The organism is Providencia sp. PROV197 (assembly GCF_028479625.1).
In the GTDB taxonomy this organism is placed as follows: domain Bacteria; phylum Pseudomonadota; class Gammaproteobacteria; order Enterobacterales; family Enterobacteriaceae; genus Providencia; species Providencia vermicola.
Genome location: NZ_JAMPNZ010000020.1, coordinates 1 through 115,343, shown reverse-complemented (window position 1 = coordinate 115,343; position 115,343 = coordinate 1). Strand labels below are relative to the sequence as shown.

The following is a 115,343-nucleotide window of genomic DNA, read 5'->3' as shown; positions in this document are numbered from 1 at the left end:
AACGTCGAAAGGGCGTTATTGGGGTCAGTGACTTTGATGTCTAAGTCGGCGATCCACTCTTGCACAATTTCTTGGCACTGTTTTTCATCGATTAAATGCAGTGGGGTTTTAAGGCGATCCAGAATCGAAATCACCATATTGTCCGCGATGGATTGCTGCAAAATCGCACCTAATGTCAGGCGGTCTTCAGAGACATAACCAATGCCGTGTTTAATCGCATCGGTATTGTTTTTTAACTTAACTGGCTTGCCTTCAATTTTCATTTCACCGCTATCGGGATGGGTGATCCCAAACAGCGATAAGGCGAGCTCAGTACGGCCAGAACCTAACAAACCACACAAACCCAGTACTTCACCGCGTTTTAAGTTCAGTGAAACATCGCTATATTGCCCCGCACGGCTTAAGTTTTTCAGCTCTAACACGGAACGGCGGTCTTCGGCATTATTTGGTGGCTTACGCTCATGGACGATGTCTAAGCCCGTCATGAGTTCAGTGATTTTACGGGTAGTGAGGCCTTCTGCTGGCCATGTGCCAATTTTTTGCCCATCACGGATAACCGTAATGCGGTCTGAAATTTCTTTCACTTCTTCCAAACGGTGGCTAACAAATACGACCGTAATACCTTTATTTTTTAAATAGTTAACTGTAGATAAAAGCTGGTTTACTTCGGTACGGGTTAAGGAAGCTGTTGGCTCATCCATAATCACCAGACGTGCGTCTGCGACTAATGCACGGCAAATTGCGACTTGCTGGCGCTGGGCGATGGGTAAAAACTGCACGGGCGTGTCTGGATTAATGGTAAAAGCGAGTTCGTTTAAGATCTCTAATGCTTTTTCGCGCAGTTGTTTTTGACGAAACCAACCAAAATAGCCTTTGAGATTCAGTTCAAATGCAATATTTTCCGCAACGGTTAAGTTCGGAAATAACGATAAATCTTGGTAGATAACTTGCACGCCCAATTCACGGGCTTTGTCTGGGGTAAGACGGTTGTAGCTTTTGCCGTCTATCTCAATTTTGCTACCGTCATCAGGGGCATAGACACCACTAATGGTTTTGATCAGTGTGCTCTTCCCACACCCATTCGTGCCCGCTAAGCAGTGCACTTCACCTTTGTTGAGCGTCAAATCGATATTGCGTAGCGCGCGGTGGCCGCCAAAGCTTTTTGAAAGGTCGCGCAAGGTAATGAGTGGATCGGATTTGTCAGCTTTTGAGGTGGTTGTCATAAGTACAATTCCTACTGCAAATAAATTGGTGTTGGCTTGTTCTTCATCATTCAAGCTGCCACGCTATTGGTGGCAACTCGAACGATTTGAAAACAGAAAATTTAAAATCTGGGTAAATCTTATTTTTTTGTTTTATATGACATTTTATAGAGGGTAATTACAGGCCGACTTCAACCAGTTTTTTGGTATTCTCAATATTCAGGTTAACTGGGTTATCGCTTAAAATTGTGTTGCCACTGACTTTAATTTCACCCATATCCCCGATTGAAACGCCATCTTTGATCGCTTCGCCATTCATCATTGCGGTCGCAACTTGAACGAAAACTTGCCCTGCCACTTTTGGATTGGAAATATAACCGCCATCAATTGCGCCTTTTTCCAGTAATTTGATGCCTTGGCCTGGGGTGAAAGTACCGAATACGCATGTTTCAGCATTTTTACGGCGTTTATCGATAGCACGACCCGCACCGATAGGGCCTTGTGAACCGAATGACATGATGCCTTTTAGGTCTTTATGTTTGGATAACAGGTCATTAGCGGTACGCATTGAGTCATCAACGGATTCAGCTACGCCGAAACGGTCATCGACCATTTGCATTTTCGGGTAGTTGGCTTTTTGGTAAGCGATGGCCGCATCTGCCCACTCATTTACCAGAGGAACGGTTAAGCTACCGACAAACATGGCGTATTTACCTTCTTCACCCATACAGGCAGCCATATCTCTCATATGGTTAGCGCCCATACTTTGGGTGTCGAGTAATTCGAAGTCCCAGTCTGCGTTCGTTTGGTTTGGTGATTCGTGGGTGATAACTTTGATACCCGCTTCTTGTGCACGTTTCAGTACAGGCTCAAGCACTTTTGCATCATTTGGCACGACACCGATAACATCCACTTTTTTTGCGATTAAATCTTCGATTGCACGAACTTGTTCTGCAGGATCAGCGGTTGTTGGACCAACTTGGAATGCATTCACACCGAGTTTTTTACCTTCTTCTGTGATCCCTTGTTCCATCACGTTAAACCAAGGAATACCACCGACTTTCACCACAACGCCCATGGTAAAGGGTTTTTGTGCTTTTTGAGATTCAGCCATCGCAACATTTGAAAACAGTGCAACGCTCATTAAACAAGGTAAAACTAGCTTCTTCATGTTCATAGTTGTATTCCTTAGTGTAGATGGATACTAAAATCGGCTATCTCATCAACGTAGGGTCAATGTTATTATCGAATTTAGGTATGCCTATAATTAAGTGCTTAGGAATTATGGGTACATAATATCCCTGCACTTTTTTAATACAGAAAATAAATTAACAATTATTATTTTACTTACATCACGGTTACGGACTTTTTATATTTTAATAAATTACTTATCGCACTCGATAATATTTAAATTCGGAAATTGTGTTTGAAAATTAGTATCATTAAGCTTATTGGTAATTAGCACATTAATATCATCAAATGTACAAACTTGGCTAAACGCATATTTTCCAAGCTTACTGTTATCGGCGAGCAAAACAGTATTCTCAGAAACCTGCAGCATAATATTTTTCAGTTTTGAGTTTATTTCGCTACCATCACGAATACCATTTTCAATATTAAAACCTTGGCACGATAAAAATAAGGTTTTAATTTGGAAGCTACGGATAATGCTTTCTGCAATCGGGCCATGAAAATCATCATGGCGTTCTGAATATTCACCGCCAATCCCAATAACACGTACTCGATCGCGGCACGCTAAGGCTTGGATAATTTTGACAGAATTCGTGACCACAGTGATATCAATGTCAGGGATCTGTCTTGCTAGAAACCAGCAAGTACTGCTGTTATCTAACATAATACAATCACCAGGCTGGATAAATTTCAGTGCAGCTTTGGAAATCTTCATTTTCGCATCGGGGTGCTCTTCAGTTCTTTTGCGAAAAGACTCTGCACCATCAACCATTTGACTGAGTTTGACTGAAGATGGCATCACATTGACCATCGGTATTTCTTCTTGGTCAATGGCGACAGCACCACCGAAGCTACGAATGATACGATTCTCGCGCTCCAGTACCGTTAAATCACGGCGAATAGTTTCTTGGGAAACCAGACATAACTGAGCTAATTCACGCACTAACGCCGAACCATTTTGAGCAACATGGGAACAAATTAATTTATGGCGTTCGGCTTGTAACATTTTTAGCTCCTATTCTTTCCACGATATTTATTCTGCCTGCGTTACTTTTTTTTTGTCGTGACTAGATTCAAGTAATCCCTTTTTGAAAAAAACAAAGCATTTTAAAGTGATCTTTATTTCAGTATTTGAAATGCAGGGAGTTTCGTTACATTCAATTTGTGATTTGAATCTCATTATTTGCGTTATCTTTCGGTGTAATCCATGAGAAACAAAAAAAAATGGGCTAACTCAGTCACTTTTCCACATATGAAATTTGACTAAATGCGACCAATTACGACCGAGTATGACCGAGTAAGCCTGATTTGTTGCGAGTTTGTAAATGTGGCTGCTTTTTAAATCAGCAGAATCTGTTTACCTTAATAGGTAGAGACAGGTTATCAACACACAAAACACACCCAGAGAATAAATTTTTGTTGTTGATATTTAAGCAAATTTTATAGCTAGGGGATTATTATGTTAGAGAAACTCAAACAACAAGTCTTTGAAGCGAACCTTGCTTTACCAAAGCACAACTTAGTGACGTTCACATGGGGGAACGTGAGTGGCGTTGATCGTGACGCAGGGTTAATGGTGATTAAGCCATCTGGCGTGGATTATGAAACCATGCAGGCTGAAGACATGGTCGTCGTTTCATTAGAAACGGGGAAAGTGCTCGAAGGGAAATACCGCCCTTCTTCTGACACAGACACACATTTGGCGCTTTATAAGGCATTCCCAGAAATTGGTGGCATTGTGCATACTCACTCGCGCCACGCAACTATTTGGGCACAAGCAGGGCAACCATTAAGCGCGTTAGGCACCACACACGCTGACTATTTTTATGGTGAAATTCCGTGCACGCGTTTAATGACTGAAAGCGAAATTGCCGGTGATTATGAAAGGGAAACGGGCAACGTCATCATTGAAACCTTTAGAGAAAAAGGCATTACAGCAAAAGATGTTCCTGCGGTACTAGTCAATAGCCACGGCCCGTTTGCATGGGGAACGAACCCTGATAACGCCGTGCATAATGCGGTCGTTCTGGAGGAAATTGCCTATATGAATTTATTTACTCGTCAATTACAGCCTGCGGTAGGGGCAATGCAGCAAGAATTGTTAGATAAGCATTATTTACGTAAGCACGGCAAAAATGCGTATTATGGTCAAAAGTAAATTTTCAATAATTCATATTTAATAGAATAGTTAATGATGATCTTGAGTATTTAATCATTATCGTTATTTTTTAAATAAAATAGCCACAAAGAACGATTCAGTGTGGCTATTTTGTCATTTTGTGAAAATGAAATTCCCTAGCGTTTAATCAGCTAAATTAATCAACTCTAATTTTTTAAAATAAAAATTAATCTAAATAAATAGATTTTAATTTTTTGATATCGTTATCGGTAAATTTAAGCTCATTTTTAATATAAGCTTCAACTGAGCCTGAGATTTCTTCCATTGCATTAAAGACTTCAATAATAAACGCCTCTTTGGTATCAATTAATGAAAGTAAATAATCCAAAACATTTTGGTCTTGTGTGATCTTTCGATAACCTGCCATTTTAATTTCATTGCGCGCAAGCCGATTAAAATGGGTCACCATGTAGTCTTGCACAATGGTTTCTTTGGGCACGCCTAACATTGAAAGAATCAACAACGCGCCATAACCTGTTCGGTCTTTGCCGCCTCTACAGTGTTGAATACTCGGGCTATTATGCTCATCAAGCAACACCTTAACCATTTGGTGGAAAGCAACTTTGGATTTCTCGCTGACAACAAATTGGCGATATTGCTCCAATATTTGCAACCCATCCCCGTTAACCATTTCTTTGGGAATATGGTGGATAACGCTCTCAATCAACGCTTTGTCTTCATTATCTGGCGAGGCCGCAAACTGCGCGGCAAGTTCTGCGGTTTGTGCTGTTGCATCTAAATGATAAGTTTTATCTTCACCAATATGGCAGTTGGGAAATTTATTGATTTCATTCTGGGTTCGATAATCAATAATACTTTTAATGCCGAGGTGAGAAATATAGTTTTTTGCCTGCTCACTTAAATTAAACAGGTGATTAGAGCGGTATAACATCCCCCATTTGACCTGCTTCCCTTCCGTTGTGGTATATCCCCCAAAGTCACGAAAGTTATTTAACCCTTCAATGGGTAAGGTTCGTTCAGCAAACAGTTGGCACCCACTTTCGGTTTGCAAGATAAAATAAATACGTTGTTTGGCATTAAAAGGGTCGTGCACAGTCAGTGCACTTTCCAGTTTATCGGTAATAAAATTTTCGGGGCGAATTTGTGTATTCGCCTCATCAGTCCAATATAAAGCCGCTGGTGAGCTGGGTATTTCACTGAATTTAATTTCCAGCGTGGACGCGTTAATTCGATTTACTGCGATTTCCATATATTTTCCTTAATCATCCTAAAATTCCAAACATAGAACACACCACGCCGAGAACCATAATGGCCACAATCAATGCAACTGTGTGTTTCCCCTGTAACCGACGGACTAGGAAGAAAATACCGAGTGCAAACAGTAGGGTAAGTAAGTTAGGGATAACTTTGTCAAACATCTCTTGCACTTTGATGGATTGCTCACCCACGGCAATAGTTAGCGGGGTGGAGAGTTTGACGGTAGTCGCTATCAAGGAGCCTAGGACCATCACCCCGACGACGTTCGCTATATTGGTAATACGTTGAATAATATTTGATTTTTTCGATTGCTCGATTAAATCAACCCCTTTGTTATACCCGTAATGAATAAAGAAATATTTGGTACCGATGTTGACGATGTTAAACAGTAGGAACATCAGTATCGGGCCGATAATATTACCTTGAAGTGCAAAGGCCGCACCGATACTTCCGCAGATTGGCAACCACGTAAATTTTAATAAACTGTCTCCAAGCCCTGCAAAAGGCCCCATAAGACCAGCCTTCACGGAAACAACGGCCTCTTTTTCTTCTTCAGTGGTTTTTTCTTCTAATGCCGCGGTCACACCGAGGATCAGTGCCCCCGCGTTTATTTGAGTATTAAAGAATTCAAAGTGGCGTTGCATCGCTTTAATACGTGTTTCTTGGTCGGCTTTTTCATACAGCTTATCGAGTACTGGCACCATGCAATGGGCAAAACCAATGGTTTGCAGCTTTTCATAGTTATAGGAAAATGACATGGTCTGAATTCGCCAAAACATCCCATTTAACTCTTTTTTCGTGAGTTTTTTCTGTTCAGAAGCCGTATCTGAAACAGTATCGGTAGTGATATCGGTCATAGGTCGTACTCCTCTTCTTCATTTTTCTGGGAGGTTTGAGTTGTTTTTTCTTCTGGTGCTTGGCGCATGCCATTAGCGAACGCCATGTCATACAGGACGGCGAAAGCCAGGGCGATAAAAGTAATTGGAATGATTGGCAGTTTTAAATAGGTGGTGAGCATGAATCCGAGTAGGAAAAAGAACCACATTCTGCCTTTGAGTAACATCAATAACAGGATACAAATACCGACGGCTGGGATCAGTTTAGAAGCCACGCCCATACCCGTTAGGATACTTTCTGGAACGGCATTTAAGATACTGTTGACTAAGTCACTACCGAAGTAGACGGCGATAAAACATGGAACTGCCCGAATGAAAAACCACAATGGTGTTGAAAAATAATGGACTTTCGTTAAACCGCTATAGTTACCATCGAGTATCGATTTACTGGCCCAGACGTTTAAGAAACTGGCAAACGAGCGCCAAATGATCAGTAATTGCTGACATAAAATGGAGACAGGAACGGCGAGGGCAATACCTGCTGCAATCCCACCATTTGAAGCGATACCCAGCGCAACACCAATAATTGAACCAGCAATAATATCAGGTGCAGAATATGCGCCCACATTACCAATACCCATCCACATTAACTCTAATGTGGCACTGATCGCTAACCCTTGAACCATATCGCCCATAATAATACCAGCGACAGTACCCGTTAATAGTGGGCGTCGGAGCATTTGTGGACCAACATCATCCAGCGAACAAATCCCCGCCCAAATTGCGATTAAAATGGCCTCAACCAACATAATAGGCTCCTTGCTTATTATTCAAAATAAGCATAATTAAATGAATTAATTGAGTAATGTTTTCAATTCAACAATCGGGTCTTTTGGCACCATCTGAATTTCAACGGCCACGTTATTGTTGATTAATGACTTAAAGGCTTGTTCTTCTTCAGGTGTCACTGCAACGGCGCGGGATAAATTGCGGCGTCCTTCTTGCATTCGCATTCCGCCCACATTGAGTTTTTCAAGTTTTAAGCCATTCTCAACCAGCTTGTTCACATCGACGCTGTTGGTGAAAAGCAGCATGGTGCGGCGTTTGATTTCAGCTTTTTTTAATACCTCGATAAATTTGTCAACGCCAAAAACGACCACTTTCAAATCAGGTGGTGCAGCCATGGTGAGAACAGATTGCTGTACGCTATCATTGGCAACTTTGTCATTCACGATAATGACTTGTTCAATATCGAAGTTTTTTACCCACGTGGTAATCACTTGTCCGTGGATCAGTCGGTCATCTATACGAGCAACATTAATTGGCATGGTTTACTCCTAAAGTTCGGTTTCATCTTGAATTACAGGTTTAAGTTGTTCACCTACATTAATGCAGCTGTCTGGGAACACGTCATTGATAACTTGATGAATTTCATGTAAAGGCAAATCGCGATTACTTAAAATCTCAAGGAAAGTAGGGACGTTGATCCCGCAATACAGCGCAACATCATTTTGTGTTAACACCAGTTCGCTGGCTAAGTTGCACGGTGAACCACCGAGCAGGTCAACTAAAATGAGCACACCATTGCCTTGGTTGATTCGCTGATAGGTATCGAATAATTGCTTTTTGACCTCATTAATATTGCTTTCTCTTTGGATGGATATCACGCTGATATCTTCCTGAGTGCCAATTAACATTTCTGCACACTCCAGTAGCCCTTGTGCAAAAGGGCCATGGCTTGCCAGTATGATGGGTAGTTGAGAGCTCATTTTTTCCCCTTTATATCTTGCTTTTTATTTTAGTAATAAAGTTACTTTTATATATTTATTTTTAAGTAACAATATCACAAAAAAGAGGAATGAAAAGGATTAGCCAGCAAGAAAGGGTCAGTTTTGTGAGCGAGATCGAAGTGGCGATATCGAGCCACCTCGAGAAGATGAAGAAGAGAAATAAAAATTAATTGTTGCTATTTAAGCGTGAGAAACGCTCTGCACGGGTGCTAATTTGCTTTTGGATACGCTCATCATACTGATTAATAAACAAGTTAGTAATCAACATATTAATGACAGTCAGCTGTGAAATTTTTGAGCGAATAGGGATAATCCGCGAGATATTTTCGGTTGATGTGGTATGTAAAATGGTTTCTGCCAAGGAAGAGACTGAGCTTTGCCCCATCTTAGTTATGGCGATAGTTGGCACCTGTAATTCACGGGCTAATGTGAGTAACTTAATGCACTCGTGGTTTTCACCTGAATGGGAAATCACAATCACCAAGTCATTTTTATCTAATGTATTCACGATGCTAAATTGAATACTGTAGTCGAGGTGGCAATTCACGTCTTTTTTAATTTTAATGAGTTGATATTCAAACTCTTTTGCAACTAATCCACTGCTGCCTGCGCCGTAAATAACTATTTTTTTACTTTTGCTAATCAGCGCATTAGCCTGTGCAAATGCATTAAGATTCACTAAAGCACAGGTTTCTTCTATCGATGACTTTTCGATTTGGCTGACTTTAAAATTCACCGTTTCCATCGAATCATTAATATCAATATCTTCTTGTAGCAGCGTGCCGTATGATTTGTTGTTTATCGATGAAATTAAATCAATTTTTAGCTCGCTAAAGCCTTGGTAACCAAGCTTATGGCACAGGCGCAAAATAGTGGTAGTGCTGACTTTGTTTTCTTGTGCCAAAGATTGAATGCTAATACTTTGCATGTTTTTTTTATTAGCAATAATGTATTCAGCGACCTGCTTTTCCTTGGTTGATAGGCTGTCTCTGGCTTCCCTAAGTTTTAGATCTATCATCGTTCACCTTGCTAATAAATTGAAAATCGTTATCTCAGCGTGATCCTACCATATCTTAAAAATAGCGAAATGATGACTTTTCTTTATTGTGCGCAAGTGAATAACAATGGGTGATTATTTACATTTAGGAGAAAAATAATGAAAGGGTCCCTATTGCTTCACAACAGCAAAACAATAGGGATGGACTTGATATTAAAGTGTGACACCCATTTTGAAAATGGCTAATTCACGAAAATCGTTGATTTCATTTTTGGTTTGTTCGCCATTGACGATTTTTACCACATGCTGAATAAAATCAGCCAGTAATTGATCCATGGATTTACCGTTTAACAGTGCGCCTGCGTTAAAGTCAATCCAGTGGGGTTTTTTCGCCGCTAACTCATTGTTTGTCGCAATCTTTAACGTTGGTACGAAACCGCCATACGGCGTTCCACGACCAGTGGTGAATAACACCATATGGCAGCCTGCAGCACCCAATGCACTGGTTGCAATGGCATCGTTACCTGGTGCGCTCAATAAGTTGAAGCCAGGTGTTGTCAGGCGTTCACCATATTTTAAGACGTCCATTACTTGGCTGGTTCCCGCTTTTTGCGTGCAACCAAGGGATTTTTCTTCAAGGGTTGAAATACCACCTGCTTTATTACCTGGTGATGGGTTTTCATAAATAGGTTGGTCATGGGCGATAAAATACTGTTTGAAATCGTTGATCATTTCGACCGTTTTTTCGAAGGTTTTCTCGTCATGGCAGTGGTTCATTAAAATTTGTTCTGCGCCAAACATTTCAGGTACTTCCGTCAATACAGTCGTCCCATTATGGCTCACTAAAAAGTCAGAAAAACAGCCTAATAGCGGGTTTGCAGTGATCCCCGATAGCCCATCGGAGCCGCCACATTCGAGGCCAAATTTCACTTCACTGAGTTTGCCTGCAACACGTTTATCTTGCCTAACAATTTGATATAACTCATTAAGATGCTCAACGCCTGCTTCAATTTCATCTTCTAATTGTTGGCACACCATAAACTTAACGCGGCCTGCATCAAATTCACCGAGGGTCTCTTTAAAGGCTGCAACTTGGTTATTTTCGCAACCAAGTCCAATCACTAATACGCCCCCTGCGTTAGGGTGCTTGACCATATCTTGCAAAATTGTACGGGTGGTTAAGTGGTCATCCCCCAATTGGGAGCAGCCTAAGGTATGGTTGTATAAATACACTCCATCAATATCATCAGGGTTGCCATTTTGTTTTTGGAATCGCTCGATCATTTTGCGGGCGAGGGCATTGACACAACCCACCGTTGGGATCACCCAGATCTCATTGCGAATCGCTACTTCGCCATTGGCTCGGCGATAGAGTCGGACATCAGGATCAGCCACGGTTGCAGAAATTGCATTATGCTCAGGGTGATATTCATAATCATTTAATGCGCTAAGATTGGTCGCGGTATTATGGGTGTGCACATGCTCCCCAATGCTAATGTCTACGGTGGCGTGGCCTATTGGCGCCCCATATTTCATGACATTTTTGCCTGTTTTAATGGCGGTTAAGGCAATTTTATGGCCGCGGCTCACATCTTCTTTCAATGTAATCGATTGATCTTCAATCGTGAATGTATCCCCAGCGAACCTATCGATTAGTGTGACGGCGACATTGTCATTAGTGTGTATTTTAATTATTTCTTTTTGCATGTTTTGCTCCCTGAGCGGTACATCGGACTGAAAAGATCAGTAGGGTGACTATCTTCAATTTTGCTGCCTAATTTTCATGCATTATACGATCTGGTTTATAACTTTGAAAGGTGTTATACCAATTTTGTGGTGAAATTATTTCTTGGCCATATTCTTGCTTCCCCATCATTGAGTTATTTCGTTATACTAAAGCCATAAAAGCATTGCCGAGTTAGGCCATACTGCAAAAGGAGAAAATCATGAGCTCAGCTGAGAGCGAACCGCGCCTGTACCAGCAAGTGGCTGCACTGGTTAAAGAACGTATTGAAAATGATGAGTACCCTGTTGGCACTAAACTACCCGCAGAAAGGCTATTGGCAGACGAAATGAATGTCAGTCGCACAGTGATCCGCGAAGCTATTATCATGTTAGAGGTGGAAGGATATGTGGATGTTAGGAAAGGCTCTGGTATACATGTTATCAGCAATCGGTCTAATAACTCTGTCAATACTGAGGGCGGCTTGGAGTTTAGCCGCTGTGGGCCGTTTGAATTATTGCAAGCAAGGCAGTTGATCGAAAGCCATATTGCGGAGTTTGCAGCGACTCAAGCCACCAAAGAAGATATTTTAAAACTGCTTGAAATTCAAAAGAATGCGCGTAAAGAGGACCGTTTTCGTGACTCAGCGTGGGATCTGGCATTTCATATGCAAATTGCGGCTTCGACCCATAACAGCGCGATGGTGGTGATTGTCGAACAAATGTGGAGCCAGCGGTTACTTAACCCGTATTGGTTAAAACTACATGAGCACATCGATAACCGCTCTATTGAAAGTTGGTGTGATGAGCACGACCAAATCTTACAAGCGTTAGCCCGTCGAGATCCAAAAGGCGCAAGGCAAGCCATGTGGCAGCATTTGGAAAATACCAAAAAGATGCTATTCAACGCCACTAGTGATGACTTTGAATTTACCATGGATCGCTATTTCTTTGCGGATAGCCCACCCGTTGACCAAAGCGACTAGCTAGTCTTCATCATCCTCTGAAATTTGCTTTAATGCGGGAAGGTTGACTAAGACAATTTTCCCGTATTTTGCATCAATCCAGCCTAATTTTTCCCATGCTACCAAGCGCTTATTGATAGTTTGGCGAGTGGTATTAATAATGGTCGCAAGGTCATCTTGAGTAAGGTATAGACTCAACTGAGTGCCTTTTTCATGGGGTTCTCCATATCCTTCCGCTAAACTCAGGAGGCGCTTTGCAAGCCTCGCCGAAACAGAAAGTAGGGCGCTGTCATTGATAATGGTGAACGCATTGCGGATTACTTTACAGAGCAGAATATTCAAAAACTGATAGAAAACAGGGTGTTTTTCCAAGATCAGAGAAAGATCTTTTGGGGAAATGGTCAGCAAGATTGTTGGGCTAATGGCTTTTGCATCGTGGGTACGCGCCGATTTATCTAACATCGCAATTTCACCAAACCAGTTGCCTGGGGACAGGTAGCGAAACACACATTCACGTCCATCGGTGGAGATCGAACTGACTTTTACTGAACCTTGGATGACCGCATACAACCCACGAGCGGGGTCGCCTTGGTAATGAACCATCTCACTATCATTATAAAAACGCAGTGTAGCGCACTCCATTAGCGCACTAATCAAATAGTTTGGTAAGTTACTGAACCAGCTATTGGTTTGTAAAACGTCTAGTACATCATCATGCGTCATAACTAACTGACTGTTTTGTACAACAATGTTCATTTGAATGCTCCCTGCATGAATCGCTAACTTTATCATGGCATTGGGTGGGGTTATGTTCAATCATGAACAACAGCAACAGGTAATTCAATGGGTTTGATCTAAAAATAGAAAATCCCGAGCCACCAAAGATGACTCGGGGGAGCTCACATCAATCGAAATTAATCTTCAAATTTCTTTTCGATGCCGAGTTTTTTTAATGTGAGGATTAATAGGCCCCCGATAAAGGCGACTAAGGCAATGAAATATAAGCCAGCTCGTGCGGATTCAAAGGTGGTTTCTGCCCAGACCCTTAAGTTTGGTGCCACAAAACCGCCTAAGTTACCTACCGAGTTAATTAAAGCGATACCCGATGCCGCTGCCGTTCCGCCTAAATAAGCCGATGGGAAGCTCCAGTACAACGGTTGCATCGCTAAGTGACCCGCAGCAGCCACACACAATGCAATGATGGCAATCACTGGGATGCTATCGAACAAGCCAGATACAGCAATCCCCGCAGCGCCTAACATAAAGGTAATTGCAGCCACTTTACGGCGTTCTTTTAAACGCTCAGAAATACGGGGTACATAATACACTGCGATAGCGGCACATAATGGTGGAATTGCTGTCACAAAGCCGACCAACACACCCACTTTGCTACCTAGCAAGGTTGCGATTTGTGTTGGTAAGAAGAAGTAAATGCCGTATCCACAGACCTGAACAGTGAACCAAATCAAGCACAGGTACAGAACGCGCATGTCTAGCAGGGCACTCAGCGCACCTTTCGGGCTGTGGCCTTTTTTCGCGTCTTCTTCTAGTGCAAGTTTTGAAGCAAGGGCATTTTTTTCATCATCTGTCAGCCATTTTGCTTTTTCTGGGCGGTCATCAAGGTAGAAGAATACCCATATCCCGACAAGAGAAGCTAATAAACCTTCCACAACAAACATCAATTGCCAGCCGTATAATCCGAAAGCAAAGGATGAGCCCTCCAAAGCAAGCAATGAGCCTGATAATGGGCCACCAATAATAAATGCTAATGGCGCACCAAACAGGAAGTAGCCAGTGACTCGAGCACGGATATTTTGTGGGAACCAGAAGGTTAAATATAAAATAACCCCAGGGAAGAAGCCTGCTTCACTCACACCGAGTAAAAAACGCAAAACAATAAACGTGGTTTCATCATGGGCAAACATCATTGCTGCAGAGATTAACCCCCACGTGACCATGATGCGTGATAACCAAACTCGCGCCCCAATGCGGTATAACAAGATATTACTCGGTACTTCAAACAATGCGTAACCGATAAAGAAAATCCCTGCGCCGAATGCATAAGCGGCGTCGCTTAACCCTGTTGTTAGCTGAAACTCTTGTTTAGCAAAGCCAATATTTGAGCGATCTAAGTAAGCTAATATGAACATTAATACCACCATTGGTATTATTTTTCGTATCGCTTTGCTGGTCGCTGATGATAAGTGGTCAATATTGGTGGACATGGTTCACCCCAGTATTTTTTATAAGGTAATGATGTTATCTATTCATTTTTATTACGTGTTTAGCCCACCACTGAGAAATCAGCAGAGTAGAGTATAGAGCTATTAAATAGGTAATTTAAATGAATAATTCTTGTTATATATTTCCCTTTCCTTTGCTGTGAATAATTAAAATATCAGGAAAGGGATTTTTATTATTTCACGTTAAATTTTGCTAATGCTTCTGGTTTTAACGTTGTTCCTGCGCCTGGTGCGGTTGGGGTGCTGTACACACCATCAACCACTTCCACGGGATCAACAAAGCAGTCCAGTGTCCATGGAATAAATTCCAATAATGAACAGGCAGGGTGCGCCATCACGAGATGCAACTGTGCTTGCATCATATCGCCATGGTGCGGAGTGACTGGCAGGTTAAATGCCATACCTAAGTCGGCAATTTCCCATACTGCGGTTAAACCACCACAACGAGTTGCATCGGGTTGTAAGTAGTCAACAGCGCCAGCGAGTACAAATTCTTTAAATGAATCATTGTGATACAGTAATTCACCTAAAGCGATTGGCGTATCCATATAAGCGGCTAATTGCTTATGGCTCGCCACATCATCGTGCCACAGTGGTTCTTCAAACCATTTGATATTGAAATCATTTAAACGGTGGCCATATTGTTTGGCGATGCTGATATCCCATTTACCATTTGCATCAACCATTAAGTCAATATCGTCGCCGATTGCGTTGCGAACAGCTTCGATACGTTGTAAATCTTCGCGTGGATCAGGTTTACCAATCTTCATTTTTATCGCTTTAAAGCCTTCTTCGAAGATCATTTTTTTACAGTCATCGACAAGGTCGTCTTGGCTGCGAACTAACCAGCCGCAGTCGGTATTGTATGCATTGACTTTATTATGTTTAGAACCACCAAATAATTGCCACAGAGGTTGCTGCGCGGCTTTGGCTTTTAAATCCCACAGTGCGATATCAATGGCGGAGATAGCCATTTGCATTAAACCACCACGTCCCACCCAAATATTGGTTGAGCTACGAGTAAGTTTACGGTGCAAATAACGCACTTCGTTCGGGTCTTCACCCAGTAACATTGGGCCAAAAACATCTTCAATAATGGTGGTAATTAAACGGTCTGTTGTAATATCTGCATGTGTGCCAGTGTGGCCATAGCCCACTAAACCGCACTCTGTTTTAATCATCACACCAGGCATCCCCCAGTGGGTAATGCTGTGGGTTGAATCGCCAATCAGGTCATTAGTGACCGGAACGTGCATGATAAAGGTGCTAATTTCTTTTATTTTCATTGCTATTCCCAAGTGTTGAAAAGTACTTGAAAGTCAATCTAGCAGTGAGAATTGGAATTAACTGTCAAATGATTTACAGATTGTGCCAATGCCGCGTTTTTAAATGATAAATATGAGCTAGATCTCTTTATTTTGTATGATAACTCATAAAAAAAACTTAAAATTGGTATAACAACTTTATTTGGAACACTGAATTTTGAAAAGGAAAGTTTGAAAAGTGAATAACAATGTCACTAATTTATTGTTTTTAATTAAAAATAAAAATTTTTATCAAAGTATAGGGTTACTTATTGAGTAGGTTTAGAATAATTACGGTAAAATTCAGCGGATGATGGATAACAAATGTGTAAACGATTTTTTTTGCTGTTTTGCGTGTTATTTGTAAATTCAATTTCTCAATCGTTAGCGGTTGAGATAAGCAATACCGACGATTGGAAGCTTGCAGATATTCCGCCTAAATTAGTACAAACGAAAGAAAATGAAATTATTTTTTCGCTCATAGCAGGTGAAATGAGAGCAGTCGCTGAGTTAAATGCAGACCATGGTTTTTACGCTTATTCCCCTGCAGGGGACTATTGTGCGCTGCAATTCGGCAATGATTATGCCTTTGTTAAAACTAGCTCTTTTGCGAATAAAAAGCCGCGTTATGCACCAGATGCAGACCGACTCAATGATTTGCAAAACCCGATTTATGATTATTTGGTCACGCATCAAAAAACCCCAGTTTACCGAACAACCGACAGCAATAGCCCACAAATAGCTTCTTTGTGGGATAATTTGCGCTACCCTATTTTGGCTCGCATGATTAAAACCGATAAAGCGGGTGAGAAGACGGCATGGTTAACTATTCGCCTTGGAGATCGTTTAGGGTATGTGCGTTTACAGGATGTCGCATTGGATAAAGGTATTCCTATCTTAACGTATCACCATATTTTGCAAGATAGCGAAAATAAACACTTTCGCCACACCTCGACGACGACATCGGCTAAGGCATTCAGTGAGCAAATGAATTACCTGAAAAATGCAGGTTACCAAACGTTGTCCCTAGAAGATGTGGAAGATTATTTAAATCAAACGGCCAATCTGCCAGGCAAAGCCGTGGTACTCACCTTTGATGATGGTTTGAAGTCGGTTTACCGCTATGCGCTGCCTATTTTAAGGCATAACCAGCAGCAAGCGACGTTATTTGTGATTTCTTCACGGATTAAAACACAGCCGCAAAAGTGGTCGGCTGACTCATTACAATTTATGAGTAAACAAGAAATTAAAGATAGCCAAGATGTATTTAACATTCAGTCCCACACACATTTTTTGCACCGTTTGGATAATCACAACTCTCCCATTTTATTTAGCCGAAAAGAACATACGATTATGTTGGATTTTAAACGATCGATGAAGATTTTGAGCCACTTCGAGCCAGATCAACGTTATTTAGCTTACCCGTTTGGTGGCTATAACGCATCGGCGATGGAAGCGGCGAAAGAGGCTGGGTTACATCTCGCGGTGACGACGATACAAGGAAAAGTGAAGCTGGGGGATAACCCATTTGCCTTAAAACGCTTATATGCGTTTCGTACCGATCCACTGGATAAATTTGCCCAAATGGTAGGTAACAGCGAACAAAACGTTGTAAACCAAAATATTATTGTTGATAAGTAGCCAGCTCTTCGTAACGCACTGAGTTTTATGCTCTGAAAACTCAGTGCTCATCGAGCTGTTTGCCTGACCCCATCTCTTTTAAGAAACGCTGCTGATACACAAACAATTCTTTGGCACTAATACAGTGGTAATCCATTGAAAACTGCTTTGCGGTTTGCTCAATAATTTTTGCCAAAGCAGGGTAATGGCGATGATTCCAGTTGGGAAATAAGTGGTGAGTCAGATGAAGGTTTAGCCCGCCTAGCCAATAGGTTAGCCAGCGTGGTGTGGTTTGCCAGTCATAAGTGGTTGAAAATGTGTGGGTATAAAAACCATGAGGCATGTTTCCTTCTTTAGGCGGGGTATAGAAGGTGGCTTTTGCCCAATGGGTGCCGAGTATTAGTACAACAAATATTAATGATGCAAACATTTGGCTGAGTACGTAGGTCAAGAGCAGCGTGCCAAGGCTGATATCGTGCAAAACGATTGCGGGGATCACAATGGCCATCACCAAATGCAGTAATTTTGCCATGATAAACGCCAATATACCTTGCTGCCCTTGATGACGCATATGGGGCGCTACGCGGGTAAAGTGAAACCTGTCCATCCAATCAAAAAACCAAATGAGTGCAGGGAATGTCATTGCTGCAATCAATGGCCAATACAGGTGTTGGGCTCGCATAAAAGGATACCAACGTTGGTAAGGGGTTTGGCGTAAAACAAAATTCTCTTCAATATCCAAATCGTAATGGCGAATATTGGTATGAGCATGGTGAAAAATAATATGCCGCACGCGCCAACACTCAGGGTCTAAGCCAAGGGGAATGGTGATCCAAAAGTTGAGCCAATAATTGGCTTTGGCGTGTTTAAAAATCGCATTGTGTGAGGCGTCGTGTACTAAATTAATGGCCAATAATAAAGCGAAGCAGACAAAACAGGGGTAAAAAACAAAAAAGGCCCAAGGTGTATCGAGTAACAGTGCCGCAAAATAACTGCCTAAACAGCACAATACCAACACGGCGCTTTTGGCATAAAAACGTCCGTCAGCAAATCGATGATCGGCATTATCATGCAAATATTGTTTAGCCGCTTTATTCAAGGCTTTTTGGAAGTCTTGATCATGGCGGTGCTGGTAACTGAGTGGCCTAAGTGGTTTAAGCGACATTCGCCACCACTATCGGTTTTCGGCCAAACCCAACTAACATCAATAAGCTGTGCAACCACAACGCACTGGTAAAAATGACCCAGAAGGCTGTCGTCCATTTCCAAATAAATACCACACAAATCAGTAGTAAGCAGGCGATAAAAAACCAGCTCATTAACCCTGATTTTCGCCCATCAGAAATCCCTGATAATGCCACGGTTCCTAGTGCCAAAAGCACAAATAAAACGACTTGTTGCAGCGTAGTGCCTTGGTAGCCATAACCGTAAAGGTAGACATAGCCGATAACTAGGGAGAATAAGAGTAATGTTCCCATTACTAAGGCAACTTGGTTTACGCGAAATAGCGGCGTTGGTTTTTGTGCGGGTTTACTGGCACGTTTAATCATCCGCCAGAAAGGTAAGTTACTGTCAATAAAGGGGTTTTCAGAGGCTGGAGTACCTTTAATACCAAAATGATGTTCAGTTTCAGGGAGTTTGGCAAACGTACCGAACAGCTTATCCCAAAAAATAAAGCTTCCTGCAAAGTTGCGATTGGAATAATGCCCTTCTTTGACGTGATGAACGCGGTGGTGCTGCGGCGTCACCATAAATTTCTCTAACCAACCCAAGCGCGGGATCAGGGCGCTGTGGTTAAAGAACTGAATGGTATAGTGCAAAATCGACACAGTAAGGAAAACCTCAAGCGGAATGCCCATTAACGCTAATAACATAAAGAAGGGGATTGATGTGAGTGATGAATACCACGAATTTCTCACCCCTAACGACAAGTTATAATGCTCCCCTTGATGATGCACAACGTGTACTGCCCAGAGTATTCTATAAGTATGGTGCAATCGGTGGAGCCAATAGAAGCCGAAGTCCCACGCTAAGATTGTAAAAACCCAAACTAAAATTGTTGGCCAGTTTTCAACAAGGTTGAAAGAGTAGTGAGTGACCACAAACCCATAGCAAAAAATCTCTAACCCTCTAAATAACCACAACATAATATGGCCAGAGTTCAGGTTGAACACCAATTCTTGCCAGCTTACCGTACCCTTTTGTGTTTTGGCGATCACTAAGCCTTCTGCGACGACGATCGCTAACATAAAAATAATGGGAAAGGTTAATTCATTCATGAGCGTTTTCTCTCTAAGCGGTATTTTGCAGCGTGGACAACCCACAGCGCGCAACAAGCCGTTACTGCTCCAGTGACAACATCAATAAACAAGTGGCGTTTTAACACCAATACGGACACGCAGATAGCGGCGGCCCATAAACAATAAGTTAATGTGCGAAATTTATATTTTACTGACCATAATGCATTCAGTACCACAAGAGTCAATGAGACATGTAGAGAAGGTAATAAATTTTGTGGGCTATCGATATCGATCAATGCCGATAATGCATGACCAGAAAATGTTGTTAAATCATATTCATGGTACAGCATCGTAGTGGGATACAGTAAATAAACTGCGCCAGAAACCAACGCACACAATTGCATGGCGAACATTAATAAACGGGCGCGCTCAATGGGGCTGCAAAAATAGCCTAGTGGAATAAATAAAAAGAACGACAGATAAAACCAAACTGCATGTGGGGAGAATGGCACGATGTTATCAACGGCACTTGGGCTTAAGATATTGGCATTCTCAACAATTTGCCCTGTGTAGTTGTACACAATGCCAACGGTTCCCCAGCCAATCAAACAATAGGTTAAGCGCTGGAATAAGACGTTGCTTGTCATTGCGGTTCCTTGCGGGTAATGCGGCGTTTTTTGATGGAAAGTGATTGTTCAATAGGTTTAGCTAATAATTCCCAATGTAACTGCTGAATATCCACGCGTTGACTGGCTAAGTAATTTTCCAGTTGTTGATGGCAATGAGCAAGTTCTTCTTCACTGCACTCGGCTTGCAAGCATAAATGGTAACCTTGTTGGGTAAGCCGAAAATCCGCAGTGAGGGGTAAATTATTCACGATGACTCTCGCACAAGGATCGGCAAAAATTGTGGTCATATTACCTTGTTGATCAGGCAGTTGCAGTAAGTCATCACAACGTCCTTCAATACGTTCAATGGCAAGTTCTGGAGAGCCACAAGGGCACGGCGCTTGTTTGACCACCAATACATCATCAAGCTGATAACGCACAATCGGCTGTGTTTGGCGGGTAAAATCGGTGATTATCGGCGAAAACCGTGTTTCATCTAGCCAATTAGGTTCAATATGCAGGAAAGACTCATTTAAGTGCAGCGTGCCATGTGAGCAGGTACAACCCAGAAAGCCTTCTGTGGCTTGGTATACCTCGCCCACTTGTGGAAAACAGCGCTTAAGCTTCTCTTTGTCTTGTTGTTCAAGAACTTCTGCCACTGAAATCACTTTGTGGGTGGTTAGCTGGATTTGCTGGTGGATAATGGCATCAGCAATGGCACACAACACTTGTGCAGGTGCGACAATAATTGAGGGTTGATAGGCTTCAAGGGCGGACAGTTGCTGCTGAAAATCCGCAAAAAGGTCGTAAAACCGTAAGGATATCCAGCGGTTATTCACGCTTTCATACAAATTATTGTTGGCACGTAAAAAGAGGGCAACTCGCTCACCGTGGAATAGTCCCTTGGGCAACATTTTAGCTAACATGCTGCCAGACCAGATACTTTGTTCCTGTGGGCTCACCACGAATATGCCGCGCCGCCCTGATGTACCAGAAGATAACCCAACGCTATAACGGCCAACTTTCGGGGCAAAATCACGCGATTGCTCACTTTTCTGTGCACATTCGAGAAGCATTTGGCTTAAGAGGCCAGCGGTATTCATTTGGTCAAAATTTTCCATCATGATGGATTTGTTCATAATAGGAAATTCATGTAGAGGGCGGTCGATATAGGCACGAAAATAAGGGCTTTTTGCCAGTATTTTGTGTTTAAATTGAGCCAAACGCTTTTGCTGGTAAGCCTCTAAATCTGTGCGGTTTTTGAATGACAAACGGCGTGCTCGCCAATAGTGCCAGAGCATCGACAATATCACTGTAAATCACCTTCATGGCAGAGCTGAATAACAATATTTTGCTTATCAATTTCATGCAATTTATTCAGTGTTTCATAATACGCTTGTTTGTCATCCATGATGATATTAGCGATAGCCATCGGGCCCCGTAGTTCACGGTAATTGGTGGGCGACCATGCCGCATCCCCTGCAAGCAGCACCCATCCTGCCTCTGTTAATACGCATAAGCCAATATGGCCTGCTGCGTGCCCTGGGAGTGGCACAATTAATAAGGTTTTTGACTTATTCACAGCAAAGCCTTCACCGAGTATTTGTAATTCACAGGGGAGGGCAACACGTTCAAAGCCTTCATAAAATACGGTTCGCTGTTCAAAGTCATCAGGTAATAAGCCGCGAACAAACGCACTTTTCAGGGCGGCAAAGCCCGTTAATGGACGTGTTTTTGCCCAACCATCACCAGAACAAATAATTGGCATCTCGGGAAAATCGCGCAGCCCTGCGATATGGTCACCGTGGAAATGGGATAAAATCACACCATTAATGTCCTTCGGTTTAAGTCCGTCGCTTGCCAGTTGATTGACTAACGCATCTTTGCTTTCAAAATAAACAGGAGTTACCGTACGATAGAACCGCATGATGCCTTTGCGTGTATGATCATAAAAATGGGTGGCATATCCCGTATCAAATAACCAACGCTGATTTTCGTCTTCAATCAACCATGCACGGGCAGGGAATTTGCAAGACTTAAAACTGGCACCTTTTAGGGCCACACAGCCTGGATGTGTGCAGTACCCAACTTCATATTGGTGAATGGTTAACATCAATTCTCCTGCTGTTTTAGCCAGTTAGCGGTTAAATGAATTCCTTGCTCCATGGAGTATAACGGGTAATAACCTAGTTCTTGTTGGGCTTTTTGGTTATCAAGCGTCATGGTGAAATAAGCTGCACCGAGGCTATAACGGGTGAGAAGCGGCTCTTTTCCAGTGAGATGGCTGATGCCCTCAAGTAACACAGCAATGCTATATAACAGGGGATAAGGTGCGGAACGAATTTCACACTCGAGTTGAAGCTCATGGAAAAGTTGCTGCAATGTGTGTTTTAGTGCTTGCGGCTGTTGGTTGGTAATATTATAGGTTGCGCCGCTTTGTAACGCGTCTTTATGCGTGGCCAGTTGCATGCTGTGAACCACATTCCCCACATAGGTTAAGTCAAAATGGTTATTTCCCCCGTTAGGAAGTACTAACTTACCCTGACGAGATTTGATTTGTGCCAATAGCCTCGGCAGTAGCACGCGGTCATGAGGGCCAAACAACCCACGAGGCCGCAATAGGGTATAGCGGGTATTGGGATACTGCTTAACACATTGCTGAATAGCTATTTCCGCTAAATATTTTGTTCTCGCATATTGATTGGCGAAATGAGTATTCTGGGTGGTTTCTGTAATATCACGTTGATGGGTGAAATTGAAATAAATGGCGGGGGTCGAAATATGAATAAAACGTGCTATTCCTAGCTCGCCAGCTGCGGTGGCTAATGTGTGAGTCGCATGAAAATTAACATTTTCAAAATGTTGGCGCTTGCCCCATGGTGAAGAGAGTGCCGCACAGTGCCAAATGGCATCACAGCCAGTCATCATCTCTTTCGCTTCTTGCAAAGAGAGCTTTGCCAGTTCACAAGGGGCAAACTCAGCACCCATTGTGATTAACTGTTCTCCTGCTTGTGGATTTCGCCCGCAAGCGACAACGTCAAAACCTCGCCCCAGTAAGTACTCACTAGCATTTCGGCCAAGCCCACTTGTGGCACCTGTGACTAAGATTTTCATGGCACTAATACCATGGCACACAGCGCTAAACCTGCGGCAGTACCAATTAACATCACATGTTGTTTTTCATAAAAACGGTCTGTGATAATCGCTTCGTGCAGTGCCGATGGAATCGATGCTGCAACTTGGTTACCTCGATGGCGATAGATATCAATGAGCTGATCGGATGTCACGCCAACACGTTGACGCATGTGTTCTAACGATAAATGGCTCGCTTGGTGGGGCACGACAGTATCAATTTGTTCGAGTTGTAAGTTTGACTCGGTGAAGACCCGCTGCATAAATTCTTCAATTAAGGCAGATGCCATGCGGAAAAGTTTTTTACCTTGCATATGAAACAGGAAATCATCCTCAGTCATTCCTGAACGTGGGTTTTTCCGTGTTCCACCTGCGCGAATTTCACAAAAATCAATCCCGTCAGTGTGTGTAGTGTGAGTGTAAGAAAGAATGCCACTGGTGCCATCCCCTTTTTCAACAATCACACACGCTGCACCATCACCAAAAATGAGCGATGATTCCTTATCTTGCCAGTCGATGCCCCGTGAGGCTATGTCAGCAGAGACAATGGCTATTCGTTGGTATTGGCTTGTTGCTAACATGCCCGCAGCCACTTGTAGCGCAGTAATAAAGCTAATGCAACTGGAGTTGATATCAAAGCAGGCAATACCATCATTTAAATTTGATTGTTCAAGGATGTGGGCAGCAGAGCAAGGTAATGCCTGAACAGGGATCGCTGAGGCGTTAATCAGCATATCAATACTTTGTGGTGATAACTGATTATGCTGTAATGCATTTGCAATGGCCTGTGCAGCCAACTGTGCTTGTGAATCAGTATTATTTGCATGATAGCGATATTCGATACCTGAATGTTTCTCCACAAACCCTTTTGTTTTATTGAATTTTTCATCGAGCATAGAGGAGTAAATTTTGTTTTCAGGCAAAGCAACGCCAGACGCGATGATTTTAAGTGGAGCAATTGACCTATTAGCGGACATATATAAAGTGCCTATCTAACCAAGATAACAACAATAAATATCAGAGTTCATTTATTTAATATATAGGAATTACGGAGTTCTTCTTATTGCCTATCGCTCACGGGGTTTCATGCATTTCATCAATCAAAGTGCGGAAAGTGCGTTGCCATGCTTTGGGTAATGAAGCCTGCCAAACGACATCGATTTGCCAATTTGCTGCCTCACAGTGGTGAAGAGGAATAAAGTGGATATCTTCTTGTGCAATATATTTTGCACTGTAAGGAATAAGGCTAACGCCCACTTTGGCGGCAACCAATGCAATAAGCGTTTGTATATCGCTGGCCTCTTGTAAGGGAGAGATATGTAACTCTTCCGATTGCAGGTAACGCTGAATTTGTTGGTAAAGGCCAAGGCCGCGCTCTGCACGTAACATAAGCAATGGATATTGTGTTAAATAATCCCGTATCGAATTATGTTGTGCGTATTCGCGTGATATAGCGAGGGCTAAAACTTCCGTTTTTAAGGGTTGGCTAATAATATTTGTTATTGAACCATGGGAGACACGGCGAGTAAATGCAATATCTAATTGATGAGTAAGAAGATTCTCTCTCATTATATGTGATGGCATATCGTCCAACACAATGGCAACGCTAGGTAGTTTCTCCCGTAAGTGAGCAACAAATAAAGAGGCCTCTTGAAAAGATGAGATCCCAAAACCGACATTCAAAACTTTAGGGGGCTCTTCCTTGATCGTCAATGCTTGATTCAATAATTCTTGTACGTGGTTCAGGACTAATTTTGCATGGGGTAGCAATGTAAGGCCATGCTCTGTCAGCATTGCGCCGTGGCGGCCTCGTTCAAATAGCCGTAAATTGAGTTGCTCTTCTAATAACTTAATTTGCTTTGTTAATGCAGGCTGGCTTATGCATAAGCGTGTTGAGGCTTCTTTGAAATTTTTTGTATCCGCAAGAGTAATAAAGGCGCGAAGAAGTCGGGTATCCATATTTACCTCTTACAGAAAATGATAAACGCTATAGTATCTATATAATGAATAAACCACTATAGCATTCGCTATTTTACAGGGACTGATTTATTTTTTGATAAAAGGTGTTGCTTGAGATGCGAAACGAACCTGATGAATATCTGTTTCGTAACCCATTGTAGTATTAAGAATTGTGTAGAGTTCGGGACGTCGTCCCATTAACCAACGTCTCCCATTGGAGTTGGGGAGTAAGTTAAGGTCTAAATCAGCGATGACCATGTCATTTTCAGTGGCAGTCGTTTCTTGAATAATGCGGCCATAAGGGTCGATTATCATCGCATTTCCTGTTCGAACTTCGTCGTCGTCACGGCCAACGCCATTACTAAACAGGTAAAAAACACCGTTATCATGGGCGCGTGAAGGTAGCCAGCGTAATAACCAGTTTCGACCATTTTCCCCTTGAAATGCATCGATCAGTGCTTGTCGGTCTTGTTCTCTGTTTTCCCATAAATGCAGTGGTATGCGCTTCATACCATACGGGCTACTGGAGTTTGTTCCACCCGTTTGATGAGGTGCAAGGATAATATCAGCGCCAAGTAATGCAGTAGCTCTCGGGTTTTCAATCAGATTATTATCCCAACAAATCAATATGCCGACTTTGACACCCCAGGGGGTGTCAAACACCGTGTAGTTATCACCGCTTTGAATAACTGGATGCTCAAAGGCATGCAGTTTTCGGTGCGCATATAACTGCCCGTCAGGCATGCAAGCGACCCAGGTATTATAACATTTACCATTGAGGCCTTTTTCAATGAATCCAACGCCAATAAGCATATCTAATTCGATGGCACGTTGGCGAATAGGGGCTAATGAAGGGCTGTCATGCAAGATTTCACTGAGTGCATAAACGTCTTCATCAGACAGTTTTGGGACATGCCAATATCCAGTAATACACATTTCAGGGAATATGAGCATTCTGACCTTTTTTTGTGCAGCTTGCGTAATGAAGTTGTGGATACAGGCTAAGTTGTAGTCTTTATTGCCTGCTTGGTGTTGGAATTGCACCGTTGCAGCGCGAAGTAATGGTTGTCTATTCATCAATATCTCCTTTATTAGCAAAATAAAAACACGTTATTTTGAAAAAAAATAATGAGTTATTTTTCATTTTAATAACCATTGGTTATCGAAATGGAAAAACTAGTCGAATATCGATGATTTAAATTGAGTGAAAAAGTTGAGATGCATTATATTCTTCGAAAAAAAACCTCTTATTAGGTGAAATATTCTTATATAATCTGCAGGGATAAAAAATAACTTATTGATTAGCATTTAGTTATTTAACTAAAAAGCCCTAAAAGGGCTTAATTAGCACTAAAAAAGTACTCTATTCTTGTGATTAAGCGCTTAATTTCCGTCTAGACTGAGCTGGTGAATATTGTTGTTACTAGATCATCGAAGTTTTTTTACCTAAAACAGGGTAATTAACTAAGTATAAATACCTGTTTTACACTTTTTCCGTGAGCTAATTACTCAATTATTATGTTTTATTTTTGTTACTAGAAAAAAAACGTCTAATTTCATTAATAATATTTATCACTTGGTTACAATTTGTAGCAAATGTAACTATATGTTAAATAAAAGGTATTTTAGTCGCTTGGTGTGACCACTTTACTTAAAATGGCATTATTTAATGATATCGTTAACATTCCTGCTTAAGGGCGCGATAAATTGCTAGATTTACGTATTTAAAATGAGTTACCTTCTCTTAAATCAATTTTCTTATATCTCGTACTCGTTTAATGAGTTAATGAGATTTCCTGTATATTTAATTTTCAAAAACCATAAAAATTAAAATACCATTGAGAGTGGTATTTTTGATATAAACTAAAATAATGTAAATTAAAAATTAATTTACCTATTTTTTATGTAAAAAAGCTTATTAATCAAGATGTCTATTTTGAATAGTAAATATTTAATCACTAAGTTAAATAATCTAAAATAAACCTGTATTTATCTAAGTTACCATTGTTAATGGTAATCTATATTTACTTAAAATAAATCAAAAGGTTAGTTGTTGTTTTTCTAATTATTCTATATTAAAAAATTTAACTTTATTGAGTTGTTTTTCATTGGTCACTATTTAAATTTGAAATACTCTAATATTGATAGGTTTCTCTGGCTTTAATCTATTTTATTGATCGTTATAAACAGTTTTACTTTTATATCTTCAAATTTATAATTAACTCAAATTTCGTGTTTTAATTGATTTGCAATATTTTAATTTGCATTTCAAAAGATAAATTTTTATGTTCTAAAGGTTTTTGATCTGTAATATAGTTTAGCCGTTTAATATTTTAAGTTTGTTGGGCTATAGTTGATGATAAATGTAAATCGTATTGTAGGTAGAGAAATAAGAAAAAGAAGAAAGCATTTAGGTCTTTCTGGCATTGAGCTTGCAAATCTTGTTGGTGTAAGTCAGCAGCAGATCTCACGCTATGAAAGAGGGGAGTGCAACATTAATATCGAAAATTTGCATGTATTAGCTAGTGCTCTAGAAACAGAGATGATTTGTTTTTTTATTGACGATGTGTTCTTAAATAAAGAAAGTAATTAACTAAGAAAGTTAAGGATATTCTCATATCCAATATAAAAATAATATAAAAATAAATTCAATTAAATAAAACTAATTTATTCCTTAATTAGAGGGATAAATGTTATTTTTACTATATCCTCAGCAAAAAAATATCAACTTAATAATTGTTTTAATTATTAAGTGATTGGTACATCTGTCGTCTTTTTATAGGAAAATATAAATGAAATTAACTAAAATTGCATTAGCTACAATTATCGCTTCTTCGTTTGGTATTGCTAATGCAGCACCTGTAGACCAAGGAAGTGGTATCATCAACTTCACTGGTAAAGTTATCAATGCACCTTGTTCAATCCCAGGTGATGGTACAATTAACGTTGACCTTGGCCAAGTTGCTAATAAAGTATTAGAAACTGGTAATAAATTTAGCCAAAGCGTTCAATATAATATTCAATTAGAAAACTGTGATTTAGGTGAAGTTAAAGATGCTTCAGACACAGTTATTTTCCCTGCAGTTAGCAAAGTTAAAGTGACTTTCACTGGTACGCCAGATACAACGGCAAAAGAACTGTTAGCAAATACAGGTACTTCTAAAGGTGTTGGTGTTCGTCTGATTAATGCTGATGGCGCAACAATGAAAGTGGGTGACACAAGTGTTGAATTGCCATTAGCTGACGGCCCTAACAAATTAGCATTTAGTGCACGTGTTGAAGCAAATGGTAACAAAGTAGAAACTGGTAGCATCATTTCTCAAGCGACTTACGCTTTAAATTACCTCTAATCTATACCTTAAATAACAGGCATATTTTTGCCTGTTATTTTCCCTTTTTATTTTGATTTTTTATCTTTTTGACAGGGAACATCATGTCTTTATTGCCTCAGTTTAAAATGAATAAAATATTATTTTCTATTGTATTGGCATTTTCTTTTTCAGGAATGTCCAATGCAGTCGAATTTAATATGAATATTATTGATGCAAAGGACAGAGACAATATTGATTTAAGTCAGTTTTCAAATCCTGATTTTATCCCTGCTGGTGAATATCTTACGGATATTACACTGAATGGTAGGAAATTAGCGGGTCAACATCTAATTAAATTTATTGAAGAGAGTAAAGATAATTCAACACTCTGTGTTACACCAGAGATGGTCACTCTTTTTGCATTAAAAAAGAAAGTTCAGGAAGAACTTCTGCAAAATAATAATAACCAGTGTGTTGAACTATCTAAAAAGCTAGATATTCACTATCGATTTGATAAAGAGAACCAGAATATCTTATTTTCTATTCCTCAAGCTTGGTTAGAATATGATGATCCGTACTGGGTTCCGCCGTCCCAATGGGAAAATGGAATCGCAGGCGCATTTCTCGACTACAACCTGTTTTTAAATTACACCTCCCCTAAAAATACCAGTGAAACATTTAGCGGTAGCAGTAATGGTACGGCTGGCGTGAACTTAGGTGCTTGGCGTTTCCGTGCAGACTATCAGTATCAATATAATCGTTCTCAAGGAAAAACGAATGAACGATTTGATTGGACTCAGCTTTATGCATTTCGTGCATTACCTGAAATGGGCGCAAAAGTTTTACTTGGGGAGTCTTATTTAAAAACAGATTTGTTTGATAGTTTCCGTTTTATTGGGGCATCTCTCTTTAGTGATAATCGTATGCTCCCTCCTTCATTGCGTGGTTATGCACCACAGGTGACGGGTATTGCTAAAACCAATGCCATGGTGATTATTTCACAAAATGGGCGTGTTATTAAACAAGCTAAAGTGGCACCTGGTCCCTTTAATATTCAAGATATTACGGAAGCAGTACAAGGTACGTTAGATGTGACCATTGAGGAAGAGGATGGCTCAAAAACGACTTATCAAGTGACGGCGGCATCATTGCCATTTTTAACGCGCCAAGGGCAGCTTCTTTATAAATTGACGATGGGGCAGTCGGATCCGTTTGGGCGTTCTCAGAAAGTCGAGCCACGGTTTATTGCGGGTGAATTATCTTATGGGTTATTTGGCAATACCTCCATTTTTGGCGGGTTAATTGCCACTGTCGATAATAATAATTATCAAGCCGTCAACCTGGGTATTGGGCAAAACATGAATGTGTTTGGGGCAATATCGCTGGATATTACGCGTACCCATGCAAATTTAGATCATTTTGGTTCTTATTCAGGAAACAGTTATCGTCTGAATTATTCGAAACGTTTCGAATCCACCAACTCACAAGTCACTTTTGCGGGCTACAAATTCTCTGAAAAAGAATTCCTAACCATGCCGCAATATATTGATGCTGCTAATGGTGTTCTTGATTTTAGGCGTGATAAAAACGTGTATACCGCTTCTTTTAACCAATACATTAGCCCATTGGATTTAACGGTTTACTTTAATGCCTCACACCATCAGTTTTGGAGCAGTGAGTCGACAACAAACTTTGGAATGAGCCTGAGTAAACTGTTTAGTGTTGGGCAGCTTAAAAATATTTCAGGAACATTGTCTCTCAATAAAATTAAATACGAAGAAACCGATGACAATCAAATTTATCTGTCATTTTCAATTCCGTTAGAAAATGGTGGATCAGTGAGCTATGACGCCCAATACGCAGATAATGATCATAACTTTGGGCAATCTGTCGCCTATTACAGCCCAAATGAGCAAAATAATTACTGGAGTATGCGAGTAGGTGGCGATCAGCATGAACTCGGGCGTGCAGAACCGAATATTAGTGGTAGCTATCAACGCTCTTCCCCATATGGCGTATTAAATGTTAACGCAACGGAAAATGTGAATTCTTATCGCGCCTTTGGTGGGAGCTGGTATGGCTCTATGACAGCCACTAAATATGGTGCTGCGATGCACCGTAATGGCACAAACAATGAACCGCGCGTCATGATTGATAGCGATAACGTTGCGGGTATTTCTATTGATAATGGCGAGTCCGTCACCAACCGCTTCGGTATCGGTGTTGCAACAAGTTTGAACAGTTTTTCAAACTCGGATGTGTACATTGATATGAATACGCTGCCCGATGATGTTGATGTGAATGACAACATTATTGGGAAAACATTAACTGAAGGCTCAATTGGTTATCAAAAAATAAAAGCGAACCAAGGGAAACGTATTTTAGCTGTGATCCGTTTGAGTAACGGTAATTATCCACCTCTGGGGACGAGTGTCATCGAAGTGAATACCTCTAGGGAAGTTGGCATTATCGCAGACAGTGGTGTCGCTTATTTGACTGGGATAGACCCAGATGAAAGTTACATTGTTAAGTGGGCAAGTGGTACAAATCAATGTCGCTTGAACTTACCGAATATGACTGAAAAGAATCAAGGTAAAGTCTTGATCCCTTGCCAATAAGGAATGATGTATGAGTAAAAAGTATGCAGTTGTTTTTGGGTTTTCATTAATCTTTGCTGGCATGCAAGTCGCCTCTGCGGCAATTAATATTGATCGCACCCGTATTATTTTTCCAGGCAAAGATAAATCGATTAGCTTAGTGATTAATAACCAAAGTAAAACAATGCCGTATTTGGCGCAATCATGGATGGAAGATGTGAAGGGGAACAAAGTTTCAGAGCCTTTTACTGTTTTGCCACCTATGCAACGTGTTGAGCCGAATGCAAAAAACCAAATTAAAATTATTAAGACTGAAGGGATTGATACATTGCCTCAGGATAGGGAATCGCTGTTTTACCTGAATGTGCGTGAAATCCCTCCTGTTTCAGATAAAGAAAATGTGGTGCAAATTGCGATTCAGAGCCGTTTAAAAATGTTTTATCGGCCACCTCAAATTGAAAATAACAGCGATAAAGTGTGGGCGAAAGAACTGAAGTTTACGCATTCTGGTAGTCAGTTGCTCATTGAAAATCCAACGAAATACTACGTCACGTTGGGTTATTTAAGTCACAACAATAAGAATAACTTTCCAGGTTTTGAGAGTGTCATGGTAGCGCCATTATCAAAAGAAAGTGTTTCTGTACCAAGTGCAAGTTTTAGCCAACTTTACGCGGGATATATGGATGACTACGGCGGAATGAAAATGTTGACGTATCAGTGTGCGGCATCGATATGCCAGCTGTCAAAAGAAAGCCAATAGGATTTTAGAGATGAGAAATTATTGCTTTTCAATAGGTTTTTTCATGCTATCCCTGTTTGGGAGTCATGCATACGCAGACAGCAGCATGATGCGAGGCGACCTCAATTTTACCGGTAATGTCGTGGCTTTGCCTTGTAAAATCACGCTTTCCTCGATGGATCAAAATATTGAATTAGGCCCAATTTCTCTTAATTATTTCAATGAGATCGGGGATAGAAGCCCTAAACATGAGATCAAATTGAAATTTGATGACTGCATTTTCCCAAAGCGGGATCGTGATGACCGGGATCCTGTCGTTAGGATCATGTTCATTTCAGAACCCACAGCGAGTACTGACCGTAATTTATTTGGTGGTAAAACAATTTTAAATGGTTATGGCATTCGTTTGCTGGATAAGCAGGGCAATACAATCCCAAATGGTGAATATCGAAATTACCCAGTTTATTTCGATGATAATCAACAGATTGTGATTTATTCCATGTTGGAAAGCTATCTTTCAAGAAGTGAATTAACAGTGGGTAATATTAAAACGCAAATTACCTTAAATATTACCTATATATAAAGGTGTATAAATTATGATACACAAGTTTATTAAGCAGTATGGGTTCTACTTTTTATTCTTATTTGTTTTTATCAGCCCAAAGACATTTGCATTGGATTGTGTTGAAAAAGGGACGGGGGTTGTGATTAAACCGCCTGTTCCTGTAGGGCAACTTGCTATACCAGCGGATACTCCTGAGGGAACGATTATTTGGCAATCAGACCCACTGACCGTTACGGTATATTGCGATAACGTATTGGGAAACATGGTTGACGTTGTTCATATGTATTTTAACCCGACATCACAAAAGTTAGGGACAGGTTTGTTACTTGGAGCGAACTATCAAGGTGAACAACTTGAACACGACCAGCAAAAAGTCAGTTTAGGCACACCACCGATTAGCGGTAAGCAAAATGTCACCGTGACGGTGACGTTTACTTTATACATCAAAGTGACAGGAGTGGTTCCACCATCAGGCAACTATTTGGGTGATAACCAATTTACCGTTTTCCAATTTGATGGAAGTGGGGGGATTAATACCACTCCAGGGGCTAAAAACTTACGCTATTCTATTTCAGGGCTTCAAGGGATCCGCTTTTTAAAATGTGGCGCTGATATCAAGGTTTTTCCTGAATCTCAGCAAATTGACTTTGGCCAATTGATGATCACAGAGCTTAATCAAGGTAAAGAGTTTAAAAAGGATTTTCAGGTTCAAGCGGTAAAAAGAGGGTGCTTGGATAATTTCTCCATGAATATCAATTTTGAAACCACGGATCCACTTAATGGTGAGTATGCAATTGATTTGAAAAATGGTATGAACCTTGTGATCAAGGACGATAAAAACAGCGACATTAAGTTTAATTACTTCCAGTTTTTCGGTAGTTTACCGCAAGGAAGTACATCAGTAACTCGTGATTACAGTGCGACGGTAAAGAAAACGGGCACAGTAAAAACAGGTGGCTTTCAAGCATCTACGATAGTTCGTATTAATTATTATTGATAGAACTAGGGAATAAAAAAGAGCAGGCAATATGCCAGCTCTTTTATTTTACATTGCTTATTGGCGACACTAACTAACTTCAGCTAGCGTATTCCGTTGGTACAGTGCAATGGCGCTATTTTATGCATTTTTGGCAATTTGTATTCTGAACTTGCTCAAAGAAGTTATTTCCCTTGTCATCAACAAGGATAAAAGCAGGTAAACCTTCAACTTCCATTTTCCAAATCGCTTCCATACCTAATTCTGGATACTCTAAGCAATTCAAACTCTTAACATATTCTTGCGCTAAGATTGCCGCCGAACCCCCGATGCTACCTAAATAGAAACCACCGTGTTTTTTACACGCGTCAGTAACGGCTTGAGTACGGTTCCCTTTTGCGAGCATTAACATACTACCACCATGGGATTGGAACAGATCAACGTAAGGGTCCATACGGTTACCCGTTGTTGGGCCTAATGAGCCAGATACCATGTCTTCAGGTTTCTTGGCAGGTCCTGCGTAATACACCATATGGTCTTTGAAGTATTGCGGTAACTCTTCGCCGTTATCTAAACGTTCTTTGAGCTTGGTGTGCGCAATATCACGCGCGATGATCAGTGGGCCACTGAGAGAAACACGGGTCGATACAGGGTGTTTACTCAATTCCGCCAAAATATCTTTCATTGGACGGTTAAGGTCGATATGAACCACTTTTCCTTCAGTTTGGGTACGCATTGATTCAGGGATATATTGCGCTGGATTATGTTCCATTTTTTCCAGCCATAGGCCGTCTTTGGTTATTTTTGCCTTGATATTACGGTCTGCTGAGCAAGAAATGGCTAAACCGATCGGGCAAGATGCACCATGGCGAGGTAAACGTACAACGCGGACATCGTGAGCAAAGTATTTACCGCCAAACTGTGCACCAAAACCAAGATGACGAGAGGCTTCTAATAACTCATTTTCTAGCTCAATATCACGGAATGCACGGCCATATTCATTACCTGTTGTCGGCAAATTATCATAGTATTTTGCAGAGGCCAGTTTTGCTGTTTTTAGCGTTGTTTCCGCTGAAGTTCCACCAATAACAAAAGCAATATGATAAGGCGGGCAAGCCGTTGTTCCCAGATTGCGCATTTTTTCAATTAAGAAATTTTTTAGCTTAGCTGGGGTTAAGGTTGCTTTTGTTTCTTGATAAAGCGCGGATTTATTAGCAGAACCGCCACCTTTATTGACGAACAGGAAGTGGTATTCATCACCTGTGGTCGCAAAGATATCAAACTGTGCGGGCAGATTAGTGCCAGTATTCACTTCGTTAAACATATCTAGCGGGGCATTTTGAGAAAAACGTAGGTTTTCGTGTTGGAAGACGTTATAAATTCCACGAGAGAGAAACTCTTCGTCATCGCAATCCGTCCAAACTTGCTGGCCTTTTTTCCCAACCACCGCAACGGTTCCTGTATCTTGGCAGTTTGGTAAAATACCTTTTGCGGAAATTTCAGCGTTACGTAGCAACTGCAGTGCAACATATTTGTCATTTTCGCTAGCTTCTGGATCATGCAAGATAGCCGCAACTTGCTTCTGGTGTGCGGCTCTTAGGAAGAATTGCGATTCATAAATTGCCCGTTCAGCAAGCAGTGTTAATGCTTCGGGGTCAACTTTTAAAATGGGTTTCCCTGCGAATTGCTCGACGGAAACATATTTATCAGAAACATGGGTATATTCAGTTTTATCCTCAGATAGCGGATAAGGTTCTTGATAAAAAAACTCTTTATTAGCCATTTTGCTCACTCACATATTAATTTCAGTGGAATATCCAAAAAATAATCACCCGTAGGCTTGTGCTTATTCTTTAATAAATTCAGTACAAAGGAACAAAGTAAAATTTATAAGTGTAATTATGAAACAAAAATCACAAAAGAAATCACGAAAAGAAACAATTTAGGCTGAAATTATACCAATTTGGCCATTATATTCAAAGGGATGCGGTTGATAATATGATGTTGGTTAAAGTTATCGAGATAAAAACCACTTCACGATAAAAATTAGATATAAATCACATAAAATTATATTTAATGATGTTTTTCTCTTTATCATTGTAATTATGAATTATTAGTTTTTAAGTATTTCATTAGGATAAATTACATTTCAAGTTGTTTTAGTAAGTTTAAACGATTCAGTTTTTGATAATTCTATTTTAATCAGTGGGATATTTTATGAGTTTGTAGCAAGATATATTCCTCATATCTTAATTTAAGAAATAATTAAATTTTAAATGAATTTAATTATTCATCTATTAGCGACTAACTTTGTGAATTGTAAGGTATTTAGCTTAAGGGAGGAACTTAGATGTATAAGGGAAACCTATAGATAACGGCATAGTAACAATATATATCGCTATGTTGCTTATTTTTATCAAAAAACAGTTTTATTTATTGTGAATTCATAATGAAAGGCAAACGAAGTGTCGAAAATGGCTTTCAATTTATAAAAACTGTGTTTATCATGCAGGGCTCAATGAATTTGAAAAATGGCGCTACTGGTTTTGGGCTTTGCTGGGGAAAATTATTTACTCAAAATAATTCCAGTGATATGTAGGCCGCAAATGATGGCATCTCGATGAGCATACATAAGTATGTGGTTCGAATGGCAGCGTGAAGCGAGCACCCGTATCACTTGAGGTATGAAGAGAGTAAACCTCCGACAAGCTTATACAGTCTTTAACGGTGGCGGTTCTATCTGCATTATTCCTAGGGATAGAGTGTATTATAAATGACTGAGACAACCTCTCTGACACCACTCGTCGAATTAAAATCTTTAAATAAAGGTTTTGATGGCAAACAAATTATTTCTGAACTTGACTTAACCATTCAGAACGGTGAGTTTTTGACCATTCTGGGGCCTTCTGGTTGCGGTAAAACGACGGTTTTACGTCTTATTGCTGGGCTGGAAGATGTCGATGATGGTCAAATTATTCTTGATGGTCAAGATATTACGGATATTCCAGCGGAACAACGTTTCGTGAATACCGTGTTCCAAAGCTATGCTCTTTTTCCTCATATGACGGTTTATGACAACGTCGCTTTTGGCTTACGTATGCAAAAAACGCCTGCAGCCGATATTCAAAAGCGCGTTGATCAGGCACTGCGTATGGTGCAATTGGAAGATTTTGCGCAGCGAAGGCCGAATCAACTCTCTGGCGGGCAGCAGCAGCGTGTGGCAATCGCCCGTGCCGTGGTGAATCGCCCAAAAGTCTTATTACTGGATGAATCATTGTCTGCGCTGGATTACAAACTGCGTAAGCAAATGCAGAATGAGCTAAAAGCCCTTCAGCGGAAACTGGGAATTACCTTTATTTTTGTTACCCACGACCAAGAAGAAGCCTTAGCAATGTCTGACAGGATCATCGTCATGCGTGAAGGGAAAATTGAGCAAGATGGTACACCTCGTGAAATTTATGAGGAGCCTAAAAACCTATTTGTTGCTCAGTTTATCGGTGAAATTAATATTTTTGATGCGAAAGTGTTGTATCGCATTGATGAAAAACGTATTCGTGCCAATGTTGAAGGCCATGAGTGCGATATTTTCACTGAGCTCTCAGTCAAAGAAGGGCAGCATCTTAATGTACTTTTGCGCCCTGAAGACTTACGTGTTGAAGAAGTGAATGATGCAGAAAATCATCCAGGGCTGATTGGTTACGTGCGTGAACGTAATTATAAAGGCATGACTTTGGACTCTGTGGTTGAGATGGAAGACGGCAAAATTGTCATGGTGAGCGAATTCTTTAATGAAGACGACCCCGATGTTGACCACTCCTTGAATCAAAAAGTTGCTGTAACTTGGGTGGAAAGCTGGGAGGTCGTGCTGGATGATCATTCGTAAACACAAGATCCTGCAAAATGTGATCATCACTGGGATTGTCGCTTGGCTGGTCTTGTTCGTTTTCTTGCCAAATGTCATGATCATCGGAGCCAGTTTTCTAACACGCAGTGATACCAATCTAGTGGATCTGATCTTCACATGGGATAACTACATCCGTTTATCCGATCCCATGTACGCAGAAGTGATGCTGCATTCACTGAATATGGCCTTGATCGCGACATTCTTTTGCCTTGTGATCGGCTATCCATTTGCATTTATTTTGGCGAAATTACCCAAACGCATCCAGCCACTTATGTTGTTTTTGTTGATTGTTCCGTTTTGGACGAATTCGCTGATCCGTATTTATGGTTTGAAAGTTTTTTTGAGCACTAAAGGCTATCTGAATGATTTTTTGCTGTGGATTGGGATTATTGATAAACCGATTCGTTTAATGTACACCCCAGAAGCGGTTGTGCTTGGGCTGATTTATATCTTATTACCTTTTATGGTGATGCCGCTGTATTCGAGTATTGAGAAATTGGATAAGTCATATTTAGAAGCAGCTAGGGACCTCGGCGCTAATAAATTTCAGACCTTTGTGAAAATCATCATTCCATTAACGATGCCAGGTATTATTGCAGGGTGTTTATTGGTTTTATTGCCTGCGATGGGGCTGTTTTATGTCGCCGATTTAATGGGCGGCGCGAAAAACCTCCTAATTGGTAACGTGATAAAAAGCCAGTTCCTCAATATTCGTGATTGGCCATTTGGTGCCGCAACCAGTATCTTCCTGACGGTGATGATGGGGCTGTTGCTGTATGTGTATTACCGAGCGGCTAAGCTTTTGAATAAAAAGGCGTATGAAGAATGATCGGGCGTACTTTGCGGGGTGGCTTTATGGCCATCGTCTATGCGTATCTTTATATTCCAATCATCATTTTGATTGTTAACTCCTTCAATGAATCGCGTTTTGGTATTCAGTGGCAGGGTTTCTCAACAAAATGGTATGAACTTTTAAGTAATAACGACAGCTTATTAGAAGCGGCGGGTCACTCATTAACCATGGCGGTGTTATCCGCCACATTTGCCACCGTGATTGGCACATTAACGGCGGTTGCGCTATTTCGTTACCGTTTTCGCGGCAAGCCCTTTGTGGGGGGAATGTTGTTTGTAGTGATGATGTCCCCCGATATCGTGATGGCAATATCGTTATTAGTGCTGTTTATGATTTTGGGCGTTTCATTGGGTTTTTGGTCGTTGCTGTTTTCGCACATTACCTTCTGTCTGCCTTTTGTGGTGGTAACGGTATATGCGAGGTTAAAAGACTTCGATGTAAAAATGCTGGAAGCCGCGCGGGATCTCGGAGCGGGTGAATTTACTATTTTACGTAAAATTATTCTGCCATTGGCGCTCCCTGCGATAGTCGCGGGTTGGCTGCTTAGCTTCACATTATCGATGGATGATGTAGTTGTGTCGTCGTTTGTGACGGGGCCTAGTTATGAAATTTTACCGTTAAAAATCTACTCAATGGTCAAAGTGGGCGTCTCCCCCGAAGTGAATGCGCTGGCAACGGTGCTACTGATTATGTCGCTGGTACTTGTTTGCTTAAGCCAATGGGTAATGCGGGATAAATACGGTAAAAAAACGCAGTAACAAATGACAGGATGGCACGGCACTCTTGTTTTGCCGTGCTTTTTAAATGCCATAAGGCGAGAGGGTGGGCTCCAATTGAGCCTATAAGATATCACCCCTAAATTATTCAAGTTACAGCTTGATGCAGGCAGGGATAAAAACACGTTGTTGAGGGAAACTCAGTCATGAAAAAATGGTCCTATCTACTGGCAGCAGGCTTAATGGCTGCAAGTATTGGCACGGCGACTGCCGCTGACGATAACAAAGACGTACTGTATTTCTATAACTGGACAGAATATGTTCCCCCTGGTTTATTAGAGCAATTTACCAAAGAAACGGGCATCAAGGTGATTTACTCCACCTATGAATCCAACGAAAGCATGTACACTAAATTGAAGACCTATAAAGATGGGGCTTATGATTTAGTTGTACCATCCACTTACTTTATTGCGAAAATGAGTAAAGAGGGGATGCTGCAAAAGATTGATCAAAGTAAATTAACCAACTTTAAAAACCTCGATCCAAATTTAATCCACAAAGAATTTGACCCAAATAATGACTATTCTGTGCCTTATATTTGGGGCGCAACAGGTATTGGCATTAATGGTGAAGCCGTTGACCCAAGCTCTGTCACATCATGGGCAGATTTTTGGAAGCCTGAATATAAAAATAGCCTATTGATGATGGATGATGCACGGGAAGTATTCCAAGTCGCATTAAACAAACTGGGTTATTCAGGCAATACCACTGACCCGAAAGAAATTGAAGAAGCCTATCAAGAGCTGCAAAAATTGCGCCCGAATATCTTAGCCTTTAACTCGGATAACCCTGCCACACCGTTTATTGAAGGGGAAGTAGATGTAGGGATGTTATGGAATGGTTCCGCATTTGTCGCAAGGCAAGCAGGCTTACCGATTGAGGTGGTGTGGCCAAAAGAAGGCGGTATCTTCTGGATGGATAGTTTAGCTATTCCTGCCAATGCGAAAAATGTTGAAGGGGCTCATAAACTGATTAACTTCTTATTACGTCCTGAAATTGCGGCACAAGTTGCTGAATCAATTGGCTATCCAACCCCTAATTTAGCCGCTAAAAAGATGTTACCTGCAGAAATTGCTAACGACCCATCTCTTTACCCAAGTGAAGAGGTATTGAAAAAAGGCGAGTGGCAAAGCGATGTTGGGAATACCAATATTCTGTACGAAGAGTATTTCCAAAAGCTAAAAGCTGGCCGTTAATGGTTTAATAAATAAAAGGCGCAATTTTATGCGCCTTTTTTGTTTCAATAAGTTGTGTACGCGATAACTTATTTACTCACAGCGTTATGGGCAACAAACTGAGCAAAGGTATCCGCCCACGGTTGTAAGAAATCTTTGCTTTTCGGTGAAATATTGCCTTGCTCATCCACCATACCGTCATACCATTTCAGGTAACATTCAGGTTGGTTCATGGTTGGCATATTCAAAAAGGCAAGGCTGTTGCGCAGGTGTTGTTGGGCAATTGCCGTGCTGATATTACCGATGGAAACACCTAAAACCCCCGCAGGAATTGCATTCCACGAGTTATCTCCCCAAGGGCGAGAGCCTTGGTCAATGGCATTTTTTAATACACCAGGAATAGAGCGGTTATATTCAGGGGTGGCAAAAATAATGCCGTCACAGGCTTTAATTTGAGATTTAAAATTGGCGACAACAGAAGGCACATTTTGGTCAGCATCTTGATTGTAGAGAGGAAGGTCGCCAATGTTGATAAATTTGAATGAAAAATTTGCAGGGAATAACTTAATGATGGCTTTAGCGACGGTTAAATTATAAGAATCCGCACGTAAGCTACCCACAATAACACCAATATTATATTGTTTTGACATGGTAAAACCTCTTCTATCGACGGTTAGTGACGAATGTGACAAATAATTTGTACTTTGTCAGAATTTTATTTTACATCCATTATTAAACATCATAATCCGAATTGGCGCAAAACTAAGTTAAATTTGAAACTAGCCAAAGCAGGGATGCAAAATAATTTTAAATTATCAATTAATTACGGGGTTATAGCCTATCTAAAATGGATATTGTGAGTCCCATTCCACTATTTTGATTTAACCTTGAACAAAACAGGGTTACTTGATTTGGGTCAAAATGAAACATACCGACTGGTCGGTATCATCCATTACATGAACAAAACAGCGCAGCACAGAAAAAAAGATCCCGTCAAACTTCAAGTGGAGTTATTAAAAGCGGCTCGCATAATTGCGGGTAGGGACGGCATTTCTGCATTATCCCTTAATGCGGTTGCACGGGAAGCGGGTGTCAGCAAAGGGGGGCTGATGCATCATTTCCCAAGCAAGCAAGATCTTATCCATGCGCTATTTTTGCAATTACTGAGCATTATGGATGAGCGTATTAGTTTCATTATGGAAAATGACATCAATACTTATGGGCGTTTTTCCCGTGCATATTTGCACTATATTGGCGAGCTTAAAGAATCAGATGAAAGTTTTCAGCTCGCGTTATTGTCGTTGGCCATGCCAAATGAGCCTGTATTGCGCAAATGTTGGCGTAATTGGGTGCTGGGTCATTTAGCAAAAGGTGACTCGTTCGATAACAGCTATTTAGGGGCGCTAGTGCGTTATGGCGCAGACGGCTTGTGGTTGTCATCATTAACAGAGGGTGAAACGTTATCAAAACAAGAGCGTGATGCCATTGTGAGTCGTTTAACGGCGATATCGTTTGAAAAGCTACCTTAATATGGATAAGTAAACACCGAAAATACCGTCATTAATATAATAAAAACATGGGGCGCCAATGAAATATAAAATCAATGCCTTCATTATATATGATGCAGTCGATGGCACTTTGTCTTTGAAAGAAGACGAGGTGGATACGCAATTGTCTATTACCGCCAATGCACTGCTTTATTATTTTATCCAAAATAGGGGTGTGGTATCCCGTGATGATGTATTAAAAGCAGTGTGGGATGATAATGGATTAGTTTCATCCAACAGTAATTTAAACCAATATTTGAGTTTATTAAGAAAAGCATTTCGCCAGTATGGTATTGAAAATATCATTATCACGGTGGCCAGAGGGAGATTGGAATTTAATTCAGAAGTGACGCTAGAACGTTTGAATGATGCTAAAATGCACCCTGCTGAATTTATTAAAAACTTGAGTGAGATAGATGCCACTGAAGTTGTGTTATCACCCATTATTGCCCCCTCTTTAATTGAACCAGAAACAATCTCAATATCCCCCGTTAAAAGCCCTGAGCCATTAACAAAGGCAAAAAAAGAAATGTGTTGGTATTTCGCCAGTGGTGCATTTTTGCTGTGCTCTATCTTGTTATTAATTATGGCTTATTTATCAAATCAACCATCTCAACCGATTAATATGACGGTGCTGGAGCATGCTAACTGCGATGTGCTTTCAAATGAAAAAATGATTAATGGCACCGTCGCACAAAATTATGTGCAAAATTTTGACAAGGTGAGAAATAACTTAAATCTTGCCTGTGTAGAAAAAGAGCGATTTGTTTTCTTTTATGGGGATAAATTACAAACTAATGGATTAGGCCGCGTGTTTTTAGCCCACTGTGCCGTAAATGAAGACAATCCTTTTAGCTATTGCGATAACTATTTCTATTATTCTTGGAAGCCATCATGAAAATATCTGGGAAAGTATTATGTTTACTGAGTGCTTTGCTGTTTATTATGGTGGTGATTTACACACAATCGGTTTTATTTTCCAATAAACAAGATGGATTAATGGTGTGTTCTACCAAAGGCATCATGCGCTTTGAAAATATGAAAGATGAAAACGTTAATGGCAATATTCATTTCAATTTTGGTGCGAATGGAAAAGGGTCTATTGTTGTTGAAGGCTATACAGACTCTAAAGCAGGGTGGCTGTATTTACAGCGCTATGTGAAATTTAATTATACGACCAAACGGGTTTCCCCAACGGAACGCCATTATAATATTAGCCAATGGGAATCGAGCGCCTCTTCCATTGATGAATCCCCCGATGTGATTTTTGACTACTTTATGCGAGAAATGTCAGATAGCCATGATGGCTTATTTCTTAATGCCCAAAAGTTGAATGATAAAGCGTTGTTATTAAGTTCAATTAACTCTCCTCTTTATATCTGCACATTAAAACCTGGCAGTAAATTTGACTAACAAAATACAGACCTAGGGCATTCAAGTTGGCCTATCATTTTGTGTGTTTTCCCGTTCTAACCGTCTTTAACTGTCTTTGAAATGGCTTACATCTTCAGTGTTATTCATAGGCTTCTTAGTGTGAACTGCTTGCCTCAGATAAGCATACTTTCCTGAGTACCTTAATATAAAAGAGCTTCTTTATTTGCGAGTAAAGCTTATAAGCCAGTGAGCCACCCCACAGTTATCATTGTGTAAATTACCCCTTGGTATCAGCTTAATAATATCCTGTTAACAATCCTACCTGATTAATCCGTAATCTATTTTTCGTGTTTTTTATTCACCAGACAGATGCGTGAATTTTTCGTTTTTTCAGCATTGATGTGTGAATTTAGGGTCTAATAAATCTAATTTTTAGTTAAATATTCTAAGTATCTTCATGTTGTGGATTTATATTTTGTTTTTATTTTTCACCTCTATAGTGAATTTGAAGCCAAAGGCTGCGTTCAATTAATCACCGCGCAGACACTGTTGGCGTAAATGATTACCTCGGTTCTTCAAGAAACATGTATTCGGACACATCAACTTAAAGAGCGCGGTAAAGAAAAATGAAGAAGGCTTCTCGGAGGAAACAACAATGGGTGATGCATTAGGTCTTATCGAAACTAAAGGTTTGGTGGCTTGCATCGAAGCGGCGGATGCAATGTGTAAAGCCGCAAACGTTGAGCTAATCGGTTATGAAAATGTGGGTTCAGGTCTCGTCACCGCAATGGTTAAAGGCGACGTTGGTGCAGTCAAGGCGGCGGTTGACTCAGGTGTTGAATCTGCTCAGCGTGTTGGTGAAGTCGTGACATCACTGGTCATTGCGCGTCCACATAACGATATCAACAAAATTGTGATTAAACATAAGGCATAACTTTTTCCGGAGGAAAAAACATGGGTGACGCATTAGGTCTTATCGAAACTCAAGGGTTAGTGGCATGTATTGAAGCGGCTGACTCGATGTGTAAAGCCGCAAATGTTGTGCTGATTGGTTATGAAAATGTTGGGTCAGGTTTAGTGACGGCAATGGTGAAGGGGGATGTCGGTGCGGTAAAAGCAGCGGTTGATTCAGGTGTTGAATCGGCTTCTCGCGTTGGCACTGTTGTGACATCTCTGGTTATTGCTCGTCCTCACAGCGATATTCAGAAAATCGTCGCCCAGTATAAAGTCTCGGAATAAAAAGGAAATTACTTATGAAAGAAGCACTTGGACTAATTGAAACTAAAGGTTTAGTGGCCTGTATTGAAGCCGCTGATGCCATGTGTAAAGCAGCCAACGTCGAACTGATTGGTTATGAAAATGTCGGTTCAGGGTTAGTGACTGCCATGGTGAAAGGCGACGTCGGTGCAGTTAACGCAGCGGTGGAATCTGGTGTTGAAGCCGCAAAACGTGTTGGCACCGTAGTGACATCACGCGTTATCGCAAGACCACATAACGATATCGGCAAAATTGCGCAGCAACATAAAGCCTAAGCTGTTGGCTGATAAGTAAATAAAACAACAAGTTAATTAGTTAATTTTGGCTCCGATACGGGGGAAGACATGGTTGCATTAGATAAAGATCTGCAATCCAGACAACTGGCAAGAGAGCTAGTTAGAAACGCGAAACAAGCGCAGAAAGTATTCGCGACTTTTTCGCAGGAAAAAATCGACAGTATCGTTAAACACATCGCGATTGAATCAGCTCTTCACGCTGAAGAGCTGGCGAAAATGGCCAATGAAGAGACAGGTTTTGGTAAGTGGCAAGACAAAGTCTTGAAAAATACCTTTGCTTCAATGCGTGTCTATGAACACATTAAAGATCTCAAAACCGTTGGCATCATTAATGATGACAAAATCAACAAAGTCATGGATGTAGGCGTTCCGTTAGGGGTGATCACGGCATTGGTGCCATCGACAAACCCAACATCGACCATCATCTACAAAACGTTGATTGCCTTAAAAGCAGGTAACGCCATTGTCTTCTCCCCGCATCCTAATGCCAAAGCCTGTAGTTTCCGTACGTTAGACATTGTTAAAAAAGCGGCATTAGAGGCTGGCGCACCCGCAGGGATCGTTGATGGTGTCACAATGTTGACCCTTGAAGCGACCAAAGAGCTGATGCACAGCAAAGATGTTTCCTTAATTTTAGCGACTGGCGGGGAGGGCATGGTGCGTGCAGCGTATGCATCGGGTACGCCAACAATCAGTGGCGGTCCGGGTAATGGCCCTGCCTTTATTGAGCGCAGCGCCAATATCAAACAAGCCGTGAATGACATTATCACCAGTAAAACGTTTGATAACGGGGTGATTTGTGCGTCAGAGCAATCAATTATCGTCGAACGTTGTATTTATAACGAAGTGCACCGCGAGCTGTTAGCGCAAGGCGCTTACTTTATGAATGAAGACGAAGCGAAGCGTATGGCGTCAATGTTATTGCGGGCAAATGGCACCATCAACCCTGAAGTGGTTGGGAAAGATGCCATTACCTTGAGCCAGCGTGCAGGGTTTAGCGTACCTGCCAATACGCGTGTGCTTATTGCCTTACAAGACACCGTTTCACCGAAAAACCCCTATTCGCGTGAAAAACTTTGCCCAATCTTAGGGATGTATATCGAAGAAGATTGGCAATCTGCTTGCCATCGTGTGGTGGATTTGCTGACTAATGAAGGCTTAGGCCACACATTGGTGATCCACACCCAAAACGAAGATGTCATTCGTCAATTCTCCCTTGAGAAACCCGTTAACCGTATTTTGATTAATACACCTGCGGCACTGGGGGGCATTGGAGCAACAACCAATATTACGCCAGCATTAACCTTAGGTTGCGGTGCAATCGGTGGCGGTTCGAGCTCAGATAACGTCGGGCCAATGAACTTACTGAACATTCGTAAAGTGGGTTATGGCGTGCGTTCTATTGATGATTTAAGGCAGCCAGCACAGCCGTGCCCAGTTGCTCAGCCTGCGGCTTCAACCACAGTGAATCAATCGCAAATCAGTATTTTAGATGATGACCGTTTTCGTCAGCCAGTGACGGCTTCTGCACCTATTTCTCATGTAGCAGACAACCGTTTTAGCACGGCGGAAATTACGCAAGCTGTTGTTTCACAAGGTGATATCACCGAAGAAAATGTTGAGCAAATCATTAAGGCCGTTCTCGGTCGCCTAAATAAGTAATTCATTGAAATAAGGCGGTATAAACCATGATTTTGGCAAAAGTAATCGGACATGTTGTCGCAACGCAGAAATGCCAAGAACTTAGCGGAAGCAACTTATTGATGGTCGCTGCGCTGGGGGATGATCTTGAACCGTTGAAAGACCGAACGTATGTGGCGGTAGACAGCGTCGGTGCAGGTATCAACGACATTGTGTTAGCTGAAGAGTACTTCGCGTTGAACAAAGACAAATACAAAGCCATGTCAGTGGTTGCCATTGTTGAAAAGGTTTATACCAAGGAGTAAACAACAGCATGAACCAGTTTCTCATTAAACCGCGAGTTCAATTTGGTGCTAATGCACTGGATTTTATCTCACAAATGCAAGCTCAGCAGGTTTTTATCGTGACCGATAAAGCCATGGTGAAATTTGGCTTAGCAGAGGAAGTCACTCGTCGGTTAACACACTCAGGCATTGCGTTTTCAATGTATGACGATGTCCTGCCAGACCCTGATATTTCAGCCATCGTAAAAGGCATGAAAGTCATGGACGTGCAATATCCCGATGTGGTGATTGCACTGGGTGGCGGCTCAGTGATTGATGCGGCGAAAGCGATTATTTACTCCTTATGGCACACGAAAAGCGACGCCAATCGGGCAAAACCGCAGTTTATTGCAATCCCAACAACCAGCGGCACAGGCTCTGAAGTTACCTCATTTTCAGTGATTAAGTCCCACTCTGAAAAACTGGTGCTAGTGGATGAGTTTATGTTGCCCGATGTGGCGATCCTCGACCCTGTTCTCGTGAAATCCGTGCCTGCGTCGATTACCGCAGATACAGGGATGGATGTGCTTTGCCATGCATTAGAAGCGTATGTTTCCCGCACTGCATCTGATTTTTCTGATGCGCTAGCGGAAAAAGCGGTGCAGCTGGTTTTCGGTCACTTAATTGACTGCTACCGCGAAGGTGGCAATTTGCTTGCTCGCGAAAAAATGCATAACGCCTCTTGCATCGCAGGAATGGCATTTACTAATGCTTCCCTTGGGATCACGCACAGTTTAGCCCACGCATTAGGCGGTGTATTCCACATTCCACACGGCCGAGCCAATGCGCTATTGATGGCACATGTGGTGGCATTTAATGCCGAGTTAGAAGGGCGTTGTGATAGCGAAGCCGCAAAACGTTACGCTCATCTCGCGAAAAACTTGAATTTACCCTCTTCAACAATACGTGAAGGCGTTGAAAGCTTAATTATGGCAATCAACGTATTGAAAGATGAAATGAATATGCCAAAAGGCATTCAAGCCACAGGCATTAATGAAACCGATTTTAACGCCCGTTTAGGGGAAATGGTGGGGCAAGCACTGCGTGATAGTTGCACTCCGACCAATCCACGGGATGTGAACCAAGTGCAACTTGAAACGCTATATCGGCAATCTTTTTAACAGCCGCAAGCTGTTAGGTGATGAACAACAAACTAGAACGAACATCAGGATAGGCTAACATGACTAAATATGCTCTGACCCCACGCGTAAAAATGCTGGCTGAACGCTTAAGTGCCCGCAATAGCTCAATTATTACTGAACGTGCCAACATTTTAGAAGCACTGGAAAACCAACTTTCGGGTGCACCGCAGGCAATAAAACCTGCTCAACGTTTTTATGAATTTATCCGTCATTTCCCTGCGTTTATTGCGCAAGATGAATTGATTATTGGTAGTCAATCGTCCACACCGCGTGGCGCGATTTTCTTCACTGAAAACGAAATTCACAGCAACAGTATTTACACCTTCTTAGCAGGGGACAGCACCGTTGATGCCCCTGACTATTTAGCGGTACTGAACATCGGTTTTTTAGAAATTAAATCCCAATTGGAAAACCGAGTCAGAAACATCGGTAGTGCAGTCAGTCGTAATAGTATTGATGAGGCAAATAATTGCCGCGCTGCAATTTATGCATGTGATGCAGCAATTCATTTTGCACAATCCCTCGCGTCAAAAGCGGAAAGTATGGCAGCGGTGGAATCAAACCAATATCGCCGTTTAGAACTGCAAGAAAGCGCGGCGATTTTACGTAATGTTCCTGCCAAACCTGCACAAACCTTTAAAGAAGCTTGCCAAGCATTCTATTTATTGCAGCTTATTTTACATCTGGAAAATGGCAGTTACGCGGTTAACCCAATGGGCTTCGACAAAGCGGTTTATCCGTTCTACCAACGGGACATCGAGCAAGGCCGTTTAACACCAGCCCAAGCGTATGAAGTGGTTGAAAGTTTATGGCTGAAATTGGCTGAGCTTTCTGAAGTGCGTTCGACAAAAGTGGTGGATGGCTACCCAATGTTTGATGCATTAAAAGGTGGCGTATATTTAACCGACCCTCACGTATGCATTAATGAATTATCCGCCATGATGTTATCGGCTCATGAAAATATCATGGCCGTCAATAATGGGTTAAAAGTCCGCTTATATTGCGGCCAAGCAAGCACGCAACCGCAATATTCTGCGCCGAATGCCAGCTATGTTGCACCGTCTGCACAAGCTGAGACAGAATTTAAAGTAATGGAAGGGCTGACCCCGCGTTTACAACGCCTGCGTAACCGCTATTTAGAAGCGCGCCCAAGTGTTTCTATCTACCGTGCTTTAGCCTTTACTGACGTTGTCAAAAATAACCCAGGTTTACCGCCGATTTTACTGCGTGCAAAAGCATTCCGTCGCGCATGTGAAACCGCACCAATCTTAATCCAACCAGAAGAATTAATTGTTGGGCATCCGTGTGGTAAGCCACGTGCTGGTGCATTCTCCCCAGATATCGCATGGCGCTGGGTGGTTGAAGAGCTCGACACCATGAGCACACGCCCACAAGACCCATTTGTTATCTCTGAAGAAGACAAAAAAGTCATTCGTGAAGACATTGCACCGTTCTGGGAAGGCCGTTCATTAGATGAAATCTGTGAAGCACAATACCGTGAAGCGGGTGTGTGGGAGTTTAGTGGCGAAACGTTTGTCAGTGATTTGTCTTACCACCAAATCAACGGTGGGGGTGATACATGCCCAGGCTACGATGTCTTGTTATTCACCAAAGGCATGAATGGGATCAAAGCGGATGCACAGGCGAAACTGGCTGAGCTTAGCATGGAAAACCCAGAGGATATCGACCGTATCTATTTCTACAAAGCCTCTATTGAAACTTGTGAAGGTGTTGTGTCTTACGCGCACCGTATTGCAGAACATGCTCGTGAGTTAGCCGCAAAAGAAACAGACTCAAAACGCCGTGAAGAGTTATTGACTATCGCACAAGTAAATGAAAACGTGCCAGCAAATCCGCCTGTGACCTTGCAAGAAGCCCTACAAAGCATTTGGACAGTAGAATCCCTGTTTGAAATCGAAGAAAACCAAACGGGTTTGTCTTTAGGGCGCCTCGATCAATATTGCCTGCCAATGTATGAAAACGACATCAAAACAGGCCGTTTAACACAAGACCAAGCGCTGGAAATGATGCAGGCGTTTATCATCAAATGTGCTGAATTAATGTGGATGTCCAGTGAGTTAGGCGCGAAATATTTTGCGGGTTACCAGCCGTTTATCAACTTAACAGTAGGCGGGCAAAAACGCTCGGGGGGCGATGCGTGTAATGACCTAACTTATTTAATTATGGATGCGGTGCGTTTCGTTAAGGTGTACCAGCCATCACTGGCTTGCCGTATCCATAACCAATCACCACAAAAGTACATGGAAAAAATTGTCGATGTTGTTAAAGCTGGTATGGGCTTCCCTGCCTGCCACTTCGATGACTCCCACATCAAAATGATGTTACGTAAAGGTTTTGACTTTGAAGATGCGCGTGATTATTGCTTGATGGGTTGCGTTGAACCTCAAAAATCAGGCCGAATTTATCAATGGACTTCAACAGGTTACACCCAATGGCCAATCGCGATTGAGTTTGTCTTAAATCGTGGGCGCATGGTGCTGTTTGATAGTTACCAAGGCTTAGATACAGGTGAACTGCGTGACTTGAGAACTTTTGAAGATTTTGACCGCGCAGTGAAACAACAAATCGCTCATATCGTCCGATTATCCGCGGTCGGTACGGTGATCAGCCAACGAGTACACCGTGATGTTGCACCAAAACCATTAATGTCTTTGCTGGTGGAAGGCTGTATGGAAAAAGGGAAAGACGTTGCCGCAGGTGGTGCGATGATTAACCACGGTCCAGGTTTGATTTTCTCTGGTCTTGCAACCTACGTCGATTCAATGGCAGCCATTCGTAAGCTGGTTTATGAAGACAAACGTTATACCCTTGAACAAGTACGTGATGGCCTATTAGCTAACTTTGAAGGCTATGACGAACTGCGCCGCGACTGCTTGAACGCGCCAAAATTTGGTAACGATGACAACTATGTTGACCAGTATGCGCTGGATATTACGGAGTGGACAGAGCGCGAGTGCCGCAAATACGACATGTTGTATTCCACACTTAGCCACGGAACCTTATCGATTTCGAATAATACTCCAATCGGGGAATTAACCGCAGCGAGTGCGAATGGACGTTTAGCTTGGATGCCATTATCAGATGGTATCAGTCCAACGCAAGGTGCGGATAAACAAGGCCCAACCGCCATCATTAAATCCATCAGCAAGATGAATGTGGAAACAATGAATATTGGCATGGTGCATAACTTTAAGTTCTTAAAAGGCTTGTTGGATACGCCTGAAGGCCGCCACGGCTTAATTACCTTGCTAAGAACAGCTTCTATTTTAGGAAATGGCCAAATGCAATTTAGTTATGTCGATAATGAAATGCTGAAAAAAGCGCAGCAAGAACCTGAAAAATATCGTGATTTAATCGTTAGGGTCGCAGGTTACAGTGCTTACTTCGTCGAACTCTGCAAAGAAGTTCAAGATGAAATTATTAGCCGTACTGTGATTGAGAAGTTCTAAATCGATATCGGCAGGTATGGCAACATACCTGCCACTTCATAATAAAAACGATAAATTTTTCAATGTGTTGAGGTGTGATGATGAGCGCTGCAGATATTAAAGGTCGGATATTTAATATCCAAAAATATTCCATTTATGACGGTGATGGTATACGCACGCTGATCTTTCTTAAAGGGTGCAATATTCGTTGTCCCTGGTGTGCTAACCCTGAGGGATTAAGCAGCCAGTTTCAAGTGATGTTTTCCCATGATAAATGCGTCAATTGCGGTAAGTGTGTCGATGTTTGCCCAACAGGTATTCATTACAAAACAACCAATGAGCAAGGTGAACAAATTCACCGTGTTAATCGCAGCATTGATTGTATTGGTTGTCGTAAGTGTGAAGAGGTGTGCATTGGCGGTGCGCTGGACATTATGGGCAAAGATGTCACGGTTGCCGAAATGATGGAAATCATCATGCAAGACTATGATTTTTATATTTCTTCTGGTGGTGGTGTCACGATCGGTGGTGGGGAAATGAGTCTACAAACCGATTTCGCCGTTGAACTGCTGCGTGAATGCAAAAAAATGATGATCAATACCGCGGTAGAGACCCAAGGGACAACATCATTAGCTAACTATGAAAAGCTCGCTCAAGTCGTCGATTTATTTTTGTATGACATCAAACACATCGATAGCGCACAGCATAAAAGTATCTTTGGTATTGGTAACGAAAATGTACGCCAAAACCTTGAAAGACTTATTGAATTAGGTGCAAACGTGGTGGTGAGGATGCCGTTGGTGCGTGGGTATAACGATTCGTATGACGCAATCACGGGGGCCATTGAATACGCGATGGCGCTATCCAAACGCGGTAATGTAAAACGTATCGATATTCTACCTTACCACCAGTTGGGACGCGGTAAATACGACAAACTGGACATGATTTATCCAGTAAAACAAGACCCAACCTATAGCGCAGAAGAACTCGATCAATTGGAAGCGTTCTTTAAACAGTTTGATTTTGATATTCGACTGGTTCGTCACTAAGTAGGAGAGACAGATGAAAAGTTTAGGTGTTATTGAAACGCGGGGACTGACATCCGCGATACAGGCAGCTGATGCGGCGTGTAAGGCCGCCAGTGTAGAAATTGTCGGCTATCGTAAAATTGGCTCTGGCTTAGTATCCGTTTGTTTTCAGGGGGAAATCAGCGCAGTGCGCACCGCCGTTGATCACGGTATTGAGGTGATCAGCGATAATCAATTATGCGTAGGCTCACTCGTGATTGCACGCCCTGAAGAAAGTGTAATTACAAAATTATTAACAGTAAAAAGTAAAAAGGGCGAGTTAGAAAAAAGTGTCGAACAAGCTGAAAAGCCGCAAGAAAAGCTTGTGGTTGAGGAAAAATCCGCACCAGAGGTGACGGAAAATAGTATTAAAGAGCCTAAAAATGACCTGCGCAAAGGTAAAAAATCATGATGAATGAGCAATTGATGGGCAAAATTTTGTCTCGTCTTTCAGCATACAACCCAGCGAATGGAATGCAATCTGCTATAGCAATCCCAGTGGGGGTATCTAATCGCCATGTACACCTTTCGCAGCAGGATGTCGAAGCCTTATTTGGTCAAGGTTATCAACTCACTCCGTTTAAAGATCTCAAGCAGCCAGGGCAATTTGCGGCGAAGGAATGTGTAATGGTTGTTGGGCCAAAAGGCTCAATCAGCAAAGTCAGAGTGTTAGGCCCTGTGCGCCCAAAAAGCCAGTTAGAGGTTTCGAAGGCCGATTGTTTTGCTTTAGGGATTAAAGCCCCCGTGAGGGAATCAGGGGATTTAGCCGATTCAGGTAGTGCATTGTTAATCGGCCCAGCTGGTTATGCAAACCTTGAATCTCAAGTGATTTGTGCACAACGACATATTCATATGAATACGATAGATGCCAGAGCATTAAACGTGGTGAATGGACAAAAGGTCAATATTCGTACGGAAGGTGAGCGTCGTTTAGTATTTGATGAAGTTGTTGTGCGTGTAGATGAGCGCTTTTCTCTTGAGTTTCATATTGATACTGACGAAGCCAATGCAGCGGGTCTGCGCAATAATGACAGCGTATTTATTGTTGGTTAAGGGACGGTGGCAAGGTGAATGAAAAACAGATTGAACGGATAGTTGAACAGGTATTAAGGCAACTAAACCCGCATGTTCTTGTGGTGTTATCCCCTGTAGAAGGCTACCAACAGGCGATTTACCAACGGTTAACGCAATTTTTATCGGTTTCTTTTTCGCTCTATGCCACCCAATTAATGCCTGCAACACCTTATTTTGCACAGTGGGCAACATTGGGAACAATATTAGATAAAAATACGTTGCATCTAAATGCATTAAGAAACTACCACTGTGTATTTTTACCTTTTATTGATGCCAAGGTGGTTGGTGAAGTCGCAAACGGCTTATTTACCAGCGAAGAAAGCCAACTGATTTTGCATGCGCTTGCACAAAATATTCCTGTGCTGGCATTAAAACATCATTGCTGCCCAGAGAGTGAACTCAACCAAATTTTAGGTTTAGATAAAAATAAAAAATACAATAATATTATTAAAGAAAATATGTCGAAACTTATTTCATTAGGTGTGGAGTTTAATACGCTAAATGAAATTGAAGGTAAATTATTGATAAATGATTTTAACCAAGAGTTGAAACCTAAAAATAACTATCAAAAAAATCGCTATATTACTTTAAAGGAAGTAATGAAAGACCCTGGAGGGTATATTGCGAGTAATAATAAATTAACTGATTCAGCTGTCGATTATTTAAAGTCTTTAAAGTCTTTAAAGAAATAAAACATCAAAATTAATTAAATCTAATTTTTCTATTTATTGTAGGAGTATTATCTATGTCCCCTAAAGCAAAATCATGGCTTTGGATGCTGGCGGTTATTATTTCAGAAACCTCAGCAACCTCTACATTGAAAATGTTTGATAATAGCGAAGGGACTACAAAGTCCTTATTATTAGCACTGATTGTTATACTGTATGTTGTTTGTTATTACTCACTTTCTCGAGCTGTTAAATATATCCCTGTAGGTTTAGCGTATGCAACATGGTCAGGCACTGGGATTCTTATGGTATCTACACTTGGCATGCTGTTCTATGGGCAACATCCTGATACTGCAGCAATGATCGGTATGGCGGTGATTGCAAGTGGAATTGTGATCATGAATCTGTTCTCCAAAATGGGGGCAGATGAAGAAGACACAGAAGAGCCAAATAAAGAAACGAAAGAGTCATTATTATCCACCAATAATAAAGCCGTTCATTAATTAAATTTTAAGGGGAAAATTATGTTTACTGGATTTTTATGGCTAGCACTTTCGATTGGTTCTGAAATAACTGGAACCTCAATGATTAAAAAAACCAATAGTTTTAGCAAATTAGGGCCTTCTATTTTAGTGATCATTGCCTATTGTTTATGTTATTTCGCACTGACTCGTGCAATGGGGTATATCCCTGTAGGTGTAGCTTATTCATTATGGTGTGGATTTGGTATTGTTGGTGTGACATTAGTTTCTATGATTTTATATAAACAAAAACCAGACTTTCCTGCGGTATTTGCCATGGGGTTAATTATCTCTGGTGGGATAATTATGAATACATTCTCAACAATGTAAGTCTTGTTTTATTTTTGCTCTTTATCTCATTCATTGTTTGCCCTCAATTGTTTTTTGTTGAGGGTTATTTTTTTGCAAATCACCTGAGGTCACTGATTTTTTCTCAATATAAAATGATTGTTTGACGATAATGCCTTTGGCTTGTCCTATGCTAATTTAGTGACCAACAGTGATTTAGTTTAGGAATGGAAGTATGCAAATTATTGAGTGGGATGATTTTACCCGTGTTGAAATGCGTGTTGGCACCATTATTAGTGCAGAGCTAAATAGTAAAGCAAAGAAACCCGCATACGTGATGGAAGTTGATCTTGGTGAGCTGGGTATCAAACGCTCTAGCGCACAAATTACCGTGAATTACACCCCTGAAAGCCTAATCGGCAAGCGCATTCTCTGCGTCTGTAACTTTGAAGTAAAACGTATAGCAGGGGTTAAATCTGAAGTGTTAATAACAGGGGCTCCTGATGAAAAGGGCGCTATTGTGTTAGCCGAGTTTAATTTACCACTCCCAAACGGCGCTTTACTCGCTTAATGCTCAATGCTCGTCATACTTCGTTTTATCGCGTTGTTGGCTTCACTCACTCGCCCTAGTCACATACTTTTGTATGCTCCTAGGATCTCGTTTGCTTGCTGCCTAGCGATAAAACGAATTATATAGAGCATTCAATTTGATATAACTTTTCGTTATATTTATTTTAATTCTCAAGTGATGACATATTGGCATCACTGCCATTTATAGGTAAAAAGGTTATACTGCTATTATCTGTATCAGTAGGAGTGTTTCCTTTGCGATTACCTGAACTGCATTTTCGACAATATTCTGACGAGGTCATTTCTCATCAACACGATGGGCAGTGGCAAGTCGTATTGTCGTTGTCAGGGCAAATGGAAATCAATATGCATCGGCAGCATTTTCAATTAGATGCAGGGAAGGGTATCGTGATCCCGCCAAGTGTGAGCCATGCGTTTAGCGGTCAAGAAGGTAATAAAAACTATGTTTTGGAAATGCCTGCAACGGCGCAGTGGGCATTGGACGAGAAAATGACCCAATTTGCTCTGACACCTTCAGCAATTGGTTTGCTTCATTGGTTACAAAGCTTTCCCCAAGCACCTGAAAATAATTTTGCGGTGGCACGTTTACTGTTGGCGCAATTAAAACCCGAAAGTCAGTGGATTGATACCGTTTCTCAGTGGATTGAGACTCGGCTACATTTGCCCATTAGTTGTGAAGATATGGCATTCGCTTTTTGTATGTCAGTCAGTACGTTACAAAGAAAAGTAAAAGCGGAAACACACTTAACGGTGATGCAATTTATTCAACAAAAGCGGATGGAAGCTGCGGGGAGTTTATTGCTCACAAATAGCAGTATAGAAACCATAGGCCTTTGTGTGGGTTATGATTCACACTCTGCATTTAGCCATGCGTTTAAGAAATACTATGGCAAAACCCCTCTTGAATATCGAACTCAAGCGATAATACCCCGTTAGAGATACCTCTCAGTTTTTGCCAATATGTGTTGAAATTGACTGTGAATATTCACCCTGTAAAAAATCGGTATTGACCCCCGCTTGCCTTAATTTTAATTCAAGCAGCGCGAGTTGTTTGCTCACATTGACATAATTAGGGTCATCAACCGACAGTCCTTGAAGTAGATGGCTCAGTGTTAGCGCGTCTTTTCTTTGCTGTAATTCAGCAGGTAAATATCCCGAATTCTTTAATAAGCGATATCCAGCCCTTAGCTCAGGCGGAACCAGGCTGTCATCTTCAAGCTGCAAAGCTTTACCTTCCCCAGCTAAATTTGAAAGTTCACCTCTACTTAGCGCTTCTTGAATATGGCGTTCAGCCCAAAGGTCGATAACTGACATGATAGAGGCTCCATGAGTTGTTTTTTACTATTATAACCTTCTATATCAATATAAATAAATTGGCAGATTATTCTTTATTAAGCTTGTTATTCCGAATTATAAGCAAGGTTTTATCGAGTGTTTATAAATAAGGGTTTTACGATTTATATAAAATAAAACTGCTAAAAAATGATATTTAATTAGTGATAAATGACGAAAAAAAGCCATAGATAATATGAAAATTGTTATGTTGACCACACTTATCGAAATTAATTTACCAAAATTATTTTGGTTGTAATTATCCTCTTTGGCTAAATTAATAATATTAATAGCTAATAAAAATGAGTTAGTCCTAATCATGTTGAATTTTATGTCTGATTTGTATGAATTTTGTTGATTTAGAATTATCTATTTGTAAATAGCAAAAAGCAAAAACATTGTGTAATGTCCGTTTTTCTTGTTTATAAGGAGAAAATATGGAACAAAAAAAGCAAGAGGGAAGCCGTTTTTTACGAACGGTTGAGTGGCTAGGCAATGCTCTACCACATCCTGTTATTTTATTTATTATTTTAATTGCGATTTTATTAGTTTCCTCAGCAATTGGTCAGTACTTCGGTGTAAGTGTGCCAGACCCTCGTCCAGAAGGTGCAAAAGGGCGCGCAGAAGATGGTATTATTCATATTGTGAGTTTATTGGATGCCGAAGGGATCCGAAAAATTATTGCGAATGTCGTCACCAATTTTACAGGCTTTGCACCGTTAGGAACGGTACTAGTCGCATTATTAGGGGTAGGGATTGCTGAACGAGCAGGTTTACTTTCCGCTGCCATGCGTTTGGTTGTCACCAAAGCCCCACGAAAATTAACCACAATGGCGATCGTGTTTGCTGGGATCATGTCAAATACCGCGGCAGAGTTAGGTTATGTGGTACTTATTCCGCTCGCAGCTATCATTTTTCATTCATTAGGTCGCCACCCTTTAGCAGGCCTTGCGGCCGCATTTGCTGGGGTTTCCGGTGGTTATTCAGCAAACTTATTATTAGGTACGGTTGACCCATTATTGTCGGGTATCACTCAACAAGCAGCACAAATCATTGACCCAACTTATATCGTGGGCGCAGAAGCAAACTGGTACTTTATGTTTGCGAGTACGTTTTTAATTACTATTTTAGGTTATTTAATTACTGAAAAAATTGTTGAGCCACAATTAGGCCCATACACGGGTGGTGCTGTTGATGAGGATGAAAATAGCCTCTATGCCTCGGCAAATGTTACTCCGTTAGAGAAAAAAGCCTTATTTTGGGCATCTGTGACTTTTTGGGGATTGGCTGCAATTTTAGCGTTAATGGTAGTACCAGAAAATGGAATATTACGTAACCAAGACACTGGCTTAGTCAGTAACTCACCGTTCTTAAAAGGTATTGTGGTCTTTATTTTTGTTTTCTTTGCTGTTCCCGGTATTGTGTATGGCTATATAGCAAAAACTATGCGTTCGGATAAAGATATTGTTGATGCAATGGCGGGCGCGATGAGTACGCTAGGTTTATACCTCGTCATTATTTTCTTTGCTGCACAATTTGTTGCCTTCTTTGGCTGGACCAATATTGGGCAAGTTATCGCAGTTAAAGGTGCCAATTTCTTAAATAGTATTGATCTTCATGGTGGTGTACTGTTTATTGGCTTTATTCTTATCTGTGCATTTATTAATTTAATGATCGGCTCAGCATCAGCTCAATGGGCAGTAACCGCACCAATTTTTGTTCCAATGTTGATGTTAGCGGGTTATGCACCGGAAACCATTCAAGCTGCATATCGTATTGGGGATTCTGTCACCAATATTATTACGCCGATGATGAGCTACTTTGGTCTGATTATGGCGATTGTGGTGAAATATAAGAAAGATGCGGGGATTGGTACATTGGTTTCAATGATGTTGCCATATTCGATTATCTTCCTGATAGGCTGGTCATTGTTCTTTATTGTCTGGGTATTTGTATTAGGTATTCCTGTTGGCCCAGGTTCCCCAATTTATTTTACGCCAGGAAGTTAATGACTATTTAACTTTTATGGCATAAAAAGACCCCCAATAATTGGTTGTCCAACTATTGGGGGCACTTTTATAACCACTTTTTTATTCGATAAATTATCAGGTAATATTTTACCTATACCATGCGGATCCCTTCGAACGGATTCCACCCATCAAGTCCCTTGGTTTCTTTTATATAATAAGCATAATTAGCAATCATCGCCCATAGAGCTGAAATCCCGACGGAAAGGCCGGTATAAGCTCCATTAGGAATCGTACCACCAATCATAAAATCAATGACATTGAGCACCAGACCTAAACCAATAGAAATCCCCAGTAGGACTAAACCTTTTTTCCATAATCCTAAAATCAAAAAATAAATAATACCGAAGAAAAAGGCGAAGAAATTCATGCTAATGAGCAGGCGTCCACCGAAAGACTCCGCTTTCAATGCGGCTTTAAACTCTGGCGTATCGGGTGCTCCATGAGTGTCAAAAAAGTTAAAGCGCTTCTGCCATTTCTCAGAATATTGTTTTTGCTCCATTTTATCCCTTTGTGATTAACTAATAAAAATTATGTAAATGATAACGAAATATATAGAGTATGGAGGTATGAATAATCTGAATAATCACAATAGTTAAGATGTTTAGTTCAGAGCCCAATAAAACCTTAAGAAAGTTTATAGTCTTAAGGTATCTTATTTTATAAGCATAGGTTTCACCAAAACTTGGCGATATAAAATTTCATTAAAACGTAAATGTTAACATTCAGTTAATAAACAAAATTTAGCATTGATGATTTATCAGATAAAAAAACTGTATTTTTAGGATATGTGAGATAAGTAACCATATTTGATGATGGCGTTTACCCGAAAAATGACGAGTTCGCTAGATAATGTTTCATAAACCTTACTTATATTAAGTGTGGATCATATATTAATAGTCAAAAATCAGAGATTTTAATAAATAAAATTAATGTTTAGTTTTATTTATTACTCGTATGTGAGTTTGTTATTTTTATTTTATTTAATTAGTATTGCTCGCAGTTAGTTATTCTTATGTTATTCAGTATCTACTTTGTATTTTTCAGAAAGGAAATAAAAATGGCAGCTAGATATCCTATTGCCAAAATAGTAGGGAGCAGAATAAAGAAGCTTAGAAGGGAGTATGGACTAACGGGAACTGAAGTGGCAATGGCTTTGAATGTTAGTCAACAACAGTTTTCTCGTTATGAACGAGGTATTAATAGAATAGATATCGATTCATTAGTTATGATTGCAGACTTCCTTAAAGTCAGTGTACATTATTTCCTTGAAGATATAGATTTAGAGCAATCAAAAAATTGGATCTCTGAATATAATTCATTATTAAGTCATGGTTTTTATTCAAAAAATAAAAAAAATGAAGATTAGTATTTGTTTTAAGGATCTCCTTATATTTACGGTTCATGTTAGTGGTTATATTACTTCACATGTTATCGGACATCTCAAGTCATTAAAATAATGATACGAATAAAGTTAACTGAATTCTAGTTATATCAATAATACTATTGGTATGGCTGTGTACCAACTAAGGTATTGCCTTAGTATATATTAATAATATCATGAAATAAGGGTTTAAAATGAAAAAGACGCTATTAGCATCTTCAATTATCGCATTAACATTCACTGCTGCATCAACTTCATTCGCTGCGGATGTAGGAAGTGGTACTATTGAATTTAATGGTACAGTGAATACTGGTGCTTGTACTATTGCTCCTTCTTCTGTTAACAAAGAAGTTCAATTAGGTTCTGTTCCAGCGGCATCATTACAAACAGCTGGTTCACAAGGTCCAAATGTTGATTTTACATTAGAATTAACGGATTGTATTTTGGACCCTACTGCAAGTGGTACTGATTATTCTAAAGTAACAGTTAAATTCACTGGCCAAATGGATGCAGCAGGCACTTTATGGGCAAGTACTGGTACTGCTACCAATGTTGGTGTGTTATTCCAAAATGCAAGTGGAGCAAATTTAAAAACAAATGATACTGTTGAGCAAAGCTTAAATGCAGGGACAAATGTTATTAATTTATCTGCTCGTATGCAGGCATTAGGTGCAGCTACTGCCGGTTCTGTTAAATCTACAGTCGCTTACGTTTTAGATTACCAATAAGTATTAATATAAAAATATTAAAAAAATAATAAATCTTATATTTGCTGATTATGCTGTGTATAGCAATTGCTTCACAGCATTTTCAGTTATATGAGTTAATTCAATAAATCCATTATAGAATATTGCGGCTAATGAAAAAGAACAATTTTAATAAAAACATAGTGACTAGTTTAGTATCTAGTTTATTGTTTTACACTTACTATGTTAATGCGGATTCTGTTCAATTTAATGAAGACGCATTATCTATTTTGGGTAATACTAATATAGATCTAAGTGCATTTGAGAAAAATAAAATTAGTGAAGGTTCTTATTTTTCTAATGTATCGGTAAATGGTCGAAGAATTAATTATTTTGATCAAATAAATTTTTTAAAAAAAGATGAAAATATACAACCTTGTATTTCTAGAAACTTAGTAGAAGTTATTGGGTTAAAAGAAGAGTTTATTAAAGAAGTGCCTACATGGGAAAATGGTCAGTGTTATGACCTTACATCTCAGGATAAAAACATTCAGGCTAGATTCGATGATGAAAAGCAAGAGTTAATGCTTTCAATACCTCAAGCTTATTTTCAGTACTCTGATGAAAATTGGGTTCCGCCTATGCAGCGGGAAGTTGGGGTTAATGCACTCGTTTTGGATTACAACCTTGTTGAAAACTATATTAAATATAAGAATACTCGAAACATTAATAATTTTAGCTCATTCGGTTCTGTTGGTGCGAATGTAGGGCGTTGGCGTGTCCGCAGTAATTATCAATACCAAAAAGACTTTAATGATAATAAAAATGATAATTTTAAATGGGTACAAACTTATTTATTTACAGATTTACCTAGTTTATCCGCAAAATTTTTTGCGGGTAAATATTATACAGTAAGTAATGTATTTGATTCTGTACGTTTTAACGGTGTTAGTGTCTTTACTGATGAGAACATGTTACCGACTTCTCTAAGAGGGTATGCACCGAGTGTTACTGGAACCGCGACAAGTAATGCGACGGTTACTATCTCGCAAAATGGACGTATCTTGAATCAAATGAAAGTGGCACCAGGGCCTTTTTCAATTGATAACTTAAGTTCCTCTTTATCGGGGGCTCTTGATGTTAAAATTACAGAGGAAGACGGCTCTATACGTGAGTACCAAGTTTCTTCGACTAATATTCCATTTTTAACACGCCCAGGCATGGTGCAATATAAACTAAATGCAGGTCGGTTAGACCCAATGGGATATAAAAACATTAATGATGATTTTATATCAACTGAAGCTTCTTGGGGGATCCTCAATAATTTGTCTATTTTTGGTGGTGTTTTCGCAACCACTAATGATGAATACCATGCCTATAATGCAGGTGTTGGGGTAAATATGGAACGCTTTGGTGCAGTATCTTTTGATATTACACAGTCGAGAAACCAACTAGAGGATGTTGCTTTACATACTGGTGAAAGTTACCGTATTAATTATGCAAAACGTTTTTCAAATTCGAGTCGATTGGATTTAACAGGGTACCAATTTTCTAATGAAGGCTTTATGTCAGTGAATGACTATATTAGCTTAAAAGAAACTCCGTTAACGCCACATTATCGGCAGAAAAATGTATTTACGACTTCTTTTACACAACAACTCCCTGATTTACAGGCAGATATAAGTTTAAGTTATTCACGGGAAAGTTATTGGAAAGAATCAAAAAATAACAATACTCTTAATTTATCGTTTAATAAAACCATAAACACAAGTTTTATAAATAATGCGATTTTATCATTATCAATTGGTGAAAGTAGCTACGTAAAAGGTACACGCTCTAAGCAAGCATACCTTTCGTTAAGCGTCCCATTTGGTGGTGAAAGAAATTCACGGATTCAATACTTTAGTTCTTATAATGATATTGATAAGAAATATAATAGTAATATTAATTACAACTCTAAAATTAATGATAATAACGTTAGTTTAGGTTTATCAAGTAAAGACTTTTTTGAAAATGCGGCAATGAATGCATCCGTTTATCGTGATACGCAATATGGTACTGCACAACTAACGGGTTCCTATGGCGAAGACTACCATACATTAAGTGGGTCACTAGATGGCTCTTTGACCATTACCAGCCAAGGCCCAGTCTTACACCGACGAGTTTATGATAACCAAGCTCGTATGGTTATTGATACAGATAAAGCGAAAGGGGTATCAATTAATAAAAATGAATCAGTCACGAATGGGTTTGGTTTAGCCGCAATTAGTAATGTTCCAACCTATTATAGGTCGACCCAGTATGTTGATCTTAATAATGTACCAGACAATGTCAGCATTGATGACAGCGTGATTGAATCAAATTTAACTGATGGTGCGGTTGGTTATTCAAAGCTCAATACATTAGTGGGTGAAAAAGCGTTAGTCGCAATTAAATTCCCTGACGGCAATACGCCTCCATTTGGTGCTTTAGTTTATGGCTCTGATAATAAAAATGTATTGGGAATGATTGCAGAGGAAGGGCAAGTTTATTTAACTGGCTTCCAGCCAGACCAACAATTAACAGTTAAATGGAGTGGTGACCAGTCATGTCGAATTATGCTAGGTAAACAAACTCATTTAACCAGTAAAAATATAACCTGTAATAAAGAATAGAAAATTATGAAAAAACTTAAATTAATAATGAGTGCTTTAATTTTAATTAGCACATACACACATGCATCAATTTCTGTTGACCGTACTCGCGTTATTTATGATGAAGCAAGTAAAGGTGTTAGCGTTGTGATTGAAAATATTGATAAAAAAGATCCTTATTTAGTTCAATCATGGATCGAGAATGAAAATGGCGAAAAAATTTCAGAACCACTGATTGCTTTGCCTTTATTACAACGTGTTGAAGCGAATCAAAAAAAGCAGGTTAGAATTAGTTTGTCAAAAAATGATGTGAAAATACCGAGCAACCAAGAGTCATTATTTTACTTTAATGTCTTGGGTATTCCGCCGAAAACTAAGTTAGAAAATGCAGTTGAAATTGTCATTCAATCACGTTTTAAATTATTTTATCGTCCGAGTGAATTGAAAAAATACCCTAATAATGATTGGCAAAAAGAGTTGAAAGTGGAGAAAGTGGGAAAATCATTAAAATTAACTAACCCGACGCCCTATCACATTGTTGTGATTAATGTTAATGATAATGAATCTAAAGTTCCTGATTTTAAAGAAATTGTCGTGAAGCCAAATAGCAATGCAACATATTTACTATCAGATAAACAAGTGAAATCACCAAAAATGATTGTGACTTATATTGATGATTATGGAACACCAAACTTATTGAAATATACATGTAATACCACTTGTTCCTTGTCAAATGAAAAGGATAAGAGGTAAATTATGTTAATTTTGAACAAAATAAATACATTCACTATATTATTTTTATTTTTGCTAAGTTTTCAGTCAGTAGCTGCGGTTAATAATTGTGTACCGAGTTCTGGAGCTACATCTATAGAACAAGAATTAACCTTTGATATTACAAATAATAGTACTTCAATTCCAAATGGTACCTTATTGACATCAGCAATGAGCTCATATGTATCAGTGAGATGTGAGTTTACTGGCTCATCAAGTACAGCTAATGCAGTTTACTTTAAAAATACAATGCCGAATGCAATTAAAACATTGTTGATTAATAGTGGTGTCAGTGTGACACAACAAAATGTAATTTCATCTCCTAATCCAGTAACGATAACCAACCCAACTGTTCCAAATATTTATTTAGGGTATTGGAGTCAACCAGAGACAGGAACTACACGTAATATTGCTTTCATGTATAACTTCTATGTTTACAAGGGGGCTAATGCTCTTAAACCTTTTGATACTGGGTTATTTTTATTAGGAACTCATGTGGATTATTTAGGTAAGGATTTAGGCGGACCAACTTATGTGCGAATTAAAGGGGATTTAACCCTACTTTGCCCTACACCTGCGGTGAATATCACGGCTTCTAATGGGGGAAGCGTAAATTTTGGCACTATTTCACCAAAACAAATGAATGCGGGAGAGGTAGTTAGTCGAACTTTTAATTTAGGTATGTCAGTGCCACAAGACTGCGAAACAGGGCTGAATATATCAGTTCGTTTTGAACCAAATAATAATACGGTGCTAGGCGGAAAATATCTTGATATGGGTAATGGATTACAAACGCTATTAACCCGTAATTCAACTGATATTAACTATAATGAAAGTTACAGTATTGGTGAAATCATGCCACAATCACCGATTAGTGTCCCTTTTACTGCGACATTAAGCAAGATTGCAGGCAGCACCATCGCTTCAGGTCCGTTTTCTAAAACAGTTCGAGTTGTTGTTTCATATTAAGAGTGTTAATTGACATTTTTTCTATGGTGTTATATTGAATATACATATTCTGATGCTGAGTATTATTAAATGAAAAAACTCAAATTAGTATTAGTTGATGATCATCCCATTGTGCTTTCAGGTTTGAAAGATACACTTTCTCAATCAATGAATTTAGAAATTTTAGGTGCCTACACTCAGGATGCTGAACTATTTTCTTTTTTGAAAAAAAATGAGGTTGATGTGATCGTAACTGATTATATGATGCCTAATAATACCCAGTCTAGCGATGGCCAGAATTATATTCAATTTTTACGTCGTCAATACCCAAATATTGCCGTGATTGTATTAACGATGGTTTCTAACCCAATGATTATACAAATGTTATATGATTCAGGGGTGAGCGCGGTGGTGTCAAAAGAGGCACCATTAAGCGACCTGATGAAGGCTATCACATTAGCGGGGCAAGGCCGCCAATATCGTGTTCCTGTTGCAGATATGACAACGACATTAAAAAGCCGTAATGCGGTAACATTAAATGATAGGGTAAAGACATTATCACCTCGTGAACTTGAGGTATTGCGCCTTTTTGTTCAAGGAAAGCCTATTGTTGATATTGCAAAGCAATTAAACCGCAGTGATAAAACTATCAGCTTACAGAAAAATGCCGCAATGCGTAAATTGGGTGTTGATAATAATCAAGCGTTAATCAGTTATTGCCTTACACATCATTTATTTGACTGATTTTTTTTATCCAATTAGCTAATTGATTGCAGATATTCTGGTTAACCTGAATATCAATGTGTGTTGATGCCTGTGAGTCTAATGTTGCCTCAAACTCACGAAGCTCATTAGCTAATTCACGTTGTTCCACACTAATTAATGCGCCACGGATACGATGGGATAACTGTTTTATTTCATCAATATTGTTATCTTCAACAGCTTGGCAAAATTGAGTAATATCGGTAATAAAATGATGAATAATTTTTTCTCTATCTTCTCCATTTAGCGGGTTAATCATTTCTAGGGGAGCCATTTCTAAAGTTGATGAGGAGTAAATCGGGAATAAACGGTTGAATAATTGAATTAAGGTTTCTAGCTCTATAGGTTTTACAAGCCATGAATCCATTCCAGATTCTAGGCATCGCTCTTCTTCTTCTTTTAATCCGTTTGCAGTAACACCAATAATCGGACATGTTTCGCCTTCACTGCGCAGCTGCTGTGCAAGTTCATAACCATTACGATAAGGCATATTAACGTCTGTAAGGATGATATCGACAATTTCGTTATCCCAAATCACCAACGCTTCTTCACCATCATTGGCAATAAATACCTTACAACCGAGTAATTCAAGCTGCTCTTGTAGAACAACTTGGTTAATGGGGTTATCTTCAGCAATTAAAACGCGAAGCGGGTATTTATGCATGTGAGTTTGTATACGAGATGTTGGACAAATAAGGGATCTCTGTTCTTTATTATTTTGTAGTAAGAATAGCTGCTGATTTAATTCAGATAGTCGGAAATTCATCTCAGGGCTTACCCATTGTTGTCCATCCCAATGAGTCGGTAGAGGAAACGATGGAATTAAGATGCCGACAGCAATAACGGATGAGGTATCTATGGGGAGGCTATTTTCTGTGAAATAAACATTAGCCCCCCAACGTTTTAGCCATTGCGTTATATTTTCAGTCAATAATGGGTTTGGGGTTTGTAACCAAATATTGGTATTTTTTAGTGGTAGCCAATGTGGTTGCTGTATATCGAGTGCTAAAGGTAGTGTCACGAGAAACGAGCTACCAACCCCAACTTCACTCTGTAGGCTTATCTGCCCATCCATCAATTTAATGAGCTCAGAGCAAATAAATAGGCCTAAGCCAGTACCGCCATAGGCATGAATTTCTGAATGAGCTTGATAAAATGGCTCAAATAATTTTATTTGTTGTTCAGGGCTAATTCCAACACCGGTATCACTGACACGTATTAATATATTATTATTACTTCTTTTGAGTTCAATAGTAACCGTGCCCCTGTGGGTAAATTTAATTGCATTACTGAGTAAATTACCTAAAATTTGTTGCAGTCGAGCAGAGTCACCAATTCTATTTGCTTGTACGCTTGGGTCAATAACAGCAAATAGGAGTAACCCTTTTTGCTGAGCAATACCTTGATATAGTTGAACGGTTTGTTGTACTAATTCTAATAAATCAAATGGATGATTATGGATTTGAATTTGGTTAGCTTCTATTTTGCTAATATCTAAAATATCGCCAATTAATTGCATAAGTAGTTGGGACGTTGTTGATATTCTCTCAATAAAATGAGCTTGTTGAGGTGAAAGAGAGGTGTTTGCGAGTAATTCTAACGTACCGATTAGGCCATAAAGTGGAGTTCTTATTTCATGGCTCATTGTTGCTAAAAATGTCGATTTAGCTCGGTTGGCTTCTTCTGCAAGCCGCTTCGCATCATCAAGTTGTTTTTCAGTTTCTGCTTGGATGGTGATATCAGTAAATGCGCATAAAATAACAGGGCGCTGTTGGTAATAAGTTGCTGTACTCACAACATAGAGGACATGCTCCCCTGATTTTAAAGTCGTTTTAACGTGTTCTGTGTCAGAAAGAACCTTGACGAGTAATTCATTATATTCATTTGAGTCGTGGGGAGTAGATATATTGGTTATTTTTAGCCAGTAACGAGCTAACTCATTCGCGAAGCGTAACTGCTGGGTTTCTTTATCTATTACACATAGGCCGATAGGGGTTGTTGCGATAAGCGTTTGGTTGAATGCTTCATTTTCTAAGATGGCTTGCTGGGAGTCTATTGCGGGTTGTAATATTTTTCGCTGGTACCAGCGGTGATATCCCCATCCACAAAATAAACTAAAGAAAAGAGCGATAACTAAACTGATAGGAAACCACAGGTTGTCTTCAAAAAAAGCAGCATAACTAATTCTATAATATCCAGTCCATTCATTAGTTTTAGATGAAAGCTTAAGAACCAGGCCATCTTTGGTATAAAAAATACCTTCTAATGCTTCTTCCTCAGGCGCTTGGGTTGTTCCAAGTAACTGACCATATTTCGTATGAATTAGCCAAAATTGATGTGTGAGTGTGGGGTTTAACATTCGTTCCAGCACACTTAACCTAGCTTGGCTTAACATACTGACCGCATAAATATTTTTAGGGGAAATGTGAGCATTCTGCCATAAATGCTCATCAAAACCTGCGGGAATAATCCCGATAAGAATATTATCAAAAGGTACTGGACGTAACCAAATAATTTGTTTTAAATCAGTCGGTTGTGATTCTGAAAACTGAGCGTGGATAGCAGGTAAATTTTTCCTGACGTTATCAATAACGGAATAATATAAGTTTGGAGATATCGATTCATTTCCTAATACAGTGCCAACAGAAGGCACACTGATACTAATTTGGTCGTGCTCATTGACAAAAAATACAGCGGCGGCAGGGAAATAGGACCCACCCCAAAACGTGGAATAATAATCAGCTAAGTAAGCGCCTAAAGAAAATAATATACTGGGTACTCGGGAGCATTCTAAACTTCTATCACAGGCCAGCGTGAATGGCATTGCGACTAAAGACTCTTTACCTTCAAGTAAATGTAATGATAGCTTGGTTGGTAGTGATTGCTCTTGTATTGCATAGGTTCGGCTTTCAACTAGCTCTGATAGATCTTGGTTTTGCTTATTTAACGATCTTAAAAATTTCTCTTGCTCATTGATATAGCCTATTAGTGACCTAAAATCGACCTCTAACCGCCTAGTTTCTTGTTGGACAATTCGTTCTGCGCTCCAAAATAATGTTGCTATTAGAATAAACAACAAAGGAAAAGTAACAGTGAGTATGCTGTTTGTGCGTCCTGATGTGCGAGTTATCCTTGAAAATGCAGTCGGAGAAGGGGTAGGCATAGTGCTGTTCTCATCGATTATAGGCAAACTCCATAATTTTCATAATAATATAAAATAAACAAATTAAACAATATTTCTTTATGCCAAAGGTTAGACAATTGCTGAATTGTAATAGTCTTTCAAATCATCTAATTCCCAACCAAAACCATTTAAATTAGTGATATGGTGTGAAAGTTTAGGATGATGGCTAACGATATAGAATAGCCTATGGTAAAAATCTGGAAAGTTAATACCGAGTATAAGAATAAATTTAAATAATACATCTACGGTTAATGCATTCTCACCTCGTTCATAACGGGATAATTGCTGTTGGCTAATACCTAGCTCTTTCGCAATGCTCTCACCGCTAATTCCTAACTCTTGTCGGTATTCTTGTAAGCATTTACCAACTAGCTGGCTGATATAATAAGTTGTATCTTTTTTCTTTTTCATGTGGAAACTTGACCCTAGTATCATTGATTCATAAAACTATTTTTATCTTGAAGAGTAAATTATGACAAAAATAAGATTTTAGAATATAAGGTATTCCTTAATTAAAAATAATGTTAAGTCATTTATTTCAGGTTCATATGTAGAGACTTATTTTAAGCATTATAGTTATTTTCTTTTTATTTCAGAGAACTATTTTTGTTACTCAACAGTATGTTAAGTATTGATTGTGAATTGCTTGGTAAGGTTTAGTTGACTTATTGCATTAAGGCTTGGCTACATTCTCATTACAAATTATTATTATTTATTGTTTAATATTGTATTTGATTATTTTTTTAGCTCAATAGATGGGAATAAAAAATGATATTATAGTTTTTTAGTGGTTTATTTGAATAACTATTAATATAAAAACTTATTTTTAGGTTTTTAAATGAGACAACAAGCCAGTAAATACACGTAATAAGAGTGAGTGAGCGCCATTTAATGGATGAAATGAGAAAAGGGTGAGAATAATAATCTAGTTATAAACCTTAGCGTTTGGCTTTTTCTAGTTCCCTCCTAATTATTTAGTATAAGTTAAGCCAATTAACTTTGGTTTATGGTTATTTTTATATCTATATTCTGTATATAGGCTTATTACTCATAGCTTGCAAACAGAGAGTATAGAGAAATAGGTGTTTAGATGAGAGTAAAGGCCATTCCGTGTCTTTAGCCTAGTTAGCTAAGTATGAGTGTTTGAAAATACAAAAGCAAAAACCCGCCTTTTGGGCGGGTTCTTTAAATAGTGGTGCCCGGACTCGGAATCGAACCAAGGACACGGGGATTTTCAATCCCCTGCTCTACCGACTGAGCTATCCGGGCAACGGGGCGCATTAAACCGTATTCAGCTGTTTGCGTCAATGAGTTTTTAATAAAAAAACGTTTTTTTTTACTGAGTGTTTTCTTTTTCAGCAAAAGGTGATTGTTTAACGTGCTAATGTGGCTTTTTTAGCTTAGCGCCCCTTTTTTACGGCATAATGCGATCGTCAAAATATCTTCAGAAAGGTGCTGCGCTGTTTCAACATCTTGAATGTCACGTTGGACTAATAAACGGTTTAAGCACCCTTCGAGAACCAGTTCCATTTGGTTTGCAACAAGCTCAGAGTCTTCGATATCAAGTTCATCCAATAAATTTTTGGTAAAATTAAAGGAATTGTCTTTTTGTAGGCGACTGAGCTGGTGAATCGGGTGCTCTGAATCGGGGTAATAATTACAAGCAGAGATAAATAAACAGCCTGGAAAACGCCCCTCACTCACTTTCTCGGACAATTGTTGGTAACGGGCCATTAATTTCTGCTGTGGGCTTAGCGTTTCCTCTAGGAGCGTTTGGCGCTGCCATACTTCAATTTGTTGTCCATGAAAGCGCAAGCAATCATAAATAAGGGCTTCATCATCAGGCCAAAATTGGCGAATAGTCGAAAAATCAGATTCAATTTCACTGAGTAAATTTTCTGTTGATGCGGATAACCCCTGAATTTCTAACTGGTTTAATGCATGGCTTAAAATTGTTTCGCGCTGGATAGGCATTATGAACTCCATCGGCATCGTGTCTGTTTTTTTCATCATAGCAATGATCAATATTGAATTATAGCGCTTTGCTCAATAGCAATGGAGCTGGCGGAGCTACATAAATGAATAAACGGGGCATTTTTTGTAGAAAGGCGGGAGGAACAGGAGGGGGAAATATCCCCCCTGAATCTAAATTGACAGTGAATATCAAATTTAGACTGGAACGTTAATTAATCAAATTCGCCGCTAGCGCAACATCGATATAATAAAACTGAAAAATTTTCTTCATAAAATCATCGACATCATGCTTTCTTAACTCAAGGGCTTGTAAGATATCTAACAGACCTTGTATGGTGATGGCATTTTTACCCCTTTCGTAACGAGAAATTTGTTGCTGGCTAATGCTTAATCGTGATGCTAATTGCGCACCTGTTAAACCAACCGCTTTTCTTCGGTGTTTTAGATAGGTTCCAATATAAATGGAAATATCGGTATTATCATTTCGTTGAGTACTTAACATTCCTCCTCCAAATAAATTAATGCTGATGAGATAAATTATTTTAAGTAATGGACTTATTCTATAATTTAGCGCTCGTTTAACGGGTTTAAAAGAGAACCTGAATGGTTTTCTAATACCTATTAGACAAGGATGAGTTTAGCATTACCAATATTTATGGCGGATGGATTTTTGGGTATTAATAGATAGCGCCTATTTATAATACACAATAAAAGAGTATGCATTGTTGATTTTAAAGGATTATATATAAGTTTTATCACGTTAATATCTGTTTTTTTTGAAATTATACATTTAAAAATATCGTTGTTTTAGCTATATTGTTTTTGTTGTTTTCTGACGAACTTAGCGGAATTACACTGAGATTTAATCAATATATTCATTGCTTGTTACACTTATATTGAGGTTATTAATATAAATGTTTCATTGGAAAAATTTGGTTTATTTTATGCGATTTTTATATCTTATTTTGGTGTATTGAATATATATAAGATAGCTATGGTTTATATATTTACCTCTTTTATTAAATTTATAATATGAGACAGAAAATAATGTTGATGAATGATCTTTACAGATTTTATATTTATCATTGCCACTTTAGTGACAATGATAAATATATTTTCGAACAGAAAAAACCCGTGAATGATGTCACGGGTTTTTTAGGCTGTTCAATTGATGAATAGGGCTAGAGCATCATTCCACCGAACAGGAAGCCGAAAGTGACGGCTAATGCGACAGCAATGGTACCAGGGATAAAGAATGGGTGGTTGAAGACGAAGCGACCAATGCGCGTTGTCCCTGTATCATCCATTTGTACCGCAGCAACCAGTGTCGGGTAAGTCGGCAGAATAAACAGACCAGAAACCGCAGAGAATGACGCAATTGCAGTCAGTGGGCTAACACCTAAAGCCAGTGCCATTGGCATCAATGCTTTTGCTGTTGCTGCTTGTGAATACAGAAGCGCAGAACAGAAGAAGAAGATAACCGCTAGCATCCAAGAATGTTCGTGGATTAAGTCACCCGCAGTTGCTTTGATCCACTCAAGGTTGTGTTGTACGAAAGTATCACCTAACCAAGCCACACCTAAGATACAGATACATGCACTCATACCTGCTTTAAAGGTACTGGAGTTCAAGATAGCATCGGTATTTACGCGACAAAGGATAGTAATCAACGTTGCTACAGTCAGCATGATGATCAAAATCGCATTGGTGGTGTTCATCAATGGTGTTTCGACAATCCCTAAGCTTGGGCTATTGATGATGGCATAACAGACAACACCGATAACACCTAATAAGAACAGCATAACGGAAGATTTAGCACCAGGTTTGATTTCTTTGACTTGGCTACCACGCAGTTCAATTAAGCCTTCTGCTAAACGTTTTTGATAGATTGGGTCATCAGAAAGTTTAGAGTTAAACGTCCAAGAGATAATAAATGACATCAACATAATCGCGAGGAAGGTTGATGGCAGTAAAATTCCCAGCAGGGTGATGTAGCTGACTGTATTACCAGCACCCATCATCGCAGGGTTTTCCATGACCGATGCCATATAGACAACCGCAGCAGAAATTGGTGATGCAGTAATACCAATCTGAGCAGCAACGACCGCTGTTGATAATGGACGGCAAGGTTTAACGCCTTGTTCTTTTGCGACTTCTGCAATTACAGGTAGTGTGGCTAAAGAGATATTACCTGTACCTGCAAAGAGCGTCAGAAAGTAAGTGACAACTGGGGCAAGAATAGTGATGTATTTAGGATTGCGGCGCAGTAATTTTTCTGTTTGAGCAACTAAATAATCTAAACCGCCTGCAATTTGCATCGCAGAGATAGCGGCGATAACAGCCATGATGATGGAGATAACGTCAAATGGAATGGTACCTGGTTTCACGCCAATTGCAGCGAGTACCAGTACACCAAGGCCACCGGCAAAGCCGATACCTATCCCACCAAGACGGGCCCCCAAAAAAATGGCCAGCAGAACAATGACAAATTCTACGGCTAACATAGTGTTTACTCCTCGACAAAATGAAAATTAAAATTATGAAACTGTTATGTTAATTTTTTGTGTGTGCATGAATCAAAAAAGGCACGCTTTCCGATGAGAGGCGTGCCTTTATTTTTTTAAGTATTATTTATGATAAACATAAACTTTTAGTCATCAAAACGTTTTGCTTTGTAAGCTGGGTGTTTTAAGTTCTCAACAGAGAAAATATCATCCAGCTCTGCTTCAGTTAGTAAACCGCGTTCCAGCACAACTTCACGGACGCTCTTACCTGTTTCTGCACAGATTTTACCTACGATATCACCGTTATGGTGGCCAATGAATGGGTTCAAGTAGGTCACGATACCGATTGACTTAAAGACAAACGCTTCGCAGATTTCTTTGTTCACAGTAATACCGCTAATGCATTTCTCTTGCAGATTGCGACATGCATTGCTCATCAGAGAAATAGACTCGAACATTGCTTGACCGATAGCTGGTTCCATTACGTTTAACTGTAATTGGCCTGCTTCAGCTGCCATTGTTACGCAGATATCGTTACCAATAACTTTGAAACACGCTTGGTTAACCACTTCTGGAATCACTGGGTTAACTTTTGCTGGCATGATAGAAGAACCTGCTTGTAACTCAGGTAAGTTGATTTCTTTAAGACCTGCACGAGGGCCGGAAGATAGCAGGCGTAAGTCGTTACAGATTTTAGACAGTTTCATTGCCAGACGTTTTAAGCCTGCGTGAACAGTGATGTAAGCACCACAGTCAGAAGTTGCTTCGATTAAGTCTTCAGCAGGAACGCATGGTAAACCAGTCACTTCAGCTAATTTTTTCACTGCCAGTTCTGAATAACCAGGTGCGGTATTCAGGCCTGTACCGATAGCCGTTGCACCTAAGTTAACTTCGAGCAGTAATTCGATGCTACGTTTCAGATTTTTCTCTTCTTCTTTCAGAAGGGTAGCGAAAGCATGGAATTCTTGGCCGACGGTCATTGGAACGGCATCCTGTAACTGGGTACGACCCATTTTCAGAATGTCTTTGTATTCTTCAGCTTTAGCTTCAAAGCCTTTTTTCAGGTATTCAACAGATTCAATTAACTTCAGTACAGAGTTATACACTGCGATACGGAACCCAGTAGGGTAAGCATCGTTAGTGGATTGGCTTTTGTTCAGGTGGTCATTAGGGTTTAGGAATTCATATTCCCCTTTTTTATGCCCCATCAGTTCAAGACCGATATTTGCAAGAACCTCGTTGGTATTCATATTCAGTGATGTGCCCGCACCACCTTGGAATACGTCAACAGGGAACTGGTCCATGCATTTGCCTTCATTTAAAACAACATCACATGCTTTGATGATGGTTTCCGCGATATTACGTGGAATTGTGTGTTGTTCTTTGTTGGCTAAAGCCGCCGCTTTTTTAACCATAACCATGCCGCGAATAAATTCTGGGACATCGTTAATAGTGCGGTCGCTGATATAAAAGTTTTCAATCGCACGCAGAGTATGAACACCATAATAGGCATCGGCTGGAACTTCTTTTTTACCTAACAGGTCTTCTTCGATACGAGTATTGTTTGACATGAGAACCTTCTTAATTAGATTACAGTTACTGTCCGTTTATGCGCTTTTTAAAAATCCATATATCGTAAAAACAAAACTTAACAGGTGATTAATATCGCAAAATAAAACTTTACAAGCGATTAACACCTTCTACTACGTTATCAGCATTATGATCTACTGATTTATGGGTAGATAATATGCCTTTAATGAAACAATGCCTTGAACCTAGATCACTATATAGTTTGATTTATGCAACAGATTTTACGTTGTGTGATATTCATCACAGATAAGTCTGGTTAATCAAAAAACTCTATGAGTTGAAAAACGTTATCTTTGCCCCAATTATTATGGCTATACTAAAGAAAAAAGCGAACATTGATAGTTGTCTCTTAGATGCAGTTCACAAAGGTTTTCCGAGGGGCGTAAAATAGTTGATAGCTTATTGAAATAAAGGAGAACTTGTGCGCTGGTTACCACTAATTCTGATATGTATTCTCATTTACATTGAATCGGTTATTTTCGTGAGAGTCGCTTCCGAAGTGGGAGTTCTAATGACGCTAATTTTAGTGGTCTTAACTTCCTGTTTGGGGGTCTCCTTGGTGAAAAACCAAGGCATGAAAAATGTCCTGCAAATCCAACAAAAATTAGCGTCTGGTGAAAGCCCAGCGGCAGAGATGATTAAAAGCGTTGCGCTCGTTTTAGCGGGCTTTTTACTCATCGTGCCAGGGTTTTTCACTGACTTTATTGGTTTATTGTTATTACTTCCACCAGTACAAAAACTTATCGTAATGCGATTAATCCCGCATATTCGTTTCTATCAACCTGGCGCGGGTTTTAATCAGTCAAGAAATGGCGGATATCAAAACGGTAATACGTTTGATGGCGAATTCCAACGTAAACAAGACGACCCGTCTTTTACCATTGATAACACTGATAAATCAGACTCATCAGATAAAGACGACCGCCCGAAACCGTAAATCCTTCGTATTTGTGGGGAGATAAAAATGAAAAATTTTTTATCTCCCCCCTTGAAGTCCCTCTGTCTAGCCCCAATCTGCTCAAACATGGTACTAGTTTATTTAAGACATGCTGGTATCGTCCTTTTACCTAGTGTGGACTTTATTTATAGGAGAACTATTAATGAAAATTCGTCCATTGCATGACCGTGTTATCGTTAAACGTAAAGAAGTAGAATCTAAATCTGCGGGTGGCATTGTTCTGACCGGTACTGCGGCAGGCAAATCAACGCGTGGTGAAGTTCTGGCAGTAGGCCAAGGCCGCATCCTCGAAAATGGCGAAATTAAAGCGCTGGATGTGAAAGTTGGCGATATCGTTATTTTTAACGACGGTTATGGCGTGAAAGCTGAAAAAATCGACAATGAAGAAGTCCTGATCATGTCTGAAAGTGACATCCTGGCAATTGTTGAAGCGTAATTTTCACTTAAAACTTCTCAACGAACGAAAAGAATTTGAAGGAAAGAGATAATGGCAGCTAAAGACGTTAAATTTGGTAGTGATGCACGTACGAAAATGCTTCGTGGTGTGAATGTTCTGGCAGACGCAGTTAAAGTAACCTTAGGTCCTAAAGGCCGTAATGTTGTTTTAGACAAATCATTTGGCTCACCTGTTATCACTAAAGACGGTGTTTCTGTTGCACGTGAAATCGAATTAGAAGATAGATTCGAAAACATGGGTGCTCAGATGGTCAAAGAAGTTGCCTCTAAAGCAAATGATGCTGCGGGTGACGGTACAACAACAGCAACAGTGTTAGCACAAGCTATCATCACTGAAGGTTTAAAAGCGGTTGCTGCGGGTATGAACCCAATGGACCTGAAACGTGGTATTGATAAAGCAGTTGTTGCTGCGGTTGAAGAGCTGAAAGCACTGTCTGTTCCATGTTCAGATACCAAAGCGATTGCACAGGTGGGTACTATTTCTGCAAACTCTGACGAAACCGTTGGTCGTTTAATCGCAGAAGCAATGGATAAAGTCGGCAAAGAAGGCGTTATCACCGTTGAAGAAGGTACAGGTCTGGAAGATGAGCTGGATGTGGTTGAAGGTATGCAGTTTGACCGCGGTTACCTGTCTCCTTACTTCATCAACAAACCAGAAACTGGTGCAGTTGAGTTAGAAAACCCATTCATCCTGTTAGTTGACAAAAAAGTCTCTAACATCCGTGAATTACTGCCAGTATTAGAAGGCGTTGCGAAAGCAAGCAAGCCACTGCTGATCATCGCTGAAGATGTTGAAGGTGAAGCGCTGGCTACCTTAGTGGTTAACACCATGCGTGGTATCGTTAAAGTGGCAGCGGTTAAAGCTCCAGGCTTCGGCGACCGTCGTAAAGCAATGCTGCAAGATATCGCAACTCTGACTAACGGTACTGTTATCTCTGAAGAGATCGGTATGGAGTTAGAAAAAGCAACATTAGAAGACTTAGGTCAAGCCAAACGTATCGTGATCAATAAAGACACCACCACTATCATTGATGGTATCGGTGAAGAAGACGCGATCGCAGGCCGTGTTGCTCAAATCCGTCAACAAATCGAAGAATCTTCTTCAGATTACGACCGTGAAAAACTGCAAGAGCGCGTTGCTAAATTAGCTGGCGGTGTTGCGGTAATTAAAGTTGGTGCAGCAACTGAAGTTGAAATGAAAGAAAAACGTGCTCGCGTTGATGATGCTCTGCATGCAACTCGTGCTGCTGTTGAAGAAGGCGTTGTTGCTGGTGGTGGTACTGCACTAGTTCGCGTTGCAGCTAAACTTGATGCACTGAGAGGCGACAACGAAGAACAAAACGTTGGTATTCGTGTTGCTCTGCGTGCGATGGAAGCGCCAATGCGTCAAATCGTCACCAACGCAGGTGAAGAAGCGTCTGTGGTTGTTAACAACGTGAAAGCAGCGAAAGGTAACGAGGGTTACAACGCAGCAACTGACACTTATGGCGATATGATCGACATGGGTATCTTGGATCCAACTAAAGTCACGCGTTCTGCTCTGCAATTTGCAGCCTCTATCGCTGGCCTGATGATCACCACTGAAGCGATGATCACTGACCTGCCAAAATCTGATGCACCTGACTTAGGTGGCGCTGGTATGGGCGGCATGGGTGGAATGGGCGGCATGATGTAAGCCATTTGGCAAACATCATGCACTAGTCACGAATATTTGTGACTTAGCCTGAATAAGACCAGCACGGTGGAGTTATCTCGCCGCGCTGGTTTTTTTTGGTTTTTAATTATATCGAACCATTAATTATAGATAATAATTAATATCCCCAATCAATGTACAATTGATGCGAAACACGATTTATTTTTGCGTCGACATTGCTTAGCGGGTTATATTTAACGTAAGGTAAGTGGTTTGAATTAGCAAAGAATAGGGCAGTTTCTTGATTAATTTGTGGTAGACTCTATTCGGCTGGTGATGTGTGGCAATTGTGACGCAGTATGCGGAGCACTTCCTAGCGATTTATGATATACCGTATTAGGGCTAATAATTTTTCAAACCAGCTGCAAAAACACAATGAAAAATGAGGGAAAACATGCGAATTAAAGTCTTGCTTGGTGCTGCTGCATTACTGCTATTAGCGGGTTGTTCAACGTCAACTAACTTGACTGCGGCAGGCTCACAAGTTCGTTTTGTTGAGAATCAACCTGGAAGTGATTGCCAACTTCTCGGTCAGGTTGCAGGGACACAAAGCAACTGGTTGAGTGGTGTAAATAATGAATCCAGCTCAATGCGTAGCGCAGCGAATGATTTGCGCAATAAAGCGGCTGAAATGGGCGGAAATGTAATTTTCGGCGCGACGAGCCCTAGTGAAACCGTGTTATCTAGCTTTATCCCGCTAGACAGCAAAATGGTTGGCCAAGTCTATAAATGCCCCTAAAATGAATTAGCGACGCCCAAATAACTATTATTTGGGCGTTTTGCTGATTAGCTCTGCCTTAAATTGAGATCAAGCAGCGTTTTGCTAGGTTCTCCACCAATTTCCCGTGCAAGTTTAGGTACGAGATATCCCGATACCTTACTCAATAATTGTTGTATCAATTGGCGCGCTTCGATATCGCTGACTAAAAAATGGGCAGCACCTTGCACTTTATCCAATACATGCAAGTAGTAAGGCAGAATCCCTGCGTCAAATAAGGCATTGCTCAAATTCATCAGCGCCGTCACGTTATCATTCACTTGGCGTAGTAAAACGCTTTGATTTAATAACGTCACACCCGCTTTTTTGAGCTTTTGCATTGATCTGGTGAATGCCTCGTCAATCTCATTAGCGTGGTTAATATGCGTGACCATAACGACTTGCAAGCGCGAGCGTGCCAGTCTTTCACATAGTGCATCTGTGATCCGCTCTGGGATAACAACAGGCAAACGCGTATGAATTCTCAACCGGCTGATATGGGGAATATCCTCCAATTGGCTAATCAACCAATCGAGTTCATGGTCTTTTGCCATTAACGGATCACCACCAGAGAAGATGATTTCATTGAGTTCGGTGTGGTTTTTTATATAATCCACAGCCATCAACCAGTTATTTTTATTTCCTTTGTTATCTTCATAAGGAAAGTGCCGGCGAAAACAGTAGCGACAGTTCACTGCACAGCCACCTTTAACGAGCAGTAATGCGCGGTTGTGGTATTTATGCAGTAAGCTTGGGATCTCATTATCCTGCTCTTCCAGCGGGTCGGTAGAAAAACCAGGATGGACATCAAACTCGGCTTTTGCGGTTAATACCTGCAATAACAGCGGGTCTAGTGGATCGCCTTTTTTCATTCGTGAGATAAATGGCATTGGGACACGCAACGGAAATAATTGACGTGCCTCACGGCCTTCTTGCGAAGCAAGATGATTTTCCAAGTTCAGTATTTGCAGCAATTCATCAGGATTAGTGATTGCTTCAGCAAGTTGTTGTATCCAGACTTCTCTGGATGAGGTATTTTGAGTTACAATATCGACCATTTTTTGGCTATGCCATTTTTAGTTTATAAATTAGAGGATCACCATGGCTACTTATAGTACCAATGAATTCCGCTCAGGTCTTAAAATCATGTTAGATGGCGAGCCTTGTGTCGTTTTAGAAAGCGAATTCGTAAAACCGGGTAAAGGTCAAGCGTTCGCACGTGTGCGCATCCGTAAACTGATTTCTAACAAACTGTTGGAAAAAACCTTTAAATCTACTGATTCTGTTGAAGGCGCAGATGTCATGGATATGAACTTAACTTACCTGTACAACGACGGTGAGTTCTGGCATTTCATGAACAACGAAACTTTCGAGCAGTTAGCCGCGGATGAAAAAACCGTTGGCGACAACGCAAAATGGTTAGTTGACCAAGCAGAATGTATTTTAACACTGTGGGACGGTCGTCCTATCGCGGTAACGCCACCTAACTTTGTTGAGTTAGAAATTACCGATACTGACCCAGGCCTGAAAGGTGATACCGCAGGTACAGGTGGAAAACCTGCAACACTGAGCACTGGCGCAGTTGTTAAGGTTCCTCTGTTTGTTCAGATCGGTGAAGTTATCCGTGTTGATACTCGCTCAGGCGAATACGTTTCACGCGTAAAATAACGGCGTATCCTATACGGAATCGTTAAAAATAAAAAGCCGTGGTCGAGTGCCACGGCTTTTTTTGCATCTTTTTCTGGCCTAACAGCACTTAAACCCACCTTTTCCGCCATAACGTGCATCCTGGCGCTCTTTAAAAAACTCCTCGTAAGTCATCGGAGTTTGATCGGGGTGAGTCCGCTGCATATGGGCGACGTAGTTGTCGTAGTCGGGAACGCCGACCATCATTTTTGCCGCTTGGCCGAGGTATTTTGCGGCTTTCCCTAAATCTCCAAACATTTTTTTCTCCTTCATACTTCGCGCTACAGCGTTGTTGACTGCTCTCGGCTACCCAAGTCACATACTAGGGCATGCTCCTAGTTTCTCCTTCATACTTCACGCTGTTGCAGCGTTGGCTTCATTCGCTAACCCTAGTCACATACTGGTGTATGCTCCTAGGGATTATCTTCTTTGCCGCCTTGCTCCAACGTGAATTATTTTGGAGAAAGAGCGTGTACCCAAAACATGAAAACTTTTTTCGCGAAAATCAATGATGACGCGTATTGGCCACGATTTCCTCGTAGTTGGCTGGCATTGGCTCGTATGGCACTTCATTCGCGGTTGGTTCGCTTGATTTTAACGCTTTAAGCGCGGTGCGGATGGAGAACAGAGCCAGTAAAACCACAACAATCATAAAGAAAATCGTTAAGCCAGCATCTAAACGGTTATTGAAAATCAACTGTGTGAGCTGAGATTCCGTATATTGTGCTGGAATATTACCGCTATCAATCATCGCTTGGAATTTATTCGCTACAGCTAAGAAACCAACGCGGGCATCTTCACTGAAGGTCTTTTCCCAGCCAGCGGTCATGGTACAAATCAGTAACCAAGCCGTTGGGACGAGAGCAACCCATGCGTATTTTTGGCGCTTCATTTTGAACAGTACCACAGCACACAGCATTAACGCCATACCTGCCAGCATCTGGTTTGCGATACCAAAAAGCGGCCATAAGGTATTAATACCACCAAGTGGGTCGACAACACCTTGATGGAGGAAGTAACCCCACGCAAGCACACACAAGGCAGTTGCTATCAGGTTAGCAGGTAGGGAGTCTGTTCGTTTTAATGACGGGGAAACCACACCCAGTAAATCTTGTAGCATAAAACGTGCCGCTCGAGTTCCTGCATCCACCGCGGTTAAAATAAATAATGCTTCAAATAAGATGGCAAAGTGGTACCAGAACGCCACATTCATCAGACCACCAAGCGCCCCATGCAGAATATAGGCCATCCCAACAGCAAGCGTTGGCGCACCACCAGCACGGGAGATAATACTGGTTTCACCGACTTCACTGGCAATGGTGTTGAGCTGCTCTGGGGTTATTTGGAAGCCCCAACTGCTCACCACTTGTGCGGCAGAAGCGACCACATCTTCGGTGCCTGCTGGTGCCAACATTGCCATTGGACTGTTCATGGCGAAATACACACCAGGGTCAATCACACACGCTGCGACTAACGCCATGATGGCAACAAATGACTCCATTAACATACCGCCGTAGCCGATAAAACAAGCTTGGTTCTCATTCGCTAACATCTTCGGCGTAGTACCCGAAGAAATCAGTGCATGGAAGCCAGAAACAGCACCACAGGCAATAGTAATAAATAAGAATGGGAACAAATCTCCTGCCCATACAGGGCCTGTACCATCAATATATTTCGTGAGTGATGGCATTTGCAGGTTTGGGTTTAAAATTAAAATACCAATAGCGAGACCAATAATCGTCCCGATTTTTAGGAAGGTTGAAAGGTAATCACGCGGTGCAAGCAGTAACCAAACGGGCAAAACAGCGGCAACAAAGCCATATCCAACTAACATCCACGTTAATTGTACGCCAGTATAGTCAAAGTACGGTGCCCATGTTTCACTTTCGGCAACCCATCCACCTGAAATAATAGCGAAAACAAGGAACACCAGCCCAATAATAGACACTTCACCAATGCGCCCTGGGCGAATATAACGGGTATAGATCCCCATAAAAATCGCCAGTGGAATAGTGAATGCGACGGTGTAGGTTCCCCATGGACTGTGAGTTAAGGCTTTTACTACGATCATCGCAAGTACTGCTAAAATGATCACCATGATCATAAAGCAGGCTATCAAAGCGAGAACACCTGCGGTATTGCCCATTTCTTCTTTGACTAACTCGCCGAGCGAACGTCCATCTCGGCGTGTCGAAACAAACAACACCATAAAGTCTTGTACGGCGCCTGCGAGTACGACCCCAGCAAGCAACCACAGCATACCAGGGAGGTAACCCATTTGCGCGGCAAGCACTGGACCGACTAAGGGGCCAGCGCCTGCAATCGCAGCAAAATGGTGACCAAATAACACTTTTTTATCTGTTGGAACGTAATCTAATCCATCATTATGACGAATTGCTGGTGTCATACGTGTTTCGTCAACTTGCAGGACTTTTTTCGCGATAAACAACCCATAATAACGGTACGCAATGAGATAAATACATACTGCTGCGACCACAATCCACAGCGCATTTATTTGTTCACCACGATATAAGGCGATGTAACCGAGTGAAAAAGCACCGAGCAGAGCGAGCACAATCCAAATAAATTGTTTACCCATAGTCATCCCCATCTGTTCAATGAATGATATCTGTTATTTATTTAAGTAAAACTGAGGAAGATATAGCGATAGTTAAGTTAAAGAAAAAGTAGCTAAAACGAGACACCTAATTGAAATTTTAGATAAATTCGATAATTGCAGTGAATATCACTAATCCAAGATCATTTATTGGATTTTATCTGGTTTTGAACTAGCGAATAGCTAGTGGTGTTGGTATTTATCTTATTTTTATTAATAATGCAATATTTTCATCTAAACAAAGAGGTAGGAGAATAAAATGGAAACGAATGAGAGTGTTGATTACCGAAAGTTAAAAACCTTCGGTAATCAAATGAGTTATCTTAGGTGTGTCTTAAGCGTTGGATAATTTTTTTGCCAAAAAGCGTCGTAATAAGACCGAACATGATCAAAATTAAACCAGCGACTTGTATGCCATTAATATGCTCACCAAGGAATAATGCACTGCTGCTTAAACCGAACACTGGCACTAATAATGAAAACGGTGCAACACGCCATGCTTCATAGCGCCCGAGCAGTACACCCCATAGGCCGTAACCGACAAAAGTGGATAAATAAGCTAAATACAAAATCACTCCGAGCACAGGCCAATCAAAGCCTGTTAATCCGTCCACAATGGCATCTTCGCCCTCAAGTATCCACGAACTAATTAGGAAAGGAATAATGGGGATCAGCGCACTCCAACTGACGAGAGACAACGCACTGCATTTTTCTGCACCTTGATTTTGCATAATAATTCGGTTGGTAATATTACCACAAGCCCATGATAAACCAGCAATTAATGTGAATGCCAAACCGAGCATTGGAATATCATCTAACCCGCCTGCTGTCGCACCATTGGCTAACACCGTTAATCCTGCGATAGCGATAAACATGCCAATAAAATGGGTTGGTTGTAGCGTTTCCTTTAAAATCATGGCACCAAGTAATAAGGTAAAAAAGGCTTGAGATTGCAAAATAACGGAGGTGATCCCCGCAGGCATACCAACGCGGATAGCACAGAATAAAAAGGCAAATTGACCAAAGCTGATGGTTAACCCATACAATAATAACAATTTAAACGGAATTTTAGGCCGCTTGAAAATAAAAATGGCAGGAAAGGCAACAAAAACAAAGCGTAATGCCCCAAGGAGTAATGGCGGAAGCGCGGTCACACCGAGCTTGATAATGACAAAATTAACACCCCAAATAATGACCACACAGAGGGCAAGTAATATATCTTTGAAATTCATGCTAATTTCTCGATGGATAGGCTCGATAAGATTTTCTACTTTACCCTTGCTAAGGAGGGAGTGCGATATCAATGATGCTTATTAGCAAAAAACAGAATAAACAGGTTAAAAAAGGTCGCTAATTTATATTTATTTGTTATTTTTCGTTGCTTGAGTCTGTGCTGGTGAATGTTTATAATGAGGTACACATCACACGTATTCAGGACGACCTGGATCTCGTCATTCAATTATGGGGACGACCCCGAGTTATATACGGGAGCAACGACCATGGCATGGATCGTCCTTTTATTTGCAGGTTTACTCGAAGTGGTTTGGGCTGTAGGGTTAAAGTACGCCCATGGCTTTACACGCTTAACACCTAGTATTATTACAATTGTCGCGATTATCGCCAGTATGGGCTTATTAGCCTATGCTATGCGTGACTTACCTGTCGGAACGGCTTATGCAATTTGGACGGGGATTGGTGCTGTGGGTACGGCTATTGTTGGGATTATTTTCCTTGGTGAATCTGCGAATATGTTTCGTTTATTAAGCCTTGCGTTGATTATTACAGGGCTAATTGGCTTAAAAATATCGAGTTAGTTTTCAAATCAAATATTATTTAATTAAAAATGAATAATAAGCGGGTGACAGAAAAAGTTACCCGCTTTATTTTTTGATATTTTTTGGGCATAAAGAAAACGGCTCTTTTGTTATTTTTCGTTATAACGAGATGGCCAAATTTCTGCAGGTTCCATACCTAAAAACTCTGCAATGATTCTTTCTCCCTTTGGCCAACGCCTTGATAGTGCATTGTTAAGTGTTGATGAATTTAGCCCTGCGGAACGCGATAATTCAGCAAGGGAAGAGTCTTTTTTCTTTATTGCCGCAATGATATCAGCAGGGTGCCAATCTTTTTTCATAATATCTCCAGTGTTATTAGTTGAATAATGCTTGGTAGTTTTAAGAATAATATTACTGTATTTTTTATTTTCTTTTTTTAATACTATTATTAAATTATGCTTTGAATGTTTTTTATTCTGTGATAGTGATATATATCCTTGGTTATTATTTTTTTTATTAACATTTAATTATATTAAAAGGAATTATTATGGATGTTAAGGGTGAACTCTTGGAAAAAACATGTTCAGGTTTAAAAAATACTTTTTCTAATTATTTTGATTGGAATGATATTGACTTGTCTTTTTCAAAAGTAGATATTTTAAATAGGCAGGTTTATACTACATCGAGTAATTATGATTGGGTTCTGATGTATTGGGATGCGGATTTGGATAAAGTGATTGGTGAGCGGCTATCGACAGGGATACAGTATTGGAGTAACTACTCAAAAGAATATATGAACACCTTATTAAGAACAGATAAGTGTAAACTAAAAGTGGATTTTTGTGCTAAATATGGAAGTGTATATGAAATTACGTCAATTAATTCTAAACGAAAGTTATCGATAAAAGATATAATGGCAATATATAAATGCCGACCTATTATTTCTGATTATACTCACGGAGTATGGAAACAAAATGATGAAAATTATTTACCATTAAGAAGTCGTTTAGATATACCAATAGAATGTAAGAACAGTATTAATGACTTAGAAAGTGAAATTTTAGATATTCACCAGTATATGCGTTTTGGAAATATTCGCTTTACTCGAAAAGAAATTATTACAATAAGAATGCTTCTATCTCATTGTAAAGTAAAGGAAATTAGCTATGCACAGGGATGTTCAGAGGTGTGTGAACACAAACGAATTCAAAGGATTAAAGAGAAACTTTCTTGCCCTCATGCTTCTTCAAGTGGCTTATTTAGTGCATTAAAAGAAAATGGAATTACACTCGCCTGCTTAGAAACTTTAGTCAATTATCCTTAATTTTCAATGTATAAGATAGCTGATGTATGAAATTCTAGGGATGATAAGGATAAAAAGATGAAATGGAAATTCAGGTTTGGTGCCGTCGCAGGTAATGCACTCGAATACTATGATATTGCTGTTTTTGCTGCAATATCAACTTATTTGAGCGCTGAGTTAACAAAGTTAGGTTATGAGCAAGCGACAGAAATGGTTTGGGGGATATTTGCACTGCGTTTTTTAATACGGCCTTTAGGCGGATATATTATAGGGCGCTATGCAGATACGGTTGGGAAAAAACCTGCCTTAATATTAACAAGCTTAATTACAGGTATTGCAACATTAATGATGGCTATATTACCTATTGAACTATTAGGTAACTATACACCAGTTGCTATATTAATATTACAACTCGCTTTGTCATTTAGTTTTGCAGGGGAGTATCCGTCTTTAATTACCTACTTATTTAAAGATGCACATATTAGAGAGCAAGCAAGAGTTTCGTCTATTATTGTCGGTAGTTCTTTGCTTGGTGTTATTGCTTCTTTAGGCATTGTTTTGGTGTTAAAAAATACGCTGAATGAAGATATGATGCAATCAATAGGTTGGCGAATTCCCTTATTCATAGGGGTTGCAAATATCTTAATGAGTTTTTGGTTTAGGTTTAATCTTCCAAATTATCAAGTGATTTCTAAAGATAAACAATCAATTAATTGGAAGAATGTGTTTTGGGTGTTTTTATTCACAATTCCTGGAACTGTTACATTTTATTCTCAAAACCTATCAACATCATTGATAATAGAGCAATTAAAGATTGAAGAAATAAAAAACTATTACGCAATTTTATCGTCAAGTTTACTTTTACTCCTCATGTTAATATGTGGTTGGCTAACGGATAAATACAGCTCAGCTAAGCAGGTCTTTAATATTGGCGTCATATTAATGGTTTTCTGTTCTGCACCGCTTTATCTCATATTGCAAACGAATAACTTATTACTCGTACTAATAGCTCAACTACTAATGTCTGTTTATTCAGCAATGATATTGTGTAATTTATCAGCAGTTCTCATCAGTAAGTCAAATGGGCAGGCGGCAATTTTAGGCATTGGTTATAATGGCGCTTCAGCTTCTCTTGGAGGGATCACGCCTTTAATTGTCAGTTACCTTAGCCAATATCACTTAGCTTACGTTGGGGCATTTATCGCTGTTTGTGGGTTATCGTATTTTATTTCCTATTTACTACCAAAGCACGCTCATACTTAGCTTTTTCTCCATTCATCCCCTCGTTCAATGAGCTGAATGAGGGGATGCGCACTATTTTTTAGAGTAACAAAACCGCTACAAGACCCATGCAGTCCGGGCACCGACAGTGGTACTTTTATGCAATCGAGTATGGCTAAGGCAAAATGCATCAATGCCTGCGCTATGTTGTGAATACCACGCACCACCGCGCATTAAGGCGCGTTCACCATAGTTACGCAGATAGATTTGATCATCTGATTGTTTAATTTTGTAAGGGGCGAGACCCAATATCTTCAATAAAGTCGGAATTTGTTCACCCTCGGTCGTTCCAACCAATCGAAACGGGCTATCTAACAGGCCCAGTGGGTAGCCTGAATCCATTGGCTCACCATTAAAATGATGGATCTGTGTCGAGATTATCGGGGTGCCAGCATTGCCATCAAGTTTGGCTATTGGTGAATCATATTTTGCACTTGATGGGCTATTAGGGGGGATTAACTCACCACTACTCATATCAATAGCTCGCCAATCTAACAATGCGTCATCAAGATGAATAGCGGCATCATTATTTTTTATGATTTGAATTTCTCCCGCGACTAGGCGTGCACCTGTTTGCCACTCCCAAAGGTTACCGACCAAATCGCTTATCCCTGAAAGTTGGTGATTATGGTACCAGCTTTCCCATTGTGCATTAGTTGGGGTTGTCGGGGTGCCTTGCAAACCGCCAGTCGCTAGCCCGTCAATTCGTGGAATAAATTCATCATGGTTAAAATAATTACGGCCGTAATCCGTATTACCATGAATAAGGTTATTGTGTTGATTAGTTAAGGCTGAGATGGCACTCCACTCTGCGTTAGTACTGATATGGCAGCCTTTACCTGATTGTTGCGCTAATGATTGAAATTGCGCTAAATCTAAATTGCATGCGGGTGATTGGTTGGGTTGGCTAACTAATTCATCATCTCGCAAACTTGCGCTGTAACAGGCGTAGAAAAAGGCATCAATAGGGCGCTCATGAATGATAAAAGCTGGATGGATACCAGTGCCTAAAGAGGGGGAAATGTCTTGTAAATCAAACTGGGGTACGATGAAGACATAGTTCGGCTGGCCTTTAGGGCTGTAAATAATGGTTCGTTGCCCATGGCTTTGTTTTTCAACTTGGGTTCGTAGTGGATCAGGGGAATAAATTGTGGTCATCATAAGCCTCTGTTTTAAAGGGAAACCCAGTAGCCTTCTTGCCACTTGATGGGTAAGAACTGTTCAGTAAAATCTTTGAAAACCGTATTAACATCCAGATCAGGGAATATGCTAGGGTGTAACCAAGTCGCAAATTTTAGAGCGGCAATAAAGCCAAATGGGCTGTCGTAAAAAGTGTGCCAAATAGCATGAACATGCTGCTGTTTGACTGCATGCAATGTTTTAAAGGCATTACGCTGCATTAAAATTTTAAGCCTTTGTTTTGCTAGCGGTAAATCTGCACCAGGGCCTAATCCTACCCAATTGCCTTTCGGGTTATAGCCACTCCAATCGGTGCCGGTGACAATCACCATTTGAGCTTGGGTGTGAATAATCGTCTCTTGGTTTAGAACACCATATGTTCCATGAATGTATTGGTTAGCAATATTCTCTCCACCCGCAAACGAGAGAAACTGACCAAAATTTCCGTTTCCGTAGGCTAAGCAACACTCTTCAGTAAAACCTGCTGCACGCTCAAGGAGTACTTTTGGCCTTATAGGATTTGCATTAGCGAGGCGAGTATTTACATTATCTAGTTGTGTTTTAATAAATCGATTGATGCGATGAGCCCTTTCTTGTAAACCAAAGACTTTCCCCATAATCGCAATGCTTTTCGGCGTATTGGTGAGTGGGTCAACACTCATATCAAGGGCAATAACAGGGACATTAGCGCGCAGTAAAAGCATAAGAAGCCCATTGGCTTGTAGACCCGAAAATGTGCCCGTTGTCGTGAAAATAATGTCAGGTTTGAGCTCCAAAATCGTTTCCAAATTAGCTTGCGCCCCGCCGATCGCGGGGAGGTGGGGTAATTGTTCAATCTTAGGAAACGCCGTACAGTATTGTTGGTAACTACGCAAATCAGCAGTACGAAAGTTACTGGGAACAGCGACAAGTTTCTCCACAAAATTGGGTATTCCCAATGTGGCAAAGAGAAAAATCAGTGATGGGTCAGCCAAATAAATTTTCTGTGCATTTTCTGGGTAAGCAATAGTGCGTCCAAGGATGTCTGTCACCTTGGGCATTGCGGCTGCGACAACTGGGCAAGGCATTGCACTTAACGTCGCCATTGCTAACCCTGCCTTAATCAAATTCCTTTTAGAACTTTCCATAAGTTGCTTACCTATTGAATTAAAAGTAGTAATTAAGTGTGGCAAGTAACGTTCTATTCGTGCCAATACTGCAATAGGTGGAACTGGTACAGCTGGCAACGTAGGATTTATTGGTGACATTACTGACAGTTAACCCCAATTCCATACCCGTGAGTTCAGGGGCTAATGCATCCATTTGGTACCTTGCGCTAATATCGCCAAGCCAGACTGCTGGTACTTTAAATGTGTTGGTGTTGTCACCCCATGTTTCGCCGAGATAACGCACGCCAACGCCGACTAAAGCGCCTTCGAGGTAAGGGGAGTGAAAACGGTAGTCAACCCATGCGGAGCCGCTGTGTTTAGGGACTTGAACAGGGTGCTTATTTAAGACTGAAAGGTCTTGGCTTTCGGTGATTTTATTATCAGTAAAGGCATAGCTCACCATGACATTCACTGACGGTGTTAATGCTATACGGCTTTCAAAATCAACCCCACGAGAGCGAATTTTCCCTGTTTGATTATAGTAATCTGGATTTAGCGGGTTATGGGTGGTGACATTTTTTTGTTCTAACTCATACGCTGCAACGCTTGCCATGAGGTTATCCGATTGGTATTTAAGCCCCACTTCGGCTTGTTTTGATTCGGTTGGGATAAAGGATTTTCCATCCGCATCTGTCCCTAAAACGGGGTCAAAGCTATCGGAAAAACTGATCCATGGCGAAAAGCCATTTTCAAAAGCATAGGTTAGCCCAACGCGTTGGCTCCAAGCGGAAGTGTCATTTTTTTGCGTTGTGTGAGAGAGGTTATTATCAGTATCTAAATAAGACCAATCATAGCGTCCACTGAGGATCAAATCCCATTGTTGCCAACTAAGTTGGTCTTGTAGATAAACCCCATAACGATCAAAACGTTGGGTTGTTGATGTGCGGGAAACGGGGTAAGGTTTAAATTCAGGATGATGAGGTTTCACCCATGGATCGAAACTGACGGTTTGCGAGCCCCACCAGTCTTTATCCAGCTTTCCAGTTTGAAAATCAAACCCAGTGAGTAACTCGTGGCGAATATCGCCAGTTTTAACTTTATAAACCAGTTGGTTATCAGCAACAAAGGTTTTGGATTTGCTTGGTGAATCTTGGTAAACCGCGGTGAGTAACCGATCCCCCGCTAAGAAGCCGCGCGTGAAGTCTCGTTTAATGTGGGTATCTACATCAGAGTAGCGCATATTTTGTTTCAGTGTGACGGACGAGCTGACTTGGTAGTCAACTAATGAGGTCACTGACCACTGTGTACGTGTGGATTTTTCATGTTTGGGGTCACTGTAGTTTTGAGTGAAATCCAGCTTTCCATTTGGGTTCGGTAGCAAGCCAATTGCTTGAGCAGGCAAGGTATTATAGTGGCCAATGTGTGGATCATGTTGATATTGGCTTAAGACTGTCCAATTGAGTTTTTCATTGGGTTGCCATGTGATAGAAGGGGCCAGTAAGTAGCGAGATTGCTTCGAGGAATTCACTTGTGAATCCGTTGATAGCGCTAATCCATTCATTCTATATAGCAATGTTTCATCGTCATTCATGGCTCCAGTGGTATCAAATTTGACGGCATTGTTATCAAAATTGCCTTTTTGGAACTGAATTTGATGTGATTCATTGGCACTTGGGCGGCGTGATTGCATATTGATAACCCCCCCAGCTCCTCCTTGACCATACAGTGCAGATGACGGCCCATGAACGGCTTCGATACTATTGAGTGTCCATGAATCAACTTGCGGCCCCCAGATCCCACTGTTGCCGATAACCCGTAATCCATCCAAGTAATAATCTGCATCGAAACCACGAATTTTTGAAAAATCGATACCGCCACCAAAGGCGCCAAATTTTTCGCTGGTTACGCCTGCGCTGTAGCGTAAGGCTTGGCTGATTGATTCAGAAGGCAAAGTATCCATTTGCTCGCGTTTAATCACCGAAACAAATTGCGGCGTTTCCAATAAGGTGGCTGAGCTTTTTGTGGCAGTAGATTGAGTTTTACTGGCATAGCCAATAGGTTCTTGGCCTTGGTTTTCTGCGGCAGTGACGACCAAGACGTCTGTTTTGGGCTTTGCATTTGCGGTATTTGAGCAAATCAGGGCGCAGACCAATAAACTTAGGGTGGAAAGCGTGTAGGTTCGATGAGTAAATTTATGCATGCAATTTTAGCCAATAAAGTAAAAGAGAAATTTTATGGCGTTAGCATAGATCGTCGACCGACCATCAGTCAATCTAATTAATAATCATTTGCATTTAATATTGAAGAAAGGGATTCGTAGGGTGAGTGAGAAATTATTTATCGTATTGATATTAAAAATAAATATGACAGCGTTCGAAATATTTTTTTGTGTGAGATTAAAACAACGCGAGCTCGTCTGGGCGATTCACTCGCTGTATTTTTTATTTAATCAGTTGGCTAAATCGCTTATACAAAATTTCGCCTAAATTTTGTTGAGTATATTCATGGCTATTGGCGAGGTTGTCCACGGCGGCATGCATAGAGTGGTAAATCATTGTTGCCATCAATTCATGTGGTAATTCTGGCCATGCTTTGTTTTGTTCACCGAAAGCTAAAATAGCTTTAATCTGTTCAACTGCACGGGTTTCATGGTCATTACTGCGCCCGTGGTATTCGTCATGAAATAACATGTCATGAATATTTTGCTTTTCAACATAGTATTTGACGCTATTTTCGCACCATGATTTGAGTTTGGCTGAGGCACTTTTTTGTGTATCTAAAGCAGATTGAATGTGGCCCAAATACCAGTCCATATAGCGGGTGCGTAAGGCTTCCATGATGTCATTTTTTGACTGGAAGTAGTGGTAAAACGTCCCTTTCGCCACATCCGCAGAGCGCACAATTTCACTGACAGTTGTGTTGACAAACCCTTTAGACAGAAAGAGCTCTTCCGCTGCATTCATCAGGTCATCAAGCCGTTCTTCTGCAGGTTTTGTTCTTGGCTTCTTAGGTGGTTGTGTCATTGGGTTTGTCTCTTAATGTCTTGTTCTAAAAAACAGTAGGAATAATGCATCATAGCATTGAAAGGCGATGTGTTAAAAGTTAGTCCATTGAAAGTATGGCCTTCTTGGTTCTATAGGTTACTTTTTGCTGAAAAAGTAAATAAGCGATGATCAAAAATAAATACATTAACGCCCCAATTAACCACACCCAGCCATCCCACATCGTCAGTGTTTGGCCAAAAATAACACTAAATAATAATGGGCCAATGACCCCTGTGGCATTGGTTAAACTGACGAGAACACCTTGCAGTTTGCCTTGATTTTCTTGGTTTACCTGAGTAGACATTAGCCCTTGAAGAGCAGGAAGCGCGATGCTTCCCCCCGCAAGCAGGATTAGCGTTGGGTAAATCATCCAACCTTCTGAGATAAATGATAAGATCAAAAATGCACTGCCATCGACAACGAATCCCACCAAAATCGTTGTTTTTTCATTAAATTTCTTAGCAATTGCCCCTGCAACGAATGCTTGAAATAGTGCATGCATCACGCCAAGCCCCGCTAAAGATAATCCGACTTCCATACTGCCCCATTGAAAGCGGCTTTCGGTAAATAATACCCAAGTAGTGGCAGGGATCTGCCCAATGAGCTGTGCCATAAAAAAGACGAAAAGCAGCAGGATGATTGGTTTTATTATTTGCATAAAGGGAATTGGCGACGGTTGATCTTCATGCTGATCATCCTGTACGGCGGTCTTACGTTGATCTTTAAAAATAACCCAAATCACCACAAAAGAGCATGCATTTAAGACCGCCGCAATCACAAAAGGCAAGTGAGGAGATAACTGCCCAGCAAAACCGCCAATTGCAGGGCCAGCGATTAAACCCACGCCAAACGCAGCCCCTAAACGACCAAACCACTTGGTACGTTGTTGTGGCAGTGTATGGTCGGCAATAACAGAAGCGGCTACCGCCCCTGTTGCACCGGTGATCCCTGAAATTAGGCGGCCTAAATACAGCATCCATAGTGAACTGGATAAAGCCAACAAAGTGTAGTCCAGCGCTGCCCCTGCAAGGGAGACCAACAAGATGGGCCTGCGGCCGAATTTATCAGACCATTTGCCAAGTATTGGAGCAAAAAAGACCTGCATGATGGCATATAAAGCCAACAAGATGCCGTAATGATTTGCCAAGTGTTCTATGGAGACATATTCACGGAGTAAGGCTGGTAAAACTGGCATGATCAACCCGATCCCCATCGCATCAAGGGCGGTGATCGTTAATGCGGTAATCGCAAATTTATTCATGGTTTTTTCTCTATCAGTGATAGATTTGGAATATATCCCTATCAGTGATAGAGTGTCAATGAAAAAATAAGGAGATGCTCATGGCGCGATTAAACAAAGAGACCATTATTACCGCTGCATTAGACTTACTAAATGAAGTGGGGATGGAAGGGGTAACAACACGAAAGTTAGCTCAAAAGCTTGGTGTAGAGCAGCCAACGTTGTACTGGCATGTGAAAAATAAGCGGGCTTTGTTGGATGAATTATCCGTTGAAATGCTAAAGCGCCATCATGACCACCCATTGCCAAAAGACAGTGAGACATGGCAGGAATTTTTGCGAAATAATGCGTTAAGCTTCCGTCGAGCGCTATTGAGCTACCGAGATGGGGCAAAAGTACATCTAGGGACTCGGCCTAGTGCGGAGCAATATTTCACGGTAGAAACCCAGCTGCAATTTATGGTGGATAACGGTTTTTCATTAAAAACGGGTTTGTATGCGATTAGTGCAGTGGGGCATTTTACGTTGGGAAGTGTGCTTGAACAGCAGGAGCATAGTGCTGCCCTGAATGAACGCGAAACAACGGATGAGAATGCAATGCCCCCATTATTAAAATCGGCGCTTCAAATCATGGATAATGATGATGGAACTGAGGCTTTTTTGTTTGGTTTAGATGCATTAATTCAAGGGATTAAACCTTAATCTTTAAGGTATGGCAAATAAGTGCAAAGCCATACCTTAAACAATGGAAAACTATTTAGAGCATTGCTTATCTATTTGGCGTTTTCTATCGACTGCTTTTTGTGCCGTTTGCATCGCCAATTGTTGGTCTGCTTGCATTCTTTTTGCGAATGCTTCAGGGTCATTACCCACTAACTCATAGAACAATTTATACTCAAGTGGTGCAACACACTTACATTTTTTCTCAACAGCCGCTTGTTGCTTTGCCCGTTTTTTATCTACTGAAGATTGTGCTTCCCCTGCCATGGGCAAATAACTGTAGGTGTTTGTGCTGACACATTCATTATAGAAATCTTTTTCGGTTGGCATTTCATTAGCACTTTCATTTCCCGCGGAAAACGAATTGGCATGGGCGGGTAATATTATGACTCCAGAAAGAAACAGCGAAATAAATAATCCTTTAAATTTCATTTTATTTTCTCTTACCATGAGTGATATAAAAATAGAGACGGTTAGTCTCTAACTTGTTTAAGTAAATATGATTAGTTTAACTTATTGATTTAAATTGGATAAATTAAGTTTTTATTATCCTTTACTTATCATAACAAGCCGATTTTTTATAACAACTAAGGTTAGTCTGAATTAAAATAAACACTATTTTAGAACAGGTAATATCTATTTTTGCGTAGTTTAAGGGTTATTTTCTATTAAATTTCATGATTAAACTTTAATTTCCTAGCCATAAAAAAATACCCCATCGTTTTCACGTATGGGGTATTGGTTCGTTTTTAGATTATTGCGTGATTACAAGGTAAATACACCAATCAGGGCAATAACACTAATGATTGCAGACCCACCATAGAAAACCCATTTTGTCGCTGGGACATGGATTTTAAAATCATGCAGTGTGTGGTGAATACGGTGCATCCCACACCAAACAGGCAGGATAATCATCAGTAGTAAGAATACACGGCCGATAAAGCTTTGGCTAAATGCCATAATACGCTCATAGCTCAGCATTTCTGGTGCAACACCCAGTGGAATTAAAATTCCTAACAGAATGATGATAGCAGGGCCAATTACGGCGCTCCACATACCACCTGCACCAAATAATCCCCAGAAAATCGGCTCATCGGAACGTTTAGGCGTTAGATTCATCAGATTCTCCTTAGATTAAAATAACAATGCGATAGCTAAGATTGCTGCGGTAACAACAATCGTGAGAGCCCAGAAGCCTTTAACGATAGGCTCATCAGACATTTTCTTATCTTTCACAATAATACTGACGGCCTTTGGTGCAAGGTTGAACCACGTTGTGGTGTGCAGCAATGTAGCAGCCAGTGTAATAATGTTAATGATAAGAATGATTGGGTTACTTAAGAACCCAACAAAGCCAGCCCATGATTCAGGACCGCTTTTTAGCGCAAATACCCCATACAGGACTAAAATACTGAACCAGACCTGAAGGACTGAGGTGCTTTCACGCATGATGTAAAAGCGGTAGAAACCCAGCTTTTGCCACCAGTCGCCCTTCATTTCTCTGACATAGGGTTTACGTTTCGTAGTCATGACTTCAATTCTCCTTATCGTGGCTTCAGCATGGCGATAACAAAGTCTTGCGCGCTGGCAACTTTTCCTTGCTGAATAGCGCCAGCAGGGTCGACATGCTTAGGACAGACTTCAGAACAGTAGCCTACAAACGTACAGCTCCAGACACCATTGTCACCATTTAATAAGGTCATGCGCTCTTTCGCACCATGGTCTCGGTTATCTAAATTGTAGCGCTCTGCCAATGTGATTGCTGCTGGGCCGATGAACTCTGGGTTCAGTCCAAACTGTGGGCAAGCTGCATAGCACAGACCACAGTTGATACAGCCTGAGAACTGATGGTATTTGGCCATCTGTGCAGGCGTTTGTTTGTTTGGACCCTCAGAAGGTTTACGATCATTACCGATGATGTACGGTTTGATGGCTTCTAAACGCTCAATAAAGTGGGTCATATCGACAACAAGGTCGCGCTCGATTGGGAAGTTACCTAATGGCTCAACTTTCATACCTTGCGGGTATTCACGCAGGAATGTTTTACACGCCAGTTTAGGCACTTTATCGACCATCATACCGCAAGAACCACAAATCGCCATACGACAAGACCAACGGTAAGACAGGTCTGGAGCGAGGTTATCTTTGATATAGCCTAATGCATCTAACAAAGAAGTTTGCTCGTCGTAAGGGACATCATACGTCACCAAATGGGGCTCACTATCCGTTTCCGGATTGTAACGCATGATCTCCATTTTTAGGTGTTTCATATCATCCATTAGCTTGCTCCTTCTTTGCCTTATCTTGAGCTTCAGCTTCGGCACCGTAAACACGTTTAGCTGGCTGAGATTTCGTGATTTTCACATCACTGTATTCTAAACGAGGGGAGCCCTCTGGGTTATAGAATGCCAAAGTATGTTTAAGGAAATTCACATCATCACGCTCAGTGCAGCCTTCGTCCAGACGTTGGTGAGCACCACGTGATTCTTTTCGGTTAATTGCAGAGTGAGCCATACATTCCGCCACATCAAGGCCAAAGCCTAATTCAATGGTATACAGTAGGTCAGTGTTAAAGACGCTGCTATGGTCAGTAATTTCGACGTGTTTAAAGCGTTCTTTCAGTTCGGCAATCTTATCAACGGTTTTTTGCATTAACTCAGGTGTACGGTAGATACCGCAACCTTCTTCCATTGAAATACCCATTTCATCGCGAATTTTAGACCAGCTCTCTTTCCCTTTCTGGTTCATGAGTTTTTGCAGGTCATTTTCGATATCGCGGGTACGTGCTTCAATGGCGCTGGCATTTGCAGGGGTTGCTTCGGCGGCATGGCGTGCAGCTTCTTCACCCGCTAAACGACCAAATACCACCAGTTCTGCCAGTGAGTTAGAACCTAAACGGTTTGCACCGTGCAAGCCAACAGAAGAACACTCACCCACTGCAAATAGGCCTTTAATGCGTGTTTCAGTGCGTTGATCTGTTTCGATACCACCCATGGTGTAGTGAGCGGTTGGACGGACAGGAATAGGGTCTGTTACTGGGTCAACGCCCACGTAAGCTTTCGCTAATTCACAAATGAACGGTAAACGCTCATGGAGTTTTTCTGCCCCCAGATGGCGAAGATCCAGATACACAACATCACCACGGTGTGTGCTAATGGTGCGTCCTGCACGCCATTCGTGCCAGAAAGCTTGAGAAACTTTGTCACGAGGACCGAGTTCCATATACTTGTTTTCTGGTTTACCAAGTGGTGTCTCAGGGCCCATTCCGTAGTCTTGCAGGTAACGGTAGCCATCTTTGTTAACCAGAATACCACCTTCACCACGACAACCTTCGGTCATTAAGATACCTGAACCTGGTAATCCAGTTGGGTGATATTGAACAAATTCCATATCGCGCAGTGGTACGCCATGGCGGAATGCCATACCCATACCATCACCAGTTACAATACCACCATTGGTGTTATAACGATAAACACGGCCTGCACCACCCGTCGCCATCACGATCGCATTTGCACGAATTTGAACTTTCGTACCTTCCATCATGTTAAGTGCAACGAGTCCACGAGCTTGACCTTCATCAACAATGATATCGAGAACAAAATGCTCATCAAAACGTTGAATTTGAGGGTATTTTAATGATGTCTGGAAGAGTGTATGGAGCATGTGGAAGCCGGTTTTATCGGCAGCGAACCATGTGCGCTCAATTTTCATCCCACCGAAGCGGCGAACGTTAACTGAACCATCTGGTTTACGGCTCCACGGGCAACCCCATAATTCGAGTTGGGTCATCTCTGTTGGGCAATGTTCGACGAAATAATCGACGACATCTTGCTCACACAGCCAATCCCCACCTGCGACAGTATCATTAAAATGATAGTCATAGGAGTCATGAGCCTGAGTAACTGCGGCTGATCCTCCCTCTGCTGCCACGGTGTGGCTACGCATTGGGTATACTTTTGAGACCAGAGCAATCTTGATATTGGGATTTGCTTCAGCGGCAGCAATCGCTGCACGTAAGCCTGCGCCCCCGGCCCCGATAATCGCTAAATCGGCATTGAAGGTTTGCACTGCGCTTCTCCATTGTTCAAGTGTAAATTGATAAATTCTTTTAAATACTTTTGATAATTAGCTAGGTCATTTTCAATTCAACCTAATGTCAAATTGTCAAATCTCTCTTTTTTAATAGTAAATAATATAATAGCTAATAATGACTTATCGTGCTGTGAATTATAACGAATAGTCCAAGAGATAAATTTGATATAGAGGGGGGTTTTGGGTGAATTTACCCACGAAATGTGAGGTGGGTCATCTTTTTATAAAATGTTTTTACAATGAGAGTATTTTTAGCGTGTTAAGAATGAATAAAAAGAAATTTCAAATGATTATCATTATTTTTACATAAAAAGGCAGGATTAAAAACCAAGTAAACTAGTCGGATTTTATTCAAAGTAAGAGGATAATACTGTTATTTGCTGTGAAGATTTTAATTCATCTCGAATATTAAATTGGGACTTGCTTCACTCTTTATTTAAATACACTTTTTTATTTTTTAATTTCTCTATTTTAACGTATTGAGAAAGCGAATTGTTTCATTTTTTTGTTAACAGCTTTGTCACATAATATAAGTAATAATCATGTTTTCCCTCGCATAAACCCAGACGTTTAACATGACCTTACGACGTTATTTTTAGGTAAAAGCCCCGTTATCTGTAAAGGTTTGCTTAATCGAGTAAAGCCGAGGATAATCATGCCATCTTTACTCACCCTTAGTATGAAGAAGCCTGATTATTTCTTGATGGTGTTTTGCACTAGATAAATGTGCTTTTAAGCATACGAATGCATTGTGCGTCGTCCGAGAGGTGAGTACACTGCACGACTAAGTTTATTTTGGAGTCATCTTAATGAGTGATATAGCGAATTGGCAGCCAACCGCCCCCATCGCTAACCTGTTACAGCGTGCAAAAATTATTGCTGAAATCAGACGTTTTTTTACTGATCGCTGTGTACTAGAGGTCGAAACCCCCGCAATGAGTCAGGCTACTGTGACTGACTTTCACCTAGTGCCATTTGAAACACGTTTTGTGGGCCCAGGCGCTGCGCAAGGCATCAATCTTTACTTGATGACCAGTCCTGAATACCATATGAAACGCTTACTTGCTGCTGGCAGTGGGCCGATATATCAGCTTGGCAAAAGCTTTCGTAATGAAGAAGCGGGTAGGCACCACAATCCAGAATTTACGATGCTGGAGTGGTATCGCCCACACTTTGATATGTATCGCTTAATTAATGAGGTGGATGACTTATTGCAACAAGTGCTGGAATGTGAAAGTGCAGAGCTTCTTTCCTACCAACAGGCTTTTTTACGCCATTTAGATATCGACCCGTTATCCGCAGAAAAAAGTGAACTGCGCGAAGTGGCAGCACGCCTTGATTTAAGCAATATAGCTGCTCATGAAGAAGATAAAGATACGCTTTTACAGCTGCTGTTTACGATGGGAGTTGAGCCACATATAGGTAAAGAAAAGCCCGCTGTTGTGTATCACTTCCCTGCCACTCAAGCTTCTTTAGCGGTGATTAGCACTGAAGACCATCGCGTCGCAGAACGTTTTGAAGTGTATTATAAAGGTATGGAATTGGCTAATGGCTTCCATGAATTGACGGATGCGAGCGAACAGCGCCAACGTTTTGAACAAGATAACCGTAAGCGTGCAGCGATGGGGCTATCTGTTCAACCGATTGATGAACATTTATTAGCGGCATTAGAACATGGATTGCCTGATTGCTCGGGTGTTGCTGTCGGGGTTGATCGCTTGATTATGATTGCGTTAAATGCTGAAAGGATCAGTGATGTGATTGCTTTTCCTGTCACGATTGCATAACGCTTATCAAGCTTATAGCTCGTTATATAATGCAGCCAAATGGCTGCATTATTGTTTTTGGCACGGAAGCGATTATTTCTGCTTCTGTTGCTCTAAGAACTTAACCCCTAGATCAGGGAAGTCGGTAAAGGCACCATCAACATCGGCCTGGTTGTATATGATGTCATAAAGCTGTTGCCCATCTTTGGCATATTTAGGTAGTTTATCGACACGAATAGTGAATGGGTGAACCGCCATGTTGTTTTCGTGGGCTTCTTTTACCATACCATTCACTTTGATATTATTTGGAGTGGAATCTTCATTAATTAACATATGATAATCAGGGCCAATACCATCTGCATAAGTTGCAATTTCTTTCATCGCACCTGGTTTCATCATCCAATCGTAATTATAGTTTACCCATGTTCCATCTGGTTTCTTCTCTTGTGTTTCTTCCCAATCGGTATAGGCAATCAATTGAACTAATTTAAGGTTCATCCCCATTTCAGGCATTAATGTGTTTTTGATGCGTTTTAGATCATTGGGATCAAAAGATTGCAGATAAACATTCGAGTCTTTATCTGTGTAACCATACGCTTTTAACACCTCTAGGGTTTTCTTGGTAATATCTTTGCCTTCTTGCTGGTGGAACCAAGGCGCTTTAATTTCTGGATAAATACCAATATTTTTGCCCGTTGATTTGTTCAAGCCTTGAACAAACTCAATTTCTTCTTGGAAGGTGTGAACACGGAAATCAGATTTACCCATAGGGAAACGGTTCGGATAGCTTTGGACTTTCTTACCATCAACAATATCGAACCCTTCTGTGAACTTTAGGGATTTAATTTCTGGCAGCGTAAAGTCAATCGCATAATAACGGCCATCTTTTCGTGCGCGATCGGGGAATCGCTCAGCCACATCTGTTACGCGGTCAAGATAATGGTCATGTAGCACAACCAGCTCATTATCTTTCGTCATCACTAAATCTTGTTCTAGAAAATCTGCACCTTGTGCATAAGCCATCGCTTTAGCGGGTAAGGTGTGTTCAGGTAAGTAACCACTTGCACCACGATGGGCAATGACCACCTTGTTTGTCGCTTGCGCGGCTGCGGACACTGACATCACTAAAACCATACTTGCCACCAACGTTTTTAATGGAAAGTTCATGATTATATCTCCTTGGCACTTTTTGGATAAAAAAAAGGCTATATCATTATGATATAGCCCTCAGGTTTAGCGTTTATTCATAAACGAAATGTTTATTGAGAGTTCGCTAATTCGCGTTTGTGTTTGCTTTCGCTAATCATAACGATAAACAGCAGAACAACAGCAAGGGCTGAACCACCAATCATCACAGCGAAACCACCGTCCCAACCGAAGTAGTCAACGGTATAACCAACGATAGCACTTGCAGCTACTGAACCACCGAGGTAGCCGAATAGACCCGTAAAGCCAGCCGCAGTACCTGCTGCTTTTTTCGGTGCAAGTTCAAGGGCGTGCAAGCCAATTAGCATGACAGGGCCATAGATTAAGAAACCGATGATTAACATACAGGCCATATCGATATTTGGGTTACCTGCTGGGTTCATCCAGAACACGATAGTCGCGATGGTGACAAGAACCATGAAGAATACACCTGTTGCGCCACGGTTACCGCGGAACACTTTATCCGACATCCAACCACATAATAGTGTGCCTGGGATACCAGCGTATTCATATAAGAAGTAAGCCCATGAAGATTTATCCATTGCGAAGTGTTTCACTTCACGCAGATAAGTTGGTGACCAGTCAAGAACACCATAACGTAATAAGTATACGAATACGTTAGCAATCGCAATCATCCATAACAGTTTGTTCGGGAAAACATACTTCATGAAGATTTCTTTTGCAGTCAACTCTTGTTCATCAGATGCTTTATAGTCTGTTGGATAGTCGTTTTTGTACTCTTCAATTGGAGGAAGACCACAAGATTGCGGGGTATCGCGCATTAACGCAAATGCAATGATTGCAACGAGGATAGCAGCCAATGCAGGCATATACAGTGCGGCTTTCCAGTCGTTAAACCATGCCATACCTAACATGAATAGTAATGGCGGGATACCACCACCGACGTTGTGTGCACAGTTCCAAACCGAAACGATACCACCACGTTCTTTTTGTGACCACCAGTGAACCATGGTACGTCCACAAGGAGGCCAACCCATACCTTGGAACCAACCACAAAGGAACAGTAATACGAACATTACCATTATGCTCGATGTCGCCCATGGCACGAAGCCCATGATCAACATCACTGCGGAGGCTAGTATCAAACCAGCAGGTAGGAAGTAACGAGGGTTCGCGCGGTCAGAGAATGACCCCATGATAAATTTAGAAAAACCGTAAGCAATTGAAATTCCTGATAAGGCGAAACCTAAGTCACCTTTAGAAAACCCTTGCTCAACAAGGTATGGCATTGCTAAGGCAAAGTTCTTTCGGACGAGATAATACGCTGCGTAACCAAAGAAAATACCCATGAAGATCTGCCAACGAAGCTTACGATAGACGGGGTCTATCTTATCAGCTGGCAGCCTCTCTATATGAGGTGCTGGTTTAAAAATGCTTAACATATACGCCTCCGATGGCATGCTAATATTTATTTACACTTGATCGCTCTCGGTGCTGAGAAAGATTGAGTGTTTATTATTGGTGAAGTAACAAAAACGAAAACAATCGAGTAATTTAAGAGCTTTTATTTTCTTAATTGCTCTAAATTGTAGTCATTAAAAAACAATTTATCTGTAATCCAACGCACAATTATTGATTTTGTTTATGAAGTTGCATAGTAAATGACATTTGTGAATGGAATGGAACTAGAAATGTTAATTATTTTGTGATTTTCATCACGATTCTGTTCTTTTTAACCCTAAAAATGTACAGATCGCTTTCGTTTTTGTTCCTTATCAAACATTGAGCACGTTTCTGGTCTATATTTAATAATAGATTATAAAAATAGAATCTATACTTATCGATTATAGAAATTATTTATTAATGTGAGGAATGTGACATGAATGGCTCATCTGTGACTGAAACGGATGTCATCATTATCGGTGGTGGCGCAACAGGTGCAGGAGTCGCTCGTGACTGCGCTCGCCGAGGTTTAAGAACCGTTTTACTCGAAAGGCATGACATTGCGACTGGTGCAACAGGGCGTAACCATGGATTACTTCATAGTGGTGCACGTTATGCAGTTACCGACGGTGAATCTGCCAGAGAATGTATTGAAGAGAACAAAATCTTAAAGCGAATTGCTCATCATTGTATTGAGCGAACGGATGGTTTGTTTATTACATTGCCTGAAGATAGCCTCGATTATCAGCAGAAATTTATCACGGCTTGCCAAAGTGCAGGTATTGACGCTAATGCCATTGACCCTGCAGAAGCTATCCGTCTTGAGCCATCAGTTAACCCCGCATTAATTGGTGCGGTTCGCGTGCCCGATGGCACCGTAGACCCATTCCGCTTAACGGCTGCAAATATGTTAGATGCCAGAGAACATGGTGCAAAAGTACTGACTTACCATGAGGTTATTGGCCTTATTCGCGATGGTGATACTGTTCGCGGTGTGACAGTTTACGACCATCAGGCAAAAAAACAGTATGACATTTACGCAGAAATTGTCGTTAACGCAGGCGGGATCTGGGGACAAAAAATTGCCGAATACGGTGAGCTAAAAATTAAAATGTTCCCTGCAAAAGGGGCATTGCTCATTTTAGGTCATCGGCTAAATAACATGGTGATCAACCGCTGCCGTAAGCCTGCGGATGCGGACATTTTAGTGCCTGGCGATACAATTTCGCTGATTGGAACGACTTCCACACATATTGAATATGACCAAATCGACAATATGTATGTCACCCCAGAAGAGGTTGATATTCTTATTCGTGAAGGTTCGATGTTATCACCCGCATTGGCGACAACGCGCATTTTACGCGCCTATGCAGGCGTTCGTCCCTTAGTAGCTAGCGATGATGACCCTTCAGGGCGAAATGTGAGCCGTGGAATAGTGCTTTTAGACCATGCGAAACGCGATGGGATGGAAGGCTTTATCACCATTACAGGCGGTAAATTAATGACTTATCGACTGATGGCAGAATGGGCAACGGATAAAGTCTGTGAAAAACTCGGTCATTCAGCAAAATGTACAACGGCTGAAGCTGCACTGCCAGGTTCTCAACACAGCGCGGAAGAAGCCTTGCGCAACGTGGTTTCTATACCTGCACCAATTCGTGGTTCTGCAGTTTACCGCCACGGTGACCGTGCTTCCGCTATTTTAAGTACCGATCGTTTAGATAAAAGTTTAGTGTGCGAATGTGAAGCTGTAACGGCAGGAGAAGTACGTTATGCCGTCAATTCGCTCACTGTAAACAATTTATTGGATTTACGTCGCCGTACCCGCGTTGGGATGGGAACTTGCCAAGGAGAGCTGTGTGCTTGTCGAGCGGCAGGTTTACTCAATCGGTTTAATGTCACGACACCGCATGAAACTGAGCAGCAACTTGGTCATTTTCTCAATGAGCGTTGGAAGGGCGTTCGCCCCATCGCTTGGGGGGATGCATTGCGCGAAAGCGAGTTTACCAGTTGGGTTTATCATGGGTTATGTGGGATGAATGAAGCCACATTAGGCAAAGCATCTCAGAAGGAGGCGGATAATGAAATATGATGTGGTTGTGATGGGAGGTGGCCTCGCGGGGCTGCTTTGCGGTATTCGCCTAACCCAGTCTGGTCTATCTTGTGCGATAGTGAGTGCTGGGCAAAATGCGCTGCATTTTTCATCGGGTTCATTGGATTTATTAACGCATTTACCTGATGGCCAAATTGCAGAAAAACCACTGACAATGCTTAGTGAGTTAAAATCGCAAGCACCTTTTCACCCCTATAGTTTGATGGGGGAAAATCAAGTGACTGAGCTGGCTAGAATGGCAGAATCCATCTTGCAGCAAACGGGGATTCGCTTAAAAGGTTCTTGCGAAGAAAATCATTATCGCATCACGCCGTTAGGCCATAAACGCATGACGTGGCTGAGCCCTGAGTCAGTCCCTACCATTGGCTTACATCAAAAAATGGATGTCAGCAAAATTGCCGTTGTCGGTATTGAAGGGTTCTTGGATTTTCAGCCACAAATGGTAGCCGATGAGTTACAACGAGAAGGAATACAGGCAAGTGCTCATTATGTGCATTTGCCTCTACTTGACCGACTGCGCGAAAACCCAAGTGAGTTTAGAGCGATTAATGTCGCTCGTTGGCTCGACAGACCCGAAAACATGGACCAAATCGTTGGGGAGATTTCGCCATTAATTGCTGATGCCGAAGCTGTTTTTATGCCTGCTTGTATAGGGCTGGACAGCGAACAGCCAATGTTGGAATTACAGAAACGATTAGGTAAGCAACTGTATTTATTACCCACTTTACCACCTTCATTATTAGGTATTCGCCTGCATGAGATGCTATTACGTCAATTTCGTCGCCAAGGTGGGATTGTCATGCCAGGGGACAAAGTGACATCGGTAAATCATTCAGAAGGCCGTATTGAATCTGTGCAGACTCGTAATCACGGGGATATTTCGCTCAAGGCTAAACATTTTGTGTTGGCAACGGGGAGCTTCTTTAATAATGGTTTAGTCGCTGAGTTTGACCGTGTGTATGAACCGCTGATGAATTTAGATTTGTGTGAAATTTCAGAACGTGCGAAATGGACCAATCAAGAGTTTTTTGCTTCCCAACCTTATATGGCCTTTGGTGTGAAAACAGATGAAAATCTGCGGGCTCAAAAAGCGGGAAAAGCGATTGAAAACCTGTATGTTGCAGGAGCGGTACTTGGTGGCTTTGACCCATTAACCCAAGGCTGCGGTGCGGGGGTTTCAATGATTAGCGCATTATTTGCCGCGAATGAAATCATTAATGAAGTGAGTAAAAACAAAGCGATGCAGGTGGAGGTGGCACAATGAGTATTCAAGATGCAAGCTTTGAAAGCTGTATTAAATGCACGGTGTGCACGACATATTGCCCCGTCGCGAAAGTGAATCCATTGTATCCGGGCCCAAAACAAGCGGGGCCAGACGGTGAGCGTTTACGCTTAAAAGACCCGATGCTCTATGATGAAGCTCTTAAATATTGTACTAACTGTAAACGTTGTGAAGTTGCTTGCCCATCGGATGTAAAAATTGGCGATATTATTGCCCGTGCAAGAAATACCTATAGCCAGCAAAAACCGAAAATCCGCGATGCAATCCTCAGCCATACGGATTTAATGGGCTCACTTTCTACGCCATTTGCTCCCGTGGTAAATACTATTACAGGGTTAAAACCTGTTCGCCAAATTTTGGATAAGGCGTTAAAAATAGACCATCGCCGTGAATTGCCTAAATATTCATTTGGGACATTCCGTCGTTGGTATTCTAAGCAAGCGGCAGAACAAGCTAAATTTGAAGAGCAGGTTGCGTTTTTCCATGGTTGCTATGTCAATTATAATCACCCGCAGTTAGGGAAAGACTTAATTAAAGTCTTTAATGGGATGAATATTGGTGTGCAACTGCTTAAACGTGAAAAATGCTGTGGTGTTGCATTGATTGCTAACGGTTTTATGAAACAAGCGAAACGCCAAGCTAACGTTAACTTAGAATCACTCCAAGAAACGATCTTAGAAAAACATATACCTGTGGTCGCAACATCGTCGACGTGTACATTTACAATCCGTGATGAATATACCCATGTATTGGATGTAGATACCTCAGAAATGCGTGACAATATCGAGCTGGCAACGCGTTATATTTACCGTCTTTTAGAGCAGGGGCGAGAGCTTAAGTTGAAACACACACCATTAAAAGTCGCCTACCATACTCCATGCCACATGGAAAAAATGGGTTGGACATCTTATACGCTAGAGTTAATAAAACGCGTGCCTGGTGTTGAGTTAATAGTACTTGATTCCCAGTGCTGTGGTATTGCAGGGACTTACGGGTTTAAGAAAGAGAATTATGAAGTTTCACAAGGCATTGGTGCAGGGCTATTCCGCCAGATAGAGGAAAGTGGGGCTGATATGGTCATCACAGACTGTGAAACCTGTAAATGGCAAATTGAGATGTCCACAAGTAAGAAATGTGAGCACCCAATTTCACTCTTAGCAAAAGCATTATAGTTAACTGAATTGTAGGGTTGTTATTCTTTGTTTTAGCTGAGTTTAACCCAGTTGGAGATAGCATTTCGCTATCTCCTTTTTTATGCTTAATGTTGACGAATTAATTGTTTTTTTTCTGAATTTGCAAAGAAGTATTTCAAGATGAAATTCAGTAAAACGCCATAAGCAGGTAAGAAAAAGAGCATACAAATAAGTAACTTAAAGACGTAATCGACTAACGCGATTTCCACCCAGTTTGCCGCCATAAATGGGTCACTACTGCGGAAAAAGGCGATAAAGAAGAAAGCGATGGTATCAATTAAATTACCAAAAAACATGGCGCAAGCAGGTGCAACATACCAGCGTGCATTTTGACGTAATTTATTGAAAACGCTGACATCTAATATTTGCCCAAGTACATATGCCATAAAACTTGCGGCAGCAATACGCGCAACGAATATATTAAACTCAGAGAGCGCAGTAAAACCTTGCCATTCACCTTGAAAAAATAGCGCAGAAATAACATAGGAAATCAGCAGTGCAGGCAACATGACTGCCGTAATAATTCGCCGAGCAAGCGGTGCGCCATAGATACGGACGGTTAAGTCAGTGGCCAAAAAGATAAAGGGAAAGGTAAACGCGCCCCATGTTGTATGGAAGCCGAAAATATTAATCGGCAACTGCACAAGGTAGTTACTGGATGTAATAATTAAAATATGAAATAAAGATAGCCAAATTAACGCAGTGGCTTTTTGCTGCGGAGTAAAATCAAACATATTGTACCTTTTTAGTCGCAATGGGGTGAGGGAACCCATGATATTCATCCCTAAATCGGGAGTAGCGCATCATACGCCTGTTGCGCAACAAAAGCAAAACTGTTCATTCATCAACGCGCATTTTATTATATAATCAATCCATTGATTCTTTTAAGAAGTCGTTTATATGTCTGATTTATTTAATAATGCAACCAAAACCCTTGATACACTAGGCTTACGCTGCCCAGAGCCCGTGATGTTAGTGCGTAAAACGGTTCGGAATATGGCCGAAGGCGAGACATTACTGGTTATTGCCGATGACCCTGCAACGACCCGTGATATTCCCGGTTTTTGCCGTTTTATGGAGCATGACTTGCTGGCGGTTGAAGCTGAAAGCGCCCCTTACCGTTATTTGTTACGTAAAAAAGCCAGCGGATTATAGGTTATAGTGCTGGTTGAGCGCTTGAGCCAACAAGGGAACAACCCGTTGAAATTCATCGCGTAAGTCCTTGTGTTTCATCGCAAGCTCCATGACGGCAACTTTGCGATGATTGACGAGTTCATCATCATCAATAACCGTGATATCAACAATGGGAAATGTTTTGCTATATAAATCTGATGCGACATCTGGCCAATGAAAGTAATGTGTCCAAGGTTGAGCATATGGATAAGGGCTCACTTTTCCGTGGTAAAATAATACAGGTACAACTAACGGTAAGTCTTTATTGCCTTGTTGTAGATGTTGATTCATGGCTAAAAAGCGTAATGCATCAACTGCCATCCCCTTAGCTTATCTGGCGATGATTGGTGCTCAACTAACATATAAATATACCCATCACCTTGCTGTGTTTCGACGGTATACAAGACATCTGAGAAACGCGAATACAGCTGTTTATCAATAAAAAATGTGTTGGTTATCGCTAATGTGTCGAAATGGCATAATTGCTTAATATGGGGGGAAAGGTGGATATCAAAAAAGTCACGCGCATTATCAACTTTAGACATAAACCCTTTAAAGGCGGCGTCATTGGGTGTTGAATCACGCTGTTTTACCATATTGATTCCCCACTTAACAGATAGCTTGCTTACGTGGGTAATTTTACGCAGCTTTCGGATTCACGGATAAAAAAATTGTCCTAAAATTACGGATGAGATGGTAATTAACTAATTGTAATAATTGATTATATTAAGTTGTGATTCGAAAAAAAAAGCGCCACATTGGGCGCTTTGCTTAGTTGATGAAACACTACTTTTTCACTTGAGGTAATTTTACTCGAAGTAACCGTACAGCATTCGCGGTTACAAGTGCGGTTGCACCTGAGTCCGCAAGCACTGCTACCCAAAGTCCAGTGATCCCGAGTAAACTTGTGACTAAAAATACGCCTTTTAGCCCAAGCGCTATCGTGATGTTTTCACGGATAATTTTCCGCGTTGCACGGGATAGCGCAATAATTTCTGGTAAGCCCGTTAAACGGTTATGAGTTAAAGCGGCATCCGCGGTTTCTAACGCAACGTCAGTACCACTACCCATTGCCACACCAATGCTCGACGCTTTCATTGCAGGGGCATCGTTAATGCCATCACCGACCATCATGGTGCTATGGTTACGGTTCAGCTCCATAACTGCGGTGACTTTATCTTCTGGTAGTAAACCCGCACGGAACTCCATACCTAATTGGCCTGCAATTGCTCCCGCAGCACGCGGGTTATCCCCCGTTAACATGACGGCATTGACATTGAGCGCTTTGAGCATGCTCATCGCATCAGTGGCATCTGTGCGTAATGTGTCTTGTAGCGCAGTTAAACCAATAACTCGGTTATCTTCCAATGTGACAACGACCGTTTTACCTTCAGCTTCCAATGCTTCAACTTTGCTTTGCCATTCATTTTCTAATGGCGTCTCTAAGCGATTCGGTGCACTAACTAGTATGTGCTTATTATTCAGGAACCCTTCGACACCTTTTCCTGCAAGCGCTTTACGGTCTTGTGCTTCAGTTACAGCTAAAGAGAGCTCTTCTGCTTTATTTACCACTGCTTTTGCCAATGGGTGGTGTGAGCCAACTTCAACAGATGCTGTGATTTGGACTAATTCACTTTCGGTCATTCCATCAACAGGAACCAAGTTAGTGACGTGGGGTTTACCTTCCGTCAGCGTACCTGTTTTATCTAATGCGATAGTGGTGATGGTACCGAGTTGTTCAAGTGCTGCGCCACCCTTAATCAATGCACCGCGACGTGTTGCTGTTGCAAGGGCTGAGGTTATTGCCGCAGGCGTTGATATCACAAGCGCACATGGACAACCAATTAAGAGTAATGTTAAACCGCGGTAGATCCATGTTTCCCAAGGTGCAGAAAAGAAAATTGGTGGGATAATAATCACTAACGCTGAAATTAACATGATAATCGGCGTATAAATACGGCTGAAGCGGTCGATAAAGCGCTCAATAGGTGCACGGCGTTCTTCTGCTTCTTCAATCAGCTGCAAAATACGGTCAATCGCGTTCTGGCCTTGCTCTGAAACCACTTTCATTTGCACTGCACGGTCAACGGATAAGCAACCTGCTGCGACTTTTTCACCTGCGTTGCGTTCAACAGGAACGGATTCCCCTGTTAGTGCACTTTCATCAAAGCTCGCAAAACCTGAAACTAACACGGCATCCGTTGGTAAACGCCCGCCTGGTGCGACTTCAATAATGTCCCCAGGGCGCAGTTGTGCAACAGGAACTGTGGTTTTTTGCCCATCTTTAATGAGAATTGCATCTTCTGGAACCAGAGCCATTAATGCGCTGACCCCGCGACGAGCTCGACCTGCCGAATAGGACTCGAGCATTTCTCCTAGCATAAACAGTAAGATAACCATAGCGGCTTCTTCTGTAGCTTGAATAAAAATTGCCCCTACAGCGGCAACGGTCATCAATGTTTCGATAGCAAAAGGGGTGCCCGTTCGAATTAAACGTAATGACTTACTCGCGATAGGGTATAACCCATATAAGGTGGTTAAAATAAAGGCGATGTTCCCGATTTTCGGGCTAAATGCTTCAATTCCCCAGCTGATTGCCATCAATATTGCTAAGATAATGACTGGCTTAGCTTCGCTCAGTAAGCTTTGTGGTGGTGCAATAGCCGCCGCGTTATTACTACCGACTTCGAGTAATTCATAGCCAGCAGCTTCTACGGTAGAACGAACCGCTGCACTGATGTTAGTATTTGCATCAACCACTAATTTTTCAGTAGCAAACAAGACTTTGGCTTGTTTGACGTCGCCGATTTGGCCAACAGCATTTTCAATTTTATTGGCGCAGCTTGGGCAATCCATCCCACGGATAATCCAGCTAAAACGCTGCCCAGCGGCTTGCAAAGGTTCAACTTCATCAGTGGTGTTTGCTGTTACTCCACAACTACCACTATGTTGGTGCTCGTGAGCCCCATGGGAATGCTCTCCATGGTTGTGATCTGAGTGACATCCACCACTGTGTCGGTGGGATTCCTCATCGTCATCAGGGTGTTTTTTGACGTCGCTATGCTCATGAACATGTGAGTCATTACTCGCCAGTGTACTTTTTTGTGGCACAGTGGATGAACATGCACTTGTGCTTGAACAGCAAGAGCTTGTATGTGTATGATTTTCTTTATGAGAGTGTGAGTGCATAAGCGCCCCCTTATCCAACTATAATGAGTTCCATCACTGATTGTTGATAAGTCTACACTCTGGAGTCTACTCCAGAGTCAAACGAAAAGAGGGAAGCCAACTGATAAAATTCTCAAATAGCATTTTTTATCAATTGGCACTTATTGCAGGAGGCGTTATAAATAAATTGCGCGGACAATAAAGAATTGTCCAAGGAAATATAATGCAGCAACAACCGCTTTTGAGGCTTTGAATGGTAAGCGAAAATGGGCAATTAACCACACGCAGTTAGATAAGAAAAGCAGCGATGCCCCCACCATTATGGAGAAGTTATATTCACGCCCAAGGCCAAAATATTGATCGCCAGCGACCCAAGCCATAATCATACACATGATTAAAGATGCAAAAACAATGGCTTGTAGGTTTTCCAACTTGCCCCAAATAAGAACAAGTGTGATAGCAGCAATAATGAGAGGCGCGGCTAACCAAGGCAAAAATAAACCAAAGTTTAATTGCATACCAAAGCTAATCGTGTAAATCAGGTAGCTAAGGAACATGAGGGTGACAGAAGTTAGTAAGTGCTCACTTGAAAACATTCGTGAGAGATCTGCAATCAGTGAAACCAACAACCCACCAAGAATAAGGTAATTTTGTAGATTTAAATCATCGGAACTCCAGCCCCAAAAAAGTAACAATAACAGCGTGATAGGGCGGAATAACCAACGTTGCCATCCTGGACCGCGATAGGCCGCATCGACATATAACCAGCCAGAAAAAAGCACTGCAAGAAATGGCCAACTAATCATACACATATCCTTATAAGTTCAATAAATGAAACGACAAAGGGTCGCTCACTGAGATAACGTGTTCTGTTTCTACAAATAAGATAAACTATAGTTAGGAACTTTTTAAGCGAAATGCACAAATTATGAATAAACCAATATTATTGATTATCGTTATTGCAATCATTGCCGTGCTTGCGACTAAACGTTTTTTTGACCAACGCAAGCAAAATGAAATCAACGATAATTCTTTACCTGTTAGTTACTTAGTAAAAGTAGATAACAAAAAAGATTATCCTTATCCCAATATGCGTTCCCGAGAACGTGATGTGGTTTCCCCTGAAACTTTTCGCTACGAGATTTATTTTAAAACGTTATCCAGTGGCGAAGTGATTAAATCTATTGTAACAGAAGAACAATATCGCGGTGTTGAGTTAGGTCGAGAAGGTAAACTCACTCTACAAGGAACGCGTTTTATCCGTTTTGAGCCAAATTAACTTATTGCCCTGATTGTTTTTTTTTCGCTTCGTCTAAGGCAGCCTTGGTTTTTTTCTGCATCGCTAACATTTCGAATACCCCAAAGAAAAAGATGCGAGTTTGCACTAAACCTGAAATTTTTTCGCCTTTAGGTAATGTGGCTTTTAGGAAAATGGTTTGCAATGCATGCATGAAAATCATAAAGACCATTGCGATATCCATAAAATATTTCAATGGCTTAGGAAATGGGTGGATCAAGTTGAATACCATAAAACCCCAAACGCAAATCATAAGCAGGCGACCAACGTTAATTAACATACTTTTTTCCTAAAGTGAGGTTCGAATAAATAAGCGATAGGCAACTTGGCCCGCAATTTTTTCACGATGAAGCTGCCAGTTTGCTGGAAGGTCAGTAAGTGGTGACTCCGCTTCTGACTCTACGTATACCCAGCTTTCGTCTGCTAACCATTGGTTTTTTTCGAGTAATTGAATTGTTTCAGTGAGCAAGCCTTTACGAAATGGAGGGTCAATAAATACCACGTCAAAAGGGCTTCCCTGTTGGCTTAATACGGTCAGGCTACTGTTATTAATAACGGTTGCATCCTCTGCCTGTAAACGCGCTTTATTTTCAGTGAGCAATTGTGAGTTTTGTTTATCCAGCTCAATAAATGTGACGTTTTGCGCAAAACGTGAAAGCGCCTCAAAACCGAGTGAGCCACTTCCTGCAAAGCAATCAAGGCAGCGCGCATCACGAATAACTGGCATTAACCAATTAAATAATGTTTCTTTGATGCGGTCTGTAGTTGGACGTAAGCCCTCACTATCACGGACTGGTAACTTTCTACCACGCCACTTCCCACCAATAATACGAATTTGCCCTAAAGGGGCTGATTGTGGTTTTCTTGCCATAATATGTATTGCTACTTAGCTAATTGTGTACTTAAAAATGATTGTTACCATTGTATACCTGTCAGGCGATAAGTTGCAGTGTTGTTATCCCCAATTGGCTGAATTTCGATTATAGCGTGTCGTTTTCACAGTTTTAACATAAAAATTCCGATTAAATTGTCAGGATTTTTCTTTCAGATATGTGTTGCGAGGCGATGAAATGATAGACTGCATGTAATTTGATTGCGATTTGATTATCGAGCGCCATATTTTTACCGCGAGGAGTGTAGTGGCAGATGGCTAAAGACAAGAAAAAAGGCTTTTTTTCATGGCTAGGTTTTGGTCGTAAAGATGAAGAAGAGACTCAAAAACAACAAGCTCAGCAGGAAGAAGCTGCAAATGAGGTTGAAAATCAACACCCTGTAGAAGATGCCGCTGCCTCAGAAGCAGAACGTCAATACCAAGCGGAGCAAGCTGCGATTAAAGCAGCAGAGGATGAAGCTGAGCGCCAGTATGAAGCGCAACAAGCCGCAATAGAAGCCGCAACAGAACAAGCAGAACTTGAACGTAAGGCTCAGCTAGAGGCGATCCAAGCTGCGCAAGAGCAAGCAGAACGTGAGCGTTTTGCAGCAGAAGAAGCGCGTTTAGCTGAAGAAAAGGCAGAGCGTGATCGCCAAGAAGAAGCGGCTCAACGCCTTGCTGAAGAAGAGTTAGAGCGTCAGCGTGAAGCTGAATTGGCTGCGGTCAAGGCCGCAGAAGACGCAGCAGAGCAGCAACGTCAAGCCGATTTGGCCGCGATTAAAGCAGCAGAGGACAAAGCTGAACGTGAACTGCAAGAAGCTGCCCGTTTAGCCGAAGAGCAAGCAGA

The 115,343-nt window shown here is 40.9% G+C and carries 107 protein-coding genes, 1 tRNA gene and 2 pseudogenes (1 of these 110 running past the window's edge); 54 read left to right on the top strand and 56 right to left on the bottom strand.

Annotated features, from left to right (window positions below; translation table 11 throughout):
- The 3 genes from PR808_RS11640 to PR808_RS11630 form a co-directional block, all read right to left on the bottom strand.
- Window positions 1–1,223, bottom strand: the 5' portion of a protein-coding gene (locus PR808_RS11640; RefSeq protein ID WP_206083401.1) for a sugar ABC transporter ATP-binding protein. The gene continues 295 nt to the left of window position 1, outside the view; only the first 1,223 of its 1,518 coding nucleotides appear in the window; the start codon lies at window positions 1,221–1,223; the stop codon falls past the left edge of the window.
- Window positions 1,224–1,380: 157 nt separating this feature from the next.
- Window positions 1,381–2,373: a substrate-binding domain-containing protein gene (locus PR808_RS11635; protein WP_206083796.1), complete on the bottom strand. Its 993-nt coding sequence runs from the start codon at window positions 2,371–2,373 to the stop codon at window positions 1,381–1,383.
- 213 nt (window positions 2,374–2,586) lie between these two features.
- The gene (locus PR808_RS11630) at window positions 2,587–3,399 is read right to left on the bottom strand and encodes a DeoR/GlpR family DNA-binding transcription regulator (RefSeq protein WP_206083402.1); all 813 of its coding nucleotides are present in this window, start codon (window positions 3,397–3,399) and stop codon (window positions 2,587–2,589) included.
- A gap of 453 nt (window positions 3,400–3,852) precedes the next feature.
- Between PR808_RS11630 and araD the strand changes: the two genes are divergently transcribed.
- Window positions 3,853–4,551 carry an L-ribulose-5-phosphate 4-epimerase gene (gene araD / locus PR808_RS11625; protein WP_206083403.1) on the top strand — a complete coding sequence of 233 codons (699 nt, stop codon included), beginning with the start codon at window positions 3,853–3,855 and terminating at the stop codon, window positions 4,549–4,551.
- 187 nt (window positions 4,552–4,738) lie between these two features.
- On the opposite strand, the gene PR808_RS11620 is transcribed toward araD, so the two are convergent.
- The 7 genes from PR808_RS11620 to PR808_RS11590 all read right to left on the bottom strand — a co-directional run bounded on the left by PR808_RS11620 (window position 4,739) and on the right by PR808_RS11590 (window position 11,120).
- Window positions 4,739–5,782 (bottom strand): tyrosine-protein phosphatase, encoded by a 1,044-nt coding sequence (locus PR808_RS11620; protein ID WP_272539339.1) that lies wholly within the window; start codon window positions 5,780–5,782, stop codon window positions 4,739–4,741.
- A 13-nt stretch (window positions 5,783–5,795) separates the two neighbouring features.
- Window positions 5,796–6,647, bottom strand: coding sequence for a PTS system mannose/fructose/sorbose family transporter subunit IID (locus PR808_RS11615; protein WP_206083405.1), 852 nt, complete (start codon window positions 6,645–6,647; stop codon window positions 5,796–5,798).
- The gene (locus PR808_RS11610) at window positions 6,644–7,435 is read right to left on the bottom strand and encodes a PTS mannose/fructose/sorbose/N-acetylgalactosamine transporter subunit IIC (protein ID WP_206083406.1); all 792 of its coding nucleotides are present in this window, start codon (window positions 7,433–7,435) and stop codon (window positions 6,644–6,646) included. Before PR808_RS11610 ends, PR808_RS11615 begins: the two co-directional genes overlap by 4 nt.
- 45 nt (window positions 7,436–7,480) lie before the next feature.
- Entirely contained in the window at window positions 7,481–7,954 is a 474-nt protein-coding gene (locus PR808_RS11605; protein ID WP_206083407.1) for a PTS system mannose/fructose/N-acetylgalactosamine-transporter subunit IIB, read from the bottom strand.
- Between the two features lie 9 nt (window positions 7,955–7,963).
- Window positions 7,964–8,395, bottom strand: coding sequence for a PTS sugar transporter subunit IIA (locus PR808_RS11600; protein ID WP_206083408.1), 432 nt, complete (start codon window positions 8,393–8,395; stop codon window positions 7,964–7,966).
- A gap of 187 nt (window positions 8,396–8,582) precedes the next feature.
- A complete protein-coding gene (locus tag PR808_RS11595; RefSeq protein WP_206083409.1) occupies window positions 8,583–9,434 on the bottom strand; it encodes a MurR/RpiR family transcriptional regulator in 852 nt (283 codons plus the stop codon).
- A gap of 192 nt (window positions 9,435–9,626) precedes the next feature.
- The gene (locus PR808_RS11590) at window positions 9,627–11,120 is read right to left on the bottom strand and encodes a UxaA family hydrolase (protein WP_272539338.1); all 1,494 of its coding nucleotides are present in this window, start codon (window positions 11,118–11,120) and stop codon (window positions 9,627–9,629) included.
- 239 nt (window positions 11,121–11,359) lie between these two features.
- On the opposite strand from PR808_RS11590, the gene exuR reads away from it, so the two are divergent.
- On the top strand, window positions 11,360–12,121 hold the full coding sequence (gene exuR / locus PR808_RS11585) for a transcriptional regulator ExuR (protein WP_206083411.1): 762 nt from the start codon (window positions 11,360–11,362) through the stop codon (window positions 12,119–12,121).
- On the opposite strand, the gene PR808_RS11580 is transcribed toward exuR, so the two are convergent.
- From PR808_RS11580 to PR808_RS11570, 3 genes are all read right to left on the bottom strand, one after another.
- Window positions 12,122–12,856: a Crp/Fnr family transcriptional regulator gene (locus PR808_RS11580; protein WP_241016810.1), complete on the bottom strand. Its 735-nt coding sequence runs from the start codon at window positions 12,854–12,856 to the stop codon at window positions 12,122–12,124.
- A gap of 158 nt (window positions 12,857–13,014) precedes the next feature.
- Entirely contained in the window at window positions 13,015–14,325 is a 1,311-nt protein-coding gene (locus tag PR808_RS11575) for an MFS transporter (protein ID WP_206083413.1), read from the bottom strand.
- A gap of 191 nt (window positions 14,326–14,516) precedes the next feature.
- Window positions 14,517–15,629 (bottom strand): mandelate racemase/muconate lactonizing enzyme family protein, encoded by a 1,113-nt coding sequence (locus tag PR808_RS11570; protein ID WP_206083414.1) that lies wholly within the window; start codon window positions 15,627–15,629, stop codon window positions 14,517–14,519.
- A 342-nt stretch (window positions 15,630–15,971) separates the two neighbouring features.
- Here PR808_RS11570 and PR808_RS11565 point away from each other — a divergent pair, with 342 nt between their 5' ends.
- On the top strand, window positions 15,972–17,288 hold the full coding sequence (locus tag PR808_RS11565) for a polysaccharide deacetylase family protein (protein ID WP_206083415.1): 1,317 nt from the start codon (window positions 15,972–15,974) through the stop codon (window positions 17,286–17,288).
- Between the two features lie 40 nt (window positions 17,289–17,328).
- Here the strand turns inward: PR808_RS11565 and PR808_RS11560 are convergent, their stop codons facing one another.
- The 9 genes from PR808_RS11560 to PR808_RS11520 form a co-directional block, all read right to left on the bottom strand.
- A complete protein-coding gene (locus PR808_RS11560; RefSeq protein ID WP_272539337.1) occupies window positions 17,329–18,432 on the bottom strand; it encodes a fatty acid desaturase family protein in 1,104 nt (367 codons plus the stop codon).
- Complete coding sequence (locus tag PR808_RS11555; protein ID WP_272539336.1) at window positions 18,422–19,546, bottom strand: sterol desaturase family protein; 1,125 nt, start codon at window positions 19,544–19,546, stop codon at window positions 18,422–18,424. The genes PR808_RS11560 and PR808_RS11555 overlap by 11 nt, the downstream gene beginning before the upstream one ends.
- Window positions 19,543–20,154 carry a phosphatase PAP2 family protein gene (locus PR808_RS11550; protein ID WP_206083418.1) on the bottom strand — a complete coding sequence of 204 codons (612 nt, stop codon included), beginning with the start codon at window positions 20,152–20,154 and terminating at the stop codon, window positions 19,543–19,545. The genes PR808_RS11555 and PR808_RS11550 overlap by 4 nt, the downstream gene beginning before the upstream one ends.
- On the bottom strand, window positions 20,151–21,416 hold the full coding sequence (locus PR808_RS11545; protein ID WP_272539377.1) for a F390 synthetase-related protein: 1,266 nt from the start codon (window positions 21,414–21,416) through the stop codon (window positions 20,151–20,153). The genes PR808_RS11550 and PR808_RS11545 overlap by 4 nt, the downstream gene beginning before the upstream one ends.
- 8 nt (window positions 21,417–21,424) lie before the next feature.
- Window positions 21,425–22,228 (bottom strand): MBL fold metallo-hydrolase, encoded by an 804-nt coding sequence (locus PR808_RS11540; protein ID WP_206083419.1) that lies wholly within the window; start codon window positions 22,226–22,228, stop codon window positions 21,425–21,427.
- A complete protein-coding gene (locus PR808_RS11535) occupies window positions 22,228–23,229 on the bottom strand; it encodes an NAD-dependent epimerase/dehydratase family protein (protein WP_272539335.1) in 1,002 nt (333 codons plus the stop codon). Before PR808_RS11535 ends, PR808_RS11540 begins: the two co-directional genes overlap by 1 nt.
- Window positions 23,226–24,224 carry a 3-oxoacyl-[acyl-carrier-protein] synthase III C-terminal domain-containing protein gene (locus PR808_RS11530; RefSeq protein ID WP_206083421.1) on the bottom strand — a complete coding sequence of 333 codons (999 nt, stop codon included), beginning with the start codon at window positions 24,222–24,224 and terminating at the stop codon, window positions 23,226–23,228. Before PR808_RS11530 ends, PR808_RS11535 begins: the two co-directional genes overlap by 4 nt.
- 97 nt (window positions 24,225–24,321) lie before the next feature.
- Complete coding sequence (locus PR808_RS11525) at window positions 24,322–25,206, bottom strand: LysR family transcriptional regulator (RefSeq protein ID WP_206083422.1); 885 nt, start codon at window positions 25,204–25,206, stop codon at window positions 24,322–24,324.
- 87 nt (window positions 25,207–25,293) lie between these two features.
- Entirely contained in the window at window positions 25,294–26,283 is a 990-nt protein-coding gene (locus PR808_RS11520) for a nitrilase family protein (RefSeq protein WP_206083423.1), read from the bottom strand.
- Window positions 26,284–27,562: 1,279 nt separating this feature from the next.
- Here PR808_RS11520 and PR808_RS11515 point away from each other — a divergent pair.
- The 6 genes from PR808_RS11515 to PR808_RS11490 all read left to right on the top strand — a co-directional run bounded on the left by PR808_RS11515 (window position 27,563) and on the right by PR808_RS11490 (window position 33,415).
- On the top strand, window positions 27,563–27,799 hold the full coding sequence (locus PR808_RS11515; RefSeq protein ID WP_206083424.1) for a helix-turn-helix domain-containing protein: 237 nt from the start codon (window positions 27,563–27,565) through the stop codon (window positions 27,797–27,799).
- 199 nt (window positions 27,800–27,998) lie between these two features.
- The gene (locus PR808_RS11510; RefSeq protein ID WP_206083425.1) at window positions 27,999–28,556 is read left to right on the top strand and encodes a fimbrial protein; all 558 of its coding nucleotides are present in this window, start codon (window positions 27,999–28,001) and stop codon (window positions 28,554–28,556) included.
- Window positions 28,557–28,639: 83 nt separating this feature from the next.
- Window positions 28,640–31,135 carry a fimbria/pilus outer membrane usher protein gene (locus PR808_RS11505; protein WP_206083426.1) on the top strand — a complete coding sequence of 832 codons (2,496 nt, stop codon included), beginning with the start codon at window positions 28,640–28,642 and terminating at the stop codon, window positions 31,133–31,135.
- Window positions 31,136–31,145: 10 nt separating this feature from the next.
- Complete coding sequence (locus PR808_RS11500; protein ID WP_272539334.1) at window positions 31,146–31,874, top strand: fimbrial biogenesis chaperone; 729 nt, start codon at window positions 31,146–31,148, stop codon at window positions 31,872–31,874.
- A 43-nt stretch (window positions 31,875–31,917) separates the two neighbouring features.
- Window positions 31,918–32,436 (top strand): fimbrial protein, encoded by a 519-nt coding sequence (locus tag PR808_RS11495; RefSeq protein WP_206083428.1) that lies wholly within the window; start codon window positions 31,918–31,920, stop codon window positions 32,434–32,436.
- 13 nt (window positions 32,437–32,449) lie between these two features.
- Window positions 32,450–33,415 (top strand): fimbrial protein, encoded by a 966-nt coding sequence (locus PR808_RS11490; RefSeq protein WP_206083429.1) that lies wholly within the window; start codon window positions 32,450–32,452, stop codon window positions 33,413–33,415.
- A 115-nt stretch (window positions 33,416–33,530) separates the two neighbouring features.
- Here the strand turns inward: PR808_RS11490 and PR808_RS11485 are convergent, their stop codons facing one another.
- On the bottom strand, window positions 33,531–35,177 hold the full coding sequence (locus PR808_RS11485) for a fumarate hydratase (protein ID WP_272539333.1): 1,647 nt from the start codon (window positions 35,175–35,177) through the stop codon (window positions 33,531–33,533).
- A gap of 990 nt (window positions 35,178–36,167) precedes the next feature.
- Here PR808_RS11485 and potA point away from each other — a divergent pair.
- From potA to potD, 4 genes are all read left to right on the top strand, one after another.
- Window positions 36,168–37,277 carry a spermidine/putrescine ABC transporter ATP-binding protein PotA gene (potA, locus tag PR808_RS11480; protein ID WP_206083431.1) on the top strand — a complete coding sequence of 370 codons (1,110 nt, stop codon included), beginning with the start codon at window positions 36,168–36,170 and terminating at the stop codon, window positions 37,275–37,277.
- Window positions 37,264–38,127, top strand: a complete 864-nt coding sequence (potB, locus tag PR808_RS11475; protein ID WP_206083432.1) for a spermidine/putrescine ABC transporter permease PotB — start codon at window positions 37,264–37,266, stop codon at window positions 38,125–38,127. Before potA ends, potB begins: the two co-directional genes overlap by 14 nt.
- The gene (gene potC / locus PR808_RS11470) at window positions 38,124–38,909 is read left to right on the top strand and encodes a spermidine/putrescine ABC transporter permease PotC (protein ID WP_206083433.1); all 786 of its coding nucleotides are present in this window, start codon (window positions 38,124–38,126) and stop codon (window positions 38,907–38,909) included. The genes potB and potC overlap by 4 nt, the downstream gene beginning before the upstream one ends.
- A gap of 164 nt (window positions 38,910–39,073) precedes the next feature.
- On the top strand, window positions 39,074–40,123 hold the full coding sequence (gene potD / locus PR808_RS11465; protein WP_206083434.1) for a spermidine/putrescine ABC transporter substrate-binding protein PotD: 1,050 nt from the start codon (window positions 39,074–39,076) through the stop codon (window positions 40,121–40,123).
- 68 nt (window positions 40,124–40,191) lie between these two features.
- Here potD and PR808_RS11460 read toward each other — a convergent pair whose 3' ends face one another.
- On the bottom strand, window positions 40,192–40,752 hold the full coding sequence (locus tag PR808_RS11460) for an NADPH-dependent FMN reductase (RefSeq protein ID WP_272539332.1): 561 nt from the start codon (window positions 40,750–40,752) through the stop codon (window positions 40,192–40,194).
- 306 nt (window positions 40,753–41,058) lie between these two features.
- On the opposite strand from PR808_RS11460, the gene PR808_RS11455 reads away from it, so the two are divergent.
- The 18 genes from PR808_RS11455 to PR808_RS11370 all read left to right on the top strand — a co-directional run bounded on the left by PR808_RS11455 (window position 41,059) and on the right by PR808_RS11370 (window position 56,276).
- Window positions 41,059–41,631 (top strand): TetR/AcrR family transcriptional regulator, encoded by a 573-nt coding sequence (locus tag PR808_RS11455; RefSeq protein WP_206083798.1) that lies wholly within the window; start codon window positions 41,059–41,061, stop codon window positions 41,629–41,631.
- A 58-nt stretch (window positions 41,632–41,689) separates the two neighbouring features.
- On the top strand, window positions 41,690–42,547 hold the full coding sequence (locus PR808_RS11450) for a transcriptional regulator (RefSeq protein ID WP_272539331.1): 858 nt from the start codon (window positions 41,690–41,692) through the stop codon (window positions 42,545–42,547).
- Window positions 42,544–43,062, top strand: a complete 519-nt coding sequence (locus tag PR808_RS11445; protein ID WP_206083437.1) for a FidL-like protein — start codon at window positions 42,544–42,546, stop codon at window positions 43,060–43,062. The genes PR808_RS11450 and PR808_RS11445 overlap by 4 nt, the downstream gene beginning before the upstream one ends.
- A 616-nt stretch (window positions 43,063–43,678) precedes the next feature.
- A complete protein-coding gene (locus PR808_RS11440; protein WP_004249182.1) occupies window positions 43,679–43,957 on the top strand; it encodes a BMC domain-containing protein in 279 nt (92 codons plus the stop codon).
- A gap of 20 nt (window positions 43,958–43,977) precedes the next feature.
- The gene (locus tag PR808_RS11435; protein ID WP_206083438.1) at window positions 43,978–44,262 is read left to right on the top strand and encodes a BMC domain-containing protein; all 285 of its coding nucleotides are present in this window, start codon (window positions 43,978–43,980) and stop codon (window positions 44,260–44,262) included.
- 14 nt (window positions 44,263–44,276) lie between these two features.
- Complete coding sequence (locus PR808_RS11430; RefSeq protein ID WP_006658501.1) at window positions 44,277–44,555, top strand: BMC domain-containing protein; 279 nt, start codon at window positions 44,277–44,279, stop codon at window positions 44,553–44,555.
- Window positions 44,556–44,624: 69 nt separating this feature from the next.
- Window positions 44,625–46,238, top strand: coding sequence for an acetaldehyde dehydrogenase (acetylating) (locus PR808_RS11425; RefSeq protein WP_272539330.1), 1,614 nt, complete (start codon window positions 44,625–44,627; stop codon window positions 46,236–46,238).
- A 26-nt stretch (window positions 46,239–46,264) separates the two neighbouring features.
- On the top strand, window positions 46,265–46,522 hold the full coding sequence (locus tag PR808_RS11420) for a EutN/CcmL family microcompartment protein (RefSeq protein WP_206083440.1): 258 nt from the start codon (window positions 46,265–46,267) through the stop codon (window positions 46,520–46,522).
- A gap of 8 nt (window positions 46,523–46,530) precedes the next feature.
- Window positions 46,531–47,661 (top strand): 1-propanol dehydrogenase PduQ, encoded by a 1,131-nt coding sequence (locus PR808_RS11415; RefSeq protein ID WP_272539329.1) that lies wholly within the window; start codon window positions 46,531–46,533, stop codon window positions 47,659–47,661.
- A gap of 59 nt (window positions 47,662–47,720) precedes the next feature.
- Entirely contained in the window at window positions 47,721–51,152 is a 3,432-nt protein-coding gene (gene cutC, locus PR808_RS11410) for a choline trimethylamine-lyase (protein ID WP_206083442.1), read from the top strand.
- A gap of 77 nt (window positions 51,153–51,229) precedes the next feature.
- The gene (gene cutD, locus PR808_RS11405) at window positions 51,230–52,180 is read left to right on the top strand and encodes a choline TMA-lyase-activating enzyme (RefSeq protein WP_225818611.1); all 951 of its coding nucleotides are present in this window, start codon (window positions 51,230–51,232) and stop codon (window positions 52,178–52,180) included.
- 13 nt (window positions 52,181–52,193) lie between these two features.
- A complete protein-coding gene (locus PR808_RS11400) occupies window positions 52,194–52,610 on the top strand; it encodes a BMC domain-containing protein (RefSeq protein ID WP_272539328.1) in 417 nt (138 codons plus the stop codon).
- Window positions 52,607–53,251 (top strand): phosphate propanoyltransferase, encoded by a 645-nt coding sequence (locus PR808_RS11395; RefSeq protein WP_206083445.1) that lies wholly within the window; start codon window positions 52,607–52,609, stop codon window positions 53,249–53,251. The genes PR808_RS11400 and PR808_RS11395 overlap by 4 nt, the downstream gene beginning before the upstream one ends.
- 14 nt (window positions 53,252–53,265) lie before the next feature.
- On the top strand, window positions 53,266–53,964 hold the full coding sequence (locus tag PR808_RS11390; RefSeq protein WP_272539327.1) for a hypothetical protein: 699 nt from the start codon (window positions 53,266–53,268) through the stop codon (window positions 53,962–53,964).
- Window positions 53,965–54,017: 53 nt separating this feature from the next.
- Window positions 54,018–54,443 carry a DMT family transporter gene (locus tag PR808_RS11385; protein WP_206083447.1) on the top strand — a complete coding sequence of 142 codons (426 nt, stop codon included), beginning with the start codon at window positions 54,018–54,020 and terminating at the stop codon, window positions 54,441–54,443.
- A 21-nt stretch (window positions 54,444–54,464) separates the two neighbouring features.
- On the top strand, window positions 54,465–54,791 hold the full coding sequence (locus tag PR808_RS11380) for a DMT family transporter (RefSeq protein ID WP_206083448.1): 327 nt from the start codon (window positions 54,465–54,467) through the stop codon (window positions 54,789–54,791).
- Between the two features lie 193 nt (window positions 54,792–54,984).
- Window positions 54,985–55,320, top strand: a complete 336-nt coding sequence (locus PR808_RS11375; protein ID WP_272539326.1) for a tRNA-binding protein — start codon at window positions 54,985–54,987, stop codon at window positions 55,318–55,320.
- Between the two features lie 254 nt (window positions 55,321–55,574).
- On the top strand, window positions 55,575–56,276 hold the full coding sequence (locus tag PR808_RS11370; protein ID WP_206083450.1) for an AraC family transcriptional regulator: 702 nt from the start codon (window positions 55,575–55,577) through the stop codon (window positions 56,274–56,276).
- A gap of 9 nt (window positions 56,277–56,285) precedes the next feature.
- Here the strand turns inward: PR808_RS11370 and PR808_RS11365 are convergent, their stop codons facing one another.
- Entirely contained in the window at window positions 56,286–56,654 is a 369-nt protein-coding gene (locus tag PR808_RS11365; RefSeq protein ID WP_206083451.1) for a DUF1992 domain-containing protein, read from the bottom strand.
- Between the two features lie 455 nt (window positions 56,655–57,109).
- Here PR808_RS11365 and PR808_RS11360 point away from each other — a divergent pair, with 455 nt between their 5' ends.
- Window positions 57,110–58,681: an AbgT family transporter gene (locus PR808_RS11360; RefSeq protein ID WP_272539325.1), complete on the top strand. Its 1,572-nt coding sequence runs from the start codon at window positions 57,110–57,112 to the stop codon at window positions 58,679–58,681.
- 112 nt (window positions 58,682–58,793) lie between these two features.
- Here the strand turns inward: PR808_RS11360 and PR808_RS11355 are convergent, their stop codons facing one another.
- Window positions 58,794–59,201 (bottom strand): DUF2628 domain-containing protein, encoded by a 408-nt coding sequence (locus PR808_RS11355; RefSeq protein WP_206083453.1) that lies wholly within the window; start codon window positions 59,199–59,201, stop codon window positions 58,794–58,796.
- A 558-nt stretch (window positions 59,202–59,759) separates the two neighbouring features.
- Between PR808_RS11355 and PR808_RS11350 the strand changes: the two genes are divergently transcribed.
- The 6 genes from PR808_RS11350 to PR808_RS11325 all read left to right on the top strand — a co-directional run bounded on the left by PR808_RS11350 (window position 59,760) and on the right by PR808_RS11325 (window position 65,865).
- Window positions 59,760–60,068, top strand: coding sequence for a helix-turn-helix domain-containing protein (locus tag PR808_RS11350; RefSeq protein WP_206083454.1), 309 nt, complete (start codon window positions 59,760–59,762; stop codon window positions 60,066–60,068).
- 209 nt (window positions 60,069–60,277) lie between these two features.
- Window positions 60,278–60,811 (top strand): fimbrial protein, encoded by a 534-nt coding sequence (locus PR808_RS11345; RefSeq protein ID WP_136135351.1) that lies wholly within the window; start codon window positions 60,278–60,280, stop codon window positions 60,809–60,811.
- Window positions 60,812–60,942: 131 nt separating this feature from the next.
- Entirely contained in the window at window positions 60,943–63,423 is a 2,481-nt protein-coding gene (locus PR808_RS11340; protein ID WP_272539324.1) for a fimbria/pilus outer membrane usher protein, read from the top strand.
- Window positions 63,424–63,429: 6 nt separating this feature from the next.
- The gene (locus PR808_RS11335; RefSeq protein ID WP_272539323.1) at window positions 63,430–64,155 is read left to right on the top strand and encodes a fimbrial biogenesis chaperone; all 726 of its coding nucleotides are present in this window, start codon (window positions 63,430–63,432) and stop codon (window positions 64,153–64,155) included.
- 3 nt (window positions 64,156–64,158) lie between these two features.
- Window positions 64,159–65,142: a fimbrial protein gene (locus PR808_RS11330; RefSeq protein ID WP_272539322.1), complete on the top strand. Its 984-nt coding sequence runs from the start codon at window positions 64,159–64,161 to the stop codon at window positions 65,140–65,142.
- A gap of 69 nt (window positions 65,143–65,211) precedes the next feature.
- Window positions 65,212–65,865, top strand: coding sequence for a response regulator transcription factor (locus tag PR808_RS11325; RefSeq protein WP_206083458.1), 654 nt, complete (start codon window positions 65,212–65,214; stop codon window positions 65,863–65,865).
- Here the strand turns inward: PR808_RS11325 and PR808_RS11320 are convergent.
- The 7 genes from PR808_RS11320 to aspA all read right to left on the bottom strand — a co-directional run bounded on the left by PR808_RS11320 (window position 65,843) and on the right by aspA (window position 75,116).
- Complete coding sequence (locus PR808_RS11320) at window positions 65,843–69,046, bottom strand: ATP-binding protein (RefSeq protein ID WP_272539321.1); 3,204 nt, start codon at window positions 69,044–69,046, stop codon at window positions 65,843–65,845. The two genes, PR808_RS11325 and PR808_RS11320, sit on opposite strands and share 23 nt — an antisense overlap.
- Window positions 69,047–69,136: 90 nt before the next feature.
- Window positions 69,137–69,478 carry a helix-turn-helix domain-containing protein gene (locus PR808_RS11315; protein ID WP_241016812.1) on the bottom strand — a complete coding sequence of 114 codons (342 nt, stop codon included), beginning with the start codon at window positions 69,476–69,478 and terminating at the stop codon, window positions 69,137–69,139.
- Window positions 69,479–70,260: 782 nt separating this feature from the next.
- Window positions 70,261–70,336, bottom strand: a tRNA-Phe gene (locus PR808_RS11310).
- Between the two features lie 126 nt (window positions 70,337–70,462).
- Window positions 70,463–71,035 carry a division control transcriptional repressor DicD gene (gene dicD / locus PR808_RS11305; RefSeq protein ID WP_412990682.1) on the bottom strand — a complete coding sequence of 191 codons (573 nt, stop codon included), beginning with the start codon at window positions 71,033–71,035 and terminating at the stop codon, window positions 70,463–70,465.
- Between the two features lie 214 nt (window positions 71,036–71,249).
- Window positions 71,250–71,543 (bottom strand): helix-turn-helix domain-containing protein, encoded by a 294-nt coding sequence (locus PR808_RS11300; RefSeq protein ID WP_272539320.1) that lies wholly within the window; start codon window positions 71,541–71,543, stop codon window positions 71,250–71,252.
- A gap of 679 nt (window positions 71,544–72,222) precedes the next feature.
- Window positions 72,223–73,545, bottom strand: a complete 1,323-nt coding sequence (locus PR808_RS11295; protein WP_206083462.1) for an anaerobic C4-dicarboxylate transporter — start codon at window positions 73,543–73,545, stop codon at window positions 72,223–72,225.
- Between the two features lie 146 nt (window positions 73,546–73,691).
- Complete coding sequence (gene aspA, locus PR808_RS11290) at window positions 73,692–75,116, bottom strand: aspartate ammonia-lyase (protein ID WP_206083463.1); 1,425 nt, start codon at window positions 75,114–75,116, stop codon at window positions 73,692–73,694.
- 440 nt (window positions 75,117–75,556) lie between these two features.
- On the opposite strand from aspA, the gene PR808_RS11285 reads away from it, so the two are divergent.
- The 4 genes from PR808_RS11285 to PR808_RS11270 all read left to right on the top strand — a co-directional run bounded on the left by PR808_RS11285 (window position 75,557) and on the right by PR808_RS11270 (window position 78,981).
- Complete coding sequence (locus tag PR808_RS11285) at window positions 75,557–76,072, top strand: FxsA family protein (RefSeq protein ID WP_206083464.1); 516 nt, start codon at window positions 75,557–75,559, stop codon at window positions 76,070–76,072.
- A 163-nt stretch (window positions 76,073–76,235) separates the two neighbouring features.
- Window positions 76,236–76,529 (top strand): co-chaperone GroES, encoded by a 294-nt coding sequence (locus tag PR808_RS11280; RefSeq protein WP_206083465.1) that lies wholly within the window; start codon window positions 76,236–76,238, stop codon window positions 76,527–76,529.
- Between the two features lie 51 nt (window positions 76,530–76,580).
- On the top strand, window positions 76,581–78,224 hold the full coding sequence (gene groL / locus PR808_RS11275) for a chaperonin GroEL (protein WP_206083466.1): 1,644 nt from the start codon (window positions 76,581–76,583) through the stop codon (window positions 78,222–78,224).
- A 412-nt stretch (window positions 78,225–78,636) separates the two neighbouring features.
- Window positions 78,637–78,981 (top strand): DUF4156 domain-containing protein, encoded by a 345-nt coding sequence (locus tag PR808_RS11270; RefSeq protein ID WP_047756639.1) that lies wholly within the window; start codon window positions 78,637–78,639, stop codon window positions 78,979–78,981.
- A gap of 47 nt (window positions 78,982–79,028) precedes the next feature.
- Here PR808_RS11270 and epmB read toward each other — a convergent pair whose 3' ends face one another.
- Complete coding sequence (gene epmB, locus PR808_RS11265; protein WP_272539319.1) at window positions 79,029–80,057, bottom strand: EF-P beta-lysylation protein EpmB; 1,029 nt, start codon at window positions 80,055–80,057, stop codon at window positions 79,029–79,031.
- Window positions 80,058–80,100: 43 nt separating this feature from the next.
- Between epmB and efp the strand changes: the two genes are divergently transcribed.
- Window positions 80,101–80,667, top strand: coding sequence for an elongation factor P (efp, locus tag PR808_RS11260; RefSeq protein ID WP_004258667.1), 567 nt, complete (start codon window positions 80,101–80,103; stop codon window positions 80,665–80,667).
- Window positions 80,668–80,745: 78 nt separating this feature from the next.
- Here efp and PR808_RS11255 read toward each other — a convergent pair whose 3' ends face one another.
- From PR808_RS11255 to PR808_RS11245, 3 genes are all read right to left on the bottom strand, one after another.
- Window positions 80,746–80,943 (bottom strand): YbdD/YjiX family protein, encoded by a 198-nt coding sequence (locus PR808_RS11255; protein ID WP_272539318.1) that lies wholly within the window; start codon window positions 80,941–80,943, stop codon window positions 80,746–80,748.
- A 247-nt stretch (window positions 80,944–81,190) separates the two neighbouring features.
- Entirely contained in the window at window positions 81,191–83,284 is a 2,094-nt protein-coding gene (gene cstA, locus PR808_RS11250; RefSeq protein WP_272539317.1) for a pyruvate/proton symporter CstA, read from the bottom strand.
- Window positions 83,285–83,625: 341 nt separating this feature from the next.
- A complete protein-coding gene (locus PR808_RS11245) occupies window positions 83,626–84,534 on the bottom strand; it encodes an EamA family transporter (protein WP_206083470.1) in 909 nt (302 codons plus the stop codon).
- 267 nt (window positions 84,535–84,801) lie between these two features.
- Here PR808_RS11245 and sugE point away from each other — a divergent pair, with 267 nt between their 5' ends.
- Complete coding sequence (sugE, locus tag PR808_RS11240; protein ID WP_206083471.1) at window positions 84,802–85,116, top strand: quaternary ammonium compound efflux SMR transporter SugE; 315 nt, start codon at window positions 84,802–84,804, stop codon at window positions 85,114–85,116.
- Between the two features lie 110 nt (window positions 85,117–85,226).
- On the opposite strand, the gene PR808_RS11235 is transcribed toward sugE, so the two are convergent.
- On the bottom strand, window positions 85,227–85,436 hold the full coding sequence (locus tag PR808_RS11235; RefSeq protein WP_272539316.1) for a helix-turn-helix domain-containing protein: 210 nt from the start codon (window positions 85,434–85,436) through the stop codon (window positions 85,227–85,229).
- A gap of 188 nt (window positions 85,437–85,624) precedes the next feature.
- Here PR808_RS11235 and PR808_RS11230 point away from each other — a divergent pair, with 188 nt between their 5' ends.
- A complete protein-coding gene (locus PR808_RS11230) occupies window positions 85,625–86,401 on the top strand; it encodes a hypothetical protein (protein ID WP_272539315.1) in 777 nt (258 codons plus the stop codon).
- A gap of 57 nt (window positions 86,402–86,458) precedes the next feature.
- Entirely contained in the window at window positions 86,459–87,643 is a 1,185-nt protein-coding gene (locus PR808_RS11225; protein WP_206083474.1) for an MFS transporter, read from the top strand.
- Between the two features lie 75 nt (window positions 87,644–87,718).
- Here the strand turns inward: PR808_RS11225 and PR808_RS11220 are convergent, their stop codons facing one another.
- The 5 genes from PR808_RS11220 to tet form a co-directional block, all read right to left on the bottom strand.
- Window positions 87,719–88,822 (bottom strand): hypothetical protein, encoded by a 1,104-nt coding sequence (locus PR808_RS11220; protein ID WP_206093507.1) that lies wholly within the window; start codon window positions 88,820–88,822, stop codon window positions 87,719–87,721.
- Between the two features lie 11 nt (window positions 88,823–88,833).
- Window positions 88,834–89,967, bottom strand: coding sequence for an ABC transporter substrate-binding protein (locus tag PR808_RS11215; protein WP_272539314.1), 1,134 nt, complete (start codon window positions 89,965–89,967; stop codon window positions 88,834–88,836).
- Between the two features lie 19 nt (window positions 89,968–89,986).
- Complete coding sequence (locus PR808_RS11210) at window positions 89,987–92,128, bottom strand: TonB-dependent siderophore receptor (RefSeq protein ID WP_206083477.1); 2,142 nt, start codon at window positions 92,126–92,128, stop codon at window positions 89,987–89,989.
- 241 nt (window positions 92,129–92,369) lie between these two features.
- On the bottom strand, window positions 92,370–92,951 hold the full coding sequence (locus PR808_RS11205; protein WP_272539313.1) for a TetR/AcrR family transcriptional regulator: 582 nt from the start codon (window positions 92,949–92,951) through the stop codon (window positions 92,370–92,372).
- Window positions 92,952–93,030: 79 nt separating this feature from the next.
- Window positions 93,031–94,233, bottom strand: a complete 1,203-nt coding sequence (gene tet, locus PR808_RS11200; protein WP_272539312.1) for a Tet(A)/Tet(B)/Tet(C) family tetracycline efflux MFS transporter — start codon at window positions 94,231–94,233, stop codon at window positions 93,031–93,033.
- Window positions 94,234–94,313: 80 nt separating this feature from the next.
- Here tet and tetR point away from each other — a divergent pair, with 80 nt between their 5' ends.
- Entirely contained in the window at window positions 94,314–94,913 is a 600-nt protein-coding gene (gene tetR / locus PR808_RS11195) for a tetracycline resistance transcriptional repressor TetR (RefSeq protein WP_272539311.1), read from the top strand.
- 51 nt (window positions 94,914–94,964) lie between these two features.
- Here tetR and PR808_RS11190 read toward each other — a convergent pair whose 3' ends face one another.
- The 5 genes from PR808_RS11190 to frdA all read right to left on the bottom strand — a co-directional run bounded on the left by PR808_RS11190 (window position 94,965) and on the right by frdA (window position 98,999).
- Window positions 94,965–95,363 carry a hypothetical protein gene (locus PR808_RS11190; RefSeq protein ID WP_272539310.1) on the bottom strand — a complete coding sequence of 133 codons (399 nt, stop codon included), beginning with the start codon at window positions 95,361–95,363 and terminating at the stop codon, window positions 94,965–94,967.
- Between the two features lie 333 nt (window positions 95,364–95,696).
- Window positions 95,697–96,050: a fumarate reductase subunit FrdD gene (frdD, locus tag PR808_RS11185; protein ID WP_206083482.1), complete on the bottom strand. Its 354-nt coding sequence runs from the start codon at window positions 96,048–96,050 to the stop codon at window positions 95,697–95,699.
- A 15-nt stretch (window positions 96,051–96,065) separates the two neighbouring features.
- A complete protein-coding gene (frdC, locus tag PR808_RS11180; RefSeq protein ID WP_004258617.1) occupies window positions 96,066–96,461 on the bottom strand; it encodes a fumarate reductase subunit FrdC in 396 nt (131 codons plus the stop codon).
- Between the two features lie 14 nt (window positions 96,462–96,475).
- Window positions 96,476–97,210 carry a succinate dehydrogenase/fumarate reductase iron-sulfur subunit gene (locus PR808_RS11175; protein WP_004258616.1) on the bottom strand — a complete coding sequence of 245 codons (735 nt, stop codon included), beginning with the start codon at window positions 97,208–97,210 and terminating at the stop codon, window positions 96,476–96,478.
- Window positions 97,203–98,999, bottom strand: coding sequence for a fumarate reductase (quinol) flavoprotein subunit (gene frdA / locus PR808_RS11170; protein WP_206083483.1), 1,797 nt, complete (start codon window positions 98,997–98,999; stop codon window positions 97,203–97,205). The genes PR808_RS11175 and frdA overlap by 8 nt, the downstream gene beginning before the upstream one ends.
- A gap of 833 nt (window positions 99,000–99,832) precedes the next feature.
- Here frdA and epmA point away from each other — a divergent pair.
- Complete coding sequence (gene epmA, locus PR808_RS11165; protein ID WP_206083484.1) at window positions 99,833–100,810, top strand: elongation factor P--(R)-beta-lysine ligase; 978 nt, start codon at window positions 99,833–99,835, stop codon at window positions 100,808–100,810.
- Window positions 100,811–100,882: 72 nt separating this feature from the next.
- Here epmA and glpQ read toward each other — a convergent pair whose 3' ends face one another.
- Entirely contained in the window at window positions 100,883–101,956 is a 1,074-nt protein-coding gene (gene glpQ, locus PR808_RS11160) for a glycerophosphodiester phosphodiesterase (RefSeq protein ID WP_272539309.1), read from the bottom strand.
- 92 nt (window positions 101,957–102,048) lie between these two features.
- Window positions 102,049–103,398: a glycerol-3-phosphate transporter gene (gene glpT, locus PR808_RS11155; RefSeq protein WP_206083486.1), complete on the bottom strand. Its 1,350-nt coding sequence runs from the start codon at window positions 103,396–103,398 to the stop codon at window positions 102,049–102,051.
- 437 nt (window positions 103,399–103,835) lie between these two features.
- Between glpT and glpA the strand changes: the two genes are divergently transcribed.
- The 3 genes from glpA to glpC are packed head-to-tail and all read left to right on the top strand — an operon-like array spanning window position 103,836 to window position 107,966.
- Window positions 103,836–105,491: an anaerobic glycerol-3-phosphate dehydrogenase subunit A gene (gene glpA / locus PR808_RS11150; protein ID WP_272539308.1), complete on the top strand. Its 1,656-nt coding sequence runs from the start codon at window positions 103,836–103,838 to the stop codon at window positions 105,489–105,491.
- The gene (gene glpB / locus PR808_RS11145) at window positions 105,481–106,776 is read left to right on the top strand and encodes a glycerol-3-phosphate dehydrogenase subunit GlpB (RefSeq protein ID WP_272539307.1); all 1,296 of its coding nucleotides are present in this window, start codon (window positions 105,481–105,483) and stop codon (window positions 106,774–106,776) included. Before glpA ends, glpB begins: the two co-directional genes overlap by 11 nt.
- A complete protein-coding gene (gene glpC, locus PR808_RS11140; protein ID WP_206083489.1) occupies window positions 106,773–107,966 on the top strand; it encodes an anaerobic glycerol-3-phosphate dehydrogenase subunit GlpC in 1,194 nt (397 codons plus the stop codon). Before glpB ends, glpC begins: the two co-directional genes overlap by 4 nt.
- A gap of 86 nt (window positions 107,967–108,052) precedes the next feature.
- Here glpC and PR808_RS11135 read toward each other — a convergent pair whose 3' ends face one another.
- Window positions 108,053–108,721 carry a 7-cyano-7-deazaguanine/7-aminomethyl-7-deazaguanine transporter gene (locus tag PR808_RS11135; protein WP_206083490.1) on the bottom strand — a complete coding sequence of 223 codons (669 nt, stop codon included), beginning with the start codon at window positions 108,719–108,721 and terminating at the stop codon, window positions 108,053–108,055.
- A 166-nt stretch (window positions 108,722–108,887) separates the two neighbouring features.
- Here PR808_RS11135 and tusA point away from each other — a divergent pair, with 166 nt between their 5' ends.
- The gene (gene tusA, locus PR808_RS11130; protein WP_206083491.1) at window positions 108,888–109,142 is read left to right on the top strand and encodes a sulfurtransferase TusA; all 255 of its coding nucleotides are present in this window, start codon (window positions 108,888–108,890) and stop codon (window positions 109,140–109,142) included.
- Here tusA and PR808_RS11125 read toward each other — a convergent pair.
- From PR808_RS11125 to PR808_RS11115, 3 genes and pseudogenes are all read right to left on the bottom strand, one after another.
- Window positions 109,143–109,756 (bottom strand): annotated as a pseudogene (locus PR808_RS11125) (Rpn family recombination-promoting nuclease/putative transposase); the annotation flags it as partial.
- A gap of 190 nt (window positions 109,757–109,946) precedes the next feature.
- Complete coding sequence (locus tag PR808_RS11120) at window positions 109,947–112,349, bottom strand: zinc/cadmium/mercury/lead-transporting ATPase (protein ID WP_206083492.1); 2,403 nt, start codon at window positions 112,347–112,349, stop codon at window positions 109,947–109,949.
- Between the two features lie 155 nt (window positions 112,350–112,504).
- Window positions 112,505–113,134 (bottom strand): lysoplasmalogenase, encoded by a 630-nt coding sequence (locus PR808_RS11115; RefSeq protein WP_206083493.1) that lies wholly within the window; start codon window positions 113,132–113,134, stop codon window positions 112,505–112,507.
- Window positions 113,135–113,256: 122 nt separating this feature from the next.
- On the opposite strand from PR808_RS11115, the gene PR808_RS11110 reads away from it, so the two are divergent.
- Window positions 113,257–113,607, top strand: coding sequence for a DUF2500 family protein (locus PR808_RS11110; protein ID WP_206083494.1), 351 nt, complete (start codon window positions 113,257–113,259; stop codon window positions 113,605–113,607).
- A 1-nt stretch (window position 113,608) separates the two neighbouring features.
- On the opposite strand, the gene PR808_RS11105 is transcribed toward PR808_RS11110, so the two are convergent.
- Together PR808_RS11105 and rsmD are read right to left on the bottom strand one after the other, a co-directional pair.
- Window positions 113,609–113,905, bottom strand: a complete 297-nt coding sequence (locus PR808_RS11105; RefSeq protein WP_206083495.1) for a DUF1145 family protein — start codon at window positions 113,903–113,905, stop codon at window positions 113,609–113,611.
- A 9-nt stretch (window positions 113,906–113,914) separates the two neighbouring features.
- A complete protein-coding gene (rsmD, locus tag PR808_RS11100; RefSeq protein WP_206083496.1) occupies window positions 113,915–114,496 on the bottom strand; it encodes a 16S rRNA (guanine(966)-N(2))-methyltransferase in 582 nt (193 codons plus the stop codon).
- Window positions 114,497–114,771: 275 nt separating this feature from the next.
- Between rsmD and PR808_RS11095 the strand changes: the two are divergent.
- Window positions 114,772–115,343: pseudogene (locus PR808_RS11095) on the top strand (signal recognition particle-docking protein FtsY); the annotation flags it as partial.

Bases quoted from the DNA above. Each gene is read 5' to 3' on its own strand.
- PR808_RS11495 (WP_206083428.1), top strand. From the start codon at position 31,918: ATGCTATCCCTGTTTGGGAGTCATGCATACGCAGACAGCAGCATGATG.
- PR808_RS11485 (WP_272539333.1), bottom strand. From the start codon at position 35,177: ATGGCTAATAAAGAGTTTTTTTATCAAGAACCTTATCCGCTATCTGAG.
- PR808_RS11565 (WP_206083415.1), top strand. From the start codon at position 15,972: ATGTGTAAACGATTTTTTTTGCTGTTTTGCGTGTTATTTGTAAATTCA.
- PR808_RS11500 (WP_272539334.1), top strand. From the start codon at position 31,146: ATGAGTAAAAAGTATGCAGTTGTTTTTGGGTTTTCATTAATCTTTGCT.
- PR808_RS11135 (WP_206083490.1), bottom strand. From the start codon at position 108,721: ATGTTTGATTTTACTCCGCAGCAAAAAGCCACTGCGTTAATTTGGCTA.
- PR808_RS11220 (WP_206093507.1), bottom strand. From the start codon at position 88,822: ATGATGACCACAATTTATTCCCCTGATCCACTACGAACCCAAGTTGAA.
- PR808_RS11360 (WP_272539325.1), top strand. From the start codon at position 57,110: ATGGAACAAAAAAAGCAAGAGGGAAGCCGTTTTTTACGAACGGTTGAG.
- groL (WP_206083466.1), top strand. From the start codon at position 76,581: ATGGCAGCTAAAGACGTTAAATTTGGTAGTGATGCACGTACGAAAATG.
- PR808_RS11105 (WP_206083495.1), bottom strand. From the start codon at position 113,905: ATGTTAATTAACGTTGGTCGCCTGCTTATGATTTGCGTTTGGGGTTTT.
- PR808_RS11280 (WP_206083465.1), top strand. From the start codon at position 76,236: ATGAAAATTCGTCCATTGCATGACCGTGTTATCGTTAAACGTAAAGAA.
- glpA (WP_272539308.1), top strand. From the start codon at position 103,836: ATGAATGGCTCATCTGTGACTGAAACGGATGTCATCATTATCGGTGGT.
- PR808_RS11610 (WP_206083406.1), bottom strand. From the start codon at position 7,435: ATGTTGGTTGAGGCCATTTTAATCGCAATTTGGGCGGGGATTTGTTCG.
- PR808_RS11395 (WP_206083445.1), top strand. From the start codon at position 52,607: ATGATGAATGAGCAATTGATGGGCAAAATTTTGTCTCGTCTTTCAGCA.
- PR808_RS11210 (WP_206083477.1), bottom strand. From the start codon at position 92,128: ATGCATAAATTTACTCATCGAACCTACACGCTTTCCACCCTAAGTTTA.
- tetR (WP_272539311.1), top strand. From the start codon at position 94,314: ATGGCGCGATTAAACAAAGAGACCATTATTACCGCTGCATTAGACTTA.
- PR808_RS11365 (WP_206083451.1), bottom strand. From the start codon at position 56,654: ATGTCAGTTATCGACCTTTGGGCTGAACGCCATATTCAAGAAGCGCTA.
- PR808_RS11355 (WP_206083453.1), bottom strand. From the start codon at position 59,201: ATGGAGCAAAAACAATATTCTGAGAAATGGCAGAAGCGCTTTAACTTT.
- PR808_RS11545 (WP_272539377.1), bottom strand. From the start codon at position 21,416: ATGCTCTGGCACTATTGGCGAGCACGCCGTTTGTCATTCAAAAACCGC.
- PR808_RS11420 (WP_206083440.1), top strand. From the start codon at position 46,265: ATGATTTTGGCAAAAGTAATCGGACATGTTGTCGCAACGCAGAAATGC.
- PR808_RS11330 (WP_272539322.1), top strand. From the start codon at position 64,159: ATGTTAATTTTGAACAAAATAAATACATTCACTATATTATTTTTATTT.
- PR808_RS11120 (WP_206083492.1), bottom strand. From the start codon at position 112,349: ATGCACTCACACTCTCATAAAGAAAATCATACACATACAAGCTCTTGC.
- PR808_RS11175 (WP_004258616.1), bottom strand. From the start codon at position 97,210: ATGGATGATATGAAACACCTAAAAATGGAGATCATGCGTTACAATCCG.
- glpT (WP_206083486.1), bottom strand. From the start codon at position 103,398: ATGTTAAGCATTTTTAAACCAGCACCTCATATAGAGAGGCTGCCAGCT.
- PR808_RS11315 (WP_241016812.1), bottom strand. From the start codon at position 69,478: ATGAAAAAGAAAAAAGATACAACTTATTATATCAGCCAGCTAGTTGGT.
- epmB (WP_272539319.1), bottom strand. From the start codon at position 80,057: ATGGTCGATATTGTAACTCAAAATACCTCATCCAGAGAAGTCTGGATA.
- PR808_RS11380 (WP_206083448.1), top strand. From the start codon at position 54,465: ATGTTTACTGGATTTTTATGGCTAGCACTTTCGATTGGTTCTGAAATA.
- cstA (WP_272539317.1), bottom strand. From the start codon at position 83,284: ATGGGTAAACAATTTATTTGGATTGTGCTCGCTCTGCTCGGTGCTTTT.
- potC (WP_206083433.1), top strand. From the start codon at position 38,124: ATGATCGGGCGTACTTTGCGGGGTGGCTTTATGGCCATCGTCTATGCG.
- frdD (WP_206083482.1), bottom strand. From the start codon at position 96,050: ATGAATCTAACGCCTAAACGTTCCGATGAGCCGATTTTCTGGGGATTA.
- PR808_RS11535 (WP_272539335.1), bottom strand. From the start codon at position 23,229: ATGAAAATCTTAGTCACAGGTGCCACAAGTGGGCTTGGCCGAAATGCT.
- PR808_RS11620 (WP_272539339.1), bottom strand. From the start codon at position 5,782: ATGGAAATCGCAGTAAATCGAATTAACGCGTCCACGCTGGAAATTAAA.
- PR808_RS11570 (WP_206083414.1), bottom strand. From the start codon at position 15,629: ATGAAAATAAAAGAAATTAGCACCTTTATCATGCACGTTCCGGTCACT.
- potD (WP_206083434.1), top strand. From the start codon at position 39,074: ATGAAAAAATGGTCCTATCTACTGGCAGCAGGCTTAATGGCTGCAAGT.
- PR808_RS11335 (WP_272539323.1), top strand. From the start codon at position 63,430: ATGAAAAAACTTAAATTAATAATGAGTGCTTTAATTTTAATTAGCACA.
- PR808_RS11245 (WP_206083470.1), bottom strand. From the start codon at position 84,534: ATGAATTTCAAAGATATATTACTTGCCCTCTGTGTGGTCATTATTTGG.
- PR808_RS11555 (WP_272539336.1), bottom strand. From the start codon at position 19,546: ATGAATGAATTAACCTTTCCCATTATTTTTATGTTAGCGATCGTCGTC.
- epmA (WP_206083484.1), top strand. From the start codon at position 99,833: ATGAGTGATATAGCGAATTGGCAGCCAACCGCCCCCATCGCTAACCTG.
- PR808_RS11540 (WP_206083419.1), bottom strand. From the start codon at position 22,228: ATGTTAACCATTCACCAATATGAAGTTGGGTACTGCACACATCCAGGC.
- tet (WP_272539312.1), bottom strand. From the start codon at position 94,233: ATGAATAAATTTGCGATTACCGCATTAACGATCACCGCCCTTGATGCG.
- PR808_RS11605 (WP_206083407.1), bottom strand. From the start codon at position 7,954: ATGCCAATTAATGTTGCTCGTATAGATGACCGACTGATCCACGGACAA.
- PR808_RS11415 (WP_272539329.1), top strand. From the start codon at position 46,531: ATGAACCAGTTTCTCATTAAACCGCGAGTTCAATTTGGTGCTAATGCA.
- PR808_RS11190 (WP_272539310.1), bottom strand. From the start codon at position 95,363: ATGAAATTTAAAGGATTATTTATTTCGCTGTTTCTTTCTGGAGTCATA.
- glpC (WP_206083489.1), top strand. From the start codon at position 106,773: ATGAGTATTCAAGATGCAAGCTTTGAAAGCTGTATTAAATGCACGGTG.
- PR808_RS11225 (WP_206083474.1), top strand. From the start codon at position 86,459: ATGAAATGGAAATTCAGGTTTGGTGCCGTCGCAGGTAATGCACTCGAA.
- PR808_RS11345 (WP_136135351.1), top strand. From the start codon at position 60,278: ATGAAAAAGACGCTATTAGCATCTTCAATTATCGCATTAACATTCACT.
- efp (WP_004258667.1), top strand. From the start codon at position 80,101: ATGGCTACTTATAGTACCAATGAATTCCGCTCAGGTCTTAAAATCATG.
- PR808_RS11295 (WP_206083462.1), bottom strand. From the start codon at position 73,545: ATGTTAGCCGTAGAATTTGTCATTGTTCTGCTGGCCATTTTTTTGGGG.
- PR808_RS11350 (WP_206083454.1), top strand. From the start codon at position 59,760: ATGGCAGCTAGATATCCTATTGCCAAAATAGTAGGGAGCAGAATAAAG.
- PR808_RS11385 (WP_206083447.1), top strand. From the start codon at position 54,018: ATGTCCCCTAAAGCAAAATCATGGCTTTGGATGCTGGCGGTTATTATT.
- PR808_RS11530 (WP_206083421.1), bottom strand. From the start codon at position 24,224: ATGTCCGCTAATAGGTCAATTGCTCCACTTAAAATCATCGCGTCTGGC.
- PR808_RS11575 (WP_206083413.1), bottom strand. From the start codon at position 14,325: ATGTCCACCAATATTGACCACTTATCATCAGCGACCAGCAAAGCGATA.
- sugE (WP_206083471.1), top strand. From the start codon at position 84,802: ATGGCATGGATCGTCCTTTTATTTGCAGGTTTACTCGAAGTGGTTTGG.
- PR808_RS11580 (WP_241016810.1), bottom strand. From the start codon at position 12,856: ATGAACATTGTTGTACAAAACAGTCAGTTAGTTATGACGCATGATGAT.
- PR808_RS11615 (WP_206083405.1), bottom strand. From the start codon at position 6,647: ATGACCGATATCACTACCGATACTGTTTCAGATACGGCTTCTGAACAG.
- PR808_RS11550 (WP_206083418.1), bottom strand. From the start codon at position 20,154: ATGACAAGCAACGTCTTATTCCAGCGCTTAACCTATTGTTTGATTGGC.
- PR808_RS11600 (WP_206083408.1), bottom strand. From the start codon at position 8,395: ATGAGCTCTCAACTACCCATCATACTGGCAAGCCATGGCCCTTTTGCA.
- PR808_RS11590 (WP_272539338.1), bottom strand. From the start codon at position 11,120: ATGCAAAAAGAAATAATTAAAATACACACTAATGACAATGTCGCCGTC.
- glpB (WP_272539307.1), top strand. From the start codon at position 105,481: ATGAAATATGATGTGGTTGTGATGGGAGGTGGCCTCGCGGGGCTGCTT.
- PR808_RS11440 (WP_004249182.1), top strand. From the start codon at position 43,679: ATGGGTGATGCATTAGGTCTTATCGAAACTAAAGGTTTGGTGGCTTGC.
- frdC (WP_004258617.1), bottom strand. From the start codon at position 96,461: ATGACTACGAAACGTAAACCCTATGTCAGAGAAATGAAGGGCGACTGG.
- PR808_RS11255 (WP_272539318.1), bottom strand. From the start codon at position 80,943: ATGTTTGGAGATTTAGGGAAAGCCGCAAAATACCTCGGCCAAGCGGCA.
- PR808_RS11375 (WP_272539326.1), top strand. From the start codon at position 54,985: ATGCAAATTATTGAGTGGGATGATTTTACCCGTGTTGAAATGCGTGTT.
- PR808_RS11215 (WP_272539314.1), bottom strand. From the start codon at position 89,967: ATGGAAAGTTCTAAAAGGAATTTGATTAAGGCAGGGTTAGCAATGGCG.
- PR808_RS11450 (WP_272539331.1), top strand. From the start codon at position 41,690: ATGAAATATAAAATCAATGCCTTCATTATATATGATGCAGTCGATGGC.
- rsmD (WP_206083496.1), bottom strand. From the start codon at position 114,496: ATGGCAAGAAAACCACAATCAGCCCCTTTAGGGCAAATTCGTATTATT.
- PR808_RS11490 (WP_206083429.1), top strand. From the start codon at position 32,450: ATGATACACAAGTTTATTAAGCAGTATGGGTTCTACTTTTTATTCTTA.
- PR808_RS11320 (WP_272539321.1), bottom strand. From the start codon at position 69,046: ATGCCTACCCCTTCTCCGACTGCATTTTCAAGGATAACTCGCACATCA.
- PR808_RS11230 (WP_272539315.1), top strand. From the start codon at position 85,625: ATGGATGTTAAGGGTGAACTCTTGGAAAAAACATGTTCAGGTTTAAAA.
- PR808_RS11325 (WP_206083458.1), top strand. From the start codon at position 65,212: ATGAAAAAACTCAAATTAGTATTAGTTGATGATCATCCCATTGTGCTT.
- PR808_RS11300 (WP_272539320.1), bottom strand. From the start codon at position 71,543: ATGTTAAGTACTCAACGAAATGATAATACCGATATTTCCATTTATATT.
- PR808_RS11520 (WP_206083423.1), bottom strand. From the start codon at position 26,283: ATGAATAGACAACCATTACTTCGCGCTGCAACGGTGCAATTCCAACAC.
- PR808_RS11430 (WP_006658501.1), top strand. From the start codon at position 44,277: ATGAAAGAAGCACTTGGACTAATTGAAACTAAAGGTTTAGTGGCCTGT.
- potA (WP_206083431.1), top strand. From the start codon at position 36,168: ATGACTGAGACAACCTCTCTGACACCACTCGTCGAATTAAAATCTTTA.
- PR808_RS11630 (WP_206083402.1), bottom strand. From the start codon at position 3,399: ATGTTACAAGCCGAACGCCATAAATTAATTTGTTCCCATGTTGCTCAA.
- PR808_RS11595 (WP_206083409.1), bottom strand. From the start codon at position 9,434: ATGATAGATCTAAAACTTAGGGAAGCCAGAGACAGCCTATCAACCAAG.
- exuR (WP_206083411.1), top strand. From the start codon at position 11,360: ATGAGCTCAGCTGAGAGCGAACCGCGCCTGTACCAGCAAGTGGCTGCA.
- araD (WP_206083403.1), top strand. From the start codon at position 3,853: ATGTTAGAGAAACTCAAACAACAAGTCTTTGAAGCGAACCTTGCTTTA.
- PR808_RS11455 (WP_206083798.1), top strand. From the start codon at position 41,059: ATGAACAAAACAGCGCAGCACAGAAAAAAAGATCCCGTCAAACTTCAA.
- PR808_RS11235 (WP_272539316.1), bottom strand. From the start codon at position 85,436: ATGAAAAAAGATTGGCACCCTGCTGATATCATTGCGGCAATAAAGAAA.
- PR808_RS11635 (WP_206083796.1), bottom strand. From the start codon at position 2,373: ATGAAGAAGCTAGTTTTACCTTGTTTAATGAGCGTTGCACTGTTTTCA.
- PR808_RS11400 (WP_272539328.1), top strand. From the start codon at position 52,194: ATGAAAAGTTTAGGTGTTATTGAAACGCGGGGACTGACATCCGCGATA.
- aspA (WP_206083463.1), bottom strand. From the start codon at position 75,116: ATGTCAAACAATACTCGTATCGAAGAAGACCTGTTAGGTAAAAAAGAA.
- PR808_RS11115 (WP_206083493.1), bottom strand. From the start codon at position 113,134: ATGATTAGTTGGCCATTTCTTGCAGTGCTTTTTTCTGGCTGGTTATAT.
- PR808_RS11515 (WP_206083424.1), top strand. From the start codon at position 27,563: ATGATAAATGTAAATCGTATTGTAGGTAGAGAAATAAGAAAAAGAAGA.
- PR808_RS11460 (WP_272539332.1), bottom strand. From the start codon at position 40,752: ATGTCAAAACAATATAATATTGGTGTTATTGTGGGTAGCTTACGTGCG.
- PR808_RS11445 (WP_206083437.1), top strand. From the start codon at position 42,544: ATGAAAATATCTGGGAAAGTATTATGTTTACTGAGTGCTTTGCTGTTT.
- PR808_RS11435 (WP_206083438.1), top strand. From the start codon at position 43,978: ATGGGTGACGCATTAGGTCTTATCGAAACTCAAGGGTTAGTGGCATGT.
- potB (WP_206083432.1), top strand. From the start codon at position 37,264: ATGATCATTCGTAAACACAAGATCCTGCAAAATGTGATCATCACTGGG.
- cutC (WP_206083442.1), top strand. From the start codon at position 47,721: ATGACTAAATATGCTCTGACCCCACGCGTAAAAATGCTGGCTGAACGC.
- PR808_RS11510 (WP_206083425.1), top strand. From the start codon at position 27,999: ATGAAATTAACTAAAATTGCATTAGCTACAATTATCGCTTCTTCGTTT.
- PR808_RS11270 (WP_047756639.1), top strand. From the start codon at position 78,637: ATGCGAATTAAAGTCTTGCTTGGTGCTGCTGCATTACTGCTATTAGCG.
- tusA (WP_206083491.1), top strand. From the start codon at position 108,888: ATGTCTGATTTATTTAATAATGCAACCAAAACCCTTGATACACTAGGC.
- PR808_RS11560 (WP_272539337.1), bottom strand. From the start codon at position 18,432: ATGTCGCTTAAACCACTTAGGCCACTCAGTTACCAGCACCGCCATGAT.
- PR808_RS11205 (WP_272539313.1), bottom strand. From the start codon at position 92,951: ATGACACAACCACCTAAGAAGCCAAGAACAAAACCTGCAGAAGAACGG.
- PR808_RS11340 (WP_272539324.1), top strand. From the start codon at position 60,943: ATGAAAAAGAACAATTTTAATAAAAACATAGTGACTAGTTTAGTATCT.
- cutD (WP_225818611.1), top strand. From the start codon at position 51,230: ATGATGAGCGCTGCAGATATTAAAGGTCGGATATTTAATATCCAAAAA.
- PR808_RS11505 (WP_206083426.1), top strand. From the start codon at position 28,640: ATGTCTTTATTGCCTCAGTTTAAAATGAATAAAATATTATTTTCTATT.
- PR808_RS11425 (WP_272539330.1), top strand. From the start codon at position 44,625: ATGGTTGCATTAGATAAAGATCTGCAATCCAGACAACTGGCAAGAGAG.
- PR808_RS11110 (WP_206083494.1), top strand. From the start codon at position 113,257: ATGAATAAACCAATATTATTGATTATCGTTATTGCAATCATTGCCGTG.
- glpQ (WP_272539309.1), bottom strand. From the start codon at position 101,956: ATGAACTTTCCATTAAAAACGTTGGTGGCAAGTATGGTTTTAGTGATG.
- PR808_RS11525 (WP_206083422.1), bottom strand. From the start codon at position 25,206: ATGGATACCCGACTTCTTCGCGCCTTTATTACTCTTGCGGATACAAAA.